The following is a 115,343-nucleotide window of genomic DNA, read 5'->3' as shown; positions in this document are numbered from 1 at the left end:
GGGCCGGTGACCGGGTGCATCGCCGGATGCGACGCCGGTCCAACGGCCGCCATCGGGTTCGGCGGGGAGTGCGGGCCGGGCGGCACCTGCTGCGGCGGTACGGGCTGACCGGCCGAGTAGGCCACGTTCACCAGCCCGGACGGCGTCGGCAGGGGCAGACCGGCACGGACCGCGGCGACGGCGGCCGCGAACTCGCCGCCGCTGTTGTACCGCTGTCTCGGATCCTTGATCAGGGTCGCTTCGATCACCGCGCGGGCGCCCGGCGGCACGTCCGGCGGCAGCGGCGGCGGGGCGTCGCGGATGTGCATCATCGCGACCGTCACCGCGTTCTCCGAAAGGAACGGCCGGTGCCCGGTGAGGCATTCGTAGCCGCACACGGCCAGCGAGTACACGTCGCTCGCCGGTTCGGCGTTGTGCCCGAGCGCCTGCTCGGGGGCGATGTAGTGGGCAGTGCCCATGACCATGCCGGACCTGGTCACCGGGGCGGCGTCAGCGGCCTTCGCGACCCCGAAGTCGGTGATCTTCACCTGTCCCGCCGGGGTCACCATGATGTTGCCCGGTTTGACGTCGCGGTGCACAAGACCGGTTTCGTGCGCGGCCTGCAGCGCGTTACCGGCCTGCTCCAGGATGTCCAGGGTGCGCTCGGCGTTCAGCCGTCCTTCGCGGGTGATGATCGCGGCCAGCGGATCGCCTTCGACCAGCTCCATCACCAGATACGCGATCGACAGCTCGTCCGCGACCGTCTCACCGTAGTCGTGCACCGCGGCGATGCCGGGGTGGTTCAGCGACGCGGTCATCCGCGCCTCGGTCCGGAACCGGTGCAGGAACTCGGCGTCGCCGGACAGCTCCGCCTTGAGGATCTTGACCGCGACCGTCCGGTCCAGCCGCGTGTCACTGGCCTGCCAGACCTCGCCCATCCCGCCGACGGCGATCCGGTTCGTCAGCTTGTACCGGTCGGCCAGCAGCTGACCCGAGGACAGCATCCGCTATCCACCCCCGAGCATGGCGTTGACGGCGGCGCGGCCGATCTCCGCGGCCACGGTGCCACCGGTCGCTTCGAGCCCGCGGTTACCCCCGGATTCGACGATCACCGAGACGGCGATCTTCGGGTCCATGGCCGGCGCGAACCCGGTGTACCAGGCGTGCGGCGGGGTGTTCTTCGGGTCGTTGCCGTGCTCGGCGGTGCCGGTCTTGGAGGCGATCTGGATGTCGCCTCGTTTGCCCGCGCCCTTCGTGTTCTCCTCCGACGCCAGCATCATGTCGCGCAGGATCGCGGCGTTCGCGCTGGACATCGCGGCGTCACCGGTCAGCTCGGCCGGCTTGTAGTCCTCGATGGTCGACAGGTTCGGCGCCAGCAGCGCCTGCACCAGCTGCGGTTTCATCGCCATCCCGTTGTTGGCGATGGTCGCCGAAAGCAGCGCGTCCTGGATCGGGGTCAGCCGCACGTCGCGCTGTCCGATGGCGCTCTGGTACAGCGCCGCCTTCGACTCGAGGGGCCCTAGGGAGGAAGCGGCGACGCGCATCGGCACGGTCAAATCCTCGCCGACACCGAAGTTCTTCGCCGTCGCGTTCAGCTTGTCCTTGCCGAGTTCGCCGGCGAGCTCGGCGAACGGCACGTTGCAGGAATACCGCAGCGCTTCCTTCAGCGTGCTGCCCTTGCAGGCCGCGCCGCCGTAGTTCTCCAGCGTCGTCTGCGTGCCGGGGAGCTTGACGTTGGGCGCGGTGTTGACCGGCATGTCCGCCGTCTTGCCGTTCTCCAGCGCGGCCGCGGTCACCAGCAGCTTGGCCGTCGAACCCGGCGGGTAGGTCTCCGAGATCGCGCGGTTCAGCATCGGCTTCTTCGGGTCGTCGCGCCACTGGCCCCAGGCCGCGATCTGCTCCTTGCCGACATGCGAGGCGAGCTTGTTCGGGTCGTACGACGGCGTCGAGACCATCGCCAGGATGCGCCCCGTCTTCGGCTCGATCGCGACCACCGAGCCGGTGTAACCCTTCTGCGTCATCAGGTCGTACGCGGCCTTCTGCACGGCCGGGTTGATCGTCAGCCGCACGTTCCCGCCGCGCGGGTCGCGGCCGGTGACCATGTCCGACAGGCGCCGCACGAACAGCCGCGGGTCCGAGCCGTTGAGCACGTCGTCCTCGGACCGCTCCAGGCCGCCCGAGCCGTAGTTGATCGAGTAGTAGCCGGTGACCGGCGCGTACATCGGGCCGTCGGCGTAGGTCCGGATGAACTTGTACTTGTCGTTCGAGGGTTCGACCTTCGCGAGCGCCGTGCCGTCCGGCGTCACGATCAGGCCGCGCTGGCGGGAGTACTCGTCGTAGAGCACCCGCAGGTTGCGCGAGTCCGTGCGGTAGTCGTCGGCCTTGACCACCTGGATGTAGGTGGCGTTGGCGAGCAGGAGCACCACCATGACGAGCATGGCGATGCCGACCTTGCGGAGCGGGGTGTTCACGAGGCGCTCCCCTCACCGTTCGCGGGCGGCCGCTGCACCATCACCGTGTGGGCTTCGGCGAGCGGCGCCTGGGGCTGCTGCGGCTTCGGCCGCACCGCGGGTTTGCGGGCGGCGTCGGAGATTCGGAGCAGGAGGGCCACCAGGATGTAGTTCGCGAGCAGGGAAGAGCCGCCGCGCGAGAGGAACGGGGCGGTGATCCCGGTGTTCGGGATCAGGTTCGTGACGCCGCCGACGACGACGAAGATCTGCATGACCATGGCGAACGACAGGCCGCCGCCGAGGAGTTTGCCGAAGGTGTCGCGGACCGCGAGGGCGCTGCGCATCCCGCGCGTCGCCAGGATCAGGTACAGCATCAGCATCGCGGCGAGGCCGATGAAGCCGAGCTCCTCGCCGATCGCGGTGGTGATGAAGTCCGTCTTGGCCTCGGGGACCATGTCCGGCCGCCCGGCGCCGAGTCCGGTGCCGCCGACCCCGCCGGTGCCGAGCCCGAACAGCCCCTGCGCGACCTGGTAGCCGCCGCCCGCGTCGTCGTAGGTGGCGAGCGGGTCGATCCAGTTGCGGACGCGCTGCTGGACGTGCGTGAACAGGTTGTAGGCGATGATCGCGCCGGCGGCGAAGAAGCCGACGCCCAGCACCACCCAGATGATCCGCTCGGTCGCGACGTACAACATCATCAGCGTGACGCCGAAGAACAGCAGCGACGTCCCGAGGTCCTTCTCGAACACCAGCACGCCGAGGCAGGCGGCCGCCGCGATCAGGATCGGGCCGAGGTCACGGGCGCGCGGCAGCTCGACGCCGACGATCTTCTTGCCCGCGACCATGAACAGGTCTCGTTTCGTCACCAGGAACGAAGCGAAGAAGATCATCAGCAGGATCTTCGCGAACTCGCCGGGCTGGATCGAGAAGAACGGCAGCTTGATCCAGACCTTCGCGCCGTTGACCTCGGAAAGGCTCGACGGCAGCACCGCGGGCAGCGCGAGCGCCACGATGCCGACCAGGCCGCAGGTGTAGCCGTAGCGGGTCAGCGTGCGGTGGTCGCTGATCACGACCAGCACCACCACGAACAGCACCAGCGAGATCGCCGTGAACAGCACCTGCTTGGTGACGTCCGGCGTGTACTCCTTGCCCTGCTGCACCGCGCGTTCCGCGAGCGCCAGGTCGATCCGGTGGATCATCACCAGGCCGAGCCCGTTCAGGAGCGCGACGCACGGCAGGATCACCGGGTCCGCGTACGGCGCCCAGCGGCGGACCGCCAGATGCGCCGCCGTCAGCACCCCGAGGTACGACAGCCCCAGCCAGATGATCGAGCTGGTGAGCTCCTGCTCCTGGTTCGCCTCCACCAGCACGAGCGCGACGGTGACGATGAACGTCGCGAACGCCAGGAGGACGAGTTCGGTCCCGCGCCGCTTGGGCAGCTCGCGCGGAGGGTTCGTGGCGAACTGGGCCGAAGCCGGATCGGCGAGCGGCGTGCTCATCAGTTACCGCCCCCTGGTGCTGCCGTGGCCGGCGTCGAGCAGTCCCTCCCCGCTGGCTGGTTCGCCGAACTGGGCGAGGCGGGGGTAGAAGGGGCTGCCGCCGACGACGACACCGGAGGCGGTGACGAAGCGGAAGGCGGCGTGGAAGTCGAGCTGGTGTCGGGCTTGCAGTCGGCCAGTTGCTTGTGCGGCCGCAGGAAGTCGTCGATGTACTTGCGGGCGTCGTCGAGGTTGTCCTTCTTGACGCCGTTCTTCACCGCGATCCGCGCGTCCTCCTGCAACGCGGGCACCAGCAGCTTGTCGGTGCACAGCCCGCCCGGCGGGCACGAGCCCTGCTCGTAGGCGTGCAGGTCGATGCCGAGGATGCTGCCGGGGACGCCGCGGTAGATCACGACCTCCTCGCCGGGCCCCTCGCCGACGTAGTACTGGCTCAGCACGAAGTACCGCGTGGCGATCGCCGCCGCGGCCAGCACGATCAGGACGACCACCGCTCCCGCCAGCCAGCGAAATCGCCTCCGGCGCTTGACCTTGGGGTCCTCCTGCTGGGGCTGGACCTCGGGCCGCGGCTGCGGCGCGGGCTGGGTCAGCGCACGGGCGCGGGCGGCGGGGGAGTCGCCCTGGTGGAATTCGTCGCTGCCGTCCCCGGCGGCGCCGCCCACGATGGGCGCGTCCTCACCGAAGTCGACGTCGACGACGTCGGCGATGATCACCGTCACGTTGTCCGTGCCGCCGCCCTTGAGCGCCAGCTCGATCATCCGGTCCGCACAGGCCTGCGGATCCGGGATCTGGATCGCCTCGGACAGCGTTTCGTCGCTGACCATGCCGGACAGGCCGTCCGAGCAGATCAGGTACCGGTCACCGGCGCGGGCCTCGCGCACGGTCAGGCTCGGCTCGACCTCGTGCCCGGTCAGCGCCTTCAGCAGCAGCGACCGCTGCGGGTGCACCGCGGCCTCTTCCGGCGTGATCCGGCCCTGTTCGAGAAGTTCGTTGACGAAGCTGTCGTCCCGCGTGATCTGCGAGAACTGACCGCCGCGCATCAGATACGCCCGCGAGTCGCCGACGTGCACCACACCCATCCGCGAACCGGCGAACAGCACGGCGGTCAGGGTCGTGCCCATCCCGTCGAGGTCCGGGTCCTGCTGGACGAGTTCGGCGATGGCGGCGTTGCCGTTCTGGACGGCCTCTCTCAGCTGAGCGAGGAGATCGTCGCTGGGATCGTCGTCGTCGAGGGGCGCGAGTGAGGCGATGACGACCTTGCTGGCCACCTCACCCGCGGCGTGCCCACCCATGCCGTCGGCGAGGGCGAGCAGGCGGGGACCTGCGTACACGGAGTCCTGGTTGCTGGAACGCACCAGGCCCCGGTCGCTGCGAGCCGCGTAGCGGAGGACGAGAGTCATGGGCGAAGCTCGATCACCGTTTTGCCGATCCGGATGGGGACTCCGAGCGGGACCCGGAGGGGTGCCGTGACCTTAGCCCGGTCGAGGTACGTCCCGTTCGTCGAACCCAGATCTTCCACGTACCAATCCTCCCCGCGCAGGGCGATCCGGGCGTGCCGGGTCGACGCGTAGTCGTCGTCCAGCACCAGAGTCGAGTCGTCGGCGCGGCCGATCAGGATCGGCCTGCCGTCCAAGGCGATCCTGGTTCCCGCCAGCGCACCATGGGTCACGAGCAGCTGCTGCGGCGATTTCCCGCCGCGCGGCTTCTTGTTTTCCTTCTTCTTGCGGCCGAACGTCGGGACGGCCACTCGCAGCCCGGAGGCCGCGTACAGATCCGAACGGACGACACGCAACGCGGCGAACACGAAGAGCCAGAGCAGCACGAGAAAGCCCACCCTGGTGAGTTGAACGACCAGCTCTGGCACTTGTTGTGTCCGCTCCCGTTTCTCCTGTACGCCGCGGAGAGCCCGTGCCGTCCGGGATGGTCGGCTCCGAACGGCCTTGCTCTCCGCGTACGACCCGCGGTGCCGATCCACCACAGGTCCCGCACCGCAATTCTGCGATACTCCCTCCGGACGCCGCCGGTCAGCCCTGCGTACGGAACACGAGAGACGAGTGGCCGACGCGGATCACGTCGCCATCGGCCAGCTGCCAGGTCTGCACCGGGGTGCCGTTGACGGTGGTGCCGTTCGTCGAACCGATGTCCGCGAGCGTCGCGCTCTGGCCGTCCCAGGTGATCTCCAGGTGACGGCGCGAGACACCGGTGTCCGGGAGCCGGAAGTCGGCGTCCTGGCCGCGGCCCACGACGTTCCCGCCCTGCTTGAGCGAGTACGAGCGGTTCGACCCGTCGTCGAGCTGGAGGCTCGCGGTGAGCTGACGGCCCGCCGCCGGCTGGCCGCCGTAGCCGCCGCCCTGCGCGTACGGGTCCGCGGCGGGCTGGCCGTACTGCTGCTGGCCGCCGCCGTACTGGTCGTAGCCACCACCCTGCTGCTGGCCGCCGTACTGGTCGTACCCGGGCTGCTGTGCGCCGCCGCCGTAACCCTGGTCGTAGCCGCCCTGCTGTTGGCCGCCGTACTGGTCGTAGCCGGGCTGCTGTGCGCCGCCATAGCCCTGGTCGTAGCCGCCGCCCTGCTGCTGGCCGCCGCCGTACTGGTCGTACCCGGGCTGCTGACCGCCATAGCCCTGGTCGTAGCCGCCTTGCTGTTGGCCGCCGTACTGGTCGTAGCCGGGCTGCTGTGCGCCGCCGCCGTAACCCTGGTCGTAGCCGCCCTGCTGCTGGCCGCCATAACCCTGGTCGTACCCGGGCTGCTGCTGGCCAGCCTGCTGTCCGTAGCCGTACTGGCCCTGCTGGCCGTACGGGTCACCCTGGTCGTATTGGCCGTAGCCGGGGGGCTGGCTCATTGCTGGGTCTCCTGCGTTGCTGGGTCGTGCCGACCGTGACGAACCTTCGGCGCCGTGGGGCTTGACGTCGGGATCGACGGACGAACGGGTCTTGAACTGTCCAGTATGCAGCGCCTCGTTGCGCTCGAGCGAAACTACGACGTCACCATAGGTGTCCCATCCGTGCTCGGCGAGGTGTTCCTTGACCGCCTCCGCCAACACCGAGGTGACCCGCCGTTCGTCTCCGGCCATGCGCTCGTGGTCAGCCTGCCCCAACGACACGATGTAGTGGTTGGGAGCGAGCTGTCGACCACCGGCCAGCTCACGAACGTTCTCCTCGCTCTCGCGCTCGAGCGCCACCGCCACTTCCTGCGTGACGACGTTGCCACCGAACATGCGCGCGAAGGTATTGCCCACGAGGTTCTCGAGCCGTCTGTCAAACCGTTCGACGCGGCCCACCGGGCAACCCTCCTCACACGTGTGCTTCCCCGTCGATCCTATCCGGGTACGGCCAGTCGGACACGGCCCCCGGTGAAACCCGTGAAAACGGCCTGCTACGCTTTGCGAGCTGTCAGAGAACGAAGCACTCGGGCGAGTGGCGGAATGGCAGACGCGCACGGTTCAGGTCCGTGTGTCCGAAAGGACGTGAGGGTTCAACTCCCTCCTCGCCCACTCTTGGTTGAAGGCCCCTTCGCTAGCGCGACGGGGCCTTCTTTCATGTGGTCGTCGCTCGTCAGTTCCCGGGGGGCGACCCCCCCCCGGACCCCCCACGGGGCGGTTGGCAGCGTAGTTCGGTTTCGGGTGCTTCAGCCTCGTCTTTCATGCGTTTGTGCTGGTAGTTGCGATTGCGCAGCCGGTATATTTTCTGGCATGTTTTCATACCCTCTGGCTGAGGACGTGCTGCACGACCTCGGGGACAAGGTCGTCAGCGCTCTGGTCGACGCCACGCGCGCGACCAGAGTGGATCTGGCCGAGTATCGCGACACCTTCCCAAGCTGGGTCGCGGACAGTAGTGACCGTGGCCTCTCGAACTGGATTCACGACCGCCTCTGGGCGCACCTGCGGCGGGGGCTCATCGACATCGACTCGGTCGAGCTGGTGGACCAGGGCGTCACTCGCGAAGTCACGGTGGGTCTCCGGTACCGCGCTCGTGTGAAGCGGCACACGGTCCGAGATCGCATCAGGTCGTACGCCACGAAATCGGCACTTGCCTTCTGGGCGCAGTCCGAAGCTCTGGAAGGATTGGAGGAGGTTCGTCTGGGCTTCGGTTACCGCTGGGACCCCGAAGAGCGAGTGATCGGCAGCACCATCGTCTCCCTGCGCGACGGTTTGGACAAAGATGCGATCTGGGCTGTCGAGGTGGATGCTGAGGCCTGGGTACGGAAATCACCTGGACTCCTGTCGATCCGTCGCTGCCCCAGATCGACCTGTACGAGGCCTTGGCCCAAGACGAGGAGGACGAAGCGACGTGAGTGGAATCGGCGATGTGCTCGAAACACTTCGCCGCGCCCGCGGCCTGACGCAGGCTGATTTGTGCGCCAAGGCTGAGATCACTCAGGCCGCGTTGTCCCGTTACGAGAACGACCAACGTATGCCTGACGACGACGTGCTGAACCGGCTCGCGGAGTCGTTGGGTGTATCGACGCGCTTCTTGACCCGAGATCACGCTGTCCGGGGGGCGCTCGCCGTGGACGCACACATGAGGCGTCAGCGAACGACCAAAGCTTCCGCGTGGCGGAGACTGGAAGCTCGACTGAACGCCTATCGGCTCCATGTTTCCGTGTTGTTCGAAGAGGTGTCGATGCGAGCGGAACAGTCTGTCCCGACGTTCGACCCGATCGATACAACCCCTGAGCAGGCGGCCCTGATGGTGCGCGCTCAGTGGCGGCTGCCGGTCGGACCGGTGCGGCACCTGGCTCGATGGCTTGAAGCCGCTGGTTGCGTGATCCTGGAAGAGGACTTCGGCACGTCCCGTATCGACGGGCTTTCCCAGTGGATCGGCGATCATCCGGTGCTGCTGATCAACGCGGCGGCCCCGGTCGATCGGAAGCGGCTGACCCTGGCTCATGAACTCGGTCATCTCGTGCTCCACAACGGGGTCGCGACCGAAGACCCGGAGCGGGAAGCCAATGAATTCGCTGCGGAGTTCTTGATGCCGACGCATGTGATCAAGGCGGACCTCCGCCCTGTGACACTTGGGCATCTACGAGACATGAAACGGGTTTGGGGAGTCTCGATGCAAGCTCTCTTCGAGAGGGCCTACTCGCTCAGGCAGGTTTCGGCAGCGGATCGTACGAGTTTCTACAAGTCCATGAACGCTCGCGGCTGGAAAACGACCGAACCGGATGGTGATCATCTGGCTCCGGAGACCCCGCAACTCGTCACGGCGATCGGGGACACGTTGCGGGCCAAAGGTCTCACAGACGAGGAGATCGCCGAGCTGGCGGGCTTCTCGGATGGCGCTGCGGACAACCCGTTCACGCGACCGATGCGGCGATTGCAGGCCGTATAGATGTGAACGGCGCGATGAGCCCCAGGCTTGGAACCGTCGGGGGCTCATCGCGCGATGAGGTGAATCAGTTCACGCCGATGAGGTCGACGACGAAGATCAGGGTCTCGTTCGGCTTGATGACGCCGCCGGCGCCACGCTCGCCGTAGGCCAGATGCGGCGGGATGACCAGCTTGCGGCGGCCGCCGACCTTCATCCCGGCCACGCCCTGGTCCCAGCCGGGGATGACCTGGCCGGCGCCGAGGCCGAAGCGCAGCGGTTCACCGCGGTCCCACGAGGCGTCGAACTGGTCGCCGGTCGAGTGCGAGACGCCGACGTAGTGCACCGAGACGGTGTCGCCGGCCTTCGCCTCCTGGCCATCGCCGACGGTGATGTCGGACTTCTCCAGCTCGGACGGCGCGGGGCCCTCCGGGCGGTCGATCTGGGGCTTCTGCAAAGACATGTCCATAAGCTACCTGCGCAGGTAGCGGGTCCGCAGGGCGAGTGTTCCGCCGAACGGTGGCAAGAACGCGAATAGTCTTCACAAATTTGGATACCCGTGGGTAGTGTGCGCCTCGTCACTCTCCGACGACGGAGGTCTTTCATGCGACGAGGCATACGGGTCTTGACGACGCTGGCGGGGCTGACGCTGGTGGCGGGCACCGTTCCGGCACTGCAGGCGAACGCCGCGGAAGCACCACGGAACTCGGTGGTGGCGGCCGCGCTCGACGACTACTGCGGCGGCCAGTGCGGTGACATCCTCCCGCCCGGCACCAAGGGGAACGCCACGCTCGCCGAGATCCTGGCGCACAAGGCGTTCGGCACCCGGCCCGCGCATTCGGCCGATCAGCTCGGCAAATACGCCTCGCTCGCCGACGGCTACAAGACACTGACCACCGACAAGATCAACCAGTTCTTCAACGACGCCTCGTTCGGTGTTCCGTCCGGGCAGGTCGAGAGCACGATCAAACCGCGTTCGGATGTGACGATCACCCGCGACAAGGCGACCGGTGTGCCCCGGATCGTCGGCACCACGCGGCCCGGCACGATGTACGGCGCCGGATACGCCGCCGCGCAGGACCGCCTGTGGCTGATGGACATCATGCGCCGCGTGGGCCGCGGCCAGCTGACCTCGTTCGCCGGTGGTGCGCAGGGCAACCGCGAACTCGAGCAGAGCTTCTTCTCCTCGGCGCCGTACACCGAGCAGGAACTCCAGAAGCAGATCGACAACGCCGCGGCCAGTGGCCCGCGCGGCGCACAGGGCAAGGCCGACGCCGAGGCCTACGTGCAGGGCGTCAACAAGTACATCTCCGACGCGCACAGCGGCCGCTACTTCCCCGGCGAGTACGTGCTCACCGGGCACGTCGACGCGATCACGAACGCCGGGACCATCGAGCCGTTCAAGCTCACCGACCTCGTCGTGCTCGCCGCCGTCGTCGGGGCGCAGTTCGGCGCCGGCGGTGGTGGCGAGGTGCAGAACGCCATCGCGAAGATGGCGATGCAGGAGAAGTACGGCCTGGAACAAGGCGACAAGGTCTGGCGGAGCCTGCGGTCCGAGGACGATCCCGAGACCGTGAAGACACTCCACAATGGACAGACGTTCGACTACGGCAAGGCGCCGTCGAACCCGCAGGGCGCGGCGATGCCGGACAAGGGGTCGGTCACCGGGCAGCAGCTGGTCTTCGACCCGACCGGTTCCGCCGGGACGGCGACGCCCGCCAAGGTGGACGTTCCGGCGCCCGAGGACCAGAAGGCCGTCCGCGGCATCTTCGACGACGGTGTCCTGCCGGGGAACCTGCTGTCGGAGAAGCACGGTATGTCCAACGCGCTGGTGGTTTCCGGCGCCAAGACCGCGAGCGGTCACCCGGTCGCCGTCTTCGGGCCGCAGGCCGGTTACTTCGCACCGCAACTGCTGATGCTGCAGGAGATCCAGGGGCCGGGTATCAGCGCTCGAGGCGCCTCGTTCGCGGGCATCAGCATGTACGTGCTGCTCGGCCGCGGCAAGGACTACTCGTGGAGCGCGACTTCGGCGTCGCAGGACATCATCGACACCTACGCCGTCGAACTGTGCGAGCAGAACGGCTCCGCGCCGACGAAGAACTCCAACTTCTATCGCTTCCGCGGCCAGTGCCTGCCGTTTGAGATCGTCGAACGCAAGAACGCGTGGAAGCCCACGGTCGCCGACGGGACGGCCGAAGGTTCGTACACGCTGCGCAGCTTCCGCACCAAGTACGGGCCGGTGACGAGCCGGGCGCTGGTCGGCGGGAAGCCGGTGGCGTACGCGTCGCTGCGGTCGACGTTCCAGCACGAGATCGACACCATCATCGGCTTCCAGAAGTTCAACGACCCGGACGCGATCAAGTCCGCGCAGGACTTCCAGGCCGCGGCGGCCGACGTCAACCAGACCTACAACTGGTTCTACGCCGATTCGCGTGACGTCGCGTACTTCAACTCCGGCTCGAACCCCGTCCGGAATCCGAGCGTCGACCCGGCCATGCCGGTGCGGGCCGACGCGGGATTCGACTGGCAGGGCTGGAATCCCGACGGCAACCTTGCGAACTACACGCCGTCTTCGCAGCATCCGCAGTCGATCAACCAGGACTACTACATCAGCTGGAACAACGCGCAGGCCGACGGTTACGCGGCCAGCGGCGCGGACAAGAGCTCCGTGCACCGCGGCGATCTGATCGACGCGCGGGTCAAGAAGATGGTCTCCAGCGGAACCAAGGTGACGCGGGTGAACCTCACGCAGGCCATGGAGGAGGCCGCTCTCGCCGACCTCCGCGCGGAGAAGGTGCTGCCGGAACTGTTCAAGGTGATCGACAAGGCGCCGGTGACCGGCCCGGCCGCGGACGCGGTGGCGAAGCTCAAGACCTGGCTCGCCGCGGGCGGTCTGCGCTCGGAGACCTCGCCGGGCAGCAAGGCCTACGCCAACGCCGACGCGATCCGCATCATGGACGCCTGGTGGCCGCTGCTGGTCAACGCCCAGTTCAAACCCGGTATGGGCGACGCCGCCTACGGCGCCATGGTCGGCGTGCTGAAGATCAACGAGTCGCCTTCGGGCTGGCAGAACGAGGTTCCCGGCAAGCACGTCGGCCAGGGGCACGCCGGTTCGTCGTACCAGTCCGGCTGGTGGGGCTACGTGCACAAGGACATCCGTTCGGTCCTCGGGCAGAACGTGGCCGGTCCGCTCGCCGTGAAGTACTGCGGTGGCGGCGATGTCACCGCCTGCCGTCAGGTGCTGCTCGACTCGCTGACGCAGGCGGCCGCGCAGCCCGCCAACACCGTGTACCCCGGTGACGGCGACTGCGCCGCGGGCGACCAGTGGTGCGCCGACACGATCATCCATCGCGCGCTCGGCGGCATCACGCAGGACAAGATGAGCACCCAGAACCGGCCGACCTTCCAGCAGGTCGTGGAGTTCCCGGCGAAACGCGGCGACAACATCGCCAACCTGGCCACCGGCCGGTCGGTGAGCGCGAGCAGCCACGAGACCGGCTGGTACAACTCGCCGCCGTCCAACGCGATCGACGTCGACCTGTCGACGCGCTGGGCCAGCGACTGGAGCGACAATCAGTCGATCACCGTCGATCTCGGTTCGGTGCAGCGCGTGTCCCGCGTGGTCCTGCAGTGGGAATCCGCGTACGGGAAGGCGTACAAGGTGCAGGTCTCGTCCGACGGGACGAACTGGCGGGACGCGGCGTCCATAGTGGACGGAAACGGCGGAACGGACAACGTCGCGTTCGAGGCGGTGGACGGGCGCTATGTCCGGATGGCCGGGGTCCAGCGCGGGACGAAGTACGGCTACTCCCTCTACGAGTTCGAGGTGTACGCCCACTAGCTCGTGGTGTGTGATGGGCCCCTGCTCGGACGTGAGGAAGGGGCCCATCATGCACGAGATCGAGCGACTCGTTCGTCGACTCGACGCGGATGGCAGCGGCGAGGCCGAAGACGCGCAGGCGGAGCTGATCCGTCTCGGCCGTGAGACCGACGTGATCGCACCGCTCTTGCGGGCCCTGCCGACACTGAACGGGTTCGGGCAGCTGTGCGCCATCGAGATCCTTCAAGAACTCGGCGACGCCCGCGCCGGGCAGCCGCTGATCGAGCTGCTGACCAGCGAGCACGACACGGTCCGCGAGTGGTCCGCCCACGCCTTGGCCCAGCTACGCGTCATCGACGCGGTACCCGCGCTCCGGCGCGCCTTTCAAGCGTGCAAGGACCGTGGCGACCCTCCCGACTGGTCGGCTCCGGGCAGCATCCGATTCGCTTTGACCGAGCTCGGCGCTCGGCACCCCGTCGTTCCGTCGCTGACCGCGAGCCTCCGGTTCACCACGGCCTACGGGCACGAGGCATGGCCCTCGGAACGACTGATCCACGTCCTGGACGACCTCGCCGCCCATGATCAGGTGACGCTCGACTTCCAGCTCTGGCGAGTCGAACACGACGGCGGGATGTACGGGACAGAGGTCCGGTGGGAGGACGCGGACCTCGACTATTCCCAGCCTTGGGCGATGCTCGTCCAGCAAGCCCACAGTCGAGCCGCGATCGCTGCCACCCGAGCCGCCCTCGGCGCGAACGTCGTCGCCACGATCGACTGGATCGACCGAAGCGACCTCTGAAACCACGAGTGACCCGGGCCGGACGAGGGCACGGTTTACGGTGGCGGGGTGGACACGAACGACTGGTCACCCCGCACCCTCGCCGTCGCCGCCGGACGTCCGGAGGGGCCCGGCGAGCCGCTGAACGTGCCGATCGTCGCGGCGAGCACCTTCGACGCCGGCGCCGACCGCGCGTATTCGCGGCAGGACGGCACCCCGACCTGGGAGGCCCTCGAAGCCGCGATCGGCGCGCTCGAAGGCGGGCACGCCACGGCGTTCGCGTCGGGGATCGCGACGCTCAGCGCGGTCGTCGACACCCTGCCGGTCGGGGCGAAGGTCTGTGTCCCGACGTTCTCCTACGCCGGGTCTCGCGGACTGCTCGCGCACGCGCACGGCACCGGCCGCCTGGTGGTGACCGAGATCGAGCCGGAGGACACGGCCGCCTGGATCGCCGCCGCGGACGCCGACCTGCTCTGGCTCGAATCGCCGACCAACCCGACGCTCGACGTCATCGACATCGAGACGATCGCCGCCGCGGCGAACGGCCTGGTCGCGGTGGACAACACGTTCGCCACTCCGCTCGGTCAGCGGCCGCTGGAGCTCGGCGCCGACATCGTGGTGCACAGCGCGACGAAACTCATCGGCGGCCACAGCGACCTGCTGCTCGGCCTCACCATCGCGGCCGACGAAGGCGTCGCGAAAGCCTTGCGCGACGCGCGCACCAGGCTGGGGTCGACACCGGGAGCACTCGAAGCGTGGCTGGCCCTGCGCGGGCTGCGGACCCTGCCGGTGCGGCTGGCCGAGCAGACCCGCACGGCGAAGCTGCTGGCGACGCGGCTGCTCGACCACCCCGCGATCACCCGGGTGCGTTATCCCGGCTCCGGCACGATGATCGCGTTCGAACTCCCGGACGCCGAGACCGCGGACAAGGTCATCGGGTCGCTGCGGCTGATCCGCGCCGCCACCAGCCTCGGCGGGGTGGAGAGCCTGGTCGAGCGGCGGGCCTGGATGGCGGGCGACGCCCACGTGCCCGCGGGGCTCGTCCGGTTCAGCGTCGGTCTCGAAGATCCGGAAGATCTCTGGACCGATCTGGCCTCCGCGCTCGGCTAGCTTGGGCACGTGGACGAGACGAAACCGCCTCGGCGGCTCGGGCAATGGCTGTGGGGCCTGTTCTGGCTCCTGGTGCTGGGTTTCGTCGCGATCATCGCGGCGGGCCTGCTGGCCGAACTCGCGGCGACGTCCTGCCCGAGTGACGGGGTCTGGGCCTGCGACGCGGAGAACCGGACCCTCGCCACCTTCATCCCCGGGATCGGGTTCGGCCTCGGCCTCCTGCTCGCCGGGGTGGGCGGCGTCCGTGCGGTGCGGAAGCGGACGTCGCCGAAGCCCTGGCTGTTCGCCGGGGGCCTCGTCGGCGTGCTGTCGTTCGCCGTGGCCCTGTTCCTGGTGTTCTGATCGTGACCTTCAGGTTGCCCGGCACCGGCATTCCCTTTCGGGTGGGCAGTAATTCACGAACGGGTACTCCGAAGGTGTGGTTCGACCGGTGACAACGGTCCGAGTAATCACTGTGCGGAATGAAGTCGCCCAGGAAAACAGGCTTTTTCCGGCCGGGTCGCAGAAGCGGAAAAAATACTTCCGCAAGGCGGTCGTTCCGGCCCTCCGGGTGTTAACATTCCTTCGTCGCCGCAAGTTTCCCCACCGTGGAGCGACTTTCGGGGCCTTGTATCGGCCATGATCCCGGTGGCGTTACCGGTTTTCCCAGTGGTTCTTGTCACCCTCTTTTCACTACGTCGGACGATGCTTTTCCGGCAGTATCACGCTGTCACCCGATCGTGGGATTCCCCAGGGTGGTCGCACGGTGGGAGTCACCGTGTGTTGCGATGTTTTTCCACTGGGAGATCATTTTGAAGAAGACGTTGGGCCGCTTCGCGGGTGCGATGCTGGCCGGCGCCGTCATCTCGCTGGCCGTGACCCCGGCCGCGCTGGCGCAGGAAGAAACGACGACCACGCCCCCCGCGCCGACGAGCGAAACGCCCACCACGGCGCCTTCGCCTTCGTGGACCGGTGGCAAGGTGACGTCGGCTCCGCCGGAGTCGAGCGCCCCGGCCTCGTCGTCCTCGGAGCAGCCGACGCCGACCAGCAGCGACAAGCCGACTTCCGGCAAGCCGTCGCCGACCTCCACCTCGGAGAAGCCGACCACCCCGCCGGAGGAGCCCTACGTCGACAACGTCGGCGCGGGTTACATCGGTGACAACGGTGTCGGTGCGCTGGTCATCGCCTGCGAGTCGGGCGAGCCGTCGAACGTTTCGGCGCCGGACTTCGACACCCTGTACAGCAACCAGGCCGAGGACGACGGCCGCTACTGGGTCTACATCGTGAAGGTCAAGAAGTCCTTCAAGGGCAACTCCAGCACCTTCACCTGGACCTGTGACGGCAAGCCGGGCAAGGCCGACATCGAGTTCGAGGCGCCCATCGGCGGCGGCGCGGCCACCCCGGGCAAGCCGGAGAAGCAGGTCAAGTACGCCCCCAAGGGCGGCATCGAGACCGGTTTCGGCGCCACCGCGGCCTGATCGATGTCGACGAAGTTCCTGAGGCGGGGTGGCCGCGCGGTCGCGGCCACCCTCGTTCTTGCCCTCGCCCTGACCGGCTGTGGTTCCGAGGAACCGGCGCCCGCGGCACAGCAGGCCCCGGCGGAATCGACCGTCCCGGTCACGAAGCCGTTCGACGGCGTCCGGCCGACGAACGTCAAGATCCCCAAGATCGGCGCGGAGTCGAACCTGATCGCGGTCGCGATCAACAAGGACGGCAAGATGGCCGTCCCTTCGGCGAAGAAGCCGATGCAGGCCGCGTGGTACCAGCTTTCGCCGGTGCCCGGCGACGTCGGCCCGGCGATCCTGCTCGGCCACGTCGACGGCAACAAGCAGCCGGGCATCTTCTACAAGCTCAAGGACGTCGACCCGGGTGACGAGGTGCTCGTCGACCGCAGCGACGGCAAGAGCCTGAAGTTCGTGGTCGAGAAGAAGGACCAGGTGCCCAAGGACCAGTTCCCCGAGGAAGCGGTCTACGGCAACACGGACAAGCCGCAGCTGCGGCTGATCACCTGTGGCGGTGTCTTCGACAAGGAAGAGCACAGCTACAAGGACAACGTCATCGTCTACGCGAACCTCGTGTCCTGACGAGCGCCATGAACGGTCCGTTCCTTGCAAATTTCGCAAGGAACGGACCGTTCATTGCATTCGGGGATGCGCTCAACCCACCCCGGCGCCCGGGAACGGGAACCCGCCAGGAGCCGCGGCCTCGGTGTCGACCCACTTCCGCATCCCCGCGTCACAGGCCGCGTAACCCCAGTTGATCAACCGCTCCTGCAGCACTTCCGACAGTTTCGTCAGGCGCGTCGGGGTTTCCGCCAGCACGTGCGTGCGCTCGGCGGGCGCCACCAGCGAGTCTTCGAGCTGGAAGTTCGCGAGATCGACGTAAGACCCCCAGTAAGCGCCGGCGAAATCCTTCTCCACATAGGACTTCAGCAGCGCGCCGCGACGCAGTTCGCGAACCTGGTTGTCGATCACGTCCAGGACGCGCAGCAACTGACGTCCCCAGTCACGCTTGACGTCGCGGGTGACCTTCATCCGCTTGCCCGCGTCGCTCACCAGCACGGTCGCGTGCCCTTCGACCGGGTCCAGGCCGAGGTTGTCGTAGACGCCGGCGTCGCTCAGCACGATCTTGCGTTTCCGCTCGGCGGAATGCGGATCCTGGATCACCACGGGCGAAAGCATCGGCGGGAACGCCGAAGACGCGGCCACCGCGGTCGCGAGCGGGATGTTCCCGTGCGGGCCGTTCTGCCGGAAGAACCACCACAGCGCACCGTCTTGGAGGTTCGTCGCGGTGAAGACGAACTGCGGCCCCGTCGGGTCGATGTCCTTCAAACAGCAGTCACCGAACAGGTGTTTCGCGTACACCCGCGCGAGCTCCTCGCCGGCACTCCGCCACGGAACGGCCATGGCCAGCAGGGTGACCGGGATGTCGAGCCGTTTGCGGGCCAGGTTCCGGATCGGCGCGACCACCTTGTCGGAGAAGTTGTCCGCGACCCCGTTTTCGAACTTCAGCTCCGCCCAAGCGTGCGCGAGCACGCCTGCCGCGATCGAGCCGCCCGAAACGCTGGAGAACGTCGAGATCTTCGACAGCCAGCCGAGTTCGTTGAGCCGCCACAGGGCTCCGGTGTGGAACAACATCGCGCGGTAGCCGCCGCCGGACAGCGCGAGACCGACACCTTGCCGGGTGGCCGAAGCTTTGTTGGTATCCCCCACCCGAGTGAGTGTAGGGGTGGGTCAAGTGAGCAGCGGCTGTAACAGACGTCGTTGCTCTTCGGGGACGTACTCGGCGTAGTTGTCGTAGAGCGCCTGCTTCGCCAGCCGCGAAGCGCGCTCGCCGTCGGAGTCGCGGATCGCGCCCAGCACCTCTTCGTGATGCGTCAGCCAGCTGCGCATCAACGCCGTCCGGTCGTCGGCGTGTTCCAGTTTGTCCTCGATGAGTTCCAGTACGACGCCGCGGACGACCTCGCCGCTGATCACCAGCAGCGGATTCCCCGTCGCGCGGGCGATGGCCTCGTGGAACGCGACGTCCGCGTGCGAGAACTCCGCGAAGCCCTTCGAGACGCCCTCACGCATCGCCTCCAGCGCGGCGTCCAGTTCGGCGAGATGCTCCTCCGTCCTGAGCTGCGCGGCGAGCAGATGTGCGGAACCGTCGAGCACCATGCGGAACTGCAGGAGTTCGGACAAGCCGAGATGGTCGGCCCGCGCGAGCCGGTGCATCGACCGGTGCAACGCGGCGGGGGAGGCGGCCAGAACCTCGGGACCGCGCGGGTCTCCCGGCCGGGAGCGGATCATTTCCGCTGCTTGCAGTACACGCAGCGCCTCGCGCACGGTCGAGCGGCCGACGTCGAACTGGACCATCAGTTCGCGTTCGCTCGGCAACCGGTCACCCGGTTTGATCCGGCCGCTGAACACGGCTTCCTCGATCTGTTCGACGACACGCTGGTACGCGCGGACAGGGGCGACCGGCTCGAATTCCATCTTGACCCTGCCGTCTCGTCTGGTTTACTGGTCAGACCAGTCTACCGGTCAGGGGGCAGGATGAAAGCCCGGATTCACGCGGCAGTGGTGGCGTTGCTGCTGGTGGCGTCCGGCTGCTCCGCCGGCTCGAGTGCCACCGTGGCCAAGGATCCCGGCACGCTCGCCATCGGTTACACCGCCGAACCCGCGAACTTCGACTTCACCCGGACGGACGGCGCCGCCATCCCGCAAGCCTTGCTCTACAACGTCTACGAGGGCCTGGTGAAGCTCGACGCGAACGCGAAGATCGTGCCGCTGCTGGCCGAATCGTGGACGGTGTCGGAAGACCGCAAGACCTACGACTTCAAGCTCCGGAAGAACGCGAAGTTCAGCAACGGGGCGCCGTTCACCGCCGAGGACGTCAAGTTCTCGCTGATGCGCGTGAAGACCGACTGGACCGTGTCGATCAAGTCCACAATGGACGTCGTCGACCGGGTCGACGTGGTGGCGCCGGACCACGCGCGGGTCGTGCTCACGAAACCCAGCAACGGCTGGCTGTTCAGCCTCACCAGCCGCCTCGGCGCGATGTTCAGCCCGACCGGGGTCGCGGATCTGGCGAACAAACCAGTCGGCACCGGGCCGTACACGGTTTCCTCGCGACGTCGTGGCGACTCCATCGTGCTCAAGCAGAATCCCGCGTACTGGGGCACGAAACCGGCCTATTCCACCGTGGTCCTCAAGTACATCAAGGATCCGACGGCGCTCAACAACGCCTTGCTCAGCAACGGGATCGACGTCATCTCCGCGATCACCGTGCCGGATTCGATCCCGCAGTTCCAGAGCGACGACCGGTTCACCGTCGTCGAAGGCACGACCAACAGCGAGGTCACGCTCGCGTTCAACAACGCGCGGCCGCCGCTGAACGATGTCCGGGTGAGAAAGGCGCTGTCGTACGCGATCGACCGGAAAGCGTTGCTGGACACGGCCTGGGCCGGCCGAGGCACGCTCATCGGCAGCATGGTCCCGCCGACGGACCCCTGGTACGAAGACCTGTCGAACGCGTATCCGTTCGATCCCGCGAAGGCGAAAGCGCTGCTCGCGGAAGCGGGCCAACCGAATCCGTCACTGCGGCTGCGGATCCCGAACCTGCCGTACGCGGTTTCGGCGGCGCAGGTGGTGTCCTCGCAACTGGCGGACGTCGGGGTCACGGTGACGATCGAGCCGCTGGACTTCCCGGCGGTGTGGCTCAAGCAGGTCTTCACCGACCGCGACTACGACCTGTCGATCATCCAGCACGTCGAGGCGCGCGACATCGTCACCTTCGGCAGGCCCAAGTACTACTGGGGTTACGACAGCAAGCCCGTCCAGCAGAACCTGGCGAAGGCCGACGCCGGAACGCCCCAGGAGCAGATCGACGCGATGCGCCAGGTCGCGCGGCGGCTGTCCGAGGACGCCGCCGCGGACTGGCTTTTCCTGTTCCCCAACGTGATCGTGGCGAAGAACAAGGTGACCGGGTTCGTCCGCAACCAGGTCAGCGAGTCCTTCGATCTCACGGGATTGGCGCCGCGATGACGGTCAAGATCGTGCGCCGTGTGGCGATCCTGGTGGCCAGTGTGCTGGTCGCGTCCATCGTGGTGTTCCTGTTCATGGCCGTGTTGCCGGGAGATCCGGCGCAGGTCGCGCTCGGCGTCAACGCGACCCCGGAACTGGTCGCGAAGACGCGCGCCGAATTCGGCATCGACAGGCCGCTCGTGACGCAGTACTTCGACTGGATCGGCGGTGTCCTGCAAGGCGACTTCGGCCGCTCGTACGTCACCCGCGAGGAGATCGGCCCCGCGCTGACCGACCGCCTCGGCGTCACGTTGTGGCTGGTCGGGGCCGGGATGCTGGTGGCGTTGCTGATCGCCGTCCCGGCCGGGACGTTCGCCGCGGTGCGGCACCGGAAGGCCGACGGCACCGCGCTTTCCGGCCTGTCGCAGATCGGCGTCGCGATCCCCGCGTTCCTCGCCGGCATCATCCTGGTGCAGATCTTCGCGGTGCAGTTGCGCTGGCTGCCCTCCGGCGGCTGGACACCGCCGGTGCAGGATCCGGGCGAATTCCTCCGCGGTCTGGTCCTCCCCGCGCTGTCGCTGGGGCTCGTGCAGGGCGCGGTGCTCACACGCTATGTCCGGTCGGCCGTGCTCGACACGCTCGGCCAGGACTACCTGCGCACGGCGCGCTCCAAGGGGCTGCGGCCGTTCCAAGCGCTGTTCCGCCACGGGCTGCGCAACGCCGCCGTGCCGGTGGTGACGGTGCTCGGGCTGCAACTTTCGACGCTGCTGATCGGCGCCGTCGTCGTCGAGCGCGTGTTCGTCCTGCCGGGGCTGGGCAGCATGCTGCTGGACTCGGTGGCGTCGCGGGATCTCTTGTCCGTGCAGGGGATCGTGCTGGTCCTGGTGGTCGGCGTACTGCTGGTGAACTTCGTGGTCGACGTCCTGTACACGGTGCTCGACCCGAGATTGCGGGGTTCCTGATGCGTAACCGCAGTCTCCTCGTCGGCGGCGTCCTGGTCGCGCTGATCGTGCTCGCCGCCCTGCTTTCGTTCGTGTGGACGCCGTTCGACCCGGTGAAGGTCGACGCGGCCAACCGGCTGCACGATTTCAGCGGCTCGAACCCGCTCGGCACCGACAGCTTCGGCCGCGACGTGCTCAGCCAGCTCATGGTCGGCGCGCGGACCACGCTGTACGTCGGTGTGGTCGCGGTCGGCATCGCGGCGGTGATCGGGACGCCGCTCGGGATCCTCGCCGGGATGTCGTCGCGGTGGCTCGGCGAGTTCGTCATGCGGGTCAACGATCTCGTGCTCGCGTTCCCCGCGTTGCTGCTCGCGATCATGTTCGGCGCGGTGTTCGGGGCGGACACGCTGACCGCGATGGTGGCGATCGGCATCGCGACCATCCCGTCGTTCGCGCGGATCGCGCGTTCGGGCACGTTGCAGGTGATGAGCAGCGAGTTCGTGCTGGCCGCGCGGTCGGCGGGCCGGTCACGGCTGAACATCGCCGCGCGGCACGTGCTGCCGAACATCTCCGGGTTGCTGATCGTGCAGGCGTCGGTGTCGTTCGCGATCGCGGTGCTCGCGGAAGCGGCGTTGTCGTTCCTCGGCTTCGGCACGCGGCCGCCGACCCCGTCATGGGGCCGCATGCTGCAGGAATCCCAGATGTTCCTGACCCTGCACCCGCGGCTCGCGCTCGTGCCCGGAGTCGCGATCGCCATCGCCGTCCTCGGCTTCAACCTGCTCGGTGACGGCCTCCGCGATCGTCTCGACCCACGATTGGCGGCGCGGTTATGACCCTCGAAGTCCATGGTCTCGGCATCTCCGGGCTGGTCCGCGACGTCTCGTTCAGTATCGCGCGCGGTGAGCGGGTCGGGCTGATCGGCGAGTCGGGTTCCGGGAAGTCGTTGACGGCGTTGTCGATCATGGGGCTGCTGCCCGAAGAGCTCGCCGCGTCCGGATCGGTGAAACTCGACGGTCGCGAGCTGCTGGGCGCGCCGGAGAAGGAGCTGTCGCGGTTGCGCGGCAACGAGATGTCGATGGTGTTCCAGGAGCCGATGACCGCGCTGAACCCGGCGATGCGGATTGGTGCGCAGGTGGCCGAGCCGATGTGGATCCATCGCAAGGGCGGGAAGGACCCCGAGCCTTTGCTCGCTTCCGTGGGACTGCCCGGGGTCGCTCGCGCGTATCCGCATCAACTGTCCGGCGGGCAGCGGCAACGCGTCGTCCTCGCGATCGCGCTGGCCAACGACCCGAAGCTGCTGATCTGCGACGAGCCGACGACCGCGCTGGACGTCACCGTGCAGGCGCAGATCCTGGAGCTCATCCTCGACGGCGTCCGCGAACGGGAGTGCGCGCTGCTGTTCATCACGCACGATCTCGCCGTCGTGGCGTCGGTGTGCGAGCGGGTGCTGGTGATGCTGGACGGCGAGATCGTCGAAGCCGGCTCGACCCGTGACGTCCTCACCGCGCCACAGCACGAGTACACGAAGAAGCTGTTGGCCGCTTCGGATCTGGAGGCGAGCCGATGATGATCTCGGTGAGAGATTTGGAACGCCGCTACAGTGCACATGGCTTCTCGGCGGGAAAGAGTGCCTCGAAGCGGCGTCGCGATGTGCATGCGTTGCGTGGTGTCTCCTTCGATGTCGAAGCAGGTCAACGGTTCGGCATCGTCGGCGAATCGGGTTCGGGAAAGTCCACTTTGGTCAGGTTGCTGGCCGCGCTCGACAAGCCGACGGCGGGCAGCGTCTCGTTCCAGGGCAAACGCGTCGACACGTTGCCGGAGCGCAAACTCGGCTTCCTGCGGTCGGAACTGCAGATCGTCTTCCAGGATCCGATGGGTTCGCTCGACCCTCGGATGCGGGTGCGCGACATCATCTCCGAACCGTTGGGCCGCCGGGATCACGCGCGGGTTTCGGAGCTGCTGAAGGCCGTCGGCCTGCCCGAGGACGCCGCGGGCCGCTATCCGCACCAGTTCTCCGGCGGGCAACGGCAGCGCATCTCGATCGCGCGGGCACTCGCACCGAATCCGCGCGTTCTCATCGCGGACGAGCCGGTGAGCGCGCTCGACGTCTCGGTGCGGAAACAGATCCTCGACCTGCTCGCGTCGCTGGTCGAGCTGTACTCGCTGACGCTGATCTTCGTCTCGCACGATCTCGGCGTGGTGCGGCACGTCTGCGACCGGGTCGCGGTGATGCGGCGCGGGGAGATCGTCGAGATCGGCGACGTCGACCAGGTCTACGACGCGCCGGAACACGAATACACCAGGGAACTGCTGGCGGCCGCGCCGAATCTGCGGGCCGAGCTGGCGCGGCTTCGGGGAGGGGATGATGGCTGAATACCCGGAGGGACTGCCGATCGGCGACGGCTGGGTGGCAGGAGTGGACACATCGCCGGTGAACTTCCCGTTCGACGGGAGTGAGATCGGCCGGGCGCCGGTCGGGACGCCGGAGCTGGCCACGCGGGCGATCGACGAGGCGGTCGCGGTGTTCAAGCAGGTCGCGGCCCTGCCATCGCGTACCCGGCGTTCGCTGCTGAACGACGTCGCCGCGGCTCTGGAAGCGCGGCGCTCCGACTTCGAGCAGCTTCTGGTGCTGGAGACCGGAAAGCCGCTGGTCGATTGCCGCGTCGAGGTCGCCCGCACGATCGTCACCTGGCAGGCCGCCGCCGAGGAGGTCTCGCGGCTGCACGGCGAGACCGTCCCGCTCGACCTGCTGCCGTCCGGCGACGGGCTGGTCGGATTCTGGAAACGCAAGCCGATCGGGGTAGTGGTCGGCATCGCCGGATTCAACTATCCCCTGCTCCTGGCGTCGCACAAGATCGCGCCAGCCATCGCCGCCGGCTGCCCGGTGGTGGTGAAACCCGCGCCGCAGACGCCGCTGGCGACGTTGTGGCTCGTGCATCTGGTGCGCTCGCTGACCGACCTGCCCGCGATGGTCCAGCTGGTCACCGGGGACGCGGCCGTCGGCTCGGCGCTGGTCACGGATCGGCGCGTCGGCGCGGTGTCGTTCACCGGATCAGCGCTGGTCGGGCACCGGATCGCGCGCGACGCCGCGCCCACGAAGACGTTGCTGGAGCTGGGTTCCAACGCGGCACTGGTGGTCGCGGAGGACGCCGATCTCGACGCGGCGGCGGACGCCGTGCTGCGCGGCGGGTTCTACGCGTCCGGGCAGGCCTGCATTTCGGTGCAGCGGGTGCTGGTCGTGGACGCCGTCGCCGAGGAGTTCACCGAACGGGTGCTCGCGCGGCTCGGCGAAGTCGTCACCGGTGACCCGCGCGACGAGAAGACGCGGGTTTCGGCGCTGATCGATCCGGGGTCCACTCGGCGCGTCCAGGAGTGGGTCGACAAAGCGACTTCGGCCGGTGCGCGGCTGGTCGGAGGCGGTGTCGAGGGCACGGTGATCCGGCCGACCGTGCTGCTCGACGTGCCGGACGGCCTCGAATGCTGGGACGAGGAGATCTTCGGTCCCGTGGTCTGTATCCGCACCGTGTCCTCTGTGGACGAAGCGTTCGATGCGGTCAACGCGTCGCGCTACGGGCTGCACGCCTCGGTGTTCAGCACGTCGCTGAAGACGGCGTTCCGCGCGCTCGACGAGCTCGAAGTCGGCGGTGTGGTGGTCAACGAGGTGCCCGGGTTCCGGTCCGACACCATGCCGTACGGCGGCGTGAAGGACTCCGGGATCGGGCGGGAAGGGCCGCGGTTCGCGGTCGAAGAACTGACCGTGACGAGGATGGCGGTGCTGCGCCCGTGACGTATGAAAACCTGTTCCGGCTCGACGGGAAGCGGGCCGTCGTCCTCGGCGGTGGCAGCGGGATCGGCCGCGAATCCGCGAAGGCGCTGGCCGCGCACGGCGCCGAGGTGATCGTCGCGGACCGCGATGTCGCCGCGGCCAAGGAAACCGGCGTGGGCGAGGCATATGAGGTCGACCTGCTCTCGGAGGGCGCGGCCGCGCGGGCGGCGGAGGAACTCGGCGAGATCGACGTCGTCGTGCTGACCGCCGCCACCAACGTGCGCAAACGGCTGCTGGAGTACACGCGCGAGGAATTCGACCGGGTGATCGCGCTGAACCTGGGCGCGACCTTCGAGGTCGTACGCGCGTTCGGCGCCGGGATGGTCGAGCGCGGGCGGGGGAGCATTGTCGGGTTCTCGTCGATCCGCGGCACCACCGTCGAGCCCGGCCAAGGTCCGTACGCGGCGACGAAAGCCGGGCTCGTGCAGCTTTTCCGCACGGCCGCGGCGGAGTTCGGCCCGGCAGGGGTACGGGTCAACGCGATCGCGCCCGGCGTCGTCGAAACCCCGCTGACGGCACAGATCAAGGCGAATCCGGCCTGGTACGACGCATACGCGACCAAGGGCGCGCTCGGCCGATGGGCGCGCCCGGACGAGCTCGCGGGTGCCGTCGTGTACCTGGCGTCGGACGCGTCGTCGTTCGTCACCGGCTCCGTGCTGGCGGTGGACGGCGGCTGGACCGCGGTCGACGGCCGCTTCGAACCGCCCGCGACGTAAGGAGAGTTGCCGTGCCGGAGTTGCCCGATCTGACCGCCGTCGAGCTGGTCGCCCAGTACCGCGCTGGGACGCTGTCGCCGGTCGAGGTCACCGAAGCCGTCCTCACACGTATCGAGGCGCGCGAGCCCGAGCTGCACGCGCTTTACGCGTACGACCCGAGCGGAGCACGCGAAGACGCGAAGGCGTCCGAAAGCCGATGGCACGCGGGCGAACCGCTCGGTCCGATCGACGGTGTCCCGTTGACGCTCAAGGAGAACATCGCGACGCGCGGCACGCCGGTCCCGCTCGGCACGGCCGCCACGTCGCTGACACCCGCGCCCGAAGACGCCCCGGCGGGCGCCCGCGTGCGCGAGTCCGGTGGCGTTCTGCTGGGCAAGACGACCATGCCGGACTACGGGATGTTGACGTCCGGGCTGTCGAGTTTCCACACCGCGTCACGGAATCCGTGGGACACCACGCGCACGCCCGGCGGCTCCAGCGCCGGTGCGGGTTCGGCGGCCGCGGCGGGCTACGGCCCGCTGCACGTCGGCACCGACATCGGCGGCTCGATCCGGCTGCCCGCCGGCTGGTGCGGCCTGGTCGGGCTGAAGCCGAGCTTCGGCCGGGTGCCGGTGGATCCGCCGTTCCTCGGCCGCGTCGCCGGGCCGATGACGCGGACCGTGGCCGACACCGCGCTGCTGATGAGCGTTCTGTCCGGTGTGGACGGTCGCGATCACCTTTCGCTCCCGCCTTCGTCTCTCGACTGGTCTTCGCTTTCGGCCGAGGTCAAGGCCCTGCGGATCGGACTCCATCTCGACCCCGGCGTCGGGCTTCCTGTGCTGCCGGAGACGATCGCCGCCGTCACCGAAGCCGCACGTGTCTTCGAGGCGGCCGGTGCCGTCGTCGAGCCGGTTTCGCCGTTCCTGCGCCGGGAAATGCTCGACGGACTCGACACCTTCTGGCGCGTCCGTGCGTGGTCGGACATGTCGGCCCTGCCCGAAGACCGCCGCGCGAAAGTCCTGCCGTACATCGCCGACTGGGCAGCCGGCGGTGCCGACGTCAGCGGTGTCGACGCCTACCGCGGCTTCGCGCAGATCGACGCCATCGCCGTCGCGACCCTGCGCGCGACCGAACGCTTCGACGTCGTCCTGTCCCCGACCTGCCCGGTCTCGGCCCCGCCCGCCGACTGGCCCTCGCCGACCAACGACCCGCGCCGCCCGTTCGAGCACATCGCGTTCACCGTGCCGTACAACATGTCCGGCCAGCCCGCGGTCTCGATCAACTGCGGCTACACGAGCGACGACCAGCCCATCGGCCTCCAGATCAGCGGACGCCGCTTCGCCGACCTCGACGTCCTTCGCGCCGCTGCCGCCTACGAATCCCTTCGCCCCACTCCGCGCCCCTGGCCCTAGCTAGTTCAGACGGGTATCGAGATGAGTGAGCCAGGAGTCCAAATGGGGACACTGTGAGCGGAGTCCGTCTATGCCCAGGTCCGCTATGGCCAGTGGCCCGTCGTTCGTCTTCGAGTAGCCCTTGCAGTAGCGAGCGAGCCGTTTCGAGGGGGAGGTATCGAAGCCGTCGTTGACCAGTTCGGGGCCGCCCGCGCCGCGGACGTCTCTTCGAAGTCGGTCCGCCAGGTCGGTGCCGGCGAACAGCCAGCCGAGTTGCTCGGCTGCGGCGAAGACCCAGGATTCGAGTTCGTGCAGGACCAGGTGGGGAACGAACCGCGTATCGGAAATCGCCGATACCAGCGACTTCTCGACATGTTCGACTCGCTCGTATGCGGAGGATGCCGGCCTGTTCCTCATGCCGGGGCTGTCGGACGGAAAGCCGTAGTAGTCGAACAAGATGGTGAGGGTGTGGATATCGCTGCTGCGCAGCAACACCTTGATCTCTTGCTCAAGCTTGGCCCAGCTGCTCACGCCGCCGCGACTGGCAGGGCCGGTGGCAGGTCTCTTCGTCGTCACGATGGACTTCGTGATCGTCCAGCCTTGATCCCGAAGGTACGGCTCCAGGAGGCTGTCGACGACGATCTCTTCGGTTTGCCCTTCGACCAGGAAGTGCAGACGTCGATATCCGGTGGTCATCCGCGCCTGTTCTCTTCCCGCGTCGGCCGCCCGCCGAGCAGGTTCTTCTCCCACAGTTCGCCAAGTGAATAGTCGGCCAGCCAGTCTTCCAGGGTGGAGACGTCCGGCCTGGAGAAATCGGAGCTCCCCGACTTGCGCTCGACGACTATCAGGTCGCCGACCTCGAATTGATTCATGAGAGTCACGGACTGGGTGGCGATGAGTACCTGGCTGCGCCGCGATGCCTGGCGCAGCAGATCTGCGAGTTGAATGATCGCGAACGGGTGGAGCCCGAGCTCGGGCTCGTCCAGAACGACGAGACCCGGCAGTTCGGGCTGCAGCAGAAGCGTCACCAGACAGACGAACCGCAGGGTTCCATCTGACATCTGGTTCGCCGAAAAGACCGCATCCGAGTCTTTTTGCTGCCACCGCAACAAGATTCGGTCGTTATTGTCCGGCTTGAGGATGAAATCCCGAAAGAACGGCGCGACAAGCTGGATCGCACCTAATATCCTTCGGTATGCCGAGCTGTCGGCGGGGTTTCTACTTTGCTGTAAGCGGTACAGGTAGGCGGCGAGATTCCCCGCGTCGTTTCGCAGTCTTATGTCGTCCGCCGTTGGGACCATGCGCTTGACCGGTGCATCGGCACTGGTGTCGTGAAAGTGGTAGACCTTGCAACCACGGAGCAGGTCAGTGAACTGCGATGCGACCCGGCTCGGGTTCCGACCAACCTCGTCCGGTAGCCGTGTTTCCCGATGCCCGCTCCCGATCGGCCGGCTGTAGGGCCGGTCGTCTCCCTCCGCCCGGGAGTGCAGGCGCTCCGACTCGAAGACCAGTTCGTCCCTGGTCGCCGCGACCAGAGTGGCTTCATAGGAGTTGGACCCGGCTTCCAGTTGAAGGTGTATCCGGGCCGACGAGTCGCCGACGTTGAGCAGCGCCGAAGCCCCGCCGTTGAGTCCGACGAACAACCCCAGTTCACCTTCGACGATCCGGCCAAGTAGTTCGAGCGCGTGGACGAAGTTGCTCTTACCAGCGCCGTTCGCGCCGATCAGCACGTTCATCGCGCCCAGCTCGACGCGCGCCGAGCGGATCGAGGTGAAGCCCTCGATCTCGATCGACGTCAGCCGCTGTTGGGTCATGGGCACAGCTTAGGCAATCGTCTGAAAAAGTTGACGTTGCACGCGCAACCACCGCATTCAGAGGACGAAACGCGTCAGCCGCCGATCGCCTCGGCCAGCGCCAGGATCCGCCGCGCGTTCTCGACGTGCAGGTTTTCGATCATCCGCCCGTCCACGGTCACGACGCCCTGCCCGGCCGCCTGCGCCTCCTCGAACGCCGCGATGATCTTGCGCGACCGCGCGATCTCCTCCTCGGACGGCGCGAAGATCCGGTTGCACGGCTCCAGCTGCGCCGGGTGGATCAGCGTCTTGCCGTCGAAGCCGAACTGACGCCCCTGCACGCATTCCGCCTCGAAGCCTTCGAGGTCCTTCACGTCGTTGTAGACGCCGTCGAGGATGGCCTTGCCGGTCGCGCGCGCGGCCAGCAGCGCGAGGGAAAGCCCGCCCAGCAGCGGAGCGCGGCCGGGGACGAACTCGGCGTGCAGTTCCTTCGCCAGGTCGTTCGTGCCCATGACCAGCACGGTCAGCCGCTCGGACGCGGCGGCGATCTCCTCGGCGTGCAGCATCGCGACCGGGGTTTCGACCATCGCCCAGATCTTCGTGTGGTCCGGCGCGCCGCCGAGTTCCAGCGCGCGCTCGATGTTGTGCACTTCGGCGGCGGAGTTCACCTTCGGCACCACGATCGCGGCCGGGCCCGCCTGCGCGGCGGCGCGGAGGTCGGCGTCGTGCCATTCGGTGTCGAGGCCGTTGACGCGGATGGTCACCTCGCGCGAGCCGTACTCCTTCGACGAAGCGGCGGCGCAAACGCGTTCACGTGCGGCTTCCTTCGCGTCGGGCGCGACGGCGTCTTCGAGGTCGAGGATGAGGCCGTCCGCGTCCAGCGTCTTGGCCTTCTCCAGCGCTCTTTCGTTCGCGCCGGGCATGTAGAGGACGGAACGTCGCGGGTTCATGCGGAAGCCTCCTGATCTTTTGGGGTCGCGCGTTTCGGCCGACAGGCCTCGCTGACGCGGCTGCGGGTCGCCGTGCATTGGAGACCGGTGGGTACTCGCTCAGTCGCGGCCCGTAGACGGGTCTGCGATCGCGCGATGTCAAACACTGCTGGCGGCGTCGTACGCGGCGGCGAGTTCAGGATCGTCGGCGGCGAGGGCGTCCGCGAGTTCGGCGACCACCCGGCACTGCTTGACCGAGGCGTCGTCCTGCATCTTGCCGTCGATCATCACCGCGCCGGTGCCATCACCCATCTCGGCGATCACACGCCGTGCCCAGGCGACGTCCTCGGGCGAGGGCGAGAACACCTTCTTGGCGATGTCGATCTGCACCGGGTGCAGGCTCCAGGCGCCCACACAGCCGAGCAGGAACGCGTTGCGGAACTGGTCCTCGCAGGCCACGACGTCGCGGATGTCGCCGAACGGCCCGTAGTACGGCAGGATCCCGTTCGCCGCGCAGGCGTCGACCATCCGCGCGACGGTGTAGTGCCACAGATCCTGCTGATACGTCGTGCGTCCCTCGTTCAGGTCCTCGCCGGTCGGGTCCGTGCGCACGAGGTAACCGGGGTGCCCGCCACCCACCCGGGTGGTCTTCATCCGGCGGCTCGCGGCGAGGTCGGCCGGGCCGAGCGAGATGCCCTGCATCCGGGGGCTCGCGCCGGCGATCTCCTCGACGTTCGCGACGCCGCTGGCGGTTTCCAGGATCGCGTGCACCAGCAGCGGCTTCGTCAGCCCTGCCCGCGCTTCGAGCTGCGCGAGCAGCCTGTCGACGTAATGGATGTCCTGCGCGCCTTCGACCTTCGGCACCATGATCACGTCGAGTTTGTCGCCGATCTCGGTGACCAGCGTGATCAGGTCGTCGAGCACCCACGGCGAGTCGAGGCTGTTGACGCGCGTCCACAGCTGCGTCTTGCCGAAGTCGGTCGACTTCGCGATGGAGACGAGCCCGTTCCGCGCGGCCTCCTTGCGGTCGGCGCGCACGGCGTCCTCGAGGTTGCCGAGCAGGACGTCGACCTTCTTGGCGATGTCCGGGACCTTGGCGGCCATCTTCTCGTTGCTGGGATCGAAGAAATGGATCATCCGCGAAGGAGGCACGGGGATCTGGCGGAGCGGTTCCGGCGCCCCCACGGCGAGCGGGGCGAAGAAATCCTTCGGCGAACGCATCGTTCCTCCATCGCTACGGGCCAAGTGACCGACGGGTAACCCTAAACCCGGAAGGCGGGGAACCGCTGCGGCGCAGCTCACCTCCAAGGGGGCACGATCGGGAATCGCGGAGGAATCTGTGGACGACTGGGCCTTGCCGGGTTTCACCGAGCTGGGGTCGCTGGGCGAAGGTGGATTCGGGCGGGTCGTGCTGGCCCGGCACGACGAATCCGCGCAGGTCGTGGCCATCAAATACCTGTATGCGAGGTTCGCCGCCGACCCACAGCGCCTGGCCGAGTTCCGCCATGAGGCGCAGATCCTGAGCCGCGTTTCGGGGCCGCATATCGCCCGTCTGCACCAGTTCGTGGAGACCCCGCAAGGGGTCGCGATCATCATGGAAGCCGTTCACGGAATCTCCCTGAAAGAGATCCTCGGCCGCCAGGAGAAGCTCGAACCCGAAGCCGCGCTGGCCATCCTCAAAGGCTCGCTGCTCGGTCTCGCCGGCGCGCACGCCGCGGGCACCGTCCACCGCGACTACAAACCGGCCAACGTCCTGGTCACCCGCGAGGGGCAGAGCAAGCTCGTCGACTTCGGCATCGCCGTGCTCGCCGGGCAGACCGGGGTCGCCGCCGGCACGCCCGCGTACATGGCGCCCGAACAGTGGGCGGGCGGCGTCGCCACCCCCGCGACCGACGTCTACGCCGCGACCTGCGTGTTCTTCCAGTGCGTCGTCGGCCACCGGCCGTACGAGGCGGAGCAGACCGAAGTGCTGCGCACGCTGCACGAATACGCCCCGATCCCGTTCGGCGAAGTGCCCGAACCGGTCCGCGACCTCATCGCGCGCGGCATGGCGAAGGACGTCGCCCACCGGCCGTCGGGCGCGGCCGAATTCGTCGCGGAACTGGAGGCGTCCGCCAGGAAGGCGTACGGCGACGACTGGGAGCGCAACGGCTGGCACTGGCTCGCCAAGGGCGCCGGCGTCCTGGTCGCCCTGTCCCCGCTGGCCCTGCTCGGCGCCGGGACCGCCGCCGCGCCGGTCATCGCGGGCGGAGCGGCCACCGCCGGCGGCGGGATCGCGCTCGGCCTCAAGATCACCGCCGCGGTCGCCGCCGCCACCGCGGTCGCCGTCGGGACGGTCGTGGTGGTCGACACGAACAGCGAAGACGAAGCACCGCCACGGACGGCGACCGTCGCCGCGATGAAGGTCGACCTCCTCACCCGCACCGAGAAGCTCGACGGCTTCGACTTCAACGGGAAGTACGTCCGCATCAGCGGGCTGAAGGACAAGGCGGTCGAGGAGCGGGTCAACAAGGCGCTGATGGCGCCGATCGACGACTGGCTCACGAGCGTCTGGCCGCCGGGGAGCCCGCCGGAAAAGGAGCCCGACGGCGACATCCCGCATATGTCCACCACCGCCGAGGTCCTGCGCCAGGACGACAAGCTGATCTCGGTCGTCTACGAACGTTCGGTCGAGACTGTCCAGCTCGGGAACCGCGGCGCCTACGCCGTCCGGACCCTCGTGATCGACCTGTCCGACGGCGACGTGATCCCGACCGCGGGCCTGTTCGACGACGTCGACGGCAACGCCGTGCGGATGCGGATGGTGGAAGACCGGCTGTACGCCTCGGCCGAACCGGGCGAGTGCCTCGCCACGCCGCCGTCGGAACCGGAGCACCTTCCCGCGGGAGCGATGTCGGACCGGTACACCCAGGACGGGGCGATCGTGCAGGCGGCGCCCGCGGCGAACGGGATGGAGTTCCGCGTCGCGGCCTACGCGCTCGGGTACCCGATGGTCTGCAATCCGACGACCGTCACCGTGCCCTACGAACGGCTGCGCGGCCTGCTGAGTCCCGCGGTCGCGCACCTGCTCGGCGGCACGCAGGGCAAAAAGACCAAAGAGGACAACATCGGCGCTTTCACCATCACCACACCGGAAAACTGGCGGCTGCTCTCCGGCGAACCCATCGAGCGCTACCTGGTGACCGCCGAACAGTGCACGCAGCCGTTCCGCTGCGCGGGCGTCGTCTTCAGCGACAACTCGCGGGTCGACCCGGCCACTCCGCCCTATGAACCGGGCAAGCCGTACAACCGATCCACCGGCCCGCGTCCATGTCACTCGCTCGGGGCACCAGGGGAGACACAGGGGTCGCCTGTCCTCCAGACGAAGGAGCTTCGCTCGATCGGGACGAAGAAGGCGGCCTACGAAGAGTGGCGACTCACGTGTTCCGGCGGCGGTAGCGTCACTCAGCGGGTCTGGTTCCTGCCGAAAACGCAGCTCGTGATCGTGGACGAGTGGAACACTCCAGGCCTCGACAAGATTCTGGAAGAGGCGAAGTGGAACTAAGCGACGAGTGGAGACTGCCCGGCTTCACGGAGCTGGAGCAGCTGGGCACCGGCACCTTCGGCCGTGTGGTGCTCGCGCGCCAGGACAACACCGGCCACGTCGTCGCGATCAAATACCTCTTCTCCCGCTTCGCCGCCGAGCCCGCCTATCTCGACGCGTTCCGCCAGGAAGCCCTGGCGCTGCACCGGGTGACGAGCCCGCACGTCGTGAAGCTGTACGAGTTCTTCGAGACGCCGCAGGGCGCGGCGATCGTCATGGAGGCGATCAACGGCGTCTCCCTGCGTTCCGTCCTTCAGGCCGAAGGCGCTCTCGAACCCGAAGCCGCGCTCGCCGTTCTGAAGGGATCGCTGCTCGGGCTGGCCGCGGCGCACTCCGCCAACGTCGTCCACCGGGACTACAAACCGGCCAACGTCCTCGTCGCCGACACGGGCGAGAGCAAGCTGGTCGACTTCGGCACGGCCGTCCTGGCGGGCGAACGCGGCCCGTCCGTCGGCACGCCCGCGTACATGGCGCCCGAGCAGTGGTCCGGCGGGCAGGCCACTCCCGCGACCGACGTCTACGCCGCCACCTGCGTGTTCTTCCAGTGCGTCGCCGGGCACCGGCCGTACGAGGCCGAGCAGACCGAAGTGCTGCGCACGCTGCACGAACACGCGCCCATTCCGTTCGGCGAAGTCCCCCAGCCGGTACACGAGATCGTCGCGCTCGGAATGGCGAAGGACCCGTCGAAACGACCGGTCGACGCGCTCGCGTTCGTCAGCGAATTGGAACGCGTCGCCCGCGCGGAGTACGGCGACGAATGGGAACGCAAGGGCTGGTCGCGGCTGGCGAAGGCGGCGGGCGTGCTCGTCGCGGCGACGCCGTTGGTCCTGCTCAGCGCCGGTACCGCGGCCGCTCCCGGCGTCGCCGCCGGAACGGGTGCGGCGGCCGCGTCGACCGGCGGGATCGCGGTCGGGCTGAAGATCACCGCCGGCGTCATCGCGGCGACGGCCGCCGTGGTCGGTTCGGTGGTCGTCTTCTCCGACGCGAGCACTCCACCGCCTTCGCCGCCGACCACGCAACAGGCAGTCGCGCTCAAGGTCGCCATGAAGACCGAGTCGGGGACGGTGCCCGGCACGACCCTCGCCTACACCGGCGAACGTCCGGAAGTGACCGGTTCGCCCGATCAAGTCTGGCTCAAGAGGGTCAACGACGCGCTGACCGCGCCGATCGACGCCTGGAACCGCAAAACCGGCCCCGGCGCCGCCAAGCTTGAGCCGGAACGCGGGCCGTACGCGCTGACCACGAAGGCCGACATCCGCACGGAGAACGAGCGGTACCTCTCGGTGCGCTACACCCACGACCTCACCAACAAACCCCACTCGACCTGGGGAAACGGGCGCGCCGCGGTGACCATCGACCTCAAGGAGGGCAAGGCGCTCACGCCGGCCGAACTGTTCGCCCCCGGGAAGTTCACCGACGAGGGCCTCCGGGAACTGACCGAGATCCTCTGGCCCGACAAGGAGCAGTGCGGCCCTCCGAGCACCATTTTCCCGTACCGGCCGCTCCGGGCGGCCGACCTCACCGGAGACCCGAAGGTGTGGCTCGCGTTCGCGCCGACCGCCCTCGAGGTCACGGCCAACATGACCGACCTGGGCTTCACCACCGCCTGCAGCGTCCAAGACCTCACACTGCCCTACGACAAAGTGCGCGGACTGCTGAACCCCGCCCTCGTCGACGGCGTGACCAGCGGAAAGGTGGTCAAAGGCACGTCGTCCGCTCCGCCCGCGCAGGGTGTCACCGACGTCTCGGCCGGCGCGCTCACCCTGCATCTGCCGCAGGACTGGTCCGTGGTCTCGCAGGGACTGGAGAAGGTGCTCGTCGGCCCGGGCTGCCCGGATCCCAAGAAGTACTTCAACTGCAAGTACGTCCTCGTCACGGACAACACCCAGCGGTCCGCCGAGCAGCCGCCGTACCGGCCGGGGGAGTTCTACCGGCGCAGCGCGGGCGGGCGGGCCTGCAACGCCGCCGGGCGGAAGGACCTCCGCCAAGAGGGTGACGCCGCGCGGACGGCTTCCGCCACCGCACCGGTCGGCGGGGTGACGGCGACCTACGAGGAGTGGACGATCCAGTGTGTTCCTCGTGGACAGACGGGTGGAAGCGGCGAGACGAGCGTGACCCAGCGGATCTGGTTCCTTGCGGACAGGCAAATCGTGGTGATGGACGAGTGGCGGACGCCGGGCGTCGAAGAACTCCTTCGTACCGCGACGATCTCCTGACTGACCTGCGAAAGTCCAAAGTGGAATGAGTATTCATTGGGCCGAATGGCCTAACGTCTCGGTTCGTTGCCCGTGACCGTTCGGAGACACCGGGTAACACCACTTACCTCCCTCTCACTCGGTTGGCGGCACGGTCGGACTGAAGTCGAATGACCGCCTACCGACCGGTCACCGATGACAAAGTGCCGCCGATCGCAGCCACTCCCGTTGTCCGGCTCCGCCGCCTCCTCGCCCTGTTAGACAGGTCATGTGCCGCTTCCACCGAGGTGGCACGGGGATGACGAGCCCTAGGGAAACCAGGTTCGAAGGAGGCGGAACGTGGCGGCTACACCGAACATGGAGAGCTCGACGGTCGCCGGTGGCGCGAAGCGCAGCCGGTCACTGCCGAGCCGGGTGGTGCCGCCGATCGAACTGCCCGCGAGCGTCGGGGAGCTTTCGCGCAAGGCGGCGGCCCTGCTCGGCTGGAACGGCATCGTCTTGCCGGAGACCACCGTGCTCGGCCGCAAGATCTGCGTGGTCGCCCGGCTCCGTACCGACGTGCACGCGGAGCGCATCGCGATGGGCATGGGTCCCGTCGTCGATCGCGCCACCGTCGACACCTGGACATGGCCAGAGCTGGCCGCGACCGCACCCGCGCCGGCCGCCGAGATCATCGGCGTCCTCGCGGTCGCCCGGCACTGGCGCACCGCGATGGCCTCCGCGGTTCCGTTCGCACGTTACGGCGAGGCCGCGATGGTTCTCCCATCGCCTGCCGTACTGACGGAAGACTACGTCGGCAACTGTCTGCCGCGTGCCCGCGCCTACGGGCTCGGCATCGTCACCGCCGACCCCAACGCGGTGGCCGACCTCGACCTCGAGGGCCACAGCGAGCGCATGATCCTCGACGAGGACCCGGTCTCGCGTCTGGTCAACGAGATCGTCTACGAGCAGCTGCTCCGCGAAACCGAGCTCCCTGCCGAAGTGGACTGAACGCGCTAACGTCGGGTCCATGCGAGTCGTCATTGCGGGTGGACACGGACAGATCGCGCTGAAGCTGGAGAAACTGCTCTCCGCACGCGGTGATCAGGCGGTGGGGATCGTGCGCAACCCCGGCCACGTCGCCGATCTCGAAGCCGCCGGCGCCGAAGCGGTCGTCCTCGATCTGGAAAAGTCCGATGTGGACGCCGTCGCCAAGGTGCTCGACGGCGCCGACGCCGCCATCTTCGCGGCGGGCGCCGGGCCGGGCAGCGGCACGGCTCGCAAGGACACTGTGGACAGAGCGGCCGCCGAACTCTTCGCGGCCGCTTCCGAGCGGGCGGGCGTCCGGCGGCACATCCAGGTCGGCTCCATGGGGGCGGACAAATGGGAGACCGCGGACGTCTCCGACGAGTTCCGCGTCTACCTCAAGGCCAAGAAGGCCGCGGAAGACGATCTGCGCGCCCGCGATCTCGACTGGACGATCCTCCGGCCGGGGCAGCTCACCGACGACGAGGGCACCGGCAAGGCCCTGATCGCCGAATCCACCGGACGCGGGCCCATTCCCCGTCAGGACGTCGCCGCGATCCTCGTCGCGCTGCTCGACACCCCGTCGACGGCGGGCCGCGTCCTCGAAGCGATCTCGGGTGATACTGCCATCTCTCAGGCCGTTTCCGCTCTGTGAAACTCTAGTGTGTGGACGTAATCCGTCTTTTGAATGAACGGAGAAGGTCCTTGCGCGAGGACATCGCGGTCTTCAGTGGCAGCGCACATCCCGAGCTCGCCGAAGAGATCTGCGCCCATCTCGGCGTTCCCCTGCATCCGGTGAAGGTGCAGCGGTTCGCCAACGACTGTCTCGAAGTCCAGCTCGAAGCGAACTGCCGCGAACGCGACGTCTTCCTGATCCAGCCGTTGGTGCGGCCGGTGCAGGAACATCTCGTCGAACTGCTGCTGATGCTGGACGCCGCCCGGGGCGCTTCGGCGAAGCGGATCACCGTCGTCATGCCGCACTATTCGTACGCCCGGTCGGACAAGAAGGACGCGCCGCGGATCTCGATCGGCGGACGGCTCGTCGCCGACCTGATGGCGACCGCCGGCGCCGATCGCGTCCTCGCGATGACGCTGCATTCGCCGCAGGTGCACGGGTTCTTCAGCGTCCCGGTCGATCACCTGCACGCGTTGCAGGAACTGGCGAAGCACTTCCGCCAGTACGACCTGTCCGCGACCACCGTGGTCTCGCCGGATCTCGGCAACGCCAAGGAGGCCGCGCATTTCGCCCGGCTGCTCGGCGTCCAGGTCGCGGCGGGCGCGAAGCAGCGCTTCGCCGACGACAGGGTCGAGATCAGCTCGGTCATCGGCGAGATCACCGGCCGCGACGTGATCGTCCTCGACGACGAGATCGCCAAGGGCAGCACGGTGATCGAACTGCTCGACAAGCTCCGGGAACTGAAGCCGCGCACGATCCGCGTCGCCTGCACGCACGGCCTCTTCTCCAGCGGCGCGCTCGATCGGATCGGCAGCCAGCCCGACGTGCTGGAGGTCGTCTGCACGAACACGGTGCCCATCCCGCCGGAGGAGCAGAGCCCGAAGCTGCGGGTCCTGTCGATCGCACCCGCGCTGGCGGAGGCGATGCGCCGGATCCACAACGGGGAATCGGTCAGCGCGTTGTTCGAAACCGCCTAAACGGTGCCGAGGACCCGGTCGAGGTAGGTGTTCGTGAAGACCCCGGCCGGGTCCACCTCCTTGCGGACCCGCAGGAAGTCGTCGAAGCGCGGGTACCGCGAGCGCAGCGTCGCGGCGTCGAGGTCGTGCATCTTGCCCCAGTGCGGGCGGCCGCCGACCTCGCCGACGATCGACGCGAATCCGGCGAAGTACTCGCGGTAGGGCATGCCGACGAACTGGTGGATCGCGATGTAGGCCGAGTCGCGGCCGTTCGCGGTCGAGAGCCAGATGTCGTCCGCCGCGGCGACGCGCACTTCGACCGGGAACGCGACCGGGTTCTCCAACTTCGGGACGAACGCGCGGAGTTCGGAGAAGACGTCGTGCAGCGATTCGCGGGGGATCGCGAACTCCGACTCGACGAACCGCACACCGCGATGGGTCACGAAGACGCGATGCGACGTGTCGCTGTACTCGCGGGCGGAGAGGATGTTCGAGGCGAACCGGCCGAGCGGCTGCACGAGTTTCGGCACCGCGCGGCCGAGACGGCACAGGCCGCCGAACGCGACGTTCTCCGTGACCTCGTAGTCGACGAACTCCTTCAGCTTGCTCAGCGGCCGGTGTTCGCTGCCCGCCGGAAGCCGGTTGTTGCGCTTGACCAGGGCGTTCTTGCCGTAGGGGAACCAGTAGAACTCGAAGTGGTCGTTCTCGTCGGCGAACTGGTCGAAGCCTTCGAGGACCTGTTCGAGCGGTTCTGGCCGCTCCTGGGCGGAGAGCAGGAACGAAGGTTCACACTGCAGGGTGACCGTGCTGATGACGCCGAGCGCGCCCAGCCCGACCCGTGCCGCGGCGAAGAGGTCTGGGCGTTCGTCCGCCGAACAGGTGACCACGGTGCCGTCGGCGAGCACGAGTTCGAGCGCGGCGATCTGGGTGGCGATCCCGCCGAGCCGGGCGCCGGTGCCGTGGGTGCCGGTGGAGATCGCGCCCGCGACGGTCTGCGCGTCGATGTCGCCGAGGTTGGTCATCGCCAGGCCCAGCGCGTCGAGTTCGGCGTTGAGCTGCTTGAGCGTGGTGCCCGAACGGACTGTGACCAGGCCTTTCGCGACGTCGGCCGAGGCGATCCCGGTCCAGCCGGTGAGGTCCATCGCGTCCGAGTTCGCGGCGGCGATCGCGGTGAACGAGTGACCGCTGCCGAGCGGGCGCAGGCGCCGTCCGTCCGCGGCGGACCGGCCGATCGCCTCGGCGATCGCGCCCGTGTCACGCGGCCGATGCACACGCAGCGGCGACGCCGTCGCGGTGCCGGCCCAGTTGCTCCACCGTGTCATGCGCCCACCTATTCCGAGAGGCTGTGAGTGCCGAAACAGTAAGTGAATAGTATTCGCGTTTCAAGCCCTTCTGTCGTACCTTAGTTCGGGTGACCAGTGCGACGGTGTACGACTTGGCGACGAAGGACCTGGATCCTCCGTTCGCGATTGTCGACTTGGATGCGTTCGACGCGAACGGCGCCGACCTGCTGCGGCGGGCCGCCGGGAAGCCGATCCGCGTGGTCAGCAAATCCGTGCGCTGCCGGTATCTGCTCGAACGGGTACTCGCGCGGCCCGGCTTCGAAGGCCTCATGTGCTACTCGCTCGCCGAAGCCGTCTGGCATGTCGAGCAGGGGACGTCCGAGGACATCGTGGTGGCGTACCCGACCGCCGATCACGGCGCGCTGCGGCGGCTGGCGGCGAACGACCGGGCGCGGGCGGCGATCTCGATCATGGTCGACTCGCCCGAACACCTCGATCTCGTCGATGCCGCGCTGGGGCAGGGGCATCCCGAAATCCGGGTCTGCCTGGAACTCGATGCTTCGTGGCGGCCGTTGCCCGGCGTGCACATCGGCACCCGGCGCTCGCCGGTGTTCAGCCCGCGACAAGCCGCGGACCTCGCGCGGACCATCTTGTCCCGCAAGGGTTTCCGGCTCGTCGGGATGATGGCGTACGAAGGCCAGATCGCCGGGCTCGGCGACGCGGCCGGCAGCGGGGCCAAGAACTCCGTCATCGGCTGGATGCAGCGAAAGTCCATTGTGGAAATCGCGAAACGCCGCGCGGCCGCGGTTCGCGCCGTCCGGGCGCTGGCGGATCTGGAGTTCGTCAACGGCGGCGGCAGCGGCAGCGTCGAATCGACCGGTGCCGAAGCGGCCGTCACCGAAATCGCGGCGGGGTCGGGCCTCATCGGGCCGACGCTCTTCGACGGCTACGCGCACTTCTCGCCGCGCCCGGCCGCGATGTTCGCGCTGCCCGTCGTCCGGCGCCCCGCACCGAAGGTCGCGACGCTCTTCTCCGGCGGCTACATCGCTTCAGGCCCCGCGGAGTCTTCGCGGCTCCCGACGCCCTACCTGCCCGAAGGTCTTTCGCTTCTCGGCTTCGAAGGCGCCGGCGAAGTCCAAACCCCCGTGTCCGGCGAAGCCGCCCGGCACCTGCGGCTCGGCGACCGCGTCTGGCTGCGCCACGCGAAGGCAGGCGAACTCGCCGAACGCTTCACGCACTACCACGTCGTCGTCGGCGACCGCGTCGACCGGACCGTCCCCACCTACCGAGGCGAGTCCCAAAACTTCGGCTGACCCCGCGACCCCACCCCCCACCCATCCCTGGGGGGCGCGCCCCGCACCAGCGTATCGGGAGGGGGCGACGGGGGACGGGGTTCGGAGGGGTGAGGGGCGAGGTTGTCCACAACTGTGGGTGGGTGTGGACAACTTATGTGGACAACCGGGTAAGGCCAGGTCAGGGCCAGTGTGGTCGGGGTTCCTGGGGTTTGTGTGACTGGTGGGGCGACGAGTTCGGGCGCCGGTGGACACGGATGGAGCAAGGCCTCCATTGGGACGTCCAACGTCTCAAAGGGGGCCTTCAGGACGTCCGGGCCGCGCCGCGGAAGTCCACAATGGACGGACGTGGGCTGAAGGCGTCCTTCACCGCATCGCATGCGGCGAAAGCGTCCTTCAGCCGCCGGAGGCCGAGCGAAGTGACCCTCAGGCTTCCCCGAACTTGCTCGCCAAATAACCCTTCACCACCGACTTCGCCTCCGCCACGATCCGCTCGTCCCCCCGCGGGTCCCGGCGGAAAGCCAGCTTCAGCAGCGCGTCGGCCGTCTCGTTCGCGATCGTCAGTGCGAACCGGATGTCGTCCGGCGGCGACTGGATCCGCGCGGCGAGCACGTCGGTGAGCGCGTCGACGATCACCGCGTTGTTGTCGCGCGTCTCGTCGAGAAGCTGCCTGTCCACGACGTCACCGAAGTGCACCTTCGAGAACCCGGGTACCTCGCGATGCATCGCGAGGTAGATGTCGAGGATCGAGTCCACGACGTCCCACCAGTGTTCGGGCGCGAGCTCGTTCAGGGTTTCCGACACCGAGGCGACGAACCGTTCGAGGTTCCGCTGCGTCAGCGCCTGCACCACGGCCCGCTTGTCGGGGAAGAACTGGTACAGCGAACCGACGGCCACCCCGGCGCGCTTCGCGATCAGCGTGGTCGTCAACGCGTCGTAACCGAGTTCGTCGATCAGCTGGGCGCTGGCGTCGAGCATCTGCTCCACCCGCTTGGCGCTGCGCTGCTGAACGGGCTGCCGCCGGAGCGGAGTCGTCTCCGCTTGCGGTTTCGCGGCCTGGATGTCGGACACTCGGGCTCCTCCTTCGCTGATCTGCGACTTTATCGTGCCGACAGGGTTCCCCCCGGTCGAGTGAAGGCATAGTATCTGAGAACTTTTCATGTTCGGCCGAGTCTGAAGAGGAAAGGTGCGTAGCCGGTGGAGAATCCGACCTTCCCGTCCGAATTCCTGTGGGGTGTATCGACCTCCGCCTTCCAGATCGAGGGGGCGACCGGTGAAGGCGGCCGGGGACAGTCCATTTGGGACACGTTCACCGAAACGGAGGGAAAGATCGCGCGGGCTGAGCACGCCAAGGTAGCGGCCGATCACTTCCACCGCTACTCCGAGGACATCGCGCTCATGGCCGGACTCGGCGTCGGCGCCTACCGCATGTCCTTCGCCTGGCCCCGGATCCAGCCCGACGGTGAAGGCAAGCCCAACGCCGAAGGCCTTGCCTTCTATGACAAATTGCTCGACGAAGTCTGCGCCGCCGGCATCGCGCCTGCCGGGACGCTCTTCCACTGGGACCTCCCACAGGCGCTCGAAGACAAGGGCGGCTGGCTCTCCCGTGATACCGCCGAACGGTTCGGGGAGTACGCCGCCATCGTGGGCGAACGGTTCTCCGATCGGGTGAAAATGTGGATCCCGCTCAACGAGCCCATGGTCATGTCGATCTTCGGCTACGCGATCGGCGAGTACGCGCCCGGCAAGACCCTCCTGCTCGACGCCCTGCCCACCGCTCACTACCAGAATCTCGCGCACGGTCTCGCGGTCCAGGCGCTGCGCGCGGCCGGTGCCCGCAGCGTCGGCACGGCCAACAATCATTCGCCGATCTGGCCCGCCACCGATTCGCCGGAGGACAAGGCCGCCGGCGAATGGATCGACGCCCTCATCAATCGCACTTACGCGGATCCGGTGCTGCTCGGCCGATATCCCGAACAAGTCGTCGCGCATCTCCCGGCCGGTTTCGCCGACGATCTGCCGACCATCGCGCAGCCCCTCGACTTCTACGGGGTGAATTACTACGAGCCGCAGGGCGTCGCCGCGCCCGGCGAAGGCAATCCGCTGCCCTTCGAGCTTCGCGCGATCGAGGGCTATCCCATGACCACCAACGATTCGCCGATCGTCCCGCATGGGCTGCGCGATCTGCTCGTCGGCTTCCACGAGCGCTACCGCGAGCACCTCCCGCCCGTCTACATCACCGAAAACGGCTGCAGTTTCGACGACGTCGTCGCCGAAGACGGCCACGTCCACGACCAGGAACGCATCGACTTCCTCGACAGTCACCTGGTCGCGGTGCGCGAAGCGATGGACGCCGGCGTCGACGTCCGCGGGTACTTCGTCTGGTCCCTGATGGACAACTTCGAATGGTCGAAGGGCTACCAGCCGCGCTTCGGCCTGGTGCACATCGATTACGAGACGCAGAAGCGCACGCCGAAGGATTCCTTCGGCTGGTACCGGGAACTGATCCGCCATGAGTGAGGTCCGGGACCTGCCCGAGGCGCTCGCCGAGCCGGTCGCCAGGGTCCGCGCCGGATGGATGAGCCTGCTGTTCTTCGCGAACATCGCGCTCTGGCTGGGGATCTACGCTCCCATCCAGGTCCTTCTGCCCAAACAGGCCGAACTGCTGGACGCCGCCGACAAAGAAGCCGTGTTCAGCCTGGTCACCGGGATCGGCGCGCTCGTCGCGCTGATCGCCAACCCGGCCGTCGGACTGCTGTCCGACCGGACCTGTTCCGCCCGCGGCCGCCGTCATCCGTGGACGGCGGCCGGCGCCGCGGTCGCCGCCGCCGGACTGCTCGTCCTCGCGTTCGCCCCGAACGTCACGGTCATGGTGCTCGGCTGGTGCCTGGTCCAGGCGGGACTGAACGGGATGCTCGCGATGCTGGTGTCGGCCATCGCCGACCGGGTGCCCGTACCCCAGCGCGCTCAGGTCGGCGGGCTGGTCGGCATCGCCCAGATGCTCGGGACCGTGCTCGGCGCGGTGGTGGTCGTGGTGATGCTCGACCTCGCCGGACTCCCGCTCGGGTACGCGGTGTGCGCGGCCGTCGTACTGACGGGCGCGGCGGCGTTCGTCCTGCGCACGCCGGACGCGCGGCTGCCGGTCGCGTTCCGGCCGTCCGCCCGTCTCCGGGACGTGCTCGCGAATCTGTGGATCTCCCCGCGCAGGCATCCGGATTTCGCCTGGGCGTGGGGGTGTCACTTCATGATCAACCTCGGCAACGCCTTCGGGACGCTGTACCTGTTGTTCTTCCTCAAGGACGCGGTGCACTACGAAGACCCGGACACCGGACTGCTGATCATGATGGGCCTCTACGGCGCGGCGCTCGTCGTCGGCGCGCTCATCGCCGGGCACTTCTCCGACAAATCGGGACGCCGCAAGCCTTACGTGCTCGCCGCGTCGGCGGTGATGGCCGTCGCCGCGGGGCTGCTGGTCGCCTGGCAGAACTGGACGGCCGCGCTGGCGGCGTCACCGTTGCTGGGAGTCGGTTTCGGCGCGTACATGGCCGTCGCGCTGGCGATGCTCACGCAGGTGCTGCCCACCGCGCAGGACCGGGCGAAGGACCTCGGGGTCATCAACATCGCGAACTCGCTGCCGCAGGTGGTGGCGCCGATGCTGACCGCGCCGATTTTGGCCTACCTGGGCGGATATCCGAGCCTCTTCGCGGCTTCGGCGCTGTCCACCGTCATCGCCGCGGTATTGGTCACGCGGGTGAAGGGCGTCAGCTGAAGGTTGGAGACCGCGGACCGGTGCCGGTCGGGGGAGGGGAGTGCAACGGCACCGGCCCGCGGGGTTCGGGGGATGGCAGCGCGCTCCGGGGCAGGTATCGCGCTGCGTTTGTGATCATCAACCTAGCGACCGATTACTGCCTTCGCTAGGTGTTCTGCCGATAATTTTCGATTAATCGCGGTGGGGACCGGAGTGATTACCGAGAGCGGTTCGTCGCGTTCGGGGGTACGCGCGAACCGCCGCCGGCGAAGGCGAGATCGTGGCGTGGTTGCCGAGGGGGCTGCTCGGACCGCCGTTCACTCGCCGGTCTTTCAGGCTGTGATGGGACGACGCGGGTTGACCAGCGCGTGCCTGCCGGTGGTTTCGGCCGGGCTCACGCCGCGGCTCTGCCCCGGGACGCGGCGGCGGCTTTCGCGCCGGTGGTCCTGGGTGGCCGCGATCTGCTGCGGGGCGAGGCCACCGGCGACCAGGTGCTCGTGCGCGACCTGCCATACCGAGCAGGGGGCCTTGCACTTGTGCCAGCGGGTCGAGCAGGTGGGGCAGTCCCCGCGCTCGTCGGGCTCGTGCGCTTGGAGCATCGCGCGCCAGCCTTCGGCGAGCCGGGGGAGCTCCGAGCGGGCGACCGAGACGAGCGACTGCGCGTCGGCCCGGTTCGCGAGATCGGAGAGCATGTCGAGGCGTTCCCAAACCGCGTTGCGGAGAACTTGCCCTAGGACCTGATCCACGGAGAACTCACCGTTACCTTTCCGCCATTTTGGCGGCTTCGTTGAGCGCTGCCCGGAGCTGCCCGAGCTGGCCGGACGTCAGGCGCGCGGTCTCTCCTGGCGGCGAGACGAGAACCACCTGGTTGTCTTCGACGAACACGGTGACGGCGCGTTCGCGGCTGATGAGATCGCCGCACTGCACCCGCCAGACCAGCTGTCCGCCTTCGTAACGGCGCACACTCGCGGTACGGGGGTCGACCGGGGCGGAAGGGGAGACCGGACGGTTCGCGCCGGGGGCGACGGCGACCGTCTGCTGACCGGCGGGGCCGGCCGCACGCAGGTGGCGCGTGGCCATACCGGGCCGTCCCGCGGTGATGGAGCCTGTTGCGATCGAGTCCACGAACTCCACTGGCTCTTCTCCGCTCTCTCGTTCCACGTCGTCTTCGTATCCGCGTGTCCGCACCTGTAGGGGGTTCGGAGACTTGGTAGCTCTCTGTGATCGCGGCCGGTGGCCGGTCGGTCACGGAGATCTGACAACTACAGTGATGTGAAACCGAGTGCGATAGAAGGTCGAACCGCCGTCATAGCGGTGACCGGACGAGGTTTCACGGTAAGCGGTCAAACGACTTCTGCCGGGCCGATCACGACGGGCGATCCGGTGTTTCGCACGGTTGAATAGGTGTGCCTACGCTGTTTCTCGACCCCAACGGAACTGTGAGGGGGCGCAATGGACGCCAGTATCGGTGGCGGCGCTGTCGCCGGCTCGGACGCTGCAAGCGGTTCGGGTCGCCAGAGTCACCCCGTGCCATCGGACGCCTGGGAGCACCCGGAGATGCGAGCCGCGCTGGCCGCCCGGGAGATCTCGTCGGTGTACCGGCTGTTGCGCAAGCACGGTGTTTCGCAGCGTCAGATCGCCGCGATGACCGGCCAGTCGCAGTCCGAGGTGTCCGAGATCCTCAAGGGTCGCCAGGTGATGGCGTACGACGTGCTCACCCGCATCGCTGACGGCCTTGGTGTCCCCAGGGGATACATGGGTCTCGCCTATGACGAGGCGACAGCGATAAAGGTCGTCGGTGCTGCCGACGGCCAGCAGGCGGAGGAGGACGAGTCCGTGAAGCGACGGAGGTTCCTCGCGCACGCCGCCCAGGTCACGATGGGTGCGGCGGTGTTCGGTCCGGAATCGGGTACGTGGTCGGCGGGGCCCGCGAAGACGCCCGCCCCCGGGCGGATCGGCATGACCGACGTCCGCCAGGTGGAAGCCGCGACCAGAGCGCTCCGGTCCCTCGACTACCAGTACGGCGGCGGTTTCTGCCGCGACGCCGTGGTCGCGCAGCTGTCCTGGGGACAGCAGATGCTCGAGTCCAGCGGCACCGAGATGGTCAAGAACCGCCTGTACGTCGCCCTCGCCGACCTGCACAGCCTGGCAGGCTGGACGTCCTTCGACACCGGACTCATGGATTCCGCTCGCGGACATTTCGCGAACGCGCTGGACCTGGCCAAACAGGGCGACAACCACCCGCTGGTCGCCAACGTCCTCTACCGGATGGGCCGCGTCTACCTGCACCAGGACGCCCCCAACGACGCGCTGAAACTGTTCCAGCTCGGCCAGATCGCCGCTCAGGAATCGGGCTCCGAGCTGGCGGTCGCCGTGCTCTGCGCCAACGAGGCCTGGGCCTACGCGATGATGGGCAACGAGGAACAGGCCGTGAAGCTGCTCGGCCGGAGCAAGGACAAGTTCGCCCGCGCGAACCTGGCCGAGGCCGAATCCTGGGTCAAGTTCTTCACCGAGACCGACGTCTACGCCATGATCGGCACCGTGCACACCGTGCTCGCGTCGAAGAACGCCGAGCACACCAAGTACGCGATCCCGGCGCTGACCAAGGCCGTCGAGTCCTACACCGACGACATGGCCCGCAGCAAGACGTTCATGCTCAGTGCCCTGGCCACGAACCACCTGCTCGAAGGCGATCTCGACCACGGCGCCAAGGTGGGCTCGAAGGCCGTCGACTGTGCCGAGGGCATCAAGTCCGAGCGGGTGAAGGACCGGATGCGGCCACTGCAGGTCGAGGCGGAGCGCCGCCGGAACAACGCGGACGCCCGTGACCTCGCCGACCGCCTCAACTCCTTCTACGCCGCCTGAGCCGACCGGACCGGGCGGCCGGTTCACGCCCGGCATCCTGCGCGACGCCCTCGGGCGGACGTGCGATCTGCTGGGCGTCGACCCCGAAGGCGCCCGCCTGCTGAGGTTCACCAACAACGCCGTCTACGCGCTGGCGAGCGCGCCGTTCGTCGTCCGGATCGTCGGCTCCACCCGCCTGCGGCATCGCGTCGGCACGGTCGTGCGGGTCGCGCGGCACTTCGAACGGCACGCGGTGCCCGCCATCCGCCTCGTTCCCGGGCTCGACCAGCCGCTGCCGGTCGGCGAACATCTCGTGACGGTCTGGTGGAAGGTGCCCGAGACCGGCCGGAAGGCGAAGTCGGCGGACCTCGCCGGGCTGCTGCGCCAGGTCCACGCGCTGCCGCCGCCCGAGGGGCTCGCCGAATGGGCGCCGCTCGCCGCGGTCCGCGCCCGCGTTTCGGACGCGGAAGAGCTGGACGAGGGCGACCGGCGGTTCCTGCTCGAACGCTGCGCCGAGGTCGAAGCCGCGCTCGTGGACCTCGACTTCCCCCTGCCCAGGGGCCTCGTCCACGGGGACGCGCACACCGGGAACGTGATCCCCGGACCGGACGGGCCGGTGCTGTGTGATTTCGATTCGTCCTGTGTCGGGCCGCCGGAATGGGATCTGACGCCGCTCGCCGTCGGCCATGAACGGTTCGGTGATCCCCCGGCCCGCTATCGCGTGTTCGCGCAGCGGTACGGATTCGACGTGACGACGTGGTCCGGCTTCTCGGTACTGCGCGCGATCCGTGAACTGAAGCTCACGACGAGTGTTCTCCCCATTCTCCGGAGTCATCCCAGCGTGCGGGATGAGCTGCGAAAACGATTGAACGATCTGCGGCACGGACACACCGGCGCGCGCTGGAACCGGTATCGCTGACTCACCCGGGAAAGGCATCTGCACGTGCATTCGCCGACGGCGAATGACCGTTCGTCGCTTGTCCGAATTCGCCGATCAAACGGTGACGAATTCGCCCGGGCTAATCACTTCTCTCGGCCTAATGCTCCCCCGAATGTGCAACTTGCAGCTACGCTGCGTCATTCACATCGGTGCGTTCACTCGGTCGCCGGGCACCGATCGGTGCCTTGGGTTCACAGCCGTTCCAGTCGTGTGCGCAGAGCGTCAGCCTCCGGGCGGCCGAGGCCGACGAGGATGGGCAACGCCCGGTCGTAGTACCGCCGAGCCTCGTCGGTGTCGCCCTCCGCCTCGGCGACCTCGCCGAACGCGGCCAGTGCCCTGGCCACCTCGAACCTCGACCCGCTGGCCTCCATGGTGGCCAGCGACGCTTCGAGTTCGGTCCGGGCGGCCGCGAGATCCCCGGTCGCGGTGAGGGCGCGGCCGAGTTCGGTCCGGGCGCGGGCCACGTTGTAGGGGTCGGCGGACAGCACTTCGCGTGCGCCGGCGAGGTGCTCGATCGCGGGTTCCGGCCGTCCGGCCTTGAGCTGGGTCGAGCCGAGGTTGATCAGCGCGAGCCCGATGTCGTGCGTGCGGTTCTGGCCTTCGCTCAGGCGATGGTCTTCGGTGAACCACCGCACCGCGTCGTCGAGCCTGCCCTGCGCCAGCGCGACCAGGCCGAGCCCTTCCACCGACCGGATCTCGACGACCTCGTTCCCGGCCTTCCGCGCCGCTTCGCGTCCGGCCTCGTAGTGGGAGACGGCTTCGTCGTACCGGCCGGTGCCGCGGCAGGCGGCGCCGGCGCGGTTGTGCATCAACGCCTCGGCCGACGCGTTGCCCCACGCCCGAGCGCAGCGCACGCCGGCCTGGCTCACCTCCAGGAAGTCCGGATAGTGCTTGCGCAGCAGGAAGAGCGGCCACATCGCGGCGGCGAGCTGCCAGCCCAGTTCCGGCAGCTGCCAGGTTTCGGCGGTCTTGACGGCGGCGATGAGGTTCTCGCGTTCGAGTTCGAGCCAGGCGAGTTCCTCGTCGGACGACGCGAACGACATCGGCGACGGTGGCCGGTACTCGTAGCGGTACGGGATCGGGTCCTGGTCGGGCACCGTCATGACGGTGGTCTTCGACGCGGTGAAGAGGTACCACTCGAGCATCCGGCGCACCGCGATGTCGCGGTCGTACTCGTTGCCCGCCGTCTTCTCCTTGGCGTGCAGGCGCGCGAGGTCGTGGAAGGTGTACCGGTCGTCGCCGCGGTCGATCAGCAGCCCGACGTCGACGAGCTGGTCCAGCAGGTCTTCGGCGACCTCCTCGCGGACGGCGATCGACGCGGCCGCCACGCCGACCCCGAAATCGGGTCCGGGATGGAGCCCGAGCGCCGCGTACAGCGCGGCCGCGTCCGAGGGAAGCTCGTCATAGGAGAGGTTGAAGCTCGCTTCCACCGATTGCGCCTCTTTCGTCGACAGCGTGGCCAGTCGACGATATTCCTTCCCCAGTTCGGTGGCGATCTTCTCCAGCGACATCTTCGGCCGTCCCGCCAGCTTCGCGCTGACCGTGGTGAGGGCGATCGGCAGACCGCCGCACAGCTCGGCGATGTCCCGCGCCCGCGCGGCTTCGGCGCCGACCCGCTCCGCGCCGACCGCGCGGCCCAGCAGCTCGGCGCTGTGCGCGGAACCGAAGGGCGCCAGCTCGACGAGCCGCGCGCGATGTTCGGTCTGGAGCCTGCCCAGACGGCGCCGCGAAGTCACGATCACGAGGCTTCCCACCCCGGCGGGCAGCAGCGGAAGCACCTGTTCGGTCGATCCCGCGTTGTCGAGCAGCACGAGCAGCGGCCGTTCGGCGGTCGTCGTGCGGTAGAGGGCGGTGAGCTCCTCGACATCCGAAGGCAGCCCCTCCGGCGGAACACCCAGCGCGCGAAGGAACCGGCCGAGCGCTTCGCTCACCGAGAGCGGGCCGTTGGTGCTGAACCCGCCGAGATCCGCCCAGAGGTGCCCGTCCGGGAAGCGGTCTCCGAGCTGACGGCCCCACGCGGTGGCCAGCGCGGTCTTCCCGATCCCGCCCTGTCCGCTGATCAGCTGCACGGCGGGCCCGTCGGTGTCGTGCTGGGCCAGCAGGTTCTCCAGCAGCGCGAGTTCGGCGGCGCGGTTGGTGAAATGCGCGGGCGCGGGCGGGAGCTGGCGCGGGCCCGAACTCACCTGCCTGGTGAGCCTGACCGCCGATCGCTGCCGCGGTACCTGTGGCGTGCTGACTTCACTTTCACCCGGCAACGGGCCGCCCATCAACCATCCCCTCTTCGGGTTAACCCCAGCGAACGCGTAGAGCATTCCGGTGGAACCCGGGGGAGGACAGCGAAACCGCCCAAATGCGGCCGTATGGAGCAAACAGTGTCACAGCTCGGTCGTCTGTAGATTGTGGCCGAAATGGGGCACAAGCTTCTACCGAGTGAAAGAAGGATCCATGAGCACAGCAGGTAAGACCCGCTGGCAAGAAGGACTGTCGAACGAGCTGGAGCACTGGAGGATCTGGCTCTCCGGCGGCCCCGAGGCCTTCGCGGGCGGCGGGTTCAACGACTACGAATGGCGGACCAGCCCGGACTCGGACCTGCGGAACCAGCCGCATCTGACGCGTAACCTCGAGCCGTTCGCGCCGGAAAGATCGACGGTGCGCATCCTCGACGTCGGGGCGGGCCCGCTGACCTGCGTCGGCAAGGTATGGCCCGGTCGCACGGTGGAGATCACCCCCGTCGACCCGCTCGCCGACCGGTACAACGCCCTCCTCGCCGAGCTGGAGCTGACCCCTTTGGTGGCCACCCAGGACGCCGAGGTGGAGAAGCTGTCCGAGGTGTTCCCGGTGGACCACTTCGACCTGGTGTACTGCCAGAACGCGCTGGACCACGTGTACGACCCGGTGCTGGGCACCCGTCAGATGCTCGAGGTCGTCAAGCCGGGCCACGCCGTCGTGCTGATGCTCAACGTCAACGAGGGCGAGCGCGAGAACTACTTCGGGCTGCACCAGTGGAACTTCTGCCGTGAAGGCGACGACCTCGTCGTCTGGAACCACGACGGCCGGGTGAGCGTCAACGAAGAGCTTTCCGGGATCGCCGAGGTGCGCTTCGAGCCCGAGTCCACCGAGACGTTGATGATCGTTTCGCTGGACAAGAAGGCCTAAGTCGTCGGGACGACCGGGGCTCGCGTGAGGACGACGGCGAAGCCGAACGCGAGCCCCGGCGACGTGCGACCACGCTCATTCATGAGCTACCCTCGACCAAGAGCGTGCCGTCGTGGACGTCGCGCGAGTCGCAAGGCCAGGTGACCTGGGGCATGACCGGGAGCCTGGCCTTACGCATATCGCCGGACGGTCAGGTCGGCGTATCCATCCGGATTTCGTGGACGCAACCGCTCAGCGGCTCGAAGAAGGCGGCGCTGCCGGTGAGCCGGGCCCGGACCGCGCCGGCGACGACGTCGGCGATCCACAGCAACGGCTCGTCTTTGCCGAATCGATGTTCTACACGAAACGCTGTTCCTCTCGGCAGATATGGCCGCGCGTGCCGGACGCTGTCGACGTCCCGCTTGTTGAGGTCGGCTTGCCGCGCCTCGGCGACGAGTGTGTCGACACCGACGGCATGCAGCTCGACGACCAGTCGCTGTAGACACAGCGCGCGACTGCGCTCCTGCCGCTTCGGCCTCACCGGTGTACCGACGGTGACCACATGCAATTCGTCGAAGTCGGCGACTCGCTTGACGACGTCGAGCTTCTCCTGGTGATCCATCGGGTACCAGTGCAGCTTGCTGCTGCGGCGTCCGCCGCGAACGTCCAGCATCACTCGCGAAGTTCGGCGTGCCGGGTAATCGGTAGCACCGCCGCCGCGAGTACGTAGAAGCCTCCGGAGGGATCCTCGTGGAACGACTCGTCGGCGAAGGCCTGCGGCGGAGACATCCGCAAAGCGTATGCGGCCCCTCTGGCACCACTATTCAGCGATGCCGGACGTGTCATGGTTCCCAAAGTGAAAAAATGCGCCGACCTAAGTCGTCGGGACGACCGGGGCTCGCGTGAGGACGACGGCGAAGCCGAACGCGAGCCCCATCACCGTCAGTTCCAGCGTCGCCCACGCGGCGAGCGCCGTGCGATTGTGCCGCACGATCTGCGGCATCAGCTTCCAGCGCGTGTACGCACCGAGGCCCGCGATCACCCCGGTGCACAACAGCTTCAACAGCACCAATTGCCCATACGGCGTGGTGAAGACGCCTTCCCAGAAGCCGAGCGACGGGTTGAGCGAGATCTCGATCAGCCCGTTGAACAGCCCGGTCGCCGCGCCGAGGATCAGGCACAGCGTCGCCAGCTTCGAGAACCGCGGCAGCGCGTGCGCCAGCAGCGTCCGGTTCCCGACGAGCAGCACCGCCATCGCGCCGAGCCCGCCGGTCCAGGCGACGGCGCTCATCACGTGCAGTTCCATCGAGATCATCGTGTAGTCGTGGTAGTTCCAGTTCGACGCGTGCCCGGTGACCGGCAGCGGAAGCAGCGCGAACAGTCCCAGCCCGACCCGGACCTCGGCGGGCACCTTCTCTCCGTGCTTCAGCGCGAGAATCCCGAGCCCCGCGTGCAGCAGGGCCAAGACGGCGACGATCAGCAGTGCCTTCCCGGCGCCGACGTCGGCGATGTAGCTCCCGACGTCCGAAATCGACAGCGTGCTGGAACCCGGCCGGTATTCGGCGGTCTGCAGGATCAGCGCGACGAGCGCGGTGGTCGCCCAGACCAGCGCGGCCGCCACGCCCGCGGGCCGCGCGATCCGCATGATCGGCTCCGAGAGCTTCGGCCGGTCGTAGCCGACCAGTACCGAAAGCAGCGCCAGCCCGATCGTCGCGACCGCCGAGATGTCCAGCAGCACCCGCACGATCGGGATCGAGACCGAGACCACCTCGCTGACCTGCGCGACCCCGGGCACCGGGGCGGTGGCCGTCAGCGCGACACCGATCAGGGCGCCGACGATACCCGCCGTCACCACGCAGAACAGGACGGCGACGCGGGCGCGTGAGGTGGTCTCGGTCTGGGTCATGACCCGCTCTTCTCCTTGTCACCGGCGCCGGTGCGCAGTGCGACGGTCAGTCCGACGGCGAGCAGCACGACGGCACCCGCGATCCACACCCAGATCGGCACGCCGGACGAGCCTTCGCCGCCGGTCGCCGGGGTGGTCTCGGCCTGGCCCGCGTTGCTGCGCGCGGCGTCGGCGCTCGCCGGGGTCCCGGTGCCCGCGGCGGTGAGGGTGAACGGCACCTCGCCGGTCACGGCGTGCCCGTCCGCGGACAGGATCCGGTAGCCGATCTTGTACTCGCCCGCCGGGCCGAGCGGCCGCAGCGGCACGGTCACGACGCTGTCGCGGACCTCGACCTGGCCTTCGGCCCACTGGCCGCCGCCCGGGCCGATGACCGCGATCTGGTTGACGTTCGCGTTCTGGACGTACTGGTCGAACGTGAGCGTGATCTTCGCGGGCCCGGCGGCGATCGAAGCGCCCTTCGCCGGGTCGGAGGAGATCAGGACGTTGTGCGCCAGCGCCGGGGTGGCCGTGGCGAGCCACGCCACCCCGGTGATCGCCAGCGCGACGATCGCTTTACGCATCTACTTTCCTTCGGTGTCGCTCTTGCCGGAGACGGCGGTGGCGCGGCGGGCACGCAGGGTGGCACCGGCGCCGACGCCGAGGCCGAGCGCACCGACGACCAGGCCGGCGCCGCCGAGCCAGCGGGCGGTGTTGTCGGACGACGAAGAAGCGGCATGCGACTCCTCGGAGGCCTTCGAGTCGGTGCCGTGGCCGCCACCGTGCCCGTCGGCGGTCTTCTCGGCGAGCTTCACCGTCGGCGCGGGGTGCTCGGGTTCCTCACCGGAGGCCGGGGTCGGCTGGTTCCACTCGACGACCTTGCCGTTCTCGTAGGTCTGGGTGGCGGGGAACTCGATCGTGTCGACGTTGGCCGGGAATTTGCCCGCGCTGATCTGGAACTCCTGGAACTCGGTGGACCCGGCGGCGATCTTGTTGCCGGGTTCGGCGGTCCAGGAGACCTTCGTGACGGCCTCGGTGATCTGCGTGCCGGAGTCGGTGGTCACCGGGGCGGGCAGCTTGGACTTGACGACCTCGGCCTTCCAGCCGGGAAGCGGCTTGGCGCGCACGGACGTGAGCGCGTACTCGGGCTTGACGGTGATCTCGACCTTGGTGGTGCCGGCGTCCTTCTCCTCGTTGGGGACGCGGAAGAAGATCGAGCCGTAGCCGCCCTTCGACGGCTGGGGGCCGTAGACGTTGGCGGTGACGTGGGCCGAGGCGACCCCGGCGGACAGCAGGCCGGCGATGCCGACGGTGGCGGCCAGGAAACCGGCGCGCTTGAAGACGTGCTTGGACACGAAAACTCCTGAACGTGACTGAGACGGCGGGCTCGGGGGCCTCGCCGGATTACGGGGGATGTCGTGGGTTCAGGAGAACAGTGGCGGGCCGCGCCTGCCGTGGACGCGGCGGAGGTCGACCCGGACGAGGTGACCGGGGCCCGCCGGGCGGGCGAGCACCGGGGCCGCGACCGCGGCGGGCACCGGGAGCGCGTTGAGGATGAAGGGGGCCAGCGCGCGCAGGCAGGCGAGGACGCCGAGCAGCAGTCCGTCGGCCTTGGCCAGCAGCAACGCGGTGATCAGCGTGGCGACGACGTGCGCGACGGTCATCGCGAGGCCGCCCGAGCTCGGGGCGGGTTCGTCATGGGGCTGATGACTGCTCAGCGAGCTGAGCACGAGGTGCATCACGACCTGACCGGCGCCGAGGTCGACGATGGTGGCCAGGGGGCCGCGCGCCTTCGCGGCGAGCGCGGCGGCGTTCCAGCCGATCAGCACGGTGAGCAACACCGTCATCGCCGTATCGGGGAGGTCGCCGTCCCCGATCATGTGAGCGGTCACGGCCAGCGCTGCGGAACTCACACCGAGCAACCCGCCACGCACAGCGCGTAACGCGCTTCGGTGATGGCTGCCTTTACTCACGGGTGAAGGGTATTCGACGCACGTCCGGGTGGTCGATCTCCTCCCGGCTGGTGAGCAGGGGGAAAGACGGCGTGTGCGTTTGCCCGATCAGGCCGGATCGGGCAGGTTGGCGGGATAAAAGGCGGTAAACAGGGGTTTGACCGCGAGCGTTTTGGGTAGTCAGGCTCCCGATACAGCTACTCCGAATGGGTGAGGAGTCTCACCCAGAGGCGGCGGGAGAACCAGCACGCGATGAACCTCTTCGAGTACATCTCGGATCGGTGGGACAGACTCGCCCTCCAAGGGCTCCTCCATGTCAGCGCGGTCGTGCAGTGCACGATCCTGGCCGCCGTCCTCGGCGTGGTGATCGGCGTCGCCGTCTACCGCAGCCCGATCGGGTCGGCCGTCGCCACGGCGCTGGCGAGCACGATCCTCACCGTCCCTTCCTTCGCCCTCCTGGGGCTGCTCATCCCGGTGTTCGGCCTCGGCGCGAACACCACCGTCATCGCGCTCGTGCTCTACGCCTTGCTGCCGATCGTGCGGAACACGATCGTCGGGCTGAGCGGGGTGGATCCGGCGGTCAGCGACGCGGCGCGCGGGATCGGCATGAGCCGGTTCGGCGTGCTGACCAGGGTGGAGCTGCGGCTCGCCTGGCCCGCGATCCTCGCCGGGATGCGGGTCGCGACGCAGATGCTCATGGGTATCGCGGTCATCGCGGCCTACGCCAAGGGCCCGGGCCTCGGCTCCGAGGTCTTCTCCGGCCTCACCAACGCGGGGAGCACGAACTCCCTCAACCAGGCATTGACCGGGACGCTCGGCGTGGTCGTCCTCGCACTGGTCCTCGACGCCGTTTACGTCCTGATCAACCGTTTGACCGTCTCTAGGGGTGTCCGTGGCTGAGTCTCCTGAAACCGTATCCGGCGTCGAGATCGAGCTGGAGAACGTCACGAAGCGCTACCCCGGCACCCGTGAGCCCGCGGTCGACGACTTCTCGATGGTGGTGCCCGCGGGCAAGATCGTGGTCTTCGTCGGCCCGTCCGGCTGCGGCAAGACCACGACCATGCGCATGATCAACCGGCTGATCGAGCCGACGTCGGGCCGTATCACCATCGGCGGCGACGACGCGCTCAAGCTCGACGTCGACACCCTGCGCCGCCGCATCGGCTACGCGATCCAGCAGGCCGGGCTCTTCCCGCATTTCACCGTCGCGCAGAACATCGCCGTGGTGCCCGGGCTGCTCGGCTGGGACAAGAAGAAGGTCAACGACCGGGTCGAAGAGATGATGGACCTGGTCGGGCTGGACCCGGCCGATTTCCGTGACCGGTTCCCGCGTCAGCTGTCCGGTGGGCAGCAGCAGCGCGTCGGCGTCGCACGGGCGCTCGCGGCCGACCCGCCGGTGCTGCTGATGGACGAGCCGTTCGGCGCGGTCGACCCGATCACCCGCGGCAACCTGCAGGACGAACTGCTGCGGCTCCAGACCGACCTGAAGAAGACGATCGTCTTCGTCACCCACGACTTCGACGAGGCCGTGAAGCTCGGCGACAAGATCGCGGTGCTCGGCAACCAGTCGCGGATCCTGCAGTACGACACCCCGGACGCGATCCTCGCGAACCCGGCCGACGACACGGTCGCCGGTTTCGTCGGCGCCGGTGCCTCGCTGAAGCAGCTGACGCTGCTGCGGGTCCGCGACGTCGAGTTGAAGCAGGACGCGCTCACGGCGACGGTGAGCGAATCGCCGTCCGAGGTGCGCGAGAAACTGGTCCAGCAGCGCAAGCATTTCGTGCTGGTGCTCGACCAGCGGCGCCGTCCGATGCGGTGGGTGCACGTCCGCGAGCTGACCACGGCGACGTCGCTGTCCACCGCGGGCAAACCGCTGCGCGACTACGTCAGTCTCCAGTCGACGCTGCAGGACGCGCTCGAAGCCATGCTCGCCGAGGGCGGCAGCGTCCCGGTGACCGGCCCGCGCGGCGAGTACGCCGGGACGATCGAGCTCGACACGGTCATCGCGACGATCCAGCAGCTGCGCGAGGAGCACTCCGACGACAGCCCGGCGGAAGGTGTGACCGCATGACGGCCGTCGATACCGGGTTCTCCACCGAGTCCTCGTCGAGAGGCGCCGAACGGGTCCGCCTGTTCGCCCAGCCCGCCGCGGTGCTGCTGATCGTCGCCGGGGTGCTGATCTGGGTGTTCAGCAGCGAACTGAGCGCGACGGAGAAGGAGACCCTCAACGCCGCCGGGCTGTTCGCCGCGCTGCGCGACCACCTGGCGATGACCGTCGTGGTCACCGCGATCGTGGTCGCCGTCGCGGTGCCGCTCGGCGTGCTCGTCACGCGGCCGTGGGCGAAATGGGCGGCGCCGGTCTTCCTGGCGGTCGCGAACATCGGCCAGGCCGCGCCCGCGCTGGGCGTGCTGGTGCTGTGGTTCATCGTCACCGGCGCCACCGGCGGGCTGTGGGTCGCCGCGCTGCCGCTGGCGTTCTATTCGCTGCTTCCGGTGCTGCGGAACACGATGGTCGGCCTGCAGCAGGTCGACCCGTCGCTGATCGACGCCGGCCGCGGGATCGGCATGTCGGCCTCCGGGGTGCTGTGGCGGGTCGAGTTCCCGCTGGCCATCCCGCTGATCCTGGCCGGCCTCCGGACCTCGCTGGTGCTGGCCGTCGGCACGGCGACCTTCGGCATGTTCGTCAACGCCGGGGGTTTCGGCCTGCTGATCGACACCGGCTACAAGCTCAACCTGACGAAGGTGCTGATCACCGGCTCGGTGCTCGCCGTCGCGCTGGCGCTGCTGGTGGACTGGCTCGGCGCCGTGGCGGAACAGTTCTTCGGACCGAAGGGACTGCGCTGACATGCGACGTCTGAAAGCACTGTTCGGCGCGGTCCTGTTGTGCGGCACGCTTTCCGCGTGCGGGCTCGAGGTCAACACCGCGCTGCCGTACAAGATCGAACCCGGTTCGATCCAGCCCATCGAATCGCTCAAGGGCGTCAAGGTGACGGTGGGCTCGAAGGACTTCACCGAGAACATCATCCTGGGCTACATGGCCGAGATGGCGCTTTCCGCGGCGGGCGCGGACGTCGTCGACCTGACCGACATCAAGGGCTCGAACTCGTCGCGGCAGGCGCTGCTCGCCGGCCAGACCGACGTCACCTGGGAGTACACCGGCACCGGCTGGATCAACTACCAGGGCAACGAACTCCCCGTCCCCGGCGGGGAACAGGCCCAGTACGAAGCCACGAAGGCGGCCGATGAGGCGAAGTTCGGCGTCACCTGGCTGAACTACTCGCCGCTCAACGACCAGTACGCCTTCGCGGTCACCGAGGCCTACGGTGCGGCGAACAACCTGAAGACGACGTCGGATCTGGCGGAGTTCCTGAAGCGGAAGCCGGACCAGAACGTGTTCTGCCTGGAGACCGAATTCACCAGCCGTCAGGACGGTTTCCCCGCCGCCGTGCGGGCGTACGGGTTCCAGAACCCGGTGATCAAGAACTTCGGCATCGGGACGATCTACTCGGCCGTGGCGAGCGGGACCTGCCCGATCGGCGAGATCTTCACGACCGACGGCCGGATCGCCGGGCTGAACCTCCGCGTCCTCGAAGACGACAAGAAGGCGTTCCCGCAGTACAACGCCGTGCCGACGCTGCGGACGGAATTCCTGAACCAGCACCCGGAACTGCGGGGACCGCTGGAAACCGTCGCCGCCGCCCTCGACAACGAGCAGATGATCGAGCTGTGCAAGCAGGTCGACGTCGACGGTCGGGACCAGGGCGAGGTCGCCTACGAATGGATGAAGAAGAAGGGTTTCATCTCTTAGTTCCAGATATGTCATGAAAGGGTCGTTCAGGACATCTTTCGTCCTGAACGACCCTTTCATGACATCCGGTGCGGCTTCAGATCCCCAGCCGGTGCAGCAGCTTCCCCTCCAGCTGGTCCAGCTCCCCGGCCACGGCTCGGTGCGCCGCCTTCCGCCGCGCGGCGGGCATCCGCTCCGAAGCGCGAACGGTCGCCGAAAGCTGCTCCAGCGTCCCCTGGGTGTCCTTCGCGAAGGCCACATCGGCGTCTGTCGCCTTCGCGGACTTCTTCAGCTCCGCGAGCCCCTGCGTCAGCCCCGCGATCCGCGCGTGCAACGCCGCACCGCGTCCGCTGAACTCACCGAGCTGGTCGACGGCGACGCCGAGCTTCTTCGCTTGATAACGGTCGTATAGCTCTCGTGCGGCGCCCGCCGCTCGAACGGCGTACGGCGCGATCACCGGCAGTACGGCCGGTCCGACCACTTTGGCCACCGCGACGGCGTTCTTCGCCTTCTTCGGGGTAAACCTGCCTTCGCCCTCGACGGCTTTGGCCTTGCGCGCCATGGCACCTCCCACGCTGTGTCACTGACGAACTTACTGGTCCCCGATGTGGCGGGCATGTCGGCTTGCCGGTGGCCTTCTAGAGTGTTGTCCGTGAGTAACGAGGTGCTACTGGACGCGGGAGCGGTGAGCCGCTGCCGGCGTCGCGTGCACCTGGAACACGATCCGGCGATGCGCGAGGTCCCGCTCGCCCCGCCCGACCCGGCCGCCCAGCAGCGGATCGCCGACGCGTCGGCGCATCGCGACGCGATCGTGCAGCGGCTCATGGACGCGACCGGCCCCGAGGCGACCTGGGTCAAGATCCCTCGCGACCTCCCGGCCGCCGAGCGCGTGCAGCTGACCGAAGAGGCCTTCGCCGCCGAAGCGCGCTACATCTGGGGAGCGCTGCTCCCGGTGGATCGCGCCGGTCACCGGCGTGGCGGCTCCGAGCTCCTCGTCAACACCGGCGACGGCTACGTGCCGGTGCTGGTCGTGCGGCACCGCATCACCGATCGTGGCGCGGGCGCGCCGACCACCGTGATGACCGACCTCGACCCGGCGAACCGGGTGCCCGACCCGGCGCGAAAGGTCCGCTCGCAGCCGCGGGACCAGATGCGGCTCGCGCACCTCTATCGGATGCTCGAAGCGCTCGGAAAGCACGAAGGACACCGCGCCGTCGGCGGCGTCATCGGTCTCGACGCGGACGTCGTCGTCTGGCACGACCTGTCCGCGGCCACCTGGCCTGGCGGCCGAAGCGCGCTGACGGAGTACCAGAGCCGCTTCGCCGACAGGCTCGCCATCGCGACCGCCGCCGCCGAAGGGGAAGAGGCGCTCGCTGAGCCTTCTCGCGTCCTCGAATGCCGGCGCTGCCCTTGGTGGCCGACGTGCGAGGTCGTGCTCACCGAAACCCGCGACGTCAGCCTGGTCGTCCGCGGCGAGGACGCGATGGAGCTGCGCCGCGCCGGGGTGTCCACAGTGGACAAGCTGGCCGCGCTCGATCCGGCCGACGAGCCCCCGCCGATGAACTGGACCGGCGGCACCTTCGCCGACTCGATCATCCTGGCGCGCGCCTGGCTCGCCGATCTCACGATGGTGCGCAAGGTCGACCGCGTCGAGGTCCCGCGCGGCGACGTCGAGGTCGACGTCGACATGGAGAGCTTCGGTGATTCCGGCGCGTACCTGTGGGGTTCGCTGCTGACCGGCGCCGACATCGGGATGGAGCAGGGCTACCGGGCGTTCGCGACCTGGGAGCCGCTGCCGACCGCCGACGAGGCCCGGTCGTTCGCGGAGTTCTGGGCCTGGTTCACCGAAGTCCGCGAGCGCACGCTCGCCGCCGGCCTGACCTTCCGCGCCTACTGCTACAACGCGCTCGCCGAGAACCGCTGGCTCTTCGGCTCCGCGAGCCGTTTCGGCGAATACCCCGGTGTTCCCAAGAAGGCCGAGATCGCGTCCTTTGTGGACTCCGAGGAGTGGATCGACCTCTTCCGCAGCGTCACCGACCAGTTCCTGTGCTCGCACGGCAAGGGGCTCAAGGTCATCGCACCGGTCGCCGGGTTCGCGTGGCGCGATCCGGAAGCGGGCGGCGAGGCGTCGATGAGGTGGTACCGCGACGCCGTCGGCATGGACGGCGGTGTCCCCGACGACGTCCAGCGGGAGCGTCTCCTGCGCTACAACGAGGACGACGTCCTGGCCACGCACGCGCTGCGGAACTGGATGACCGACCACGCGCAGACGTCCGTGCCGTACATGAACGACCTCTGACCCCGGCTCTTACCGAGCTTGCGATCATTCACGCCCCTGTGGATACTCGTTGACGAGTACTCGTCTACGAGGAGGCGTGGTGAAGCGGCGCAAGGTCGGGAATCTGCTGGCGCTGGCGATCCTGTCCACGCTGAACGAGCGCCCCATGCATCCGTACGAAATGGCCTCGGTCCTGAAGAGCCGCGGCAAGGACCGCGACATGGGGATCAAGTGGGGGTCCTTCTACACGGTCGTCGGCAACCTGCGGAAACACGGCCTCATCGAGGCCGCGGAGAGCGGTCGCGACGGCGCCCGCCCCGAGCGCACGGTGTACCGGATCACCGACGTCGGCCGTGACGAAATGCTCGACTGGCTGCGTGAACTTCTCGCCGAGCTCGCGCCGGAGGAGCCGAAATTCGTCGCCGGGCTGTCGGTGATGGGGTGGCTCGGGCCGGACGAGGTGGTCGCCCTGCTCCGCACCCGGCTGGCGGCACTGGACGAGGACATCGCCTCGACGCGAGCGGAGCTGGCGCGGCTGATCGAGGAGATCCCGCGGTTGGTGCTGCTCGAAACCGAGTACCACCTGGCGATCCGCGTCGCCGAGGCCGAATGGGTCCGCTCGATCCTCGGGGAACTGACTTCCGGTTCGATGCCGGGGCTCGCGCAGTGGCGGGCCTTGGTGGCGGAAAGGGGGAGTACCCGCAGCTGAAAGAGCCCCGGCGAGGTGTTGCAGCACCCCGCCGGGGCGACGATCCCGCAACCGGAACCCGGCCACGAGACGGCACTTCGAGGATAACCGGGCTCCGGGCGAACAACCTGGAGAGACATGTCGAACATCAAGGACAGGAAACGGTTCAAGATCGTGCCGGAGATGGGCGGCGCGCTGGCGCGGAACTACGCCCGGCAGCGCGGCACCGGACCGCAGATCGAAAACTGGCGGCGGCAGGCCCGCGAACTCACCGCGGACCTGCCGGAAGGCGCGAAGATCCTCGAGGTCGCCTTCGGCCCCGGCTACTTCGCCGTCGAACTCGCGCGGCTCGGGTTCTCCGTCACCGGCCTCGACGTCGCGCCGACGTTCGTCGAGATCGCGAGTGGATACGCGCGGACCGAAGGCGTCGAGGTCTCGTTCCGCGAGGGCGATGTCGCGGCGATGCCGTTCGGCGACGAGTCGTTCGACTTCGTCGTGTGCCAGGCGGCGTTCAAGAACTTCGTGTGGCCGGTGAAGGCACTCGACGAGATGTACCGGGTGCTGCGCCCGGGCGGTACGGCCGTGGTGCAGGACATGAACCGGGACTCGACCGAGGGCGACATCGCGCGCGAGGTCGAGAGCATGCGGCTCGGCAAACTGGCCGCTTTGGCGACTCGGCAGACGCTCGGCCAGCTGCGGCGGCGGGCGTACACGCCGGTCGACTTCGGCGGGCTGGTCGCCGAAACCGCGTTCCGGACGGGTGAGATCTCGACGTCGGGCATCAGCCTGGACGTCCGCCTCACCCGCCCCTGAAATGTCATGAAAGGGTCGTTCCTGACATCTTTTGTCAGGAACGACCCTTTCATGACATCGCTCAGCGAGGGGCCATGCGCAGCGAGCCGTCCATCCGGATGACCTCGCCGTTCAGGTAGTCGTGGTCGATCAGCGACAGCGCGAGCTGCGCGTACTCGTCCGGCCGCGCGAGCCGCTTCGGGAACGGCACGCCCTCGGCCAGCGAAGCGCGGAACTCCTCGCTCACCGTCGCCAGCATCGGGGTGTCGACGATGCCCGGCGCGATGGTCAGCACGCGGATCCCGTGCGACGCGAGGTCGCGCGCGGCGGGCAGGGTCATCCCGACGATGCCGCCCTTGGACGACGAGTACGCGACCTGCCCGATCTGGCCGTCGAAGGCGGCGACCGACGCGGTGTTGATGATGACGCCGCGCGCGTTGTCGGCCAGCGGCTCGGTCTTGGCGATGGCCTCGGAGGCCAGCGTCAGCACGTTGAAGGAGCCGATCAGGTTGATCTGGACGACCTTCGCGTACAGGGCGAGGTCGTGCGGGCCCTTCTTCGAAAGGATCCGCGCGGACGGGCCGATCCCGGCGCAGTTCACCACGGTCCGCAGCGGCACCCCGGACTCGGCAGCGGTCGCGACGGCGGCACGCACCTGCTCCGGGTCGGTCACGTCCGCCTCGACGTACGTGATGCCCTCGACCTGCTCGGCGTTCGCGATGGCACCGGCGAGGTCCAGCGCGAAGACCCGCGCGCCCTTCGCGGCGAGCGCCTTCGCGGTCGCGCCGCCGAGCCCGGACGCGCCACCCGTGACGAGCGCCGCGGTATCGGTGATCTGCATGTTCTCCCTTTCGTCGGCAACCGTTCATAGGTTAACGCTCGTTCGCATCGGGCCCGGGTGGGATGGCTCACTACGGGGCGAAGCATGTCGTGAGGAGTATTCGGGCCTGAAGCATTCCGTTCGCTCGGAGGTCAACTCCGGCTGTCACCTTCAGCAGCATGAGCGCTGCTCGGATCGTGGTGGTGGGGACCGGTTACGTCGGATTGACCACGGGGGCCTGCCTGGCCGGCCTGGGGCATCGAGTCACTTGCGTCGATGTCGACCAGGCGAAGGTCGCAAGGCTTTCCGCCGGACGGGTGGACATCCTGGAGCCGGGATTGTCCGAGCTGGTGTCGAGGGGGCTGACCAGCGGGAGACTCGAGTTCGTCGTCGGGGCGCGCGACGCCGTTCGCGACGCCGAGGCCGTTTTCCTTTGTGTGCCAACGCCGATGGGCGCGGGTGGCTCGGCGGACCTGCGGGCCGTCGAAGCCGTGACCGCCGAGATCGGCGACGTCATCCCGCCGGGGTGCGCGCTGATCACCAAATCGACCGTTCCGGTGGGGACGTCGAAGCGCATCCAGGCGATGCTCGGCCGCACGGACGTGCCGGTGGTGTCGAACCCCGAGTTCCTGCGTGAGGGCACCGCGGTCGAGGACTTCCTCGGCCCCGACCGGATCGTCGTCGGCTCGGACGACGTCGCGGCCGCCCGCTGGGTCGGCGATCTCTACGCCGACCTCGCCGCCCCGGTCGTCGTCGCCGACGCGGCCAGCGCGGAACTGGTGAAGTACGCGGCGAACTGCTTCCTCGCGATGAAACTGTCCTATGTGAACTCGATCGCCGAACTGTGCGAACGCCTCGGCGCGGACATCGACCTGGTCACCGAGGGCATGGGCTACGACCGGCGCATCGGCCGCTCGTTCCTCAAACCCGGCCCCGGTTGGGGCGGCTCGTGCCTGCCGAAGGACACCAGCGCGCTGGTGAAGGTCGCCGAGTCGGTGCAGTACGACTTCACGCTGCTCACCTCGGCGATCGAGGAGAACATCGCGCAGCGGGACCGCGTCGTCGCGAAGATCGCCGGCGCCGTCGGCGGCACGCTGGCCGGTTCGCGGATCGGTGTCCTCGGGCTGGCGTTCAAAGCCGGGACGAACGATCTGCGCGACTCGCCCGCCCTCGCGGTCGCTTCCGTGCTGGGCGCGCTCGGCGCGGAACTGACCGCGTACGACCCCGCCGTCGGCGGGCACATCGACGGCATGACCGTGGTCGACGACCCGTACCAGGTCGCGAAGGCCGCCGACGCCGTCGTCGTGCTGACGGAATGGGACGAGTTCAAACGGCTCGACTGGACCTACATGGCCGAGCAGATGGACGGCGATTCGGTCGTCGACACGCGCAATCTCCTCGACCCGCACCAGATCCTGGACGCCGGCCTGTCATGGCAGGGCGTCGGGCGGCCGCGGGCGGCGCTGCGGCGGAAGGTCGCCGTCTCCTGACCCACCTGCCTCCCGCGGGTGTCATGAAAGGGTCGTTCAGGACGAAAAATGTCCTGAACGACCCTTTCATGACACTAGGGAGACGAGCTTGAGCAGCCCGTCCACGACCTCCTCGGCCGTCGGACCGTTCTCCGGGTCGAGCATGTGCTGCAGCATCACGCCCGAATTCAGGGCCGTGGCGACCGCGCCGACCCGGCGTTCGTCCGCCTCGGTGAGGCTGTCCTCGTCGATCCCGAGGATGCCCGCCGCCATCCCCCGGCGGCCTTCGCGCTGCGCGGCGGCGAGCTGTTTGCGCAACTCAGGGTGATGTTCGGACTGCACGAACGCCTCGATCGAGGCGATCCACAGCTGCCGGTTGCGCCCGTACGAGTCGATCATCGCGCGCCAGGAAGCCGCGTACTGCTCGGACGGCGACGCGTCGGGGTCGACGGCGTCCCGCATCTCGACCTGGATCTCCCTGCCCCAGTCGTCCATCGCCTGCGAGAACGCCGTCAGCAACAGGGCTTCTCGCGATCCGAAGTGGTAACCGATCGCCGCGTGGCTGACCCCCGCCGCCGTCGCGATGTCCCGCACGGTCGTGCGTGACCAGCCTTTTTCCTTCAAGCACTGGATGGCGCCCGCCATCAGGTCCTCGCGATTGCCCATGCCCGAGATCCTAGACCACGCGGTTTATCCATCTGGTTTAACCAAGTGGCTTGACCAAGCGTGCAAATCTGCCGTACGGTCGCTCCCAGCACCACGAACCCAGGGAGCAAGCCATGACGACCACCGTTCTGATCTCCGGCGCCGGCATCGCGGGTCCGGCCCTCGCCTTCTGGCTGCGGAAGCGCGGTTTCGTGCCGACCGTCGTCGAACGCGCCCCGGCCCTGCGTGAAGGCGGCAGCGCGGTCGACTTCCGCGGCGAGCAGATGACGCTGCTGAAGCGCATGGGGATCCTCGAGGACATCCGCGCGAAGGAAACCGCGATGGGCGCGCAGGTCATCGTCGACCCGCGGGGCAAGAAGGTCGCCCAGATGCCGTCGGTCTTCTTCAGCGGCGAAGTCGAGATCGAGCGCGGAGATCTGACGCGCATCCTCTACGGCCACACGAAAGACGACGTCGAGTACGTCTTCGGCGACTGGATCACCGGGCTGGACGAGCGCACGGATGGTGTCGACGTCACCTTCGCCCACGGCGAGCCGCGCAGATTCGACCTGGTCGTCGGCGCGGACGGGCTGCACTCGGGTGTGCGGCGGCTGACGTTCGGCGAGGAAGAGCTGTTCCGCACCGATCTCGGCTTCCACACCGCGGGCTTCAACGCGCCCAATCACCTGGATCTGGACCACCTCGGCCAGATCTGCAGCGTCCCCGGCCGGACGGTCATGGTCGCCAGCGGCCGCGATCGCTCGGCGCTCAACGTCAGTTTCGTCTTCGCGTCAGGGGAATTGGAGGTCGACCGACGCGACGTCGAAGCGCAGAAGAAGGCCCTCACCGAGCGCTACGCCGACTTCGGCTGGGAAGTCCCGACGCTGCTGGAGAGCCTCCGCGATACCGACACGCTGTACTTCGATTCGCTCAGCCAGATCCATCTCGACAAGTGGTCGCGGGGCCGGGTCGTCCTGCTCGGTGACGCCGCCTGGTGCGCGGGGCCGGGCGGTTCGGGCACCGGGCTCGCGATGATGGGCGCGTACATCCTGGCGGGGGAACTCGCCGCCGCGCACGGAGACCACGAAGTCGCCTTCGCGCGCTACGAAGAGAAACTGCGTGGTCCGGTGAAGGTCTCGCAGAAGCAGGCGGCAGGCATCGGCACCTTCCTCGCGCCGAAGACGCCGTTCATGGTCGGCTACCGGAACTTCCTGTACCGGATCCTGGGTTCGCGGCCGATGACCAAGGTGTTCACGTGGATCACGTCGCGGGCGGCGAACGCGGCGACGCTGGAAAACTATGACGCTCCGGTGGCCACGCGGGGATAGTTTCGGTGGGTGAGGGAATTTCGGAGGGCCTGTCATGAGGCGGCCCGGTCGACCGGGGGCCGGGCGCTCGAATTCCAGTGCGCGGTCTACCCGCTCAATTTCGAGCAGGCGCTCGTCGCCTATGAAGATCGCACCATCGTGGTGCTACGGCAGGAGTGGAACCTTCTCGCCGCCGCGGAACACCAGCCGACCGGAAACGAGTACTTCCCCAGCTTCGTGCCGTATGGCCGGCCGTCCTTCGTCGACGAACCGGAACTGCTGATGATCGTCTCGCAGATCCTTCCCGGCACCAAGGTGTTCAGCCGGGCTGATCTCGAGGGGCCTCTCGTCCTGGAGGAGTGGCCCTACATGTCCTACTCCGACGTGACGTACTGGAAGCCCGGAAACCTCGGCGAAGCCCTCTTCAACTGCTGGGACTGAAAAAGTAGTTAGCAAAGCGTAGTATCACCGTCGTGTTCACGACCAGGCCGGAACTGGCCGGCACCCACGGCATGGTGGCATCGACGCACTGGCTGGCCTCGGCCACCGGCATGGCGGTGCTCGAAAACGGCGGCAACGCCTTCGACGCGGCGGTGGCCGCCGGGTTCGTCCTGCAGGTCGCCGAGCCGCATCTGTGCGGCCCGGCGGGGCAGGTCCCCGGCATCTTCGTCACCGCCGCGGATCGGACTCCGCGTGCTCTCGCGGGTCAGGGGGTCTCGCCCGCGGCCGCGACGCCCGAGTACTTCGCGGACCTCGGGCTCGATCTGATCCCCGGCAGCGGCCTGCTCCCCGCGACCGTCCCGGGCGCGTGGGACGGCTGGCTGTTGCTCCTGCGGGATCACGGCACGAAGTCGTTGCGCGATGTCCTCGGCTACGCGATTTCCTACGCTCGTAACGGGATTCCGCTGGTCAGCCGGGTCGGTGACACGATCCGCGCGGTTCAGGAACTCTTCACCGAGCACTGGCCGACGTCCGCGGCGCTCTGGTTGCCGGACGGCAAGCCCGCCGAGGGTTTGCACCGCAATCCGGCGCTCGCCGACACCTGGGAGCGGCTGCTCACCGAGGCCGAATCGGTCAGCGGCCGCGAGGCCCAGATCGACGCCGGACGTCGCGCGTGGTCGCAGGGTTTCGTCGCCGAGGCGATCGAGGCGTTCAGCCGCAAGGCTTTCCGTGACGACTCCGGCCGCGATCACGCCGGTCTCCTCACCGGCGAGGACATCGCCGGCTGGGAAGCGACGTACGAGGACGTGCTGCAGGTCGACTTCGGCGACTGGGGCCTGGTGAAGATGGGCGCCTGGACGCAAGGTCCGGCACTGCTGCAGCAAGCGCGGCTGCTGGACGGCCTGCGCGACGGATTGTCCTATGTGGACGGAATTCCGACCGAACGCACGGTGCACTTGGCCGTCGAGGCGGCGAAGCTGGCTTTCGCGGATCGCGAGGCGTGGTACGGCGACTCGCCCGAGGTGCCGATCGACCTGCTGATCTCTCGCGAGTACGCGGACGCCCGCCGGGTCTTGATCACCGACGAGGCGTCCGCCGAACTGCGGCCCGGCGGCCCCTCGCCGAAGCTGCCCGCGATCCTCGAAAGGTTGCGCGGACTGGAATCCGGTTCCGGTGCGACGGGGGAGCCGACGGTCGGGCCGCTGGGCGAGACCCGCGGCGACACCGTGCACATCGACGTCGTCGACGCGGCCGGGAACATGATCTCGGTGACGCCGTCGGGTGGCTGGCTTCAGTCGAGCCCGACGATCCCGGAACTCGGGTTCTGCCTCGACTCGCGCGGGCAGATGTTCTGGCTGGAGCAGGGTTTGCCGAACTCGCTCGCGCCGCGCAAACGGCCGCGGATCACGCTTTCGCCGTCGATGGGCCTGCGGGACGGCGAGCCGGTGCTCGCGTTCGGCACTCCGGGTGGCGACCAGCAGGACCAGTGGCAGCTGTGTTTCTGGCTGGCGCACACGCTCGGCGGGCTGAACCTGCAGGAGTCGATCGACTCTCCCGCATGGCACACCACCGCGTTCCCGAGTTCGTTCTATCCGCGTTCGTGGACGCCGCGGGAACTGGTGGTCGAGTCGCGGCTCGGTAAGTCCACAATGGACGCTCTTGCCGCACGCGGGCACGCCGTCGTCGATGCCGGTCCTTGGGCGCTCGGGCGGCTTTCGGCCGTATCCCGGTCCGGCGGCGTGCTCCGCGCCGCCGCCAACGCGCGCGGTATGCAGGGCTACGCCGCCGGCCGCTGACTCTCTTGCCGTGAAGGCCTCCTTCCCTGCTTTCAGGGTAGGGAAGGAGGCCTTCACGGCAAGCGGTTGTCCACAATGGTTCCCACCTGTGGACAACCCGGCTCACGTCCGCCTCCCCGCCCCCATCGGCGATAGACTGGCTTCGGGGTCGCCCCCCTGGGAGTGGTGGGGGGTGGGGTAGTGACTTAAGAGCGTGGCTGTTCCCAGAGCCAGAATTCGATGCCCTGGTTGTCCACGCAATCGGCGCTCAGGCCGTAGGGCTGCTGTTCGGTTTCGCCTGCCTGGCCGCCCTGGGCCCGGACACGGTCGAGGGCGGCGGCGAGGTCGTCGACGGCGTACATGAGTTTCCAGCCCACCTGCCGCCCCGGGCCACCCCAGAGCCCGCCCTGCAGGCCGGAGCCTTCGACGCCCCAGCCGCCCTCGACCGTCCCGGGCGAGAACTGCCAGTCCAGAACGGCGCCGTAGAACGCCTTCGCGCGTTCGTCGTCCGGGACCTGGAAGGTGAAGTAGCCCGCTTCGCCGTGCCGGATCGGCGTAGCCGCGGAAGCGGGCCGAGGCGCCGCTTGCGCGACGAGCCACCGCTGGCCGTACGGGTCCTTGATCTCCCCGCTCAGCCCGTGGCCCTCGTCCGCGACGGGACGTCGCAGCTCTCCGCCCAGCTCCACGGCCCGCGCGGCCGAAGCGTGCGCGTCCGCGACCTCGACCCGGATCAGCGGGCCACCGGAGGGCGCCACGACGATGCCCAGCTCGGGGAACTCCTCGGCGAACATCAGCACGCTGTCCCCGATGGCCAGTTCGGCGTGCCCGACGCGGCCGTCCTCCATCACGATCGGTTCGGACCGCCGTCGCGCCCCGAACACCTCGACATAGAAATCGAGCGCGGCGCGGGCATCCGTCACCACGAGGTACGGCGTCAACGAGCGGACTTCGGCATCGACTGTCATCTCGGCTCCGTTCAGGACGGCGCGACGAAGGTTGTCGCGCAGTTCGGCGGCGAAGAGCGGGTCAGGCTCGACAGGCTGTGAGGGCGCGCGAAGCGCGTCGAACGGATCAGGCATCGCGACCCTCCTTTTCCTGATAAGCACGCCGGAACGCGGCACGGGCTCGCACGAGCAACGCCTCGGTGGCGTGCACCGTGCGCTCGAGATGCTCGGCGACCTCCGGGACCGGGAGGCCGTCGACGTAGCGAAGCGTCAACGCGGCTTGATGATGCGCCCCGAGCGACGCGAGCACCTCACGCGCCAGCAGCGCGTCCAGCCGTTCGTCCCACGGATCGGTGTACTCCTCCTCGTGGACGAGCCGCAGCCCGCGTTCCTCGCGTTCCTTGCGCCGCCAGTGATCGGCGAGTTTGTGCCGGGCGACGCCGATCAGCCACCCGGTGCTCACCGGCGGTGCGAACTCCTTGCGACAGGACCTCACCGCGCCGAGGAACGTTTCGGACGTCAGCTCCTCGGCGAGGGTGCGATCACCGCACCGGGACAGCAGGTACCCGTAGACCTCCGGCAACGCCGTCTCGTACAGCGACAGCAGCGCGAAGGCCGGGTCCCGATGCACCCGTGGTTCCGTCACAACCCCATCGTCGCTCGGGGAGCCACAACTCCGACGGGTGAAAACGAACTTTCTCAGGCCCGCGGATCCGGCAGCCGCCGCGCCACCGTGATCACACCGACCGTCAGCACCGCCTGAATGCCGATGACCAGCGCGAACGCGCCCTTCATCCCGAGCGGCCCGGCACCGGCGGACGCGAACAACGTCCCCAGGGTCGCCACACCCAGCGCCATCGCGGCCTGCTGAGACGTCGTCAGCATCCCGCTGCCGACCCCGGCGATCTCCGGCGGCACCTTCGACAACACGATCCGGAACACCGTCGTCATCGCCAGTCCCTGGCCGAGACCGCACAACAGCATCCCCGGCACGAAATCGAGCACTCCGAGATCCGGCCATTCCAGCAGCACGGTGCCGATCAGCGTCAGCAGCCCGAGCAGCTGCACCGAAAGACCGGCGGCCACCACCCGCTGGCCGAACCGCGTCACCAGACGGCTGCTGACCAGGCACATCGCGAAGAACGCGAGCGAAAGCGGCGCCGTCACCAGGCCGGAACCGAACGGCCCCAGGTGCAGACCGTCCTGCAGCGTCACCGCGAACACGAACATGAACGCGCTGAACCCGATGAAGAACGGCACCCCGACCAGCAGGCCTTGGCGCACACTCGGCATCCGCATCACCGACGGCGGCAGCAGCGGGACACCGCCCCGGCGTTCCATCCGGCGCTCGACGTGGACGAATCCGGCCGCGGCGAACGGGAAGACCACGAGCAGCGCGATCGTCCACAGTGGCCAGCCCTGAACCGGTCCTTCCGCCAGCGGGAGCAGCAGCGACACCAGCGCGATCGCCAGGAAGAAGGTGCCGGGACGGTCGATGTCGATCGGGTTCCGCGAACGGCTTTCCGGGATCAGCCGTCGCGCGACCACCAGGCCGACGATGCCGACGGGCACGTTGACCAGGAAGATCGGCCGCCAGCCGGTGCCCCACAGATCGGCGGCGACCAGCGCGCCGCCGAGGAACTGCCCCAGCACCATCGAAAGCCCAGCTGTCGCGCCATAGAGCCCCAGGGCCTTGGAGCGGCGTTCGCCCGTGGTCGTCGCCTGGATGATCGACAGCACCTGCGGCAGCATCAGCGCCGCAGCCGCCCCCTGCGCGGCCCGTGCCAGCACCAGCGTCAACGCCGTCGGCGCGATCCCGCAGAGCAGGGAGGTGAACGTGAACGCGGCCAGCCCGATCAGGAACAGCTTGCGGCGGCCGAAGGCGTCACCGAGCCGTCCGCCGACGACGAGCAGGACGGCGTAGGCGATCCCGTAGGCCGCGACCACCAGTTCCAAGGTTGCCGACGAGGTGCGGAGGTCCGAACCGATCGCGGGCAGGGCGATGTTGACGATGAAGAAGTCGATGAGCGGAAGTGCCGCCCCCAGCAGCACGGTGACCAGGCCCGCCGAGGTCAGGGCCGGGCCGGCGGTGACGCGCGCGGGCGTCGCCGGAACTTGCGTCGAAGTCATGAGTACCACGATCAGCCGGTCGCGACCCTGGTACCAGGAGTGTGTTTATCCTGGTACCGCCACTACCTGGTAACCGGCTTCGAGCTTTGCGAACCTGATGAGGTGACCATGACCGTCGATTCGCGAGTGGCCGACGTGCGGCGGCACGAGCTGGCCGCGTTCCTGCGCAGCCGCCGCGAGCGCATCACCCCGGACCAGGTCGGCCTGCCGATCAGCGGCAGGCGCCGCACGCCCGGACTGCGCCGCGAGGAGGTCGCGCAGCTGGCCGGGGTCGGGGTCACCTGGTACACGTGGCTCGAACAGGGCCGCGACATCAACGCCTCCGAGCAGGTGCTCGACGCGATCTCCCGCACCCTGCGGCTCGACCCGCACGAGCACACGCACCTGTTCACCCTCGCCGGCGCGCCCGAGCCGCCGCTGGAGAAGGACTGCAAGCTCCTCAGCCAGAACATCCACCGGATGATGGACAAACTGGAGCCGTTCCCGGTCTGCGTCCGCAACGCGCGATGCGACATCCTCGCCTACAACCGCGCTTACGACTGGCTGATGGGCGGCCTCGACGACATCCCGTTCGAAGAGCGCAACACGCTGATCCAGTGCCTGACCAATCCCGAGTGGCGCCGCAGGCTGCCGGACTGGGAGCTCAACCTGCCCCGGGTGGTCGCCGGTTTCCGCGCCGCGATGGCCGAGCACATCGCCGAGCCGGCGTGGAAGAACCTGGTCAAACGCCTGCGGCAGGAGTCCGAGCTCTTCGAACGGATGTGGAAGGAGCACGACGTCTCAGGCGAACGGATCGTGCTCAAGCGATACCTGCACCCGGACGTCGGCCTGTTGCGGTTCGAATTCTCGTATCTGTACCTCGGGCGGCGTTCCGAGATCTCCCTGGCGACGCTGACCCCGGCCGACGAAGAGACCGCGGCGAAGCTGCCCAGCTCCTTCTGAAGGGGGAGGCGGACCAGGCTCGCGAGGGAGCCTTTCCGTGGTGTGAACGCCGACGCTGGGTGCATGACCGTAGCGATGGCTCCACCCAAGATCTCCAGCGCTCGCCTGATCGTCTGCTACGCGGCGATCCTCGGCACGCTCCCGTACCTGACGTTGAAGGCGTCCTGGGTCACCGGAGGCAGCCTCGGCCTCCGAGATCCGTCCTTTGTGGACTCCGACCTGATGGTGTTCGCGAATCTGGTCACCGGCGGAATGGACGTCGTCGCGGTGCTCCTGGCGCTGGCGTTCACCTACTCCTGGGGACGCCGGATCCCCGCGCCGCTCGTGCTGTTCCCGATCTGGATCGGCACCGGGCTGCTCGCCCCGATCGTGCTGGACATCCCGGTGATCGCCGCCGACCTGACGACCACGCAATCGGCCGACCTGCCGCTGGAGAACTGGGTCTGGGCCGTCGTCTACGGCGGCTTCGCCTGGCAAGGGATCATGCTGCTGACCGCGTTCGTGCTCTACGCCCGCGACCGCTGGTGGTTCGTCGTCACCGGCACCGTGAAGCCGGGGACCATCGGTGGGGCGGGCCTGCTCGGCATCGTCACCGCACTCGTCTGCGCCGCCTTCCACGCGATCTGGGCGTTCGGCCCCGGCGGTGTCGCCGCTCGTGGACAGGACATCGTGATCGCGGTGCTCGCCGTCCTCGCCGCTCTGGCGCTGGCGAACGTTTCGCGAGGGCGGTTCTGGCCGCGGCTGGTGCTGGTGTGGACCGGCGCCGGGACGATGGCGGGCACCGGGGCGTGGGGCCTGTTCGCCGCGCTCACCATGGGATCCGCCGATCGCGCGGCGGTGCTGGCCGTGCAGGTGGTCGGCGGGGCGCTGATGATGGTCTCGGTCCTGCGGCGGCTACCCGCGGTCGAGCAGGCGACGTGATTCCTTGCTGAAGACGGGAACCGTTCTCTCGAATCTTTCGAGGAACTCCCTCAAGGTTTCCGGCGGCCGCTCGAGTGCGCAGACCTGTTCGCGCAGGCAGCGAAGTGTGGCCGCTGGATACAGACCGAGTTGATCGAGAAGGAAATCATCCGGATGCACGGCCTCGAGTTGGTGGGGTTCGAGGGCCGAGGGCGGAAAGTCCTTGAGATTCGCTGTCACGATGACGGCGGCGTTCGCATGGACCGCGGCCGCTAGGACGTGCCTGTCCTTCGGATGGTTGGTCATGGTCGGAATCAGCGGCTCGTAGCCGGTGACCTCGGAATCCGGGAAGGCTGAGCGCATTCCGGTCAACCGCCGCTTCGCCTGCTGCGGCTCCAGACCGAAATGCCCGACGAGATTCCGCTCGACCTCGTCGAGCACCTCGCCCGACCACAGAGCGCGATAGGTGCCGGCCTCCGCCAGCCGCAGCAACAGATCCGTCAACCGGATCGGAATGAGCACGCAAGCATCGAGGAAGGCGGGAAACGGCACGGCTAGCGAGTCTGGACGAACCCGTCGACGATGTCATCGCTGCCGTCCCGGCTCGCCGAAGCTGTCAGCTCATCGAGAATTCCTTGCCGTTCCGCACGGGAACGCGCCCGGTAGTCGAGCAAGTCACTGAGAAGGACCCGCCGGTGACGTCCCGGTTTCTCGAACGGGATCTCACCGGATTCCAGAAGCTTGACCAGCGTCGGCCGGGAGACGTTGAGCATGTCGGCCGCCTGCTGAGTGGTCAGGACGGCGTTCAGCGGCGCGATGTTGATGGTGAAGCCCTGGGACATCGCCTTCACGACGTCCCGAAGCACGTCGTAGACCTGCCCGGGAAGTGGCACTTCGCTGCCGTCCGGGCCCACCAATTTCGCCTGATGGGCCGGCGAGGTCGCGATCATGAACTCGTCGAGCCGCCGGAGCTCCCGGCGGGCGTCCGGTTCGGTGGCGGATGGCGGGAGAACGGTGTGCTGTTCGATCGTCGATGTCATGGCGCCTCCTCGGGTACCACCACGTTAATCGAAAAAAACGAAAGATGCATCCTTGGTCGGCGGCTACCGCACGCGGCGTAGCCCGGAAGCCGCTTTTCAACGGACGCGACCCGTCCCCGCCCCAGGTAGCTTTCGTCCTGTGTTGCTGAAGGAACGGTACCCATGGACCCCCTGGGTGGGCCGCGTGCTGCGCGTGGTGCTGCCGCTGGGGTTCGTCCTCGGCGCCACGAGCGGCGCCTCGCGCTGGCAGCCGGACGCGCCACAGCTGACCTCGTCCGGGGTGCTCTGGCTGGTCGCCACCGCGGTGCCGCTGCTGATCGTCCACCGCTTCCCGATGACGATCTTCCTGCTCACCTCCGCGTCGACACTCGGCTACTACATGTCCGGCAACCCGGGCGGGCCGGCGATCGTGCTGCCGACCATCGCGCTCTTCCTGCTCACCAAGATCCGCGGGCCGCTCGTCGCGGGCAGCACCGGCGGAGCGCTCTTGGCGGTGGCGGGGATCGTGTTGTTCGTCCGGCACGGGTTCGCCGGCTTCGACCTGCGGGCCGGGCTGGGCCTGGTCTGGGTGATCGCGGTCGTCGGGGTCGGGACGGCGGTGCGCAACGGGATGGCCGCCGCGCGGGCCCGCCGCGAGCAGGCCGACGAGCACCGGCACCGGATGGCCGAGCAGGAGCGGCTCACCATCGCCCGCGAGGTGCACGACGTCGTCGCGCACAGTCTCGCGATGATCAACGTCCAGGCCGGGGTCGCCGCGCATGTCGCCGACAGGCGGCCTGAACAGGCGAAAGAGGCGTTGCTGAACATCAAGGAAGCGAGCGCTTCGGCGTTGAAGGACCTTCGCGCGACGTTGGCCGTGCTGCGTTCAGGGGAGGACAAGGCGCCCGCGCCGAGCCTGGCCCAGGCCGACGAGCTCTTCGAGCACGCCCGCGCCGCCGGGCTGGAGGTCCGCGTCGACGGCGAGCCGGGTGAGCTGCCCGCCCCGGTCGACGGCGCCGCGTACCGGATCCTGCAGGAATCGCTGACGAACGTGGTCCGCCACGCGAACCAGGCGCGGGGTGTCGACGTCAGGTTCGAGCGGAAAACCGGTGCGCTGACGCTGCTCGTCCGCGACGATGGCCGTGGCGCCGTCGAACCCGCGCCCGGGCACGGGCTGCGCGGGATGTCCGAACGGGCGGCCGCGCTGGGCGGCGCGCTCACGACGTCCGTGGTGAACGGCGGCTTCCAGGTTCGCGTGGACCTGCCCATCAAGGGGGAAGAATGACGATCCGGGTGGTTCTCGCCGACGACCAGGTGCTGGTCCGCGCCGGTTTCCGGGTGTTGCTGGAGACCGAGGACGGCTTCGAGGTCTGTGCCGAGGCTGGCGACGGCGAGCAGGCGGTCGCGGCCGCCGTCGAGCACCGGCCGGACATCGTCGTGATGGACATCCGGATGCCCGGCGTCGACGGGCTCGAAGCGACGCGGCGGATCACCGCGAATCCCGAGCTGGCCGGGGTGAAGGTCCTGGTCCTGACCACTTTCGACGTCGACGAGTACGTCTACGAGGCGTTGCGCGCCGGCGCGAGCGGATTCCTGCTGAAGGACACCGATCCGGTGGAGCTGCTGCGGGCGCTGAAGGTGGTCGCCGCGGGCGAGGCGCTGCTGGCGCCGACCGTGACCCGGCGGCTGATCGCGGAGTTCGTCGACCGGCCGGAGAACCGCCGCATCGACGTGAGCGCCGTCCGTGAGATCACCGACCGCGAACGCGAGGTCCTCGGCCTGGTCGCCGGCGGCCTGTCGAACGACGAGATCGCGGCGCATCTGGTGATCTCGACGGCCACCGCCCGCACGCACGTCAGCCGCATCATGACCAAGATCGGCGCGCGCGACCGGGCGCAGCTGGTGGTGCTCGCCTACGAATCGGGACTCGTGAGCCCTCGCCGGGGTTGAGATTCCCCCAAAATGCTGAGATTGCCGAAAAACCTGCGCCGGTGACGGGGAGTCGTCAGGTGCGACAGTCCGTTAATCAACCGCCATGCAGGTTCACTCCACACCTGCGCTTAGGTTGTGCATCTGCACGTGCATCGAAGCCACTCAGGTCCGTTCTCCGTCTCCACCAGGGTTCCGGCGAGGTTTCGATCGCTGAATCGAAATCAGACAGGTGTACGGCTAACCCTGATTTCCTGGCGAATCCAGAAGTATCGCGCGCGATTCGGCTCTCGTGAGCATGCACGGTGCGTGATTTTTCCGCGGGTCGACGGGCGGGATAACGGTTACTTTCCGTCGCGAAATCGCTCCCTGGACGGGTTCTGCTCGCTCCGTGTTGCTTTGTCGCAATGGCACTGAGCATTAGTCTCCGGCTGAACGGCAGGGGGGATTTCACCTACCCGACGTGATTCTCACCCGGCCGGGCAAGAAATCGATTCACCTTTTTCTCTCACTGGGAGTCACCATTGACGACAATGACACCTGACCCGCTTCTGGTGGTCACCGCGGGCGTCGTCGTACTCGCCTACATCGTTTTCGCCGCGATCCTCACCAGGTCGCTGCTGACCAAGAAGGTTGCCCAGCCGGCGAAGGTCATCGGGTCGGTCGCGGCGCTCGTGGCCGGGCTCCCGGCGATCCTCTACGCGTTCGCGGCGGTGGTCGGCTGATGGGCGGGGACTTCCTGGCCGCGGTCACCGAACGGCAGCGCCATCGGCTGCTCGACCTCGGCAAACACGTGGATCACGCGGCGGGCACGACACTGCTCAACCAGGGTGACCCGGCGCCGCCGGTGCTGATCCCGCGGTCCGGCTACGTGAAGGCGCTGCGTGCGGCCCAGGGCGGCTCGCCGCCGACGATCGTGGACCTGTTCGGCGCCGGCGACGTGCTCGGCGTCGAGGACTGCCTGGCCGGACGGCCGAGCCACCTCTCGTACATCGCCACGAAACCGGTTCGCGCACTGGAGATCCCGCGGCACGCCTTTCACGGCTTTCTGGACGAAGATCACGAGGTGATGGCCCTGATCACCGCGCACCTGGCCGTGCGGCTGCGGCTGCGGAACGTCGCGCTGGGGTTCGCGACGGCCAAGGTCCGGAGCAGGCTGACCGCGTTCCTGACCAGGATGCAGGCGCTCTACGGGATTCCCGGTGAAAACGGCGTCGTCATCGACATCGGGCTGAACCACGCGGACATCGCCTCCGCGATCGGCGCTTCGCCCGCCTCGGTCAACGCCGAGATGGCGAAGCTCAAGAACGAGGGGTATTTGAGCACCGGCTACAAGACGATCCACCTGAAGAAACGTCTTCGTGAGGACGGCCCGCCGCTCACGCCGGTCCCGTCCGCGCGGCGGCGGATCCCTCAGCTGCGGATACCGCGGATCGCGATGGGGTGAACGGGGCTTTCCCACGAGGAAAGCCCCGTCCATTTCCTCCCTGCGCCGCGGGGTGCGCAAGATCAGGTCAACTGCGCCTCAGCTGAAGCGCGAGCCGTATGACGAACACGACGGCCAGCGCGGCGACCAGGGCGATTTCCCAGGCCATGGCTGCTCCTTCTCGGCCGGCATCCGAACTCGTCAGATGCTCTGCCCATAAGGCGCATCAGCGGGGGAGGACGTTCACCGACACGGCCCAACTCACACTTTCGGACCAACGCCACGCCCACTACCCGTGCAATGAAAGTGTCTTTCCTTGCCAAATTTGCAAGGAAAGACACTTTCATTGCACGCGAGGGCCTACAGAGCGCTCCCGACGGCCGCCCACACCCGATGCGGATCGAGATCCATCGGCCGCGAATCCGGATCCGGCCGCAGCCGCCGCAGCAGCACCTGCTGCACCAGCGTCGTCGGCCGGGCCGCCGCGGCCACCCGCCGCCAGAACAGGTGATCCTCCAGGCCTTCGAACAGCACCTCGGTGTTCCACCCGCCGAACTCGTCGACCAGCGACCGCCGCACCAGATAGCCGCTGCCCAGATATGGCAGCGTCCGCAGCCGCCGCTCCTCCGGGGGCAGGGCGCCGACCAGGCCGTCCACCGGATCCGCGACCGGGCAGTGCACGACGTCGGCATCCTCCGAAACGGCCAGCAGCCGCTCCAGCAGGAATTCCGAAGCCCGCATCCCGCCGTCGAGCACCAGCAGCCACGACGCCGTCGAGCGCTCCAGCAGCGAGTTCCGGGTGAGCCCCCGGCCGAGCGGGGTGTCGTGCAGCAGGACGTCGTACGGGCGCGGCCGCGGCCACGGGTGCACGCCGTCCTCGCCGACCAGCACCTTCCGCGGGGTGACGCTGCCCGTGAGCAGGTCGTTCGCGAGATCGTCCGGATCGACCTCGCCGGTGCGGCGCACGATCAGCACGTCGACGTCGGCGGTGCCCGCCGGCGAAGCCGCCGCCGGTTCCCAACTTCGCGTGGCGACCCGCCGGGCCCCCGCCGCGCGCTGCGCGATCCGTGCCGACAATGCCGTCCCGCGTGCCGAGGCCGGTCCGGCGGCGGACCGGTCGCCCGCGAACCGCGCGTCGAACGACGGGGTGTCGATCGCCAGCGCGTCCTCCGGGTTCCGCAGGCTCGTCGCCAGCGCCCGCGCCGGGGCGATGTCCGCGGCGGGCGCCGAACCGAGCGAGGACGCCAGCTCGATCAGCCGCCGCGCGGACGCCGTCATGTCCAGCGACTTCACGAAGCCGTACGCGGCCGAACGCAGATGCCGCTCCCGTTCCGGCTCGTCGGCGAGCGCGGCGACGACCGAGCCCAGCGCCTCCGGCCGCGCGAGCACCAGGTGCTCGCCGGGGACCATCGGTTCGACGTCGACGGACGTCTCGCTGACCACCACACAGCCGTTGGTCATCGCTTCGAGCGTGCGCACCCACTCCAGGGTCTGCTTCCGCTCACGGTGCAGGTTCAGCAGGAACCGCGACCGCGCGAGGTGTTCGAACTTCGCCTTGCCCGGCAGGAAATCGACGCGGGCGGCGGTCATCGGCTCGTGCGGCGGGGTCAGCAGCCGCGTCCGCAGGCCGGCGAGGTCCCGCGCGTACGAGCCGAGCAGCACCGAACGGCGCCGTTCGGCCGTGCCGAGGTAGGTGACGTCGAGGTCGCGCGGGCTGTCGAGGTCCCCGCCCCACAGATCCCACAGCGGGCTGTAGCCGAGCTGGAAATGCTCGACGGCGATCCCGCGCCGCCGCAGTTCGGCGGTCGAATCGGTGTTGATGTCGACGGCGCCGCCCAGGATGGACAGCAGTTCGGCGTTGCGCTCGAAGGTCGCCGTCCCGGGGTGTTCCACGCAGAACCCGATGGTGCGGCGGCATTGTGCCGCGGTCGGGAAGTCGGCGTCCGGAATGGTCACGAAGTACTCGTGGGGGACCACGACGTACACCGTGTCGCCGTCGGCCTCGGGATAGGTGCCGATCGCGGTCCTGGCCTTGCCGCCCGCCGTGCGCACGGCGTCGGCGACCACCTCCAGGAGCTCCTCCATGAAGGCGGAACCGCCCTCGGCGGAGACGAAGCAGAGTTCGGTCACGGCCGGTCCATCTTCTTCCGCACGACCCGCAGCGGAGCGGTGACCCGCCAGCTGACGGTGCGGCGCGTGGCGTCGAGTTCCCTGGCCATCTCGGCGGCGAGCCGTTCGGCGTTGAGCAGCCGCTGCCGGTCGGCCGACGGTTCGCCATTGGGCAGGACGTCCGCGTCGACGACGCCGGCCGACACCACGAGCTCGGCGTCGAGCAGCGCGAGCCGCAGCTTGTCCCGCTCCTCGCGGCAGGTCTTCAGCTCCGCGCGCAGCGAGTCACGCTGCTGGTGCGCGAGCAGGACCTCGGCCTCCAGCGCCTGAAGACGCGCCTTGGCGACGTCGAGCTCTTCCTGCTGCGAGGCGAGCCTCTGGTTCACGGCGGCGGACTCGCCTTCGTCCGGCGCGGCGGCGGTGGCCTCGCGCAGTTCGTGCTCGGTTTCGGCCAGCTTCGCCTTCAGCCGGTCCTGCTCGGCGGTGAAGACCTGCCGCTCGGCCCGGAGCCGGGTCAGCTCGGCCTGGACACGGCCGGGAATGTCGGTGTCAGACATGAACGCCCCCACTCAGTTCGGTCAGGATTTCGGAGTACTCGCGCGCGTAGCCCGCCGGGTCGAGCCACGGCAGCAGCTTCTCGTGCGCGGCCTTGGCCATCTCGCGGCGGCGCGTGGCCGACGTGCCCAGCGCGCGCAGCAACGCCGCGGTCAGCGCGTCGACGTCGTTGGTCTCGAACAGCCAGCCCGTCTCGCCGTCGACGATCATCTCCCGCGCGCCGAACACGTCGGTCGCCGCGACCGGCACGCCACAGCAGACGGCTTCGAGGATCGAGCGCGGCAGCGACTCGATGTCGGAGCTGTTCACGAAGATGTCGGCGGCCTGCAGCCAGCGCAGCGGATCCGGCTGGATCGGCACCAGGCTGACGGATTTCTCCAGGCCCGCGCGTTTGACCGACTCCTCCATCGCCAGCCCGTACGGCGACGGGTGCAGGCCGACGATGGACAGCTTCGCCTCGGGGTGGATCTTGTGGATCCGCTCCATCGCCGAGATCAGCGGCGCCTGCCCCTTGCGGGATTCCGCGATGCCGATGTTGACCAGCACGATGTCGTCCGGCGAGTAGCCGAGCATGTTGCGTGCCTGCTGCCGCGTCTCCGACCGCGTCCTGCCGCCGAACTTGTGCATCGGCGTGCCGTAGCGGACGGTCCGGCAGCGCTCCGGCTTGCTGTACGGCAGGAACATCTCGCGCGTGGCGTCCGCGACGAACAGCAGCTTGTCGACCTCGGCGAGGGTGCTTTCCCAGCGCTGCCAGACCGCGGCGGGCGGTTTCACCGGGCCCCAGTTCTGGTAGGCGAACGCGGGCAGCGAGAAGCTCTCGTGGATGACCCACGCCGTCGGCATCCCGGCGCGCTTCGCCGCGTCGGCGCCGACGAAGCCGCCGAGAGTGTTGACGAGCGCGACGCCCGCTCCGGAGCACTTCGCGAAGCGCGCCAACTCGGCGACGTGTCCTTCGTACGCGGGCACCGTCTGGTTTCGGTAGTGCGTCGTGACGTGCACGGGGATGCCGAGTTCGTGGCAGTCCGCGCGCAGCGGGCCGTCGGTCTCACTCACCAGGCTGACCTGCCAGCCGTGGTCGGTCACCATCCGGCTCAGCAGTTCCTGCAGCCACAGCTGCCCGCCGCCGACACCGAGGCTGTGCGTGAACACCAGCACGTGCTTCGGGTCGGTCGGGATGTTCACCCGCGCCATCGCGCGGGCGGTGTCGCCCGCCAGCTCGTCGGCGAGTTCGGCGTCGTCCAGGTCCGCGACGGGGTTGCGAAGCGTGAAGGTGCGCTTCGCCGACACGACCTCGCCGACGCCTTCGGTGCGGTACCGGACGCGAAGCGACAGAGTCCGCTCTTCGCCGTACGGGAGATCGATGGGCACCCAGGCCTCGAAGCCGCTCACAGCGGCGTCGTCGAAGCCGGGGAACTCCTTGGGCACGTCCTTGCGCGGCAGCCGGGTGCGCGCGCTGACCGTGCCGCCGCCCTCGACCATGACCTCGATCAGGCTCGGCGCCCGGCCCTGCAGCAGCGCCCATCCCGTCACGTAGACGACGTGTCCTTCGGAGACTTTGCCCTGCTTCGGCGCTTCGAGTTCGCCCAGCCACAGCGGTTCTTCACCCGGCAGCGTTCCCACGTGGACGGTCGCCTGGTTCAGCACACGCTCATCCGGACCGGTGACGACGACGTCTTGGACGCCCGCGGGCACGAAGGTGGCCGGGACAGCACGCCAGCCGAAGGTGCCTTCGGGGGCGCCTGGGCACGGCTCGGGGAACAGGTTCGCTTCGACGTCCGCGATGGTCACGGACATCTCGCCGATCCGGCTGATCCCGGTCGTCCAGCCCCGGAGTTCGAACAGGTGCCCGACCGGCCGGTCCGGCGTCAGAATGCCGGCGGTATGCAGGCTCGTCATCGCTTCGCTACCTCGTCTTCGTTCGCCGCCACACCGGCGCCGACCTTGGGTGAACGGTACTCGTGGACGGTCCGCGCCAGGCGCTTTCGCCAAATCCCGGCGATCGCCGCGCGTACTTCGCCCGTGCCGTGCGCGGTGCCGCACGAGCCGATCGTGGAGAAGGCCACCTCGCGCTCCAGTGCACCGTCCACAAAGGAGGAATGGAGGCCGATCAGGACGCCGAGCCAGCCCGCCAGGTCGCGCGTCGAGCCGTCGCCGGCCGCCGCGGACCAGCCCGCGTCGGTGAGCTTGTCGGCCAGCACCAGCACCCCGCGCTCGATCACGTCGGACACCCCGGCGCCCGCGTGCCGCCATTCGAGGTCGATCGGGCGCAGCACCGCGCCGTCGACGAGAACGTTGTGCGGTACCAGATCCCACAGCGCCTCGACCCCGCGATCGGCCTCCGCGCGGACGAGATCCCGCCAGCCGGTGAGCAGTTCCGCGACCCGCTCGGGCTCGTCGAGCAGGACTTCGACCATCGTCGGGGCGTCGTACACCTTGTCGGTGCACGGTCCGACCGAGATCCCGGCCACCGGCGGAGACGGCACCAGCGGGACGCGGCGGACTTCGGCACCTTCGCCGGTGCGCACGACGTCGGCGCGAGTGCACGCGAACGCCGCGCGCTCGGCGGTGTTGAAGTAGGTCGCGAGCCGGAACGCGGGCCAGAGCGCGGCGGCGCCGGGACCGCAGAGCAGGGCGAGGCCGTTCGCGGGACCACCGGTGATCGCCGCGGACAGCCGGGGCAGTTCGGTGTCGATCCGCTCGCTCCGGACCGCGCGGGCGACCTCGTGCCCGGGGGAGCAGAGCAACTCACGCTGGACTTCGAGGCCCGCGGCCGCGAGCGTCCCGGTGACACCGCGGGAAGACGTCAGCACCACGACGGCGCCCATCGGCGACAACCGCTCGCGAACCGACTCCAGCAAACCCCGCGTCGCGTACGGCTGCTGGATCACGACGAGGTCGTAACCGGCGGAGGGCGGCCGGTCGTGCACCGAGACCGTGTCGAGGTCACGGGTGCGGAACCGCACCGCGGCGGCGCGGACCTGGTCGGCCTCGACGGCGTGCACCGTCGCCGAGACCTCGCCCAGATACCTGGTCAGCCCCCCGAAACCGGCGCCGACCTCCAGCACCTTCGCCGCCTTCGGCAGCACGAGCGCCCGGAGGACGTTCGCGGCGCCGTGGTCGAGCGGGACGCGCTCGGCTGCGTCCCAGCCGGCGAAGTGCAGCTCGTCGGACAGGGACCCGGTGTCCTCGGCCAGGGAGAGCAGGGTGGTGAGCAGCCGTGCCGTCTCCGAGGTCATCTTTCAGCTGGTGACGGAGTAGTTTTCCAGCGTCTTCTTCACCGCACGCTGGTACGTGCCGCTCAACGCCTTCTCGCCCTCTTCCCCGCCGAGCGGGTTCTGCAGGATGTCGACGCGGACGATGTTGTTGCCGCTGATCCACGTGCCGCGGTAGGTGCCCTTGTCGCCGTCGATCTTCTTCTGGAAGTTCAGCTTCGGCGGCATGCCCGGCAGCGGCTCGGTGATCTGCACGAACCCGTTGCTCGTCTGGTACTGGCGCAGCTGCTTGACCAGGTCGCCGGCGGCGCCGGGGCTGGTCAGCGGGATGACCGTGATCGAGATCTTCGCCGGCTGCGGGCCGGTCTCGTCCGGCTGCTTCTGCGAGCCGCGATACGCGACCTGCTTCACGCCGGCGGCGATGACCAGATCCGCCTCGCCCTTCTCCAGCCCGGCGATCTCGGCGAGCTGGGCCGCGGGGATCGCGCCGCTCTTCGAGTCCTCTTCACCGGACTGCTCCGGGATCTTCTCGAACAGCAGCTCTTCGGGCGTCTTCGGCTTGGTCGACGACGGCGGGGGAGCCTGCGGCTGGGGCGACTGCGGTGCGGCCGTCGGGTCCGGCGGGGTGTCACCGCCGCCGGAGAAGGCGAAGTACCCGCCGACACCCAAACCGGCGAGGACCAGGACGGCGACGATCGCGATGATCGCGATCTTGCCGCCCTTGCCCTTGGGCTTGTCCTCGAACAGCTCGGGGCCCTGCTTGACCCATTCCGTGCTGCCGACCGGCGAGATCGGCGGGAAGTCCGAGCCACCCCACGGCGGGCTGGCGTCGTTGTCGGTCCAGCCCTGCTGCTGCGGCTGTTGCTGCTGGTACCCCTGGTGCTGCTGCGGGAAGCCGCCCGCGGGCGAGGCCTGACCCTGCTGGGGGAAGCCACCGGCAGGGGACGCCTGGCCCTGCTGCGGGAAACCGCCCGGCGGTGACGCCACCGGCGGCACGACCTGGGTGCGGTTCGGATCCGCCTGCTGTTGCTGCCAGTTCGGCACGACCTGGGTGCGCTCGCCCTCCCCGGCCTGCGGCTGGTTCACCGGCGCGATGATCTGCGTCGAGTCGGCGCTGGGCTGGGCGGGCTGCTGCTGCGGCGCCTGCTGCTGTTGTGGAGCGGGCGGCTGCTGCTGGAACGGCTGCTGCGGCTGCTGGCCGGGCTGCTGGACCTGTTGCTGGGCGGGGTCGCCGTATGCGACGGCCGACGACAGCACCTGGTCACGGCGGAGCCGGTAATCGTCGGCGGAGAGCCGTCCAGATGCGAGCTCTTCGTCCAGATTGCGCAGCTCTTCCTGCCAGGACACCACCGGCCCCCTTATCCGAATTTCCGGCGGGAGGAATGCTCCCGGCCGTCGCGATACCACCACTGCGGTGACCTCGCACATTCTGCACTGCCCGGAGTCGATGCGCCCTCGCGGGTCGAATCGTGATCTCCCCGCGACCTGCGCTTCTCAGCCCACCGGCAGAACGGTGTCCAACGAGGTCAGCGTCTGCTCCAGACGGGTGTCGAGCGCCTGCGGGTCGCCGCCGAGCGGCTGCGAGACCCAGGTCGTCACGGCCATCGTCCCGGAGACGTAACCGATACCGCTGAGCTGGCCGTTCTTGTTCGCACCGACCAGGGCGAGCCGATCGCCGACGCGCTGCTCGCGCAGCCCGGCGTTGATCGAGTTCTCCCGGAAGTACTTCACGATCGCGGCCGCGTCCTTCGCGTCGTTGGCCGGGATCACCAGGACGAGGTAACTGTTCGTACCCTCGTTCGACCCCTTGTAGGTGACAGACGCGACATTCTTCGACGCGAGGTAGTCGCCCGCGGCCTTCGAGTAGAAGTTGAGCTCGACGCCCTTCGCGACCGACATCGTCGAGTTGTCCTTCGACGGTGTCCCCGGCAGCGCGGGCAGCCGGTCTTCCAGCGGAGTCTGGGCACTGTCGGGCCGGCCTGAGGGAGTGAGGTCGGCCGGCGGCTGGGCCACGCTCGGCTGCTCGGCGACGTTCGAGGGCTGCGACGAGCCCAGCCACAGCGTCCCGCCGATGATCAACGCCAGCACGACCAGCACGCCGGCACCGATGAACAGCCAGGTCGGCTTGCGTTTCCCGACGACCGCGTAGTCCTCTGTGGGCGCGTAGTGGCGCGGGCTGGGCTCGGGAGCCAGCGGCGGAAGCGGCCGGTTCGGCACCGGGGCCGACGGCCTGCCTTTGACCGGCGGCGGCTCGGCGCGGAGGTAGACCGTCGGATTGATGTCGGCGGGTGAAGGCGCGGTGGTCTTGTGGTCCGCGATCCGCGGGATGGCGGCCTTCTTCGCGGGTTCCTCGGCGGCCGGCGGCGACGTGTACACCGGCTGGGTCTGCTGGTACGGCTGCTGGACCGTGACCGCGGGCGGCTCGACCGGGCGCGCGGCGGGGTTGGTGCTGTGCCACGTCCCGCCGGGACGCCGCAGCGGCGAGGGCACCGGCGACGGCATCGTCCCGCCGGAGGCCTCCGCCAACAGCTCGTCGCGCTTCCTGCGGTGTTCGGCGTGCCCGATGCGACCCGAGGCCAGCTCGACGTCCAGCTGTCGAAGCTCGTCTTGCCAGCTCATTTAGCCCCCTGCCGCCGGGTGTGGGCAGCCAGTCTTGCATGCACCCTTATGGGTGGTTGATGTGGTCTTTCCTCATTCTTGCGTCCACTCACGACCTGGTCCAGCACTGATCTCCGAGTGCGCTCGCGGCCTTGCCGGATCGCAAACGGATCGCCTAAAAGTGGACCTACCTGGCTTTATAGCATCAAAGCTATGACATGAGGTATCCGTTGCTCGGCGAGCCGTATCGCGTCCGGCCGGCGAATCGTGTTGCTGACCGAGTTCCGGAAAACGCGCATGCGTGAAGAGCGTGAGGTACGACGGGCGCGGAAGGCGATGTGGCGATGCGTCGCCCGGGAGCACACGGCCGATGAGTGAGGAAGGGAGTGAGATCGATGGCTGAGCGGAACGACTGGCGGAGGCTTCGCGAGCGGCGGATGGCGGAGCCCGGCGCCGCTGACGCGTACGAGGCCGCAAAGCTGGCTTATGTCCTGGGTAAGACGGTGCGTGAAATGCGTGAGGGACGTGGCTGGTCCCAGGCGACGCTCGCCACCGAGGCGGGGATGACGCAGTCCGCCGTCGCGCGGTTCGAGGCGGGCGGAACGGTTCCGACCATTCCGGTGCTGGAGCGACTGGCGCATGCGCTTGAAGCCGATCTCGATATTCGAATCACTCCGCGGCTCTCCACGGTGTGACCCTCTTTCGGCTGGTCAGCCGCCGTTGGCCGCTCCCGGCGGTACGGTGGCGGACGTGGGAAGTGCCTGGTGACGGAAATCGACGCGTGTCGCGGCGCGTTGCGCGAGCTGGCCATCGGCAGGCTCGCCGGACGTGACGTCCGCACCTCCCACCTGGTCGAGGCCGGTCTGGACGCGATCGTCGCCGGACTCGACACGCCGTCCCTCGCCTTGCTGGCCGGGCTCGAATCCTCCGCCGAAAGCGCCGTCGACAAGGCGTTCGACCAGGTCGTCGACGAACTTGGCCTCGAGCTGCCGTCCGATCCGACGGCGGCCCGCTGGCTGCTGATCCACGGCTGGCTCACCGCGATGGTCCAAGGGCGGCTTTCGCCCGCGGCCGGCGGCGCCCTGGTCAGCGAGGTCGGCGAGCTGCTCGGGTCGCCTCAGGCGTTGCGCGGGATCACGCGCTGGTCGGCGATGCTCGAGCACTGGATCCCGACCGACCTCACCCCGAGGGACGTCTGCGAGGTGCCCATCCTCGAAGAGTCGGCGGAGCTCCTCGAAGGACCTTGGCCTCCTTCACCGCGTCACCCGTAAAGCCCCGTTTTCTGTCGTACATGTGTTCTAAAATGGTCGTTGTACAGCAGGAACAGCGGCGAAAGGCAGACACGGATGGCCTACATCACCCTGCCCACGTTCGTGGGGTACAGCACGAGCTCGGGTCCTTCGCGTTCCTCGTTCGTCCGGCGCTGGCGCCGTCAGTACGAGGACCCGGCCCGGGGCGGGTTCAACTTCTACCTCCGCGCCGCGAACGCGATCCGTGCCGGGCGGATCTCCGGGCGGGATCGCGAGGTGCTGCGGGCACTCGTCGAGAACGCGGACGAGCGCACGCGGCCGCACTACACCGAGATCGCCAACGGCTGGCTGCGCTACGTCGGGCGGCGTGACCTGCGGCTGGCCGAGGTCGGCCGGTCACGATGGCGGCTCGGCTCGCTCGAAGTGGGCATCAATCCGCATCTCGGCCTGCGCAAGGGCGACGGCCCCGTCTACGTGACCTGGCTCTACTTCAAGGAGGAGCCGTTGAGCCGGGACGCGGCGCAGATGGTGCTGTGGCTGCTCGAACAGACCATGGACGAGTTGCGCCCGGGCGGGCGTCCGCTGGTCGTCGACGTCCGGCGTTCGAAGGAGTTCGCGTTGTCGCCGCGTGATCGCGACAAGGTGCGGCCATGGGTGCGGAGTGAGGCCTCGGCCTTCATGAGCCTTTGGGAGGCGGCCGCGTGATCGATCGACGGCGAGCCCGCGTTCGGTGGGCTCGCCGTTCACGCACTGTCATTCTCACGGTTCCGGCGGCGGCGCAAGACACCTGATCAGGTGACAGTTTCACGGAGAATGCCCACGAGCTGGACAACTTGAGCCTTGAACACGAAGCTTTCCCAGTCTTAATCGGCCGAACCACCGAGGGTCGCTCGTGAACAACGCTTGGGAAGCCATCTCCAGGGTCGCAGATGAGCCCGCCTGGTACTGGGTCTACGACAAGCTCGCGTTCTGGCCGAGCACCTACGCGCACGCCTGGCCGGGTTTCCGCGAACCCGCCCCGTCCGTCGCGTGGGATCTCGCGCCCGGCGGCCTCGACCGCGCGTCGGCCGAATTCCGGGTCGGCCCGTACGCCGTCGAGCAGAACGACGTCGCCCGCGTCGCCCTCTCGGCGCTGAAGGACTGCGTCGCCGAGGACGAGTGGGTCTGGGTGCTGCACTGGCAGCACCAGTCGTACCGCTTCTACCCGCATCGGCACGCCGCGCTCGACCCGTGGCCCGTCCCGGTGTTCCCGCGCACGGACTACCACATGTTCCTGGCGAACGACTTCCGCTTCGGCACGCTCGGGCATCCCTGGGAACGGACCCTGTGCGTCTACGGCGAGAAGCTCGTGCCCGCCTTCGAAAAGCACGGCGAACAGGTTTTCAAGAACGCGCTGCGCCGCAACGGGGCACCGGCCGCGATGGCGGGCTGACCACCGTCCGGCGGGCGGACCTGCCTAAACTCAGGCGGGTGTTCGAATACCACGGGTGGGTGACCATCCAAGCGAGCCCTTCCGGTGACGACGACGCCGCGCTGCTCGAGCGCATCGTCGAGCGGGTGCACCGCGCCGTCCGCGACTTCGACGACGGCGACCTGCTCGACCTCCGCTGGGCGGCCGGCGTGCCGGTGCTGCACCTGGGCGGCATGGACAAACACGGCACGGCGATCGCACCCGAGCTGGTGGACCTGTTCACCCGCGTCGGCGACCTCGCACCCGGCTCCTACGGTCTCCTGCACGTCTGGGACGACCAGGATCCCGAGCACGACAACGAATTCAAGGTGTACCGGATGGCCCGCGGCCTGGTCACCGAACGCGGCGACGAGCACCTGTCCCCGGTCGCGCCGACCGTGATGGACGGTTACCAGATCTGAGCCGCCTGCCAGCGGTTTCGTGAGTGATCGAATTAGGCTGTTCGGCTGCTTCCCCGGCCTGTCCCGATAGGACAGAGTTCATCTGGGCGCGGGTGGCAAATCCCCGCGGAACGAGGGGGATTCGCCGTGAGATCGTCGTGCCTGAGATCGCGTCTCGGTGCTGTCGTCGTGGTGTTGGCCGTGGCTTTCGGGTTGTTCCCGGCCACGGCTTTCGCATATCCGGGGGTCGCCGCGGCCCCCGCGGCGTCGGTGGTGCCGGATTCCGCTCCCGACACCGCGGCCGCGACGCAATTCGCCAAGCAGGGCCGGAAGAAGGTCCGGATCGACGACTTGACCACCGAACGTTCGGAATCCTTCGCGAACCCGGACGGCTCCGTGACCTTGACGCGGAACACCCGCCCGGTCCGGGTTCCCCGTGACGGTGGCTGGATCCCGGCTGACTCGACGCTGAGCTCTGGGCCGAACGGGTTGTCGCCGAAGGCCGCGATGGCCGACATCTCCCTTTCCGCAGGTCGTCGCGGGGATGTTCAGACCGCGGGAACCGCACCTCTGCTGCAGTTGAGCGCCAAGGACACGTCGGTAGGGCTCGACTGGCCAGGAGTGCTTCCTCAACCGGTCGTTTCGGGCGCCACCGCCACCTATCCCGAGGTGCTTCCCGGCGTCGACCTCAAGGTCGAAGTGGACGTGGACAAGGTCCACGAGGTGGTCGTGATCAAGACGCCGGAGGCGGCGAAGCACCCGGCCATCGCGAAGATCAAGCTGGGCGTGCCGGTGAAGAACGGCAAGCTCACGAAGGACGACGACGGCACTCTCCGGGTCAAGGACGCCAAGGGAGCCGATGTCTTCCTGGCCAGAGCACCCTTGATGTGGGACTCGTCGGGCGCGGAGCCGGACGCGACGGATTTCGTCCGCGGCCCGGCGGCCGGTGGCCGTCAGGCGAAGGTGCAGACCGAGATCTCGGGTAAGTCGCTGCTCCTCACGCCCGACGCGGGCCTGCTCGCGAACGCCGCGTACCCGGTCTATGTCGACCCGACCTGGCAGACGAACTATTGCTCCAACTGTGGCCGGAACCACTACTTGGTCCAGTACGCCTGTGGTGCTTCCAAGGCTCCGGGTGACGCGGTGTGGGACTCGGATGCCAATCTCAAAGCGGGGTACATCTACGACTCCAGATCGAGCTGCGCGGGAAATCTCGTCACCGCGCGCTCGTTCGTGGAAATGAACCTCGGCGGACTGGGCGGGAAGCTGATCTATGACGCCTCACTGACCCTCGCGGTGGACAGCTCGAAGTCCTGCGAGCTCAGGCATTCCAACAACTTGATGGTGACGAACCCGATCGGTCCAGGGCTGACGTTCGGGAGCGGCCCCGCCCTGGGGGCAGGCTTCGCGACCGTGAGCGGCTGCCCGACCAACGTCGGATTCAACATCACCACGACGATCAAGGGCCTGGTGGAAGGAGGAGGGGCGACCTTCACTTTCGGCATCATCTCGCCCAGCGAGAACGACCAGAACACTTGGAAGAGGTACTCGGCCCAGGTCGGGTTCACGGTCACGTACAACTCGCGCCCGAACGCGCCGTTCAATCTCGCCATCGTCAACGGGACGGCCACCTATCCCTGCGCCCCATACATTCCGGGCATGCCGCGCAGCCGCCCTGTCCTCGGGCGGACAAGCACCGGCTATGTGGTCAAAGCAAATGTCCGGGACCCGGACGGTGGCATGCTCTACGCGGGTTTTCGCGTCTACAAGGGCTGGGTGAGTACCGGGAACTACGCGTGGGACGGTCGTCAGGCAGGCGTCGACAACGTCTTGAGCGACTCGAATGTCGCCAATCGCAACGCTCAGGCCACTCTGTCCACCGAGTCGATGAACGCGGACGGGTTGTACTCATACGACGCACACGTCACCGATGGCCGCGAGACCAGCTGGTCCGCCGCGTGTGAGGTCGAAGTGCAGCTGTCCGCTCCGGCCGCGCCGTCGGTGTCGTCCCAGACGTATCCGAGCGGCACCTTCGGCGGTGGTCCGGGCAGAGCTGGTGACTTCACCTTCACGGTGGCGAACACTCCGACTTCGGTCGGAAGCTACGTGTGGAAGCTCGACAACACCGCACCCCCCACCTGCAACGACACTGAGCCCGGAACCGTGAAGCCCGCCGCGTACAGCGGACCTGCCACCGTCGCCATCGCACCGCCGACCAAGGGCACGCATGTCCTCAGCGTCTGGTCGTGCAACCGCGCGAAGACACCGTCGACCAGGACCGACTACAACTTCAGTGTCCGGGACGTGACGGCTCCTCTCGCGTCATGGCAGTTCGAAGGAAACGGTGCTTCTCAAGCGACCGGTCTGCGGTACGTCGGTGAAGGCAAGGGAACGTTCGCCGAGGGGAAGATCGGAGAAGGCGCGGTTCTGTCGGGCCAGGCAGGCGACTACTTCGCGACCGGTGCACGAGTGCTGGACACGACGAAGTCCTTCTCTGTTTCCGCGTGGGTGAATCCGACCGGGCTTACCAGCAGGCGAGTCGTGCTGTCCCAGGACGGGGCTCAAAGCAGCGGTTTCGCCTTGCACTATCACGAATCCGGGAAATGGGCGTTCAGCATCGCCGACTCGGCACAGGGTTCGGCCTTCTCCACGGCTGCCGCCGCTGAAGGAACGTGGACACATCTGACCGGTGTGTACGACGCTGCCGCGAAAACGGCGACGCTCTATGTCAATGGACAGCCACAAGCCACGGTTTCAACCACTGGCGTGGGCGGAGCGGGGCCGTTGGTCGTGGGCGGCGGGAAGTCCGGTGGGGTACGGACCTACCTGTACTCCGGGAAGATCGATGAGACCGCGGTCTTCGACCGAGCGTTGACCGCGACAGAAGTCGCTACGCTGCACGGCAACAACGGCGTTCCGACCGGTCTTTCGGCCATTCGTGAGTACGCGCTCGAGAGCAACACGGTGGACGCGACCGGAAACGACGGTGCACTCACTTTCGCTCCAGGTTCGGGATTCGCGACCGGCTACAGCGACTCCGCCGGGCAGTCCGCGACCGAAAGCAAGGTCGGGCAATCGTCCGGACAGGCTTTCGTCGGCGCCGGAACCGGATATGGGCAGACGAAGACGCCGGTCATCGACACCGCACAGAGCTTCACCGTTTCGGCGTGGGCGAAGCTGGCCGATACCAACGACTCTTACGCTGTGGCCGGCCAAGACGGCGTCCGTTCCAGCGGTTTCCAAATGGGTTACTCCAAAGACGTGAACCGATGGATCATCGGTCTTCCCGCCGAGGACGTCGATGGAGACGGATACCGGTGGGCGATTCCCACCAGCGTCCCGCAAGTAGGCGTCTGGACGCATTTGACCGGTGTTTACGACGCGTCCACCGCCAAAGTGCTGATCTATGTGAACGGCGTCCTCGAAGGGCAGACCGCCGTTCCCGCGGGGACCACCTGGACGGCGACAGGTGGGTTCGCCGTCGGGCGGGCGCGGTGGAACGGTATGCCGTCGACCCCCTTCAGGGGCAGTATCGACCAGGTCCAGGTCTGGGATCGCGCGCTGCCCGCCGCCGAGGCCGCCGGCCTCGCCAACACCGCTGTGCTACGGGCGAACTACCAGCTCGACGGCAGCACCATCGACGGCGTCACCGGCGCGGCCGGTGTCGTCTCGGGCGGTGCCGCCATGGTGAACGACAACGGCGTCAACGTCGCGAAGTTCGACAAGTCCTGGAGTGGGGAGATCGAGAGCCCCCGTCCGCCCGCGCTTCGCGCCGACCGGAGTTTCACCGTGGAAGCCTGGGTGAGGCACAAGTGGTCTCCGGAGGACGTCCAAGACGCCAAGCTCCGCAGTCCTTCGAACAGCGTGGGCGGGGACGACGCCACCCGAGCTGCTGTCGGGCTGAACGACCCGAAGTTCTCGCCCTTCCTCCTGGGATACAGGCCGTCCAAGGACGCGGCCGGCAACTGGTTCGGGAAGTGGAGCTGGTTGACGAGTTCGCCGTCTGCCGTAGACGGGCAGCCGACTCCAGCCGTCGACGTCACGTCGGAAAGCATCGACGAGAACACCTGGACGCATTTGACCGGAACCTACGATGCGGTCTCCGATGTCGCGTGCCTCTACGCGGAGACCGACGAGAGGCAGTTCCAGCCCGTATGCCAGGCCGGTGTCGCAGGCTGGAGTGGCAACAGTGATATCGCGAGCTTGTTCATCGGCCGAGGTGTGTGGACCGGCCTCAAGTCCGATTACTGGTACGGCGATGTCCGCGGCGTTCGCGTCTACACCGGCGTGCTGGACGCGCAGCGGATCGCCGCGGACATGATCCTCGACCACCCCTGACTTCTCTCCGGCTAGGCAGACGCTCCATCCGAACCCTGGGCAGGCTTCGTCATGCGTAAAGAAACTCGCTGGACCCGCATCGGCCGGTTCTCCCGCGTCACCTCGTTGGCGGTGACCGCGATCATGCTCGCGTCCGGTGGCGCTGCCATCGCACTCGAGAACAAGGGGAACGCGCCGGGCTGGTCGCTCGGGCCCGGCCAGAAGGACCAGAGCGTCCCGGTCACCCCGCTCGTCGCTCCGCCGTCCCCGCCACCGGTGTTGCCCGATGCGAAGGTGACTCCGCCGGTTTGGCCGGGAGCGGCGGAAGCCGAGGTCGAACTGCGGGCCGGCGCACGCAACGGTCGTCAGCCGCAGGGGCTCGGAGTCCAGGACGCCGTGAGCGGTACCCCGGTCAAGGTCGGCTGGGCTCGGGCGAAGGACACCGCCGCCAGGAAGGCGGGGCCCGTCCCGAAGGTCCGAGTACGCGTCGCGGACCAGAAGACAAGCGAAGCGCTCGGGCTTCGCGGCGTGGTGCTTTCCGTGACCGACACGGGTGTGGGCGCCGACCCGGTGAACGTCGCGGTGGATTACCAGGCGTTCGGGAGTGCCTACGGCGGCGGCTGGGCCGATCGGCTGCAGTTGGTGGAACTGCCTGGCTGTGCGTTGGTGACGCCGGCCAAAGCCGAGTGCCGGACCAAGACGCCGGTGCCCGGAACGGTGAACAACGGCAAGACACGGCAGGTCTCGGCGGATGTCGCGTTCGCCGGCACGGCGCCACGGGTCTTCGCGGTGACGGCCGCGACGAGCGGCTCCGCCGGAAACGTGTCGGCCCAGCCGTTGTCCGCTGCCGGATCGTGGTCCAGCGGTGGGTCCTCCGGAAGCTTCTCCTACAACTACCCGTTCGCGGTCCCTGCCGCTCCGAGTGGCGCGGTGCCGAGCCTCGCGCTCTCGTACTCGTCCAGTGGCGTCGACGGGTTGACCTCCGCGACGAACAACCAGGCGTCCTGGGTCGGTGACGGGTGGGATTTCACCCCGGGCGGTTACGTCGTCCGCAACTACCTGCCGTGCAGTGAGGACCTCGGCGGCAACAACGGACAGACCAAGACCGGTGACCAGTGCTGGGGGATCGACAACGCGACCCTCGTCCTCGGCGGCAAGTCGACGGAACTGATCAAACTCGCCGGGACGAATCAGTGGCGGCCGAAGAACGACGACGGTTCCAAGATCGAGCTGCTCGGTGGTGCCGCCAACAACGCCCAGGACGGCCAGCACTGGAAGGTCACCACCGGCGACGGAACCCAGTACTTCTTGGGACTCAACCGCCCGCCAGGGTGGTCCGCCGGCAAACCCGAGACCCAGTCCACCTGGACGGTCCCGGTTTTCGGCAACAACGACGGCGAGGCCTGCTACAAGCCGAACAACTTCGCCGGCTCGTCTTGCCGGCAACCTTGGCGCTGGAACCTCGACTACGTGGTGGATCCCCACGGGAACGCCAGCACGTACTACTACCAGCCGGAGATCAACTACTACGGCCTCAACCAGAACGTCACGACCGCCGGAACCGAGTACACGGCGGGTGGGTATCCCCTGCGGATCGAGTACGGCCTGCGGCTGAAGGACGGCAGTGTCTACGGCTCCGCACCCACGAATCAGGTCGTCTTCGAAACCGCGGAGCGCTGCCTCCCGTCCGGAGCGGTGACCTGCGCTCCTGAGCAACTGAACTCCACGACAGCCTCGTCCTGGCCGGACGTCCCCTCCGAACAGATCTGCGCCAAGGACAAACCGTGTGACTACGGTTCACCTGCCTTCTTCACCCGTAAACGGCTGACCACGGTCCGGACGCAGTACAACAACGCCGGTACGCAGACCGACGTCGACGTCTGGAATCTGGCCCACACTTTCCCCGGCACGGGTGACGCCTCCCCGTCCGCGCTGTGGCTCTCCTCGGTGACCCACACCGGGAAGGGTGGGGTCGGGAGCATCACCCGCCCCGCCACCACGTTCGGCGGGTTCATGTTCGCCAACCGGGTCGACACGGCCAACGACCAGTACTCCCCGATCACCCGCTACCGGATCAACGAGATCAGGACCGAGACCGGTGGGCGGATCGGTGTCGCCTACTCCGGCCCTGACTGTGTCGCTGGGACGCGCATGCCCGCGTCGCCCGAGACCGACACGATGCGGTGTTACGCGTCCTTCTGGAGCCCGCCGTCGGCGAAGGACCCGGTCCTCGACTGGTTCCACAAGTACGTCGTCACGGACATCTCCGAAGAAGACCTGACCGCAGGCGGAGTCGCGGTCAAGACCCACTACGACTACCTCGGCGGCGCGGCCTGGCACTACGACGAGGGTCAGTTCACGCCGAAGGAGCGGAAGACCTGGAGCCAATGGCGTGGCTACGGCGTCGTGCGGACGTCCATCGGCCACCCGTCCGCCACCCAGACGGTGACGGAGTCGCTGTATCTGCGGGGGATGGACGGCGACCACTTGCCGAACGGCGGCAAACGTTCGGTCTCCGTCGAGGATTCGGAAAAGGGAACGATCGTCGATCAGGATCCCTTGCAGGGGTTCCTCCGCGAGTCCAGGACCTATCTGCCGGGTACGACGACCGTGGACAACGCGGCCATCAACGACCCCTGGGTACGCGGTCCGACGGCAACCAGCGCGGACGGCCTGCTCAAAGCACATTCAGTGGACACCGCGGCCGTGCGCGGCCGCACGCTGCTCTCCGACGGCAAGACCTACCGCCGTAACCAGGTGAACAAGAAGTTCAACGACAACGGACTCGTCATCGAGCAAGAGGACCTCGGCGACACCGGCGTCACCACGGACGACACCTGCACCAAGACGACCTACCTCCCGAACACCGCTACGGGGATGTTCGACAAGTCCAGCGAAGTCGTGATGTTCGCCGGGCTCTGTTCCGGCACGGCGACGGCGTCCACGGTCATCACCAACGTCAAGGTCTCCTACGACAAGCAGGCGTTCGGTTCTCCGCCGGCGGCGGGCGACATCACGCGTACCGAAACGCTGAGCGCTTGGGACGCCACGGGCAAGAAGTTCGTGACGACCGCGACGAACGAGTACGACGCCTACGGCCGTGAGACGCTGTCGACCGACGTGGCGGGAGCGGTGACGAAGACCGCGTACACGCACAGCGCCGGAGGACAGGTCGCCGAAGTCGCCGTGACGAACCCACTCGGCTGGGTCTCGACGACCACCAAGGAACCTGCGCGCGGGAACCCGGTCTTCTCGGTCGATGTGAACAAGGTCCGCACCGACATCACCTACGACGCCTTGGGGCGCAAGACAGCGGTCTGGAATCCCGGGCGTAGCAAGCTCGATGGTGACAAGGCGACGGCGACCTTCGAATACACCGACGCGTCGACATCACCGACCGCTGTCCCCACGACGGTGGCGACGAAAGCCTTACAGGACAACGGCCTGTACACGACGTCATACGCGATCTACGACGGTCTCGGACGGACGAGGCAAGCGCAGTCCGCGGCGTCCGGCGGCGGCCGGATCATCAGCGACACCGTCTACGACTCACGCGGTCTCCCGTTCAAGTCGAACAACGGCTACTTCAACGACGCTTCCGGGCCCGTGCCGAAGCTGGTGACCGTCGCGGACAACACCGTGCTGAACCAGACCGTGACGGAGTACGACAGCCGTGCCCGCGCGACGGCGTCGATCCTGATGTCGAAGGGCGTCAAGCAGTGGCAGACCTCGACGATCTACGGCGGTGACCGGGTTACGACCATCCCGCCGCGGGGCGCGTCGCCGCAGACCGTGGTGACCGATGTACACGGGCAGACGGTCCAGCGATTGCTTCACACGGACGGCTACACACCGGGAGCGGCCAACCCGGCCGATGTCACGAGCTACACCTACAACGCCGCCGGCGCCATGACGTCGATGACCGACCCCGCCGGCAACGTCTGGTCGACGGGCTACGACCTGCGCGGCCGGAAGATCTGGCAGTCCGACCCCGACGCGGGAAAGTCGACCTACACCTACGACGACGGCGGGCAGCTGACGTCGACCACCGATTCCCGCGGTAAGACCGTCGCCTATACCTACGACAAACTCGGGCGTAAGACCCAGGTCAACGCGGACTCGGCCACCGGCACCAAATTGGCGAGCTGGAACTACGACACGGTTCCCAACGGGATCGGCCTGCCCGCTTCGTCGACCCGGTGGGTGGGCGCGGACGCGTACACCACCCGGGTGATGGCGTATGACAAGTACGGCAGGCCGACCAAGAAGGCGGTCGATGTTCCCGCCGTCGAGAAGGGTTTGGCCGGGACCTACGAATTCAGTACCGCCTACACGGCCACGGGCGCTGTCGCGTCCACAGTGAGCCCGAAGGCCGGAAACCTGCCGCTCGAACACGTCCGGCACACCTACAACGAGCTCGGACTGCCGTCGACGACGTACGCGATCGACGCCTTGGGCACCACCACGAACCTGGTCTCGAAGACGGACTACACCTCCTTCAACGAGATGTCCCGCATGCAGTTCGACGGGGAGAAGTCGACCGCGAACGTCGGCGTGACCCAGACCTACGACGAGATCACCCGGCGTCCGCAGACGACCACCGTCAACCGGGCGACGCAGGTCGGATCGCAGCTGACCAACCGGACCTACGGTTACGACCCGGCGGGCAACGTCACGAAGATCTCCGACACCCCTTCTGGTGCTCCGGCCGACACCCAGTGTTTCGAGTACGACTACCAGCGGCGGCTGACCGAGGCCTGGACTCCGTCGTCGGGAGACTGCGCGACGGCCAAGTCGGCGTCCGCGCTCGGTGGCGCCGCGCCGTACTGGAAGTCGTACTCCTTCGACAAGACGGGGAACCGCACGAAGGAGGTCGACCACAAGCCGACCGGTGACGTGACCAGCACCTCCACCTATCCGGCGGCCGGGCCGAGCGCGGTCAAGCCGCACGCCCTGCAGAAGGTGGACACGAGCGGCCCCAACGGAACTTCGACGAGCGGCTACACCTACGACGAAGCCGGTTCGATGCTGACGCGGAACGTCGGCGGTGACACCCAGACCTTCAGCTACGACCACGAGGGACGAACCGCCGGTGTCACGTCGCCGACGGGGGAGAGCAAGTACCTGTACGACGCCGACGGCAACCGGCTCGTCACCCGCGCTCCGACCGGCACCACGTTGTCGATCGGCGATCTCGAGCTGGTCGTCACCACCGGCACGACCGGTGTTACCGCGACCCGTTTCTATCAGCACGGCGGAGTCCAGGTCGCGGTGCGAGTCGGTGGCTCCGCCCTCAAGTGGATGCTCGGTGATCTTCACGGAACGAACGGCCTGGCCATCACCGCGGGGACGCTCACACCCACTCAGCGCTACATGGATCCGTTCGGCAATCCACGTGGTCCGGCCCCGTCCACCTGGCCGGACAAGCACGGTTTCGTCGGTGGCTATCAGGACGCGACCGGCTTGACCCATCTGGGTGCACGCGAGTACGACCCGGCGATCGGACGGTTCACCAAGACCGACCCGGTGCTGGACCCGGCAGTGCCGCAGCTGTGGAACCCGTACTCCTACGCGAACAACTCGCCGGTGACCATGACGGACCCGTCCGGCATGTCGGCCTGCTTCCACATGGGCGAGGACGGTCTGTTCTGTCGCGAAGGCACCGAGCAAGCGGCCAAGTGCACGGGTAGTTGCACCGTTATGGCCAGCTCACCGTCGTCCCCGCAGGGGCAGCGCTACGCGGCCGAGCAGCGTGAGAAGGCCAAACGGGGCTACAACGAAAAGTCCTATAAAGAAGCGCAAGCCGTCGTGAAGAAGTCCAAATGGGACGTCTTCATAGACGCGGCCGGTGAGCTGATCAAGAGTCTCATCGGCTGGGACGACATCATGGGCTGCATCGAGGGCTCAGTCGGCTCGTGCATCAGTACCCTCCTCAACTTCATCCCCTGGGGCAAGATCCTGAAGGTCGGCGAAATCGTCGCGAGCTTCTGGAAGGGTGCGCGGGCTCTAGCGACCTTCGGTCGTGAGGTGGAGAAGGCCCAAAAGGTCATCGCCGACACTGAGCGCATCCTCGCCGACGCCGAGATGGCGGCGAACGCGGTCCAAGTGGTGGTCGCCGTCAGCGAAGGTGAAGGCGTCGTCGGTGCTGCGGCCGCGGCCATGGGCGGTGCCGCGAGCAGTTCGGCTTGCAACAGCTTCGTCCCCGGTACCCAGGTTTTGATGTCGGACGGCACGACGAAGCCGATCGAACAGGTGCAGGTCGGCGACGAAGTACAGACGACAGACCCGGAGACCGGCGGCCTGGAGGGGCGCCGCGTCGTCGGCACCATCGTGCACTACGACGAGGACGAGCGAACCGAGATCACAGTCGAGTCCAGTGGTGCTCTGGGCACCATCGTGGCGACGGACTGGCATCTCGTGTGGGTGGAGGAAGCCAATGATTGGGTAGCGATCGGTGACCTGGTCCCTGGTCAACAACTACACTCACCGGATGGTCGGGCATCGGTCGTCACCGCGATTCGACACTTCACGCAGGTGTCGCCCGTCTACGACCTCACGATCGACGACATTCACGCCTTCTATATTTCGAGCAATGATGCTCGGGCACTTGTACATAACTGTGGCACGGGAGCGCGTGATGGCGCCGGCCTTTCCGGTAGTGAACTGATGGAAAAGTCGGTGCAACTGCGAGACGAGTACATGAAGACACAGGCTTCCCTTTCGCAGAAGAAGCGGCCGGCAACTGTGACTGCTGGCTACAACACGGAAACCGGCCAGTACGCGGCAGGTCGATCACACGGCCGAGGTGTTTGTGCTGAAATATGTGTAGTCAACCAACTTGGTGGAGATGCATCGAAGATTGTTTTCACTCCCGCCCGTAGGCCTCGAACTGGAGGTCCGGTCGATATTTGTGTTTCATGTGAAGCATCGTTCGGGCGCGGCGCCTTTCCGCATCGCGCGACAAGTTTCGCTACTAGTTTGTTGCGCTTATTTGATTAGGTGGAGTTGGTCATGAAATTGGCGCTGGGTTACTATGAATGGACGGCTATTCGCGGCCTGTATGTAAATGGTTCAGCTCTGCCGGGCGCGATTGAAGATCTTTACTCTGCTACTGTTCGCTCGGATGCCGAGCTTGCTGTCCGACGAATCGAAGAGGTTTGTCCGCTGGATTCCGAGCTGTCCGAGGCGTCAGTTGCACTCGCGTCATGTCTCGTGAACGCGATTTGGGGTCGACCCGAGTGTTCACTGGATCTTATTGTGGGAATATTGAGCGATATAGCTGCTGGTCTAGGTGAAGACTGTGATGGTGATGACCTTTCCGAAATCCATGCCAGGTGTCTTCGCGAGATTTGTCGAGGGTTTCCGATGTACGTGGAGTTATTGGAATCGCACTATGTTCCCGATGTGCGAACTGCGTGTGTTGACTTGATCTCCGCATGTGGATTGTTTGACAAATCGTTGACAGGGAGGGCAATTTGGTTTCTGGAAGCGTCAAAAAAACTTAAGGGAATGGAGGGGTTTCACTCGCTTATTGATTCCTCGATTGATGACCTGCGCTGAATTCTTGGTTCTCCACTAACGCGACTACGGGCAAGTGAGGTCTTATCAGTCCTCGTTGCTGAACGAAGTGCTGCTGTATCGGTGCAGTACTCGCTCAACTTCTTGTGGCATGTAGGGATAGTCACAGAAGGTAGTGAGGAGCACCCTTGCCTATGTGTTCTGAATCGCAACCCTTCTTTGAGTAGCCGTACTCAAGACACCGGGGGCCGTCGGCGCGACCGTGGTACGCATGACGAAAACCTCCGCAGCGCCGCCCACCACCGTCGCGTTCTTCGTCCAGGCCGCCCTCTCGTTCGGCTTGGCGTTGCTCGCGGTCGTCATCGGCATCTGGTACCTGCCGGTCGACGGCTGGGTCCGTGGCTTCCTCGCCCTCGGCATGCTCTTCCTGACCACTTCGGCGTTCACCCTCGCCAAGTGCATCCGTGACCGGCAGGACGAGAACACCGTCGTCAGCAGAGTCGACCAGGCCCGCGTCGACAAGCTCCTGTCCGAGCACGACCCGTTCAAAACGCCCGCGATCTAGCCGCGCCGCGGCCACGGCTAGATTCTCGAGCATGCTCTTGACCAGGGGGATTCGCCGTGTCCAGGTGAACACATGGGTCCTGCTCGGCGTGGCGATCGCCTGGTTGCTCGTCAACCTCCGATGGATCGTCCTGTATCGCGACGGCCAGGTGTTCGACATCGACGAGGCCGGCTACTTCGGCATGGCGTTGAACAATCACGGCGCGGCGCTCCGGGACGGTGCCGTCGGCTGGGTCGAAGCCGTCGAGTCCTCGGGTATCCAAGCGCCGCTGCTGCCCGCGCTGACTTCGCTGCACTTCTTCGCGACCGGGACCGGGACGGTGGCCGCCTTCCTCGTCCCGCTGGTGGCCGGGGTGGCGTTGATCCTGCTCACGCACGCCGTAGCGAACAGGGTGGCGGGCCGCCCGTTCGCCTGGATCGCCACGGCGCTGATCGCCACCGCGCCCGGCGTGCTCTTCGAGGCCCGCGCCTATCACTTCGCGCTGCCCGCGGCGGTCATGACCACGGCCGCCGTCTACTGCCTGATCCGTTCCGAAGGGCTGTCGAAACTGCGGTTCGTCGTGCTCTTCGGGGTCTTCGTCGGGCTGATGCCGCTGTCGAGGACTATGGCCATCGCCTTCGTACCGGCATTGGTGCTGGCCGCGTTGATCCAGGCGGCGGTGCCGCAGGACCGGATGAAGCGGCTGAAGCACTTCACTCTCGCGGTGCTCGTGGCCGCCGGCGTCGCGGCGATCTGGCTGGTGCCCAACGGTGCCCGGGTCTTCGAGTACCTGACCGGCTTCGGCTACGGGAAGCAGTCGGTTGAGTTCGGCCAGGAAGCGGGGGTGTTCAACCCGGCGGCCTGGGTAGCGCGGCTACGGCTGCTGATCTCCGACCATGGGCTACCGCTCGCGCTGTTGCTGTGTGCCGGGCTTGTCGCCGCGGTCGTCGTGGCGATCGTCAAGATCCGGACCGGTCCGGCGAAGGACGTCCTCCGCTCGATGGTGGCATCGGCGCTGTTTCCGTCGGCGTTGCTCGTCGCGGAAGGCGGGCTGGCGGTGCTGACGTCCAAGAACACGGGTACCGCCTTCTTCCTCCCGTTGATCCCGTCCATGGCGATCCTGGCGCTCTGGGGGTTGTACCGGGCACACCGATCCCTTCGGCGGGCCTTGCCGTTCGCGGTCGCGGTGGTAGGGCTGCTGGGGCTGGTGCCGATGGTGGATCTGCGCCTGCCGACCGCTCAGCCGTGGGAAATGGATCTGCCGGTGCTGGGCTCGTCCAAGGTCACCGATGGGCGCGGCGTTCCGCAGGTCTACGTCGACCCGGGTGGTCAGGTCGTCGAGCCGCTGAGTGCGGAAACGGCGCGGGAGTGGCGGGCCGCGTCGGAATGGGCTGTCGGCCAGGTGGAAGAGCAGCACGCGCTGGGCGGGGCGACCGCGTTCGGGTTCCGTGACCGGCTCTTCAACACCAACACCGTGCAGCTGGAGATGCTGCGGAAGTTCGGCTACGGCGTGGCGTTGCCGCAGGTCGATCCGACCGCGAACGGGAACACCGGGCCGGACTATCTGCGCTGGCTGACGTCTTATGCGGGCAGTCTCGGCGGGGACGCGAGCAAGACGTGCCTGCTGTTCACCGCGACGGGAACGGTGGACGAGTACGAACCGAAGGTGGATCCGCCGTCCATGGCTTCCACCGCGAAGGCCGCGGGCTTCACGCCGGTCACGACGCGGCCCCTACCGAACGGTCGGCTGGTGACCTTGTGGAAGCGCCCGCAGCCCACTTGCGTGCCCTCCTGAAGCACGAAGGGCGCACCGGTTTCCCGGTGCGCCCTTCGTCCCACATATGCACAAATCCGAATTACTACAGTCGTGTGACCCCGCTCACTGAACCTGTAGCACTTAGTAACCGAAAAGACCGACGCGCCCAAGAACCGACTCGCCAACGCGAGCTACAAGCAACGTGGAGGTCCGGGGGCTCGGGCCCCCGGGAATTATGGTGAGCAAGCCATGGTCCAGGCGTTCCCTGGACACACCGCGCCCACTTGCGAGCGGATGACGGGATTCGAACCCGCGACCCTCACCTTGGCAAGGTGATGCGCTACCAGCTGCGCTACATCCGCATGTCTTGCTCTGCTCCGGCACTCGTTTGAAGCAGTGGAACAACCATACACCGACCGTCTGTAGCGGTTTGCACCCACCCCTACAGGTGCTTCGGCGTCACACCTGGCGTACAAGGGGTGACGACGGCTGCATACCTCCGTATGGTGTCCCCATTCGACCGAATGGTGAGTCCTTCGGGGAGGAGGTGCCTGGCCGGATGACCGAGCAGGGCACGGTGCCGCTTCAGGCGGCCTCGGAATCCGACGAGCAGGCATTGCTCCAGCGTCTCCGTGACGGGGAGGACGCTGCCTTCGGGGAGCTTTTCGAACTTCACGCCGCCGCCGTGCGGCGGTTGGCCCGCAGCCTGGCCGCCGATCGGTCGGAGGCGGAGGACATCACCGCCGAGACCTTCTTCCGGGTGCTTCAGGCGTTGCGCCGGGGCGCCGGTCCGCGTGACTACGTCCGCGCTTATCTGCTGACGGTGGCTCGCCGCGTCTCGTGGGAGTGGCACGGCGCGCGTCGTGATGTGCCGGTGAGCGACGACGAGCTGACCTTCCGGGCCGGGGCGGGTGCGGACACGCATGCCCGCACGGCCGAACATTCGCTGATCACGACCGCTTTCACGAGTTTGCCGGAGCGCTGGCGTTCGGTCTTGTGGCAGACCGAGGTCGAAGGCGAGCAGCCGTCGATGGTCGCGCCGCATTTCGGGTTGAGCGCGAACGCGACGGCGGCGCTGGCCCGCCGGGCCCGGCAGGGGCTGCGGGCGGCGTATCTGCAGGCGCATCTGTCGGTGAACCGCGGGCCCGATTCGTGCCGTGCGGTGGTGGAGAAGCTGGGCGGGTTCACCGCGGGCAGCGTGACCGGGGCCGAGGCCCGCCGGATCAAGACCCATCTGATCGCCTGCCAGTCTTGCCGGGCGACCCACGACGAGCTGCGTGACGTCTGTTCCTCGCTGCGGGCGCACGCCGGTGTGGTGGCGCTGCTGGTGCCGGCCGCCGCCGGGGCGCACGCGAGCGGGGCGCTGTCCGGGCTCGCCGCGTCGGTCAAGGGACTTCTGCTCGGGTCGAAGGTGAAGGTCGGCCTGGCGGTGGCGTCGACGGCCGCCGCCGGTGCGGTCGGGATCGTCGCCGGTCCGGCCGTGTTCGGCACCGACGTCACCCATACGGTGGGCCTGTCCGGGGGTGGGCTGCCGGAGCTGGCGCTGCTGCCCGCGCAGGTCGCGCCGCCGGCCCATGCGCAGCCCGTCGAGCTCCCGCCACAGCGGATCGCGCAGGACCAGCTGCACGGCAAGGGTGCCCAGCCCGCCGTCACCGGACGAGGCCCCGGCGCCGAGCTCGGGGCGTCCGACATGCCGAGCCTGCCGAGCGTGGGCACGCCGCGGAAGGAACTGGGCGGCGGAGACGTCGTACCGCCGCCGGACGAGCAGAATCCGACGCAGGAGGAGACCTCGCCGCGCAACGAGGTCCCGGATCCGGGCACCGGCTCCAACCAGACCACCTCGAAGCGGGACGACATCCCGCCGCCGGAGGAATCGTTCAGGCCCACCGAGGAGTCGCTGAGCCCGACCACGACGACTTCGCGGGACTCGACCGAGCAGTCGACGACGCCGGACTCGACGACTTACCCGGAAGGGTCTTCTTCGACGGAGACCGGGACCCCCGAAAGCACGACCGGCGACAGCTCGGCGGACGAGCCGAGCCCGGTGAAACCGACTTCCCACTATCCGGAACCGGGTGTCGACTACCCGACGTGCCCATAACGCCCGAGCGGGCATATCGCCTTCGAACTCTCGCGAATCCGGCTCCCGTCACGGTACGGTGGAGCTCGCTCACGACGAGCGAGCGGCCGCGCGGGAGGCGACTGAATGAACCGGCTGGTGCACGGCGAGGACGGCCGTGACTGGGTGGTCCGAGCCCAGATGGAATGGCGTGCTCCCGCGACAGCGGACGATTTCGAGCACGATGTGGCGGGCAGCTACGGCCCGGGTATCGCGATGATCGCCGTGACGGCGCTGCTCGCGATCGTGCTCATCATGTGGACCCCGGCCGACGTCATGATCCCGTCGTGGGTTCCGCTGGCGCTCTTGCTGATCGCGCTGTTCTTCCCGCTGCGGTGGATCCTGCGCCGTCCGTGGACCGTGGTCGCCGAGACCGAGGGCGATCTGGCGGGCGACCGGCCGTCGGAGCGCTGGGTGGGCACGATTCGCGGCATGTTCACCGTGCGCGGTGAGGTCTCGAAGATCACCAAGACCATCCAGAAGCACTCGCTGCCGGATTTCGACGGCCCGTTGCACCCGGTGGAGTAGTCGCGGCGGCCTGAACGCGCGAGACTGGGGCCATGCCCGAGCTACCCGAGGTCGAAGCGCTCGCTCACCACCTGCGTGAACACGCGGTGGGCAAGACCGTCTTCCGCGTCGACGTGTCGTCCCTCAGCGTGCTGAAGACGGCGACACCGCCGTGGACCGAGCTGCACGGCCGCGAGGTCACCGGGGCGGGCCGGTTCGGCAAACATCTGGATCTCGTCGCCGGGGATCTCCATCTGGTCGTCCACCTGGCGAGGGCGGGCTGGTTGCGCTGGTCCGACGCGTTGTCGCCGACGCCGCTCAAACCCGGCAAGGGGCCGATCTCGCTGCGCGTCCATCTCGACGCGGCCGCCGGGCCGGGCTTCGATCTCACGGAGGCCGGGACGAAGAAGGGCCTGGCGGTCTGGATCGTGCGTGATCCCGAGAAGGAGGTCGCGAGTATCGCGCGGCTCGGGCCGGACGCGCTTTCGCTCGACCGCACGCAGCTCGAGAAGTTGTTCACCGGGCGCACCGAACGGTTGAAGACGGCACTGACCGATCAGTCGCTGATCGCCGGGATCGGCAACGCCTACTCCGACGAGATCATGCACATGGCGAAGCTTTCTCCTTACGCTACAACCGGAAAGCTGTCAGAGGCGGCGCTCGACGGGCTGTCGGAGGCGATCCGCGAGGTGCTGACCAGCGCCGTGACACGTTCGGTCGGCCAGTCGGCTGCCCGGCTCAAGGGCGAGAAGCGGTCCGGGCTGCGGGTGCACGCGCGCACCGGGTTGCCGTGTCCGGTCTGCGGCGACACGATCCGCGAGATCTCGTTCGCGGACAAGTCGTTCCAGTACTGCCCGACCTGCCAGACCGGCGGGAAACCTCTCGCGGACCGGCGGATGTCGCGTCTGCTGAAGTGATCAGCAGAGGGCGGCCTTCACCGCGGGCGCCGGAATCTTCGGCACTCGCTGCCCGCCGTGCAGGTCCGCGGCGAGGTCGTACACGTTCAGCGCGAGGACCAGCTGTTTCGAGCCGTCCGCGTTGCTCATCGAGACGCTGAAGAATCCCGGCCCGGCACCGGTGTTGCCCCAGAACGTCTTCATGCCATCGGCACATTCCACGTCGAGCGTCTCGATCCCCGCCCCGTAGGCGCCGCCCCGGTCGTTCGGCACGAGCCGCTTGAGTTCGGCCTGTTGCGCAGGCGCCAGGAGCCGTCCTGCCAGCAACGCGCGATGGAATCGCGCGAGGTCGTCGACGGTCGACACCATCGCGCCCGCGGTCCAGTCGTACGAAGGGCTGAACACGGTCATGTCCTGCCCGCCCATGTCGTACCCGTGCAGATGCGGGCCTCGCAGGAACGGCGACCACAGCGGGAAATACGTCCGGCCGAGTTCGAGCGGATCGAGGATCCGCCGCTGGATCTCCTCGCGGACATCGTTGCGGGTGACCTTCTCGATCACCTTGCCCAGCAACAGATATCCGGTGTTCGAGTACTCCACGCCGCTACCCGGCGAGAACGAGGGCCGGTCGACGAGAGACCGCCGGATCACCTCGGACGGCGTGATGACGTGCGCCCGGTTCCCCTGGACGAGGTACGGGTCGAAGAAGTGCGGATCCAGCGGGTCGTGCACGCCGGACGTGTGGTTCAGCAGCATGCGCGGCGTGATCTTTCCCGGTTCGTAGCCCGGTCCTCGTACGACGCCGGGCAGCCGTCGCTCGATCGGATCGTCGAGCGACAGCTCCCCCTCACCCGCCAGCTGCAGGACCACGGTGGCGACGAACGCCTTGGTGTTGCTGGCGATCCGGAACCGGTGGTGCGGCCCCGCGGCTTCGCGCGTGGCCTGGTTCGCGTATCCGGCGCCGAAGCGCGAGACCGCCTCACCGTTCCTGACCTGGGCGATCGCTCCCGGAAATCCCCCTTCGCCGACCAGAGCGCCGACAGCCGCGCGCACCGGGTCGCCGCTCGCGGCCGCCGTCCCGCTCCCCAGCAGGACCCCCGCCAGCACCCCCGCCGCGAGTTTCCCCGATACGCGCATTGTGTTCCTCCCCCGGAAGCGATTGCCTGCGCACAGTCTTTCCCGTGCGACGGGGAGTGACCATGGGGACGACGCCCGGGTCTTGGGTAGGGTCGGCCCCACCCTCAGTTGTCACAACTCAACGGAAAGTGGGGAGCAGGCCTTGCACCCGGTTGGTCGAGCGCAGAGCATGGACGCCGTGTCCGGGCTCGAAATCGCGCAGATCATCCCTTGGGGTGTGGCGCTGTTGCTCGCGATCCTCGTCGTCGTCCTGCTGATCAAGCTGAGGCGTCCCGCGAGCATCGTGGAGAACGCGGTGCTGCAGGCCGTCCACCGGATGTCGAAGGCGACACCGGATCTCCGCGAGGGCCTCGACGAGCAGGTCGCCGACAAGATCACCAGCCAGCTGCTGGAGATGCTCGACTGCGTCGCCGTCGGCATCACCGACAGCGAAGGCACCCTGCTGTCCTGGGACGGCGAGGCCAACGACCACTACGTCGACCTCGTCGACGCCATCGGCAACGCGATCCGCAAGCACCGCCGCGAGGTCGTCGCGCACGACAAGATGCCGTGCAACCACCGCGGCACCTGCCGGATGCGGACCGCGGTGATCGTGCCGCTGATCGTCGAGGGCGAGACGGAGGCCGCGCTGATCGTCGTCGGGCGCACCCGCGGGCGGCTGGTGCAGATGGCCGACGCGGTCGCGCAGTTCGTCTGCACCCAGTTCGAGCTGGCGCGCCTGGACGAATCGAAGAACCAGCTCCAGCAGGCGGAGATCAAGGCGTTACGCGCGCAGATCTCGCCGCACTTCGTCTACAACGCGCTCAACACCATCTCGTCGCTGATCCGGACGGACCCGGAGGAAGCGCGAGAGCTGCTTCAGGACTTCGCGGACTTCACGCGCTACTCGTTCCGGACGTCGGGCATGTTCACCTCGCTCGCCGAGGAACTGCGCAACATCGACCGGTACCTGACCATCGAGAACGCCCGCTTCGGCGGACGGCTCGAAGTGCGGATGAAGATCGCGCCCGAGGTGCTCTCGGTGGTCGTGCCGTTCCTGATCATCCAGCCGCTGGTGGAAAACGCCGTCAAACACGGGCTCGCGTCGAAGCCGTCCGGTGGCTGCGTCACGGTGATCGCCGAGGACTACGGCGCCGAAGCGCTGATCAGTGTCGAGGACGACGGCATCGGCATGGAGCCCGCCAAGCTCGCCGACCTCCGCAGCCAGCACCGCACGGGCGCGCACGTCGGCCTCGGCAACATCAACCAGCGGATGCAGCAGGTGTTCGGCCGCGACTACGCGCTCATGGTCGAGACGGCGCCCGGCGCCGGCATGAAGGTGACCCTGCGGGTGCCGAAGTTCATGCCCGGCGTGCGGCCGAACCTGCCGGACTTCTCCGCCGACAGCGCCACCGTCCCGCCGCAGGGCGGCCCGAACGAGGCCAGCGGGGTGAGCGGTTCGCGCAGCGGCGTGCTGCCGTCGTGAACGTCGGTAACCTGGCGGTATGAGCGTTGCGGACAAGCTGACCTCCCGTCTCCCGATGATCGGCGATCGGGGTGAACGCAAGGACGTCGTCGCCGTGGTGAAGCTGCACGGGGTGATCACGCCGACCCCGTCGCCGCTGGCCAGGGGGTCGATCAACCTCGCCGCCGTCGAATCGGCGCTGACCCGCGCGTTCGCCCACGAGCGGCTGAAGGCCGTCGCGCTGCAGATCAACTCGCCGGGCGGCGCGCCGACGCAGTCCGGCCTGGTCGCCGAGCGGATCCGCCAGCTCGCCGACGAGAAGAAGGTGCCCGTCCTGGCCTTCGCCGAGGACGTCGCCGCGTCCGGCGGCTACTGGCTGGCCTGCGCGGCCGACGAGATCTACGCGCACCGGACGTCGATGGTCGGCTCGATCGGCGTGATCAGCGGCGGGTTCGGGTTCACCGGGCTGCTGGAGCGGTTCGGCATCGAGCGGCGGCTGCACACCGCGGGGGCGAACAAGTCCCGGCTCGACCCGTTCAGCCCGGAGAAGCCGGAAGACGTCGAGTGGCTGAAGAAGATGCACGGCCAGCTCCACGAACTGTTCGTCGACTGGGTCACCGAGCGCCGGGGCGACCGGCTGTCCGGCTCCGACGACCTCTTCACCGGCGACGTCTGGCTGGGTGCCCGCGCGGTCGAACTCGGCCTGATCGACGGCGTCGGCAGCCTTCGCCAGGTGATCAGCGAGCGGTACCCGGACGCCGAGATCTCGGTCGCCGAGCCGAAGAAGCCGCTGCTGGCGCGGCTCGGCATCGGCGCGCCCGCCGCGGCGAGCGCGTTGCTGGACGCCGTCCAGTCCAAGGCCGCCTGGAGCCGCTTCGGCCTCTGACCCGCGCGCTATGAACGGTCCNNGACCGTTCATTGCATTCGGGGGCGGAGCGGATTCACCCGAACGGTGGTAGGCGTAAGTGGTTCAGACCAGGTCTCATATCGGACATACCGCTTTGTTGTGAACGGCAACAAACCTCGACAGCGTTGACGAGGAGGTCCGATGTCCGTTAATCGTTCCCGCTGGAAGATCGCGCTGGCCGGCGCGGCTTTGCTCACGGTGCCGCTGGCCTTGCCCGCAACCGCCGCCGTCCCGCCGCCCCCGGCCGGCTGGACCACCGTGTTCACCGACGACTTCACCGGCGCCGCGGGTTCGCTCCCGTCGAGCGCGAACTGGATCATCGACACCGGCCACGCGTACCCCGGCGGCCCGGCGAACTGGGGCACCGGCGAGATCCAGAACTACACGGCGAACCCCGCCAACCTGGCCCAGGACGGTTCCGGGAACCTGCGGATCACGCCGTTGCGCGACGGTGCGGGCAACTGGACCTCGGCGCGGATCGAAACGCAGCGCACGAACTTCAAACCGCCGTCCGGCGGCGCGCTGCGGATCGAGGGCCGCATCCAGATGCCGGACGTCACCGGCGCCGCGGCACTCGGCTACTGGCCCGCGTTCTGGGCGCTGGGCTCGCCGTATCGCGGCAACTACTGGAACTGGCCCGCCGTCGGCGAGTTCGACATCATGGAAAACGTCAACGGGATCAACACGGTCTGGGGCGTGCTGCACTGCGGCGTCAACCCCGGCGGCCCGTGCAACGAGACCACCGGCCTGGTCGGCAGCCGCACGTGCCCCGGCGCGAGCTGCCAGAGCGCGTTCCACACCTACACCTTCGAATGGGACACGAGCGTCAGCCCCAACGTGTTCCGCTGGCTGGTGGACGGGCAGCAGTTCCACTCGGTCAGCCAGAACCAGGTCGACGCCACGACCTGGGCCAACATGACGAACCACGCGGGCTACTTCGTGCTGCTGAACGTCGCGATCGGCGGCGCGTTCCCGAACAACAACTCCGGCACCACGACGCCGGGGCCGGGGATCGTGCCGGGGCGTCCGATGCTCGTCGACTACGTCACCGTCCTGACCCGCGGCGGCGGCACGGGAAGCCCCGGCGGCGGCAGCGCGTACGGCACGATCCAGGCGGAGTCGTACGGCCAGGCGGCGGGCATCGCCAAACAGGCCACCTCGGATTCCGGCGGTGGTCAGAGCATCGGCCCGGCGGGCAATGGTGACTGGGCGTCGTACCCGGGCGTCGACTTCGGCACGCAGACCGGCAGACAGTTCCAGGCACGTGTCGCCTCCGGAGCGGCGAGCGGCGTGAGTGGTCTCGTCGAAGTCCGGCTCGACAGCCGGTCCAACCCGCCCGTCGGCAGCTTCGCCGTCGCGAACACCGGCGGCTGGCAGAGCTGGCGGACCATCCCGGCGAATATCAGCGGCGTTACCGGAAAACACGACGTCTACCTGACCTTCACCAGCGGCCAGCCCGCGGATTTCGTGAGCGTCAACTGGTTCACCTTCACTCCGTGAAGGGATAGACGTGGCACGGCGAGGCGGTTCGTGTCACCGGAAAAGATGACGGCACCGGCCACCCCAGGCGCGGGGGTGCCGGTGCCGTCCTTTCGTTCGACTTTCGTGAAGCGGGCTGGACAAGGAACCCGGCAATGGGCAGGATGCGTCTCACTGTGAGTGCTCACGATGACACCCGGAAGCTCATTGTCCTGGCGGTGGACGATGAGCCCAAAGGGCTAGACGAACTCGTCCACTGTCTCCGGAACAGCCCGCACGTCGCCCTGGTCTACCCGGCGATCGACGCTTCGGAGGCACTGCGCCTGCTGTCCGCGGACGATCCGAGGCTGGCCGATCGCAAGGCCCGCGGTCTGCCGATCGTGGACGCGGTGTTCGCCGACATCGACATGCCCGGGCTGTCCGGGATGGAGATGTCGCGGGTGTTCGCCGCGCTGCGCCCGTCGCCCGCGCTGGTCTTCGTGACCGGGCACGCGGAAGAGGCGGTCAACGCCTTCGACCTCGGCGCGCTCGATTACGTCCTCAAGCCGTACCAGCAGGATCGTCTCGACCGCGCGATCACCCGCGTGATGGACAAACTCGCCGCCAACGCCGCGCCGCACTTCGGCCACGAAGGCGGCCTCGGGCAGGTCAAGAACGACGACGAGGTCATTCCCGTCGAACTCGCGGGCACCACGAAGCTCATCCCGCGCTCTTCGGTCCGCTGGGTCGAGGCGCAGGGTGACTACGCCCGGCTGTTCACCACCGACGGCAGCCACCTGGTCCGCATCCCGCTCGCCCAGCTCGAAGAACGCTGGGAGAAGGCGGGTTTCGTCCGCATCCACCGGTCGTTCCTGGTCTCGCTGCCGCTCATCACCGAACTGCGCATGGGCCAGGGCGGCTACCAGGTCGTGATCGGTAACGAGGAGAAGGTGCTGCCGGTCAGCCGCCGCCACACACGCGCCCTCAAGGACAGGCTGGTCGGCGCCAACCGGTCGACGTGACCGACGACTACTACCGCCGCGTCAACGGCGTCCGCGAACCGGATCCGACGCTCGGCAAGGGCAGGACCAGGAAACCGGCGGCGCCCGAAGGGGCCGCCGTCGAGCCCGTGCCGGGCGCGCCGACCGGTCCGAAGCACGAACAGGCCAAACCCGAACATCACGCGAAACCCAAGCGGCAGCGGGTGATCCTCGCCGATCCGCGGCAGGCCACCAGCACCCTGCGGGCCAGGGTCGAACTCGAAGAACAGACCAGCTGGGGCAAGCTCCTGGTCAAGGATCTGGTGAAGATCCAGCTGCGGACGGCCTCCTGGCTGGCGCTGCTGGTGATGGTCACGCTGTGTTCGCTTCCGGTGCTCTTCTATCTGATCCCGTCCTTCGGGCGGGTGGTCGTCGTGGGCATCCCGTTGCCCTGGTTGATCCTCGGTGTGGCGCCTTTTCCGTTCCTTTTCGGGATCGGCCTCTGGTACAACCGGCTCGCCGAACGTCATGAACGCGACTTCGTCGACATGATCGAGAACTGATTGCGGAGCTGCACATGCGAGGATCCACACCGTGCAGCTGAACTCTTGGGCCATCGCCGGCATCGTGCTGGTAGCGGTCCTGACCTTCTATCTTGGACACCGCTCCTCGAGGTCGGCCGTCAGCACGCACGATTTCCTCGTCGCCCGGCGCACCGTGCGGTCCCGGCGCAACGCCGCCGCGATCTCCGGTGAGTACCTGTCCGCCGCGTCGTTCATGGGCGTCGCCGGCATCGTGCTCAAGGACGGCGCCGACGCGCTGTGGTTCCCGATCGGTTTCACCGCGGGCTATCTCGCGCTGATGCTGTTCGTCGCCGCGCCGCTGCGGCGGTCCGGCGCGTACACGCTGCCGGATTTCGTCGAGATGCGGCTGGGTTCGACGATGCTGCGCCGCGTCTCGACGGCGTTCGTGGTGTTCATCGGGATCCTCTACATGGTCCCGCAGTTGCAGGGCGCCGGCCTGACCCTCTCGACGATCTTGCCGGTGCCGGTGTGGGCCGGAGCGCTCCTGGTCACCTTCGTGGTCGGGTTCAACGTGATCGCGGGCGGGATGCGCGCGATCACCGTCGTCCAGGCCTTCCAGTACTGGCTGAAACTGTTCGCCATCGCGTTGCCGACGTTCATCCTGTGCATCGTCTTCCTCAGCTCCGGCGGGCAGGGCAGCGTGCGGCCGCTGGGGCAGCCCGCGCCGCCGACCTTCCCCGAGAACACCACGGTTTCGGTACAGGCCGACGTCACGCTGAAGGTCACCTCGGTGACCGTGCTCGAGGCCTACGGCGAGGTGGAAGGCGCGCGCGCCAACGGTTTCGCGGTGTGGGCACCGGAGGCCGGGCACAAGGTCGCC

101 protein-coding genes and 2 tRNA genes (1 of these 103 only partly in view) are annotated in these 115,343 nt (G+C 68.0%); 64 read left to right on the top strand and 39 right to left on the bottom strand.

Translation table 11 applies throughout. The features are described 5' to 3' along the window. From AVR91_RS35890 to AVR91_RS35865, 6 genes are all read right to left on the bottom strand, one after another. Positions 1–983, bottom strand: partial view of a protein kinase domain-containing protein gene (locus AVR91_RS35890; protein WP_063276724.1) — the 5' portion only. 325 nt of this gene lie to the left of the window's left edge; only the first 983 of its 1,308 coding nucleotides appear in the window; the start codon lies at positions 981–983; its stop codon lies beyond the left edge, outside the window. A gap of 3 nt (positions 984–986) precedes the next feature. Beyond that, complete coding sequence (locus tag AVR91_RS35885) at positions 987–2,450, bottom strand: peptidoglycan D,D-transpeptidase FtsI family protein (RefSeq protein WP_063276725.1); 1,464 nt, start codon at positions 2,448–2,450, stop codon at positions 987–989. Next, positions 2,447–3,925: an FtsW/RodA/SpoVE family cell cycle protein gene (locus AVR91_RS35880; protein ID WP_016330503.1), complete on the bottom strand. Its 1,479-nt coding sequence runs from the start codon at positions 3,923–3,925 to the stop codon at positions 2,447–2,449. Before AVR91_RS35880 ends, AVR91_RS35885 begins: the two co-directional genes overlap by 4 nt. Further along, on the bottom strand, positions 3,925–5,322 hold the full coding sequence (locus tag AVR91_RS35875; protein ID WP_063276726.1) for a PP2C family protein-serine/threonine phosphatase: 1,398 nt from the start codon (positions 5,320–5,322) through the stop codon (positions 3,925–3,927). Before AVR91_RS35875 ends, AVR91_RS35880 begins: the two co-directional genes overlap by 1 nt. Continuing rightward, a complete protein-coding gene (locus AVR91_RS35870; RefSeq protein WP_007030429.1) occupies positions 5,319–5,786 on the bottom strand; it encodes an FHA domain-containing protein FhaB/FipA in 468 nt (155 codons plus the stop codon). The genes AVR91_RS35875 and AVR91_RS35870 overlap by 4 nt, the downstream gene beginning before the upstream one ends. Positions 5,787–5,946: 160 nt before the next feature. Beyond that, positions 5,947–7,200: a DUF3662 and FHA domain-containing protein gene (locus AVR91_RS35865; RefSeq protein WP_063276727.1), complete on the bottom strand. Its 1,254-nt coding sequence runs from the start codon at positions 7,198–7,200 to the stop codon at positions 5,947–5,949. A 130-nt stretch (positions 7,201–7,330) separates the two neighbouring features. On the opposite strand from AVR91_RS35865, the gene AVR91_RS35860 reads away from it, so the two are divergent. From AVR91_RS35860 to AVR91_RS35850, 3 genes are all read left to right on the top strand, one after another. Next, a tRNA-Leu gene (locus tag AVR91_RS35860) sits at positions 7,331–7,413 on the top strand. 198 nt (positions 7,414–7,611) lie between these two features. Beyond that, positions 7,612–8,271, top strand: a complete 660-nt coding sequence (locus tag AVR91_RS35855) for a hypothetical protein (protein WP_228709434.1) — start codon at positions 7,612–7,614, stop codon at positions 8,269–8,271. Then, positions 8,210–9,253 (top strand): ImmA/IrrE family metallo-endopeptidase, encoded by a 1,044-nt coding sequence (locus AVR91_RS35850; protein ID WP_063276728.1) that lies wholly within the window; start codon positions 8,210–8,212, stop codon positions 9,251–9,253. The genes AVR91_RS35855 and AVR91_RS35850 overlap by 62 nt, the downstream gene beginning before the upstream one ends. Positions 9,254–9,317: 64 nt before the next feature. Here the strand turns inward: AVR91_RS35850 and AVR91_RS35845 are convergent, their stop codons facing one another. Further along, on the bottom strand, positions 9,318–9,692 hold the full coding sequence (locus AVR91_RS35845; RefSeq protein ID WP_063276785.1) for an FKBP-type peptidyl-prolyl cis-trans isomerase: 375 nt from the start codon (positions 9,690–9,692) through the stop codon (positions 9,318–9,320). Between the two features lie 141 nt (positions 9,693–9,833). Here AVR91_RS35845 and AVR91_RS35840 point away from each other — a divergent pair, with 141 nt between their 5' ends. The 6 genes from AVR91_RS35840 to AVR91_RS35815 all read left to right on the top strand — a co-directional run bounded on the left by AVR91_RS35840 (position 9,834) and on the right by AVR91_RS35815 (position 17,000). Then, complete coding sequence (locus AVR91_RS35840) at positions 9,834–13,070, top strand: penicillin acylase family protein (protein ID WP_228709433.1); 3,237 nt, start codon at positions 9,834–9,836, stop codon at positions 13,068–13,070. A 49-nt stretch (positions 13,071–13,119) separates the two neighbouring features. Further along, on the top strand, positions 13,120–13,848 hold the full coding sequence (locus AVR91_RS35835) for a HEAT repeat domain-containing protein (RefSeq protein WP_063276729.1): 729 nt from the start codon (positions 13,120–13,122) through the stop codon (positions 13,846–13,848). Between the two features lie 48 nt (positions 13,849–13,896). Continuing rightward, a complete protein-coding gene (locus AVR91_RS35830) occupies positions 13,897–14,937 on the top strand; it encodes a trans-sulfuration enzyme family protein (protein WP_063276730.1) in 1,041 nt (346 codons plus the stop codon). Between the two features lie 9 nt (positions 14,938–14,946). After that, positions 14,947–15,279, top strand: coding sequence for a hypothetical protein (locus tag AVR91_RS35825; protein ID WP_063276731.1), 333 nt, complete (start codon positions 14,947–14,949; stop codon positions 15,277–15,279). 449 nt (positions 15,280–15,728) lie between these two features. Then, positions 15,729–16,394, top strand: a complete 666-nt coding sequence (locus tag AVR91_RS35820; RefSeq protein ID WP_228708072.1) for a hypothetical protein — start codon at positions 15,729–15,731, stop codon at positions 16,392–16,394. Between the two features lie 3 nt (positions 16,395–16,397). Further along, complete coding sequence (locus AVR91_RS35815) at positions 16,398–17,000, top strand: class F sortase (protein WP_063276733.1); 603 nt, start codon at positions 16,398–16,400, stop codon at positions 16,998–17,000. A gap of 72 nt (positions 17,001–17,072) precedes the next feature. On the opposite strand, the gene AVR91_RS35810 is transcribed toward AVR91_RS35815, so the two are convergent. Together AVR91_RS35810 and AVR91_RS35805 are read right to left on the bottom strand one after the other, a co-directional pair. Next, the gene (locus AVR91_RS35810) at positions 17,073–18,128 is read right to left on the bottom strand and encodes a patatin-like phospholipase family protein (RefSeq protein WP_076857512.1); all 1,056 of its coding nucleotides are present in this window, start codon (positions 18,126–18,128) and stop codon (positions 17,073–17,075) included. A gap of 21 nt (positions 18,129–18,149) precedes the next feature. Then, positions 18,150–18,893, bottom strand: coding sequence for a FadR/GntR family transcriptional regulator (locus tag AVR91_RS35805; protein ID WP_063276734.1), 744 nt, complete (start codon positions 18,891–18,893; stop codon positions 18,150–18,152). 60 nt (positions 18,894–18,953) lie between these two features. Here AVR91_RS35805 and AVR91_RS35800 point away from each other — a divergent pair, with 60 nt between their 5' ends. Genes AVR91_RS35800 through AVR91_RS35765 form a run of 8 tightly spaced genes read left to right on the top strand, consistent with a single transcriptional unit; the run spans position 18,954 to position 27,297 of the window. Next, positions 18,954–20,444, top strand: coding sequence for an ABC transporter substrate-binding protein (locus tag AVR91_RS35800; RefSeq protein ID WP_063276735.1), 1,491 nt, complete (start codon positions 18,954–18,956; stop codon positions 20,442–20,444). Then, positions 20,441–21,385, top strand: a complete 945-nt coding sequence (locus AVR91_RS35795; protein ID WP_063276736.1) for an ABC transporter permease — start codon at positions 20,441–20,443, stop codon at positions 21,383–21,385. The genes AVR91_RS35800 and AVR91_RS35795 overlap by 4 nt, the downstream gene beginning before the upstream one ends. Beyond that, entirely contained in the window at positions 21,385–22,197 is an 813-nt protein-coding gene (locus AVR91_RS35790; RefSeq protein WP_063276737.1) for an ABC transporter permease, read from the top strand. Before AVR91_RS35795 ends, AVR91_RS35790 begins: the two co-directional genes overlap by 1 nt. Next, a complete protein-coding gene (locus AVR91_RS35785; RefSeq protein WP_063276738.1) occupies positions 22,194–22,931 on the top strand; it encodes an ABC transporter ATP-binding protein in 738 nt (245 codons plus the stop codon). Before AVR91_RS35790 ends, AVR91_RS35785 begins: the two co-directional genes overlap by 4 nt. Continuing rightward, positions 22,928–23,737 carry an ABC transporter ATP-binding protein gene (locus AVR91_RS35780; protein WP_083715298.1) on the top strand — a complete coding sequence of 270 codons (810 nt, stop codon included), beginning with the start codon at positions 22,928–22,930 and terminating at the stop codon, positions 23,735–23,737. The genes AVR91_RS35785 and AVR91_RS35780 overlap by 4 nt, the downstream gene beginning before the upstream one ends. Beyond that, positions 23,730–25,151, top strand: a complete 1,422-nt coding sequence (locus AVR91_RS35775; RefSeq protein ID WP_063276739.1) for an aldehyde dehydrogenase family protein — start codon at positions 23,730–23,732, stop codon at positions 25,149–25,151. The genes AVR91_RS35780 and AVR91_RS35775 overlap by 8 nt, the downstream gene beginning before the upstream one ends. Beyond that, positions 25,148–25,906 carry an SDR family NAD(P)-dependent oxidoreductase gene (locus AVR91_RS35770; RefSeq protein ID WP_038507128.1) on the top strand — a complete coding sequence of 253 codons (759 nt, stop codon included), beginning with the start codon at positions 25,148–25,150 and terminating at the stop codon, positions 25,904–25,906. The genes AVR91_RS35775 and AVR91_RS35770 overlap by 4 nt, the downstream gene beginning before the upstream one ends. Positions 25,907–25,917: 11 nt before the next feature. Next, positions 25,918–27,297, top strand: a complete 1,380-nt coding sequence (locus tag AVR91_RS35765; RefSeq protein WP_063276740.1) for an amidase — start codon at positions 25,918–25,920, stop codon at positions 27,295–27,297. Here AVR91_RS35765 and AVR91_RS35760 read toward each other — a convergent pair whose 3' ends face one another. The 4 genes from AVR91_RS35760 to AVR91_RS35745 all read right to left on the bottom strand — a co-directional run bounded on the left by AVR91_RS35760 (position 27,298) and on the right by AVR91_RS35745 (position 31,219). Further along, positions 27,298–27,972, bottom strand: coding sequence for a DUF4276 family protein (locus AVR91_RS35760; RefSeq protein ID WP_063276741.1), 675 nt, complete (start codon positions 27,970–27,972; stop codon positions 27,298–27,300). Next, positions 27,969–29,090, bottom strand: a complete 1,122-nt coding sequence (locus AVR91_RS35755; protein WP_063276742.1) for an AAA family ATPase — start codon at positions 29,088–29,090, stop codon at positions 27,969–27,971. The genes AVR91_RS35760 and AVR91_RS35755 overlap by 4 nt, the downstream gene beginning before the upstream one ends. 74 nt (positions 29,091–29,164) lie before the next feature. Further along, positions 29,165–30,019, bottom strand: a complete 855-nt coding sequence (locus tag AVR91_RS35750; RefSeq protein ID WP_063276743.1) for an HpcH/HpaI aldolase/citrate lyase family protein — start codon at positions 30,017–30,019, stop codon at positions 29,165–29,167. Positions 30,020–30,157: 138 nt separating this feature from the next. Beyond that, positions 30,158–31,219 (bottom strand): HpcH/HpaI aldolase/citrate lyase family protein, encoded by a 1,062-nt coding sequence (locus AVR91_RS35745; protein ID WP_063276744.1) that lies wholly within the window; start codon positions 31,217–31,219, stop codon positions 30,158–30,160. A 118-nt stretch (positions 31,220–31,337) separates the two neighbouring features. Here AVR91_RS35745 and AVR91_RS35740 point away from each other — a divergent pair, with 118 nt between their 5' ends. The 5 genes from AVR91_RS35740 (at position 31,338) to AVR91_RS35720 (ending at position 38,434) form a co-directional block, all read left to right on the top strand. Next, the gene (locus AVR91_RS35740; RefSeq protein WP_063276745.1) at positions 31,338–33,542 is read left to right on the top strand and encodes a protein kinase domain-containing protein; all 2,205 of its coding nucleotides are present in this window, start codon (positions 31,338–31,340) and stop codon (positions 33,540–33,542) included. Then, positions 33,533–35,797: a serine/threonine-protein kinase gene (locus AVR91_RS35735; RefSeq protein ID WP_063276746.1), complete on the top strand. Its 2,265-nt coding sequence runs from the start codon at positions 33,533–33,535 to the stop codon at positions 35,795–35,797. The genes AVR91_RS35740 and AVR91_RS35735 overlap by 10 nt, the downstream gene beginning before the upstream one ends. A 318-nt stretch (positions 35,798–36,115) precedes the next feature. Continuing rightward, on the top strand, positions 36,116–36,766 hold the full coding sequence (locus tag AVR91_RS35730) for a hypothetical protein (RefSeq protein ID WP_016330526.1): 651 nt from the start codon (positions 36,116–36,118) through the stop codon (positions 36,764–36,766). Positions 36,767–36,785: 19 nt separating this feature from the next. After that, on the top strand, positions 36,786–37,436 hold the full coding sequence (locus tag AVR91_RS35725) for an NAD(P)H-binding protein (RefSeq protein ID WP_063276747.1): 651 nt from the start codon (positions 36,786–36,788) through the stop codon (positions 37,434–37,436). Between the two features lie 50 nt (positions 37,437–37,486). Next, positions 37,487–38,434, top strand: coding sequence for a ribose-phosphate diphosphokinase (locus AVR91_RS35720; protein WP_063276748.1), 948 nt, complete (start codon positions 37,487–37,489; stop codon positions 38,432–38,434). On the opposite strand, the gene AVR91_RS35715 is transcribed toward AVR91_RS35720, so the two are convergent. Next, complete coding sequence (locus AVR91_RS35715) at positions 38,431–39,735, bottom strand: D-arabinono-1,4-lactone oxidase (RefSeq protein WP_063276749.1); 1,305 nt, start codon at positions 39,733–39,735, stop codon at positions 38,431–38,433. The genes AVR91_RS35720 and AVR91_RS35715 overlap by 4 nt on opposite strands. Before the next feature lie 89 nt (positions 39,736–39,824). On the opposite strand from AVR91_RS35715, the gene AVR91_RS35710 reads away from it, so the two are divergent. After that, complete coding sequence (locus AVR91_RS35710; protein WP_016330530.1) at positions 39,825–41,009, top strand: amino acid deaminase/aldolase; 1,185 nt, start codon at positions 39,825–39,827, stop codon at positions 41,007–41,009. 405 nt (positions 41,010–41,414) lie between these two features. On the opposite strand, the gene AVR91_RS35705 is transcribed toward AVR91_RS35710, so the two are convergent. Further along, complete coding sequence (locus tag AVR91_RS35705; protein ID WP_063276750.1) at positions 41,415–42,059, bottom strand: TetR/AcrR family transcriptional regulator; 645 nt, start codon at positions 42,057–42,059, stop codon at positions 41,415–41,417. A 126-nt stretch (positions 42,060–42,185) separates the two neighbouring features. Here AVR91_RS35705 and AVR91_RS35700 point away from each other — a divergent pair, with 126 nt between their 5' ends. After that, on the top strand, positions 42,186–43,508 hold the full coding sequence (locus AVR91_RS35700; protein ID WP_063276751.1) for a GH1 family beta-glucosidase: 1,323 nt from the start codon (positions 42,186–42,188) through the stop codon (positions 43,506–43,508). Next, on the top strand, positions 43,501–44,757 hold the full coding sequence (locus AVR91_RS35695; protein WP_063276752.1) for an MFS transporter: 1,257 nt from the start codon (positions 43,501–43,503) through the stop codon (positions 44,755–44,757). The genes AVR91_RS35700 and AVR91_RS35695 overlap by 8 nt, the downstream gene beginning before the upstream one ends. Positions 44,758–45,068: 311 nt before the next feature. Here AVR91_RS35695 and AVR91_RS35690 read toward each other — a convergent pair whose 3' ends face one another. Next, on the bottom strand, positions 45,069–45,482 hold the full coding sequence (locus AVR91_RS35690; RefSeq protein ID WP_016330534.1) for a hypothetical protein: 414 nt from the start codon (positions 45,480–45,482) through the stop codon (positions 45,069–45,071). 13 nt (positions 45,483–45,495) lie between these two features. After that, positions 45,496–45,870 (bottom strand): hypothetical protein, encoded by a 375-nt coding sequence (locus tag AVR91_RS35685; protein ID WP_016330535.1) that lies wholly within the window; start codon positions 45,868–45,870, stop codon positions 45,496–45,498. Positions 45,871–46,293: 423 nt separating this feature from the next. On the opposite strand from AVR91_RS35685, the gene AVR91_RS35680 reads away from it, so the two are divergent. Both AVR91_RS35680 and AVR91_RS35675 read left to right on the top strand, forming a co-directional pair. Next, entirely contained in the window at positions 46,294–47,601 is a 1,308-nt protein-coding gene (locus AVR91_RS35680) for a helix-turn-helix transcriptional regulator (RefSeq protein WP_170064580.1), read from the top strand. Beyond that, a complete protein-coding gene (locus AVR91_RS35675) occupies positions 47,561–48,499 on the top strand; it encodes a phosphotransferase family protein (protein ID WP_267284146.1) in 939 nt (312 codons plus the stop codon). The genes AVR91_RS35680 and AVR91_RS35675 overlap by 41 nt, the downstream gene beginning before the upstream one ends. Positions 48,500–48,711: 212 nt before the next feature. Here the strand turns inward: AVR91_RS35675 and AVR91_RS35670 are convergent, their stop codons facing one another. After that, positions 48,712–50,703, bottom strand: a complete 1,992-nt coding sequence (locus tag AVR91_RS35670) for a tetratricopeptide repeat protein (protein ID WP_228708071.1) — start codon at positions 50,701–50,703, stop codon at positions 48,712–48,714. A 262-nt stretch (positions 50,704–50,965) separates the two neighbouring features. Between AVR91_RS35670 and AVR91_RS35665 the strand changes: the two genes are divergently transcribed. Continuing rightward, entirely contained in the window at positions 50,966–51,676 is a 711-nt protein-coding gene (locus AVR91_RS35665; protein ID WP_063276755.1) for a class I SAM-dependent methyltransferase, read from the top strand. A 190-nt stretch (positions 51,677–51,866) separates the two neighbouring features. On the opposite strand, the gene AVR91_RS35660 is transcribed toward AVR91_RS35665, so the two are convergent. The 5 genes from AVR91_RS35660 to AVR91_RS35640 all read right to left on the bottom strand — a co-directional run bounded on the left by AVR91_RS35660 (position 51,867) and on the right by AVR91_RS35640 (position 55,450). Then, positions 51,867–52,277, bottom strand: coding sequence for a hypothetical protein (locus AVR91_RS35660; RefSeq protein WP_143254210.1), 411 nt, complete (start codon positions 52,275–52,277; stop codon positions 51,867–51,869). A 252-nt stretch (positions 52,278–52,529) separates the two neighbouring features. Continuing rightward, positions 52,530–53,561, bottom strand: coding sequence for a copper resistance D family protein (locus AVR91_RS35655; protein ID WP_063276756.1), 1,032 nt, complete (start codon positions 53,559–53,561; stop codon positions 52,530–52,532). Continuing rightward, positions 53,558–54,121 (bottom strand): copper resistance CopC family protein, encoded by a 564-nt coding sequence (locus AVR91_RS35650; RefSeq protein ID WP_063276757.1) that lies wholly within the window; start codon positions 54,119–54,121, stop codon positions 53,558–53,560. Before AVR91_RS35650 ends, AVR91_RS35655 begins: the two co-directional genes overlap by 4 nt. Continuing rightward, positions 54,122–54,892, bottom strand: a complete 771-nt coding sequence (locus tag AVR91_RS35645) for a YcnI family copper-binding membrane protein (RefSeq protein ID WP_063276758.1) — start codon at positions 54,890–54,892, stop codon at positions 54,122–54,124. A gap of 69 nt (positions 54,893–54,961) precedes the next feature. Continuing rightward, complete coding sequence (locus tag AVR91_RS35640; RefSeq protein WP_143254209.1) at positions 54,962–55,450, bottom strand: hypothetical protein; 489 nt, start codon at positions 55,448–55,450, stop codon at positions 54,962–54,964. Positions 55,451–55,741: 291 nt separating this feature from the next. On the opposite strand from AVR91_RS35640, the gene AVR91_RS35635 reads away from it, so the two are divergent. From AVR91_RS35635 to AVR91_RS35620, 4 genes are read left to right on the top strand one after another with little or no spacing between them, the layout of a single operon-like run. After that, a complete protein-coding gene (locus AVR91_RS35635; RefSeq protein WP_007030477.1) occupies positions 55,742–56,389 on the top strand; it encodes an ABC transporter permease in 648 nt (215 codons plus the stop codon). Then, complete coding sequence (locus AVR91_RS35630) at positions 56,376–57,560, top strand: ABC transporter ATP-binding protein (RefSeq protein WP_394329659.1); 1,185 nt, start codon at positions 56,376–56,378, stop codon at positions 57,558–57,560. The genes AVR91_RS35635 and AVR91_RS35630 overlap by 14 nt, the downstream gene beginning before the upstream one ends. Then, positions 57,557–58,333, top strand: coding sequence for an ABC transporter permease (locus tag AVR91_RS35625; protein ID WP_063276759.1), 777 nt, complete (start codon positions 57,557–57,559; stop codon positions 58,331–58,333). Before AVR91_RS35630 ends, AVR91_RS35625 begins: the two co-directional genes overlap by 4 nt. Before the next feature lies 1 nt (position 58,334). Further along, positions 58,335–59,297, top strand: coding sequence for a glycine betaine ABC transporter substrate-binding protein (locus AVR91_RS35620; protein WP_063276760.1), 963 nt, complete (start codon positions 58,335–58,337; stop codon positions 59,295–59,297). Positions 59,298–59,373: 76 nt separating this feature from the next. On the opposite strand, the gene AVR91_RS35615 is transcribed toward AVR91_RS35620, so the two are convergent. Beyond that, positions 59,374–59,838, bottom strand: coding sequence for a DUF6474 family protein (locus AVR91_RS35615; protein WP_016330546.1), 465 nt, complete (start codon positions 59,836–59,838; stop codon positions 59,374–59,376). Between the two features lie 90 nt (positions 59,839–59,928). On the opposite strand from AVR91_RS35615, the gene AVR91_RS35610 reads away from it, so the two are divergent. The 3 genes from AVR91_RS35610 (at position 59,929) to AVR91_RS35600 (ending at position 63,055) form a co-directional block, all read left to right on the top strand. Continuing rightward, on the top strand, positions 59,929–61,575 hold the full coding sequence (locus AVR91_RS35610; protein WP_394329978.1) for a TM0106 family RecB-like putative nuclease: 1,647 nt from the start codon (positions 59,929–59,931) through the stop codon (positions 61,573–61,575). 79 nt (positions 61,576–61,654) lie between these two features. Beyond that, on the top strand, positions 61,655–62,263 hold the full coding sequence (locus AVR91_RS35605) for a PadR family transcriptional regulator (protein WP_083737886.1): 609 nt from the start codon (positions 61,655–61,657) through the stop codon (positions 62,261–62,263). Between the two features lie 117 nt (positions 62,264–62,380). Beyond that, positions 62,381–63,055 carry a class I SAM-dependent methyltransferase gene (locus AVR91_RS35600; protein WP_063276763.1) on the top strand — a complete coding sequence of 225 codons (675 nt, stop codon included), beginning with the start codon at positions 62,381–62,383 and terminating at the stop codon, positions 63,053–63,055. Positions 63,056–63,116: 61 nt separating this feature from the next. Here AVR91_RS35600 and AVR91_RS35595 read toward each other — a convergent pair whose 3' ends face one another. After that, complete coding sequence (locus AVR91_RS35595; protein WP_016330550.1) at positions 63,117–63,875, bottom strand: SDR family NAD(P)-dependent oxidoreductase; 759 nt, start codon at positions 63,873–63,875, stop codon at positions 63,117–63,119. A gap of 158 nt (positions 63,876–64,033) precedes the next feature. On the opposite strand from AVR91_RS35595, the gene AVR91_RS35590 reads away from it, so the two are divergent. Further along, the gene (locus AVR91_RS35590; RefSeq protein ID WP_076153336.1) at positions 64,034–65,344 is read left to right on the top strand and encodes a UDP-glucose dehydrogenase family protein; all 1,311 of its coding nucleotides are present in this window, start codon (positions 64,034–64,036) and stop codon (positions 65,342–65,344) included. Positions 65,345–65,410: 66 nt separating this feature from the next. Here the strand turns inward: AVR91_RS35590 and AVR91_RS35585 are convergent, their stop codons facing one another. Continuing rightward, a complete protein-coding gene (locus tag AVR91_RS35585) occupies positions 65,411–65,989 on the bottom strand; it encodes a TetR/AcrR family transcriptional regulator (RefSeq protein WP_063276764.1) in 579 nt (192 codons plus the stop codon). Positions 65,990–66,102: 113 nt separating this feature from the next. Between AVR91_RS35585 and AVR91_RS35580 the strand changes: the two genes are divergently transcribed. Genes AVR91_RS35580 through AVR91_RS35570 form a run of 3 tightly spaced genes read left to right on the top strand, consistent with a single transcriptional unit; the run spans position 66,103 to position 69,512 of the window. Continuing rightward, on the top strand, positions 66,103–67,296 hold the full coding sequence (locus tag AVR91_RS35580) for an FAD-dependent monooxygenase (protein ID WP_063276765.1): 1,194 nt from the start codon (positions 66,103–66,105) through the stop codon (positions 67,294–67,296). A gap of 9 nt (positions 67,297–67,305) precedes the next feature. After that, positions 67,306–67,716 (top strand): hypothetical protein, encoded by a 411-nt coding sequence (locus AVR91_RS35575; protein ID WP_063276766.1) that lies wholly within the window; start codon positions 67,306–67,308, stop codon positions 67,714–67,716. A 32-nt stretch (positions 67,717–67,748) separates the two neighbouring features. Next, positions 67,749–69,512, top strand: coding sequence for a gamma-glutamyltransferase family protein (locus AVR91_RS35570; RefSeq protein ID WP_063276767.1), 1,764 nt, complete (start codon positions 67,749–67,751; stop codon positions 69,510–69,512). Positions 69,513–69,697: 185 nt separating this feature from the next. Here the strand turns inward: AVR91_RS35570 and AVR91_RS35565 are convergent, their stop codons facing one another. The 3 genes from AVR91_RS35565 to AVR91_RS35555 are packed head-to-tail and all read right to left on the bottom strand — an operon-like array spanning position 69,698 to position 72,565. Then, the gene (locus AVR91_RS35565) at positions 69,698–70,570 is read right to left on the bottom strand and encodes a VOC family protein (protein WP_063276768.1); all 873 of its coding nucleotides are present in this window, start codon (positions 70,568–70,570) and stop codon (positions 69,698–69,700) included. Then, a complete protein-coding gene (locus AVR91_RS35560; protein WP_063276769.1) occupies positions 70,563–71,081 on the bottom strand; it encodes an RNA polymerase sigma factor in 519 nt (172 codons plus the stop codon). Before AVR91_RS35560 ends, AVR91_RS35565 begins: the two co-directional genes overlap by 8 nt. A 53-nt stretch (positions 71,082–71,134) precedes the next feature. After that, on the bottom strand, positions 71,135–72,565 hold the full coding sequence (locus AVR91_RS35555) for an MFS transporter (protein ID WP_063276770.1): 1,431 nt from the start codon (positions 72,563–72,565) through the stop codon (positions 71,135–71,137). Between the two features lie 108 nt (positions 72,566–72,673). Between AVR91_RS35555 and AVR91_RS35550 the strand changes: the two genes are divergently transcribed. Both AVR91_RS35550 and AVR91_RS35545 read left to right on the top strand, forming a co-directional pair. Beyond that, a complete protein-coding gene (locus tag AVR91_RS35550; protein WP_143254208.1) occupies positions 72,674–73,507 on the top strand; it encodes a helix-turn-helix transcriptional regulator in 834 nt (277 codons plus the stop codon). A gap of 63 nt (positions 73,508–73,570) precedes the next feature. Next, a complete protein-coding gene (locus AVR91_RS35545) occupies positions 73,571–74,428 on the top strand; it encodes a hypothetical protein (protein ID WP_228709432.1) in 858 nt (285 codons plus the stop codon). Here AVR91_RS35545 and AVR91_RS35540 read toward each other — a convergent pair. Both AVR91_RS35540 and AVR91_RS35535 read right to left on the bottom strand, forming a co-directional pair. Beyond that, complete coding sequence (locus AVR91_RS35540) at positions 74,402–74,959, bottom strand: PIN domain-containing protein (protein ID WP_063276773.1); 558 nt, start codon at positions 74,957–74,959, stop codon at positions 74,402–74,404. The two genes, AVR91_RS35545 and AVR91_RS35540, sit on opposite strands and share 27 nt — an antisense overlap. A gap of 2 nt (positions 74,960–74,961) precedes the next feature. After that, positions 74,962–75,447, bottom strand: coding sequence for a helix-turn-helix domain-containing protein (locus AVR91_RS35535; RefSeq protein ID WP_063276774.1), 486 nt, complete (start codon positions 75,445–75,447; stop codon positions 74,962–74,964). Positions 75,448–75,586: 139 nt separating this feature from the next. On the opposite strand from AVR91_RS35535, the gene AVR91_RS35530 reads away from it, so the two are divergent. The 4 genes from AVR91_RS35530 to AVR91_RS35515 all read left to right on the top strand — a co-directional run bounded on the left by AVR91_RS35530 (position 75,587) and on the right by AVR91_RS35515 (position 78,802). Beyond that, positions 75,587–76,711: a sensor histidine kinase gene (locus AVR91_RS35530; protein ID WP_143254207.1), complete on the top strand. Its 1,125-nt coding sequence runs from the start codon at positions 75,587–75,589 to the stop codon at positions 76,709–76,711. Continuing rightward, complete coding sequence (locus AVR91_RS35525) at positions 76,708–77,376, top strand: response regulator (RefSeq protein WP_063276775.1); 669 nt, start codon at positions 76,708–76,710, stop codon at positions 77,374–77,376. The genes AVR91_RS35530 and AVR91_RS35525 overlap by 4 nt, the downstream gene beginning before the upstream one ends. 512 nt (positions 77,377–77,888) lie before the next feature. Continuing rightward, complete coding sequence (locus AVR91_RS35520) at positions 77,889–78,080, top strand: hypothetical protein (protein ID WP_072029315.1); 192 nt, start codon at positions 77,889–77,891, stop codon at positions 78,078–78,080. Continuing rightward, entirely contained in the window at positions 78,080–78,802 is a 723-nt protein-coding gene (locus AVR91_RS35515; RefSeq protein WP_063276776.1) for a Crp/Fnr family transcriptional regulator, read from the top strand. Before AVR91_RS35520 ends, AVR91_RS35515 begins: the two co-directional genes overlap by 1 nt. A gap of 339 nt (positions 78,803–79,141) precedes the next feature. Here the strand turns inward: AVR91_RS35515 and AVR91_RS35510 are convergent, their stop codons facing one another. The 6 genes from AVR91_RS35510 to AVR91_RS35485 all read right to left on the bottom strand — a co-directional run bounded on the left by AVR91_RS35510 (position 79,142) and on the right by AVR91_RS35485 (position 87,276). Beyond that, the gene (locus AVR91_RS35510; RefSeq protein ID WP_063276412.1) at positions 79,142–80,911 is read right to left on the bottom strand and encodes a glycosyltransferase family protein; all 1,770 of its coding nucleotides are present in this window, start codon (positions 80,909–80,911) and stop codon (positions 79,142–79,144) included. Then, a complete protein-coding gene (locus tag AVR91_RS35505; RefSeq protein WP_228708069.1) occupies positions 80,908–81,447 on the bottom strand; it encodes a hypothetical protein in 540 nt (179 codons plus the stop codon). The genes AVR91_RS35510 and AVR91_RS35505 overlap by 4 nt, the downstream gene beginning before the upstream one ends. After that, positions 81,440–83,341: a glycosyltransferase family 4 protein gene (locus AVR91_RS35500; protein WP_016330566.1), complete on the bottom strand. Its 1,902-nt coding sequence runs from the start codon at positions 83,339–83,341 to the stop codon at positions 81,440–81,442. The genes AVR91_RS35505 and AVR91_RS35500 overlap by 8 nt, the downstream gene beginning before the upstream one ends. Beyond that, positions 83,338–84,681 carry a hypothetical protein gene (locus AVR91_RS35495; RefSeq protein ID WP_063276414.1) on the bottom strand — a complete coding sequence of 448 codons (1,344 nt, stop codon included), beginning with the start codon at positions 84,679–84,681 and terminating at the stop codon, positions 83,338–83,340. Before AVR91_RS35495 ends, AVR91_RS35500 begins: the two co-directional genes overlap by 4 nt. 3 nt (positions 84,682–84,684) lie before the next feature. After that, positions 84,685–86,007 carry a flagellar basal body-associated FliL family protein gene (locus tag AVR91_RS35490; protein ID WP_063276415.1) on the bottom strand — a complete coding sequence of 441 codons (1,323 nt, stop codon included), beginning with the start codon at positions 86,005–86,007 and terminating at the stop codon, positions 84,685–84,687. 144 nt (positions 86,008–86,151) lie between these two features. Continuing rightward, positions 86,152–87,276, bottom strand: a complete 1,125-nt coding sequence (locus AVR91_RS35485; protein WP_063276416.1) for a hypothetical protein — start codon at positions 87,274–87,276, stop codon at positions 86,152–86,154. Positions 87,277–87,650: 374 nt separating this feature from the next. On the opposite strand from AVR91_RS35485, the gene AVR91_RS35480 reads away from it, so the two are divergent. The 10 genes from AVR91_RS35480 (at position 87,651) to AVR91_RS35440 (ending at position 104,530) form a co-directional block, all read left to right on the top strand. Further along, complete coding sequence (locus AVR91_RS35480; protein ID WP_063276417.1) at positions 87,651–87,950, top strand: helix-turn-helix domain-containing protein; 300 nt, start codon at positions 87,651–87,653, stop codon at positions 87,948–87,950. Between the two features lie 69 nt (positions 87,951–88,019). Next, entirely contained in the window at positions 88,020–88,526 is a 507-nt protein-coding gene (locus AVR91_RS35475) for a hypothetical protein (protein ID WP_063276418.1), read from the top strand. Positions 88,527–88,601: 75 nt separating this feature from the next. Next, a complete protein-coding gene (locus AVR91_RS35470) occupies positions 88,602–89,210 on the top strand; it encodes a hypothetical protein (protein ID WP_007030508.1) in 609 nt (202 codons plus the stop codon). Between the two features lie 187 nt (positions 89,211–89,397). Further along, the gene (locus AVR91_RS35465; protein WP_037333725.1) at positions 89,398–89,937 is read left to right on the top strand and encodes a DUF2716 domain-containing protein; all 540 of its coding nucleotides are present in this window, start codon (positions 89,398–89,400) and stop codon (positions 89,935–89,937) included. A gap of 38 nt (positions 89,938–89,975) precedes the next feature. Further along, positions 89,976–90,377, top strand: a complete 402-nt coding sequence (locus AVR91_RS35460; protein WP_063276419.1) for an immunity 7 family protein — start codon at positions 89,976–89,978, stop codon at positions 90,375–90,377. A gap of 180 nt (positions 90,378–90,557) precedes the next feature. After that, positions 90,558–94,694, top strand: coding sequence for a LamG domain-containing protein (locus AVR91_RS35455; RefSeq protein ID WP_143254206.1), 4,137 nt, complete (start codon positions 90,558–90,560; stop codon positions 94,692–94,694). Between the two features lie 51 nt (positions 94,695–94,745). Then, a complete protein-coding gene (locus tag AVR91_RS35450) occupies positions 94,746–101,672 on the top strand; it encodes an RHS repeat-associated core domain-containing protein (RefSeq protein ID WP_063276421.1) in 6,927 nt (2,308 codons plus the stop codon). Positions 101,673–101,684: 12 nt separating this feature from the next. Then, positions 101,685–102,233, top strand: a complete 549-nt coding sequence (locus AVR91_RS42995) for a hypothetical protein (protein WP_143254205.1) — start codon at positions 101,685–101,687, stop codon at positions 102,231–102,233. 229 nt (positions 102,234–102,462) lie between these two features. Then, the gene (locus tag AVR91_RS35445; protein WP_016330576.1) at positions 102,463–102,756 is read left to right on the top strand and encodes a YiaA/YiaB family inner membrane protein; all 294 of its coding nucleotides are present in this window, start codon (positions 102,463–102,465) and stop codon (positions 102,754–102,756) included. A gap of 31 nt (positions 102,757–102,787) precedes the next feature. After that, positions 102,788–104,530: an ArnT family glycosyltransferase gene (locus tag AVR91_RS35440; protein ID WP_228709431.1), complete on the top strand. Its 1,743-nt coding sequence runs from the start codon at positions 102,788–102,790 to the stop codon at positions 104,528–104,530. A gap of 250 nt (positions 104,531–104,780) precedes the next feature. Here AVR91_RS35440 and AVR91_RS35435 read toward each other — a convergent pair. Continuing rightward, positions 104,781–104,853: transfer RNA gene (locus tag AVR91_RS35435), tRNA-Gly, on the bottom strand. Between the two features lie 197 nt (positions 104,854–105,050). On the opposite strand from AVR91_RS35435, the gene AVR91_RS35430 reads away from it, so the two are divergent. The 3 genes from AVR91_RS35430 to AVR91_RS35420 all read left to right on the top strand — a co-directional run bounded on the left by AVR91_RS35430 (position 105,051) and on the right by AVR91_RS35420 (position 108,034). Continuing rightward, the gene (locus AVR91_RS35430) at positions 105,051–106,592 is read left to right on the top strand and encodes a sigma-70 family RNA polymerase sigma factor (protein ID WP_063276422.1); all 1,542 of its coding nucleotides are present in this window, start codon (positions 105,051–105,053) and stop codon (positions 106,590–106,592) included. 105 nt (positions 106,593–106,697) lie between these two features. Continuing rightward, positions 106,698–107,138, top strand: coding sequence for a hypothetical protein (locus tag AVR91_RS35425; RefSeq protein ID WP_005161585.1), 441 nt, complete (start codon positions 106,698–106,700; stop codon positions 107,136–107,138). A gap of 32 nt (positions 107,139–107,170) precedes the next feature. Next, the gene (locus tag AVR91_RS35420; protein WP_016330579.1) at positions 107,171–108,034 is read left to right on the top strand and encodes an Fpg/Nei family DNA glycosylase; all 864 of its coding nucleotides are present in this window, start codon (positions 107,171–107,173) and stop codon (positions 108,032–108,034) included. On the opposite strand, the gene AVR91_RS35415 is transcribed toward AVR91_RS35420, so the two are convergent. Next, on the bottom strand, positions 108,035–109,150 hold the full coding sequence (locus AVR91_RS35415; protein WP_063276423.1) for a serine hydrolase domain-containing protein: 1,116 nt from the start codon (positions 109,148–109,150) through the stop codon (positions 108,035–108,037). Between the two features lie 169 nt (positions 109,151–109,319). Here AVR91_RS35415 and AVR91_RS35410 point away from each other — a divergent pair, with 169 nt between their 5' ends. The 6 genes from AVR91_RS35410 to AVR91_RS44030 form a co-directional block, all read left to right on the top strand. Continuing rightward, positions 109,320–110,615 (top strand): histidine kinase, encoded by a 1,296-nt coding sequence (locus AVR91_RS35410; RefSeq protein ID WP_016330581.1) that lies wholly within the window; start codon positions 109,320–109,322, stop codon positions 110,613–110,615. Between the two features lie 19 nt (positions 110,616–110,634). Continuing rightward, positions 110,635–111,480 (top strand): S49 family peptidase, encoded by an 846-nt coding sequence (locus AVR91_RS35405; protein ID WP_063276424.1) that lies wholly within the window; start codon positions 110,635–110,637, stop codon positions 111,478–111,480. Positions 111,481–111,642: 162 nt separating this feature from the next. Next, positions 111,643–113,001: a carbohydrate-binding protein gene (locus AVR91_RS35400; RefSeq protein ID WP_063276425.1), complete on the top strand. Its 1,359-nt coding sequence runs from the start codon at positions 111,643–111,645 to the stop codon at positions 112,999–113,001. A gap of 143 nt (positions 113,002–113,144) precedes the next feature. Next, positions 113,145–113,981, top strand: coding sequence for a LytR/AlgR family response regulator transcription factor (locus AVR91_RS35395; RefSeq protein WP_063276429.1), 837 nt, complete (start codon positions 113,145–113,147; stop codon positions 113,979–113,981). Beyond that, positions 113,978–114,502, top strand: a complete 525-nt coding sequence (locus AVR91_RS35390; protein ID WP_016330585.1) for a hypothetical protein — start codon at positions 113,978–113,980, stop codon at positions 114,500–114,502. Before AVR91_RS35395 ends, AVR91_RS35390 begins: the two co-directional genes overlap by 4 nt. 31 nt (positions 114,503–114,533) lie before the next feature. Beyond that, positions 114,534–115,343, top strand: an 810-nt coding sequence (locus AVR91_RS44030) for a sodium:solute symporter family transporter (RefSeq protein WP_455577845.1), incomplete at its 3' end; no start/stop codon positions are given.

The organism is Amycolatopsis keratiniphila subsp. keratiniphila (genome assembly GCF_001620365.2).
Classification (GTDB): domain Bacteria; phylum Actinomycetota; class Actinomycetes; order Mycobacteriales; family Pseudonocardiaceae; genus Amycolatopsis; species Amycolatopsis keratiniphila.
The sequence above is the reverse complement of the archived record's forward strand: the minus strand, read 5'-3'. Positions and strand labels throughout refer to the sequence as shown.

What these genes read in the sequence shown, in the direction of transcription:
- AVR91_RS35875 (WP_063276726.1), bottom strand. Translation starts at nt 5,322, where the DNA reads ATGACTCTCGTCCTCCGCTACGCGGCTCGCAGCGACCGGGGCCTGGTG.
- AVR91_RS35680 (WP_170064580.1), top strand. Translation starts at nt 46,294, where the DNA reads ATGCGAGCCGCGCTGGCCGCCCGGGAGATCTCGTCGGTGTACCGGCTG.
- AVR91_RS35755 (WP_063276742.1), bottom strand. Translation starts at nt 29,090, where the DNA reads ATGACCCAACAGCGGCTGACGTCGATCGAGATCGAGGGCTTCACCTCG.
- AVR91_RS35600 (WP_063276763.1), top strand. Translation starts at nt 62,381, where the DNA reads ATGTCGAACATCAAGGACAGGAAACGGTTCAAGATCGTGCCGGAGATG.
- AVR91_RS35395 (WP_063276429.1), top strand. Translation starts at nt 113,145, where the DNA reads ATGCGTCTCACTGTGAGTGCTCACGATGACACCCGGAAGCTCATTGTC.
- AVR91_RS35440 (WP_228709431.1), top strand. Translation starts at nt 102,788, where the DNA reads ATGCTCTTGACCAGGGGGATTCGCCGTGTCCAGGTGAACACATGGGTC.
- AVR91_RS35585 (WP_063276764.1), bottom strand. Translation starts at nt 65,989, where the DNA reads ATGGGCAATCGCGAGGACCTGATGGCGGGCGCCATCCAGTGCTTGAAG.
- AVR91_RS35815 (WP_063276733.1), top strand. Translation starts at nt 16,398, where the DNA reads ATGTCGACGAAGTTCCTGAGGCGGGGTGGCCGCGCGGTCGCGGCCACC.
- AVR91_RS35550 (WP_143254208.1), top strand. Translation starts at nt 72,674, where the DNA reads ATGACCGTCGATTCGCGAGTGGCCGACGTGCGGCGGCACGAGCTGGCC.
- AVR91_RS35430 (WP_063276422.1), top strand. Translation starts at nt 105,051, where the DNA reads ATGACCGAGCAGGGCACGGTGCCGCTTCAGGCGGCCTCGGAATCCGAC.
- AVR91_RS35535 (WP_063276774.1), bottom strand. Translation starts at nt 75,447, where the DNA reads ATGACATCGACGATCGAACAGCACACCGTTCTCCCGCCATCCGCCACC.
- AVR91_RS35445 (WP_016330576.1), top strand. Translation starts at nt 102,463, where the DNA reads ATGACGAAAACCTCCGCAGCGCCGCCCACCACCGTCGCGTTCTTCGTC.
- AVR91_RS35580 (WP_063276765.1), top strand. Translation starts at nt 66,103, where the DNA reads ATGACGACCACCGTTCTGATCTCCGGCGCCGGCATCGCGGGTCCGGCC.
- AVR91_RS35795 (WP_063276736.1), top strand. Translation starts at nt 20,441, where the DNA reads ATGACGGTCAAGATCGTGCGCCGTGTGGCGATCCTGGTGGCCAGTGTG.
- AVR91_RS35665 (WP_063276755.1), top strand. Translation starts at nt 50,966, where the DNA reads ATGAGCACAGCAGGTAAGACCCGCTGGCAAGAAGGACTGTCGAACGAG.
- AVR91_RS35780 (WP_083715298.1), top strand. Translation starts at nt 22,928, where the DNA reads ATGATGATCTCGGTGAGAGATTTGGAACGCCGCTACAGTGCACATGGC.
- AVR91_RS35425 (WP_005161585.1), top strand. Translation starts at nt 106,698, where the DNA reads ATGAACCGGCTGGTGCACGGCGAGGACGGCCGTGACTGGGTGGTCCGA.
- AVR91_RS35785 (WP_063276738.1), top strand. Translation starts at nt 22,194, where the DNA reads ATGACCCTCGAAGTCCATGGTCTCGGCATCTCCGGGCTGGTCCGCGAC.
- AVR91_RS35450 (WP_063276421.1), top strand. Translation starts at nt 94,746, where the DNA reads ATGCGTAAAGAAACTCGCTGGACCCGCATCGGCCGGTTCTCCCGCGTC.
- AVR91_RS35760 (WP_063276741.1), bottom strand. Translation starts at nt 27,972, where the DNA reads ATGACCACCGGATATCGACGTCTGCACTTCCTGGTCGAAGGGCAAACC.
- AVR91_RS35725 (WP_063276747.1), top strand. Translation starts at nt 36,786, where the DNA reads ATGCGAGTCGTCATTGCGGGTGGACACGGACAGATCGCGCTGAAGCTG.
- AVR91_RS35415 (WP_063276423.1), bottom strand. Translation starts at nt 109,150, where the DNA reads ATGCGCGTATCGGGGAAACTCGCGGCGGGGGTGCTGGCGGGGGTCCTG.
- AVR91_RS35400 (WP_063276425.1), top strand. Translation starts at nt 111,643, where the DNA reads ATGTCCGTTAATCGTTCCCGCTGGAAGATCGCGCTGGCCGGCGCGGCT.
- AVR91_RS35880 (WP_016330503.1), bottom strand. Translation starts at nt 3,925, where the DNA reads ATGAGCACGCCGCTCGCCGATCCGGCTTCGGCCCAGTTCGCCACGAAC.
- AVR91_RS35615 (WP_016330546.1), bottom strand. Translation starts at nt 59,838, where the DNA reads ATGGCGCGCAAGGCCAAAGCCGTCGAGGGCGAAGGCAGGTTTACCCCG.
- AVR91_RS35660 (WP_143254210.1), bottom strand. Translation starts at nt 52,277, where the DNA reads ATGGATCACCAGGAGAAGCTCGACGTCGTCAAGCGAGTCGCCGACTTC.
- AVR91_RS35695 (WP_063276752.1), top strand. Translation starts at nt 43,501, where the DNA reads ATGAGTGAGGTCCGGGACCTGCCCGAGGCGCTCGCCGAGCCGGTCGCC.
- AVR91_RS35650 (WP_063276757.1), bottom strand. Translation starts at nt 54,121, where the DNA reads ATGCGTAAAGCGATCGTCGCGCTGGCGATCACCGGGGTGGCGTGGCTC.
- AVR91_RS35635 (WP_007030477.1), top strand. Translation starts at nt 55,742, where the DNA reads ATGAACCTCTTCGAGTACATCTCGGATCGGTGGGACAGACTCGCCCTC.
- AVR91_RS35420 (WP_016330579.1), top strand. Translation starts at nt 107,171, where the DNA reads ATGCCCGAGCTACCCGAGGTCGAAGCGCTCGCTCACCACCTGCGTGAA.
- AVR91_RS35505 (WP_228708069.1), bottom strand. Translation starts at nt 81,447, where the DNA reads ATGTCTGACACCGACATTCCCGGCCGTGTCCAGGCCGAGCTGACCCGG.
- AVR91_RS35480 (WP_063276417.1), top strand. Translation starts at nt 87,651, where the DNA reads ATGGCTGAGCGGAACGACTGGCGGAGGCTTCGCGAGCGGCGGATGGCG.
- AVR91_RS35405 (WP_063276424.1), top strand. Translation starts at nt 110,635, where the DNA reads ATGAGCGTTGCGGACAAGCTGACCTCCCGTCTCCCGATGATCGGCGAT.
- AVR91_RS35745 (WP_063276744.1), bottom strand. Translation starts at nt 31,219, where the DNA reads ATGCGTTCGCCGAAGGATTTCTTCGCCCCGCTCGCCGTGGGGGCGCCG.
- AVR91_RS35845 (WP_063276785.1), bottom strand. Translation starts at nt 9,692, where the DNA reads ATGTCTTTGCAGAAGCCCCAGATCGACCGCCCGGAGGGCCCCGCGCCG.
- AVR91_RS35620 (WP_063276760.1), top strand. Translation starts at nt 58,335, where the DNA reads ATGCGACGTCTGAAAGCACTGTTCGGCGCGGTCCTGTTGTGCGGCACG.
- AVR91_RS35515 (WP_063276776.1), top strand. Translation starts at nt 78,080, where the DNA reads ATGGGCGGGGACTTCCTGGCCGCGGTCACCGAACGGCAGCGCCATCGG.
- AVR91_RS35840 (WP_228709433.1), top strand. Translation starts at nt 9,834, where the DNA reads ATGCGACGAGGCATACGGGTCTTGACGACGCTGGCGGGGCTGACGCTG.
- AVR91_RS35750 (WP_063276743.1), bottom strand. Translation starts at nt 30,019, where the DNA reads ATGAACCCGCGACGTTCCGTCCTCTACATGCCCGGCGCGAACGAAAGA.
- AVR91_RS35520 (WP_072029315.1), top strand. Translation starts at nt 77,889, where the DNA reads ATGACACCTGACCCGCTTCTGGTGGTCACCGCGGGCGTCGTCGTACTC.
- AVR91_RS35470 (WP_007030508.1), top strand. Translation starts at nt 88,602, where the DNA reads ATGGCCTACATCACCCTGCCCACGTTCGTGGGGTACAGCACGAGCTCG.
- AVR91_RS42995 (WP_143254205.1), top strand. Translation starts at nt 101,685, where the DNA reads ATGAAATTGGCGCTGGGTTACTATGAATGGACGGCTATTCGCGGCCTG.
- AVR91_RS35495 (WP_063276414.1), bottom strand. Translation starts at nt 84,681, where the DNA reads ATGACCTCGGAGACGGCACGGCTGCTCACCACCCTGCTCTCCCTGGCC.
- AVR91_RS35500 (WP_016330566.1), bottom strand. Translation starts at nt 83,341, where the DNA reads ATGACGAGCCTGCATACCGCCGGCATTCTGACGCCGGACCGGCCGGTC.
- AVR91_RS35835 (WP_063276729.1), top strand. Translation starts at nt 13,120, where the DNA reads ATGCACGAGATCGAGCGACTCGTTCGTCGACTCGACGCGGATGGCAGC.
- AVR91_RS35805 (WP_063276734.1), bottom strand. Translation starts at nt 18,893, where the DNA reads ATGGAATTCGAGCCGGTCGCCCCTGTCCGCGCGTACCAGCGTGTCGTC.
- AVR91_RS35525 (WP_063276775.1), top strand. Translation starts at nt 76,708, where the DNA reads ATGACGATCCGGGTGGTTCTCGCCGACGACCAGGTGCTGGTCCGCGCC.
- AVR91_RS35715 (WP_063276749.1), bottom strand. Translation starts at nt 39,735, where the DNA reads ATGACACGGTGGAGCAACTGGGCCGGCACCGCGACGGCGTCGCCGCTG.
- AVR91_RS35485 (WP_063276416.1), bottom strand. Translation starts at nt 87,276, where the DNA reads ATGAGCTGGCAAGACGAGCTTCGACAGCTGGACGTCGAGCTGGCCTCG.
- AVR91_RS35800 (WP_063276735.1), top strand. Translation starts at nt 18,954, where the DNA reads ATGAAAGCCCGGATTCACGCGGCAGTGGTGGCGTTGCTGCTGGTGGCG.
- AVR91_RS35595 (WP_016330550.1), bottom strand. Translation starts at nt 63,875, where the DNA reads ATGCAGATCACCGATACCGCGGCGCTCGTCACGGGTGGCGCGTCCGGG.
- AVR91_RS35775 (WP_063276739.1), top strand. Translation starts at nt 23,730, where the DNA reads ATGGCTGAATACCCGGAGGGACTGCCGATCGGCGACGGCTGGGTGGCA.
- AVR91_RS35565 (WP_063276768.1), bottom strand. Translation starts at nt 70,570, where the DNA reads ATGCCTGATCCGTTCGACGCGCTTCGCGCGCCCTCACAGCCTGTCGAG.
- AVR91_RS35855 (WP_228709434.1), top strand. Translation starts at nt 7,612, where the DNA reads ATGTTTTCATACCCTCTGGCTGAGGACGTGCTGCACGACCTCGGGGAC.
- AVR91_RS35625 (WP_063276759.1), top strand. Translation starts at nt 57,557, where the DNA reads ATGACGGCCGTCGATACCGGGTTCTCCACCGAGTCCTCGTCGAGAGGC.
- AVR91_RS35590 (WP_076153336.1), top strand. Translation starts at nt 64,034, where the DNA reads ATGAGCGCTGCTCGGATCGTGGTGGTGGGGACCGGTTACGTCGGATTG.
- AVR91_RS35545 (WP_228709432.1), top strand. Translation starts at nt 73,571, where the DNA reads ATGACCGTAGCGATGGCTCCACCCAAGATCTCCAGCGCTCGCCTGATC.
- AVR91_RS35655 (WP_063276756.1), bottom strand. Translation starts at nt 53,561, where the DNA reads ATGACCCAGACCGAGACCACCTCACGCGCCCGCGTCGCCGTCCTGTTC.
- AVR91_RS35790 (WP_063276737.1), top strand. Translation starts at nt 21,385, where the DNA reads ATGCGTAACCGCAGTCTCCTCGTCGGCGGCGTCCTGGTCGCGCTGATC.
- AVR91_RS35410 (WP_016330581.1), top strand. Translation starts at nt 109,320, where the DNA reads ATGGACGCCGTGTCCGGGCTCGAAATCGCGCAGATCATCCCTTGGGGT.
- AVR91_RS35555 (WP_063276770.1), bottom strand. Translation starts at nt 72,565, where the DNA reads ATGACTTCGACGCAAGTTCCGGCGACGCCCGCGCGCGTCACCGCCGGC.